At 70.3% G+C, this 115343-nt stretch carries 92 protein-coding genes, 4 tRNA genes, 1 pseudogene and 1 riboswitch (1 of these 98 running past the window's edge); of the genes and pseudogenes, 50 read left to right on the forward strand and 47 right to left on the reverse strand.

The genetic code is table 11. From position 1 onward, the window contains the following. Positions 1-40: 40 nt before the first annotated feature. The 6 genes and pseudogenes from AB0C30_RS30600 to AB0C30_RS30625 form a co-directional block, all read right to left on the reverse strand. Positions 41-175, reverse strand: a pseudogene (locus tag AB0C30_RS30600) (roadblock/LC7 domain-containing protein); the annotation flags it as partial. After that, entirely contained in the window at positions 172-2511 is a 2340-nt protein-coding gene (locus AB0C30_RS30605; RefSeq protein ID WP_357951165.1) for a nitrate- and nitrite sensing domain-containing protein, read from the reverse strand. The pseudogene AB0C30_RS30600 and the gene AB0C30_RS30605, both read right to left, overlap by 4 nt. 178 nt (positions 2512-2689) lie before the next feature. After that, positions 2690-4249 carry a prenyltransferase/squalene oxidase repeat-containing protein gene (locus AB0C30_RS30610; protein ID WP_357951168.1) on the reverse strand — a complete coding sequence of 520 codons (1560 nt, stop codon included), beginning with the start codon at positions 4247-4249 and terminating at the stop codon, positions 2690-2692. Next, positions 4246-5235 (reverse strand): terpene synthase family protein, encoded by a 990-nt coding sequence (locus AB0C30_RS30615; protein WP_357951171.1) that lies wholly within the window; start codon positions 5233-5235, stop codon positions 4246-4248. The genes AB0C30_RS30610 and AB0C30_RS30615 overlap by 4 nt, the downstream gene beginning before the upstream one ends. Continuing rightward, positions 5232-6593, reverse strand: a complete 1362-nt coding sequence (locus AB0C30_RS30620; RefSeq protein WP_357951174.1) for a cytochrome P450 — start codon at positions 6591-6593, stop codon at positions 5232-5234. Before AB0C30_RS30620 ends, AB0C30_RS30615 begins: the two co-directional genes overlap by 4 nt. 231 nt (positions 6594-6824) lie before the next feature. Further along, a complete protein-coding gene (locus AB0C30_RS30625) occupies positions 6825-7769 on the reverse strand; it encodes an aldo/keto reductase (RefSeq protein WP_357951177.1) in 945 nt (314 codons plus the stop codon). A gap of 36 nt (positions 7770-7805) precedes the next feature. Between AB0C30_RS30625 and AB0C30_RS30630 the strand changes: the two genes are divergently transcribed. Together AB0C30_RS30630 and AB0C30_RS30635 are read left to right on the forward strand one after the other, a co-directional pair. Beyond that, positions 7806-8762 (forward strand): alpha/beta hydrolase family protein, encoded by a 957-nt coding sequence (locus AB0C30_RS30630; protein ID WP_357951180.1) that lies wholly within the window; start codon positions 7806-7808, stop codon positions 8760-8762. A 59-nt stretch (positions 8763-8821) separates the two neighbouring features. Beyond that, complete coding sequence (locus tag AB0C30_RS30635) at positions 8822-9367, forward strand: helix-turn-helix domain-containing protein (protein WP_357951183.1); 546 nt, start codon at positions 8822-8824, stop codon at positions 9365-9367. Here the strand turns inward: AB0C30_RS30635 and AB0C30_RS30640 are convergent. The 5 genes from AB0C30_RS30640 to AB0C30_RS30660 form a co-directional block, all read right to left on the reverse strand. Further along, positions 9305-10870, reverse strand: a complete 1566-nt coding sequence (locus tag AB0C30_RS30640; protein WP_357951185.1) for a wax ester/triacylglycerol synthase family O-acyltransferase — start codon at positions 10868-10870, stop codon at positions 9305-9307. The two genes, AB0C30_RS30635 and AB0C30_RS30640, sit on opposite strands and share 63 nt — an antisense overlap. Positions 10871-11014: 144 nt before the next feature. Further along, complete coding sequence (locus AB0C30_RS30645; protein ID WP_357951187.1) at positions 11015-12061, reverse strand: sulfite oxidase; 1047 nt, start codon at positions 12059-12061, stop codon at positions 11015-11017. Positions 12062-12429: 368 nt separating this feature from the next. Continuing rightward, positions 12430-13155 (reverse strand): SDR family NAD(P)-dependent oxidoreductase, encoded by a 726-nt coding sequence (locus tag AB0C30_RS30650; protein WP_357951190.1) that lies wholly within the window; start codon positions 13153-13155, stop codon positions 12430-12432. A 29-nt stretch (positions 13156-13184) separates the two neighbouring features. Continuing rightward, on the reverse strand, positions 13185-13511 hold the full coding sequence (locus AB0C30_RS30655) for a carboxymuconolactone decarboxylase family protein (RefSeq protein ID WP_357951193.1): 327 nt from the start codon (positions 13509-13511) through the stop codon (positions 13185-13187). A gap of 299 nt (positions 13512-13810) precedes the next feature. Beyond that, a complete protein-coding gene (locus AB0C30_RS30660) occupies positions 13811-14218 on the reverse strand; it encodes a cupin domain-containing protein (protein ID WP_357951195.1) in 408 nt (135 codons plus the stop codon). A 286-nt stretch (positions 14219-14504) separates the two neighbouring features. Between AB0C30_RS30660 and AB0C30_RS30665 the strand changes: the two genes are divergently transcribed. Continuing rightward, positions 14505-15122: a hypothetical protein gene (locus tag AB0C30_RS30665; protein ID WP_357951197.1), complete on the forward strand. Its 618-nt coding sequence runs from the start codon at positions 14505-14507 to the stop codon at positions 15120-15122. A gap of 84 nt (positions 15123-15206) precedes the next feature. Here the strand turns inward: AB0C30_RS30665 and AB0C30_RS30670 are convergent, their stop codons facing one another. The 3 genes from AB0C30_RS30670 to AB0C30_RS30680 form a co-directional block, all read right to left on the reverse strand. After that, positions 15207-15968: a hypothetical protein gene (locus AB0C30_RS30670; RefSeq protein WP_357951199.1), complete on the reverse strand. Its 762-nt coding sequence runs from the start codon at positions 15966-15968 to the stop codon at positions 15207-15209. Positions 15969-16578: 610 nt separating this feature from the next. After that, complete coding sequence (gene polX / locus AB0C30_RS30675) at positions 16579-18261, reverse strand: DNA polymerase/3'-5' exonuclease PolX (protein WP_357951202.1); 1683 nt, start codon at positions 18259-18261, stop codon at positions 16579-16581. Between the two features lie 64 nt (positions 18262-18325). After that, the gene (locus tag AB0C30_RS30680; RefSeq protein WP_357951205.1) at positions 18326-19294 is read right to left on the reverse strand and encodes an aldo/keto reductase; all 969 of its coding nucleotides are present in this window, start codon (positions 19292-19294) and stop codon (positions 18326-18328) included. 235 nt (positions 19295-19529) lie between these two features. Here AB0C30_RS30680 and AB0C30_RS30685 point away from each other — a divergent pair, with 235 nt between their 5' ends. The 6 genes from AB0C30_RS30685 (at position 19530) to AB0C30_RS30710 (ending at position 28858) form a co-directional block, all read left to right on the forward strand. Next, a complete protein-coding gene (locus AB0C30_RS30685) occupies positions 19530-20633 on the forward strand; it encodes a histidine kinase (protein ID WP_357951208.1) in 1104 nt (367 codons plus the stop codon). 73 nt (positions 20634-20706) lie between these two features. After that, positions 20707-23262: a class III lanthionine synthetase LanKC gene (gene lanKC, locus AB0C30_RS30690; protein WP_357951211.1), complete on the forward strand. Its 2556-nt coding sequence runs from the start codon at positions 20707-20709 to the stop codon at positions 23260-23262. Between the two features lie 3 nt (positions 23263-23265). Further along, positions 23266-23397, forward strand: a complete 132-nt coding sequence (locus AB0C30_RS30695) for a SapB/AmfS family lanthipeptide (protein WP_225289749.1) — start codon at positions 23266-23268, stop codon at positions 23395-23397. A 75-nt stretch (positions 23398-23472) separates the two neighbouring features. Then, positions 23473-25170 (forward strand): ABC transporter ATP-binding protein, encoded by a 1698-nt coding sequence (locus tag AB0C30_RS30700; protein ID WP_357951213.1) that lies wholly within the window; start codon positions 23473-23475, stop codon positions 25168-25170. After that, positions 25167-26879 (forward strand): ABC transporter ATP-binding protein, encoded by a 1713-nt coding sequence (locus tag AB0C30_RS30705; protein ID WP_357951216.1) that lies wholly within the window; start codon positions 25167-25169, stop codon positions 26877-26879. Before AB0C30_RS30700 ends, AB0C30_RS30705 begins: the two co-directional genes overlap by 4 nt. Beyond that, positions 26876-28858: a prolyl oligopeptidase family serine peptidase gene (locus AB0C30_RS30710; RefSeq protein ID WP_357951219.1), complete on the forward strand. Its 1983-nt coding sequence runs from the start codon at positions 26876-26878 to the stop codon at positions 28856-28858. The genes AB0C30_RS30705 and AB0C30_RS30710 overlap by 4 nt, the downstream gene beginning before the upstream one ends. Positions 28859-28882: 24 nt before the next feature. Here the strand turns inward: AB0C30_RS30710 and AB0C30_RS30715 are convergent, their stop codons facing one another. The 3 genes from AB0C30_RS30715 to AB0C30_RS30725 form a co-directional block, all read right to left on the reverse strand. Further along, positions 28883-29488 carry a response regulator transcription factor gene (locus tag AB0C30_RS30715; RefSeq protein WP_225289753.1) on the reverse strand — a complete coding sequence of 202 codons (606 nt, stop codon included), beginning with the start codon at positions 29486-29488 and terminating at the stop codon, positions 28883-28885. A gap of 95 nt (positions 29489-29583) precedes the next feature. Continuing rightward, entirely contained in the window at positions 29584-30621 is a 1038-nt protein-coding gene (locus tag AB0C30_RS30720; RefSeq protein WP_357951221.1) for a zinc-dependent alcohol dehydrogenase family protein, read from the reverse strand. Position 30622: 1 nt separating this feature from the next. Further along, the gene (locus AB0C30_RS30725) at positions 30623-31453 is read right to left on the reverse strand and encodes a helix-turn-helix transcriptional regulator (protein ID WP_357951224.1); all 831 of its coding nucleotides are present in this window, start codon (positions 31451-31453) and stop codon (positions 30623-30625) included. Between the two features lie 101 nt (positions 31454-31554). Between AB0C30_RS30725 and AB0C30_RS30730 the strand changes: the two genes are divergently transcribed. From AB0C30_RS30730 to AB0C30_RS30740, 3 genes are all read left to right on the forward strand, one after another. Further along, on the forward strand, positions 31555-32265 hold the full coding sequence (locus AB0C30_RS30730) for an SDR family oxidoreductase (protein ID WP_357951227.1): 711 nt from the start codon (positions 31555-31557) through the stop codon (positions 32263-32265). 35 nt (positions 32266-32300) lie between these two features. Further along, positions 32301-33698: a glutamate--cysteine ligase gene (locus AB0C30_RS30735; protein ID WP_357951229.1), complete on the forward strand. Its 1398-nt coding sequence runs from the start codon at positions 32301-32303 to the stop codon at positions 33696-33698. 63 nt (positions 33699-33761) lie between these two features. Next, positions 33762-34796 (forward strand): hypothetical protein, encoded by a 1035-nt coding sequence (locus tag AB0C30_RS30740; protein ID WP_357951232.1) that lies wholly within the window; start codon positions 33762-33764, stop codon positions 34794-34796. A 7-nt stretch (positions 34797-34803) separates the two neighbouring features. Here AB0C30_RS30740 and AB0C30_RS30745 read toward each other — a convergent pair whose 3' ends face one another. Next, entirely contained in the window at positions 34804-35520 is a 717-nt protein-coding gene (locus tag AB0C30_RS30745; RefSeq protein WP_357951234.1) for a PaaX family transcriptional regulator C-terminal domain-containing protein, read from the reverse strand. 30 nt (positions 35521-35550) lie between these two features. Between AB0C30_RS30745 and AB0C30_RS30750 the strand changes: the two genes are divergently transcribed. Beyond that, entirely contained in the window at positions 35551-37248 is a 1698-nt protein-coding gene (locus tag AB0C30_RS30750) for an acyl-CoA dehydrogenase family protein (protein ID WP_357951237.1), read from the forward strand. A 19-nt stretch (positions 37249-37267) separates the two neighbouring features. Here AB0C30_RS30750 and AB0C30_RS30755 read toward each other — a convergent pair whose 3' ends face one another. Beyond that, positions 37268-37885, reverse strand: coding sequence for a TetR/AcrR family transcriptional regulator (locus tag AB0C30_RS30755; RefSeq protein WP_357951239.1), 618 nt, complete (start codon positions 37883-37885; stop codon positions 37268-37270). Positions 37886-37954: 69 nt separating this feature from the next. Between AB0C30_RS30755 and AB0C30_RS30760 the strand changes: the two genes are divergently transcribed. Further along, the gene (locus tag AB0C30_RS30760; protein WP_357951241.1) at positions 37955-38605 is read left to right on the forward strand and encodes an MSMEG_1061 family FMN-dependent PPOX-type flavoprotein; all 651 of its coding nucleotides are present in this window, start codon (positions 37955-37957) and stop codon (positions 38603-38605) included. A 23-nt stretch (positions 38606-38628) separates the two neighbouring features. Next, entirely contained in the window at positions 38629-39537 is a 909-nt protein-coding gene (locus AB0C30_RS30765) for a PDR/VanB family oxidoreductase (RefSeq protein ID WP_357951243.1), read from the forward strand. A gap of 42 nt (positions 39538-39579) precedes the next feature. Here the strand turns inward: AB0C30_RS30765 and AB0C30_RS30770 are convergent, their stop codons facing one another. Next, positions 39580-40806: an alpha/beta hydrolase gene (locus AB0C30_RS30770; RefSeq protein WP_357951245.1), complete on the reverse strand. Its 1227-nt coding sequence runs from the start codon at positions 40804-40806 to the stop codon at positions 39580-39582. Between the two features lie 297 nt (positions 40807-41103). Between AB0C30_RS30770 and AB0C30_RS30775 the strand changes: the two genes are divergently transcribed. Continuing rightward, complete coding sequence (locus AB0C30_RS30775) at positions 41104-41844, forward strand: crotonase/enoyl-CoA hydratase family protein (RefSeq protein ID WP_357951247.1); 741 nt, start codon at positions 41104-41106, stop codon at positions 41842-41844. 74 nt (positions 41845-41918) lie between these two features. Here the strand turns inward: AB0C30_RS30775 and AB0C30_RS30780 are convergent, their stop codons facing one another. Next, positions 41919-43193 (reverse strand): FAD-binding protein, encoded by a 1275-nt coding sequence (locus tag AB0C30_RS30780; RefSeq protein ID WP_357951249.1) that lies wholly within the window; start codon positions 43191-43193, stop codon positions 41919-41921. Between the two features lie 55 nt (positions 43194-43248). On the opposite strand from AB0C30_RS30780, the gene AB0C30_RS30785 reads away from it, so the two are divergent. Continuing rightward, the gene (locus AB0C30_RS30785) at positions 43249-46497 is read left to right on the forward strand and encodes a BTAD domain-containing putative transcriptional regulator (RefSeq protein WP_357951251.1); all 3249 of its coding nucleotides are present in this window, start codon (positions 43249-43251) and stop codon (positions 46495-46497) included. Positions 46498-46528: 31 nt separating this feature from the next. Next, a complete protein-coding gene (ligD, locus tag AB0C30_RS30790) occupies positions 46529-47689 on the forward strand; it encodes a non-homologous end-joining DNA ligase (RefSeq protein ID WP_357951253.1) in 1161 nt (386 codons plus the stop codon). Between the two features lie 6 nt (positions 47690-47695). Here ligD and AB0C30_RS30795 read toward each other — a convergent pair whose 3' ends face one another. After that, positions 47696-48595, reverse strand: coding sequence for an NAD(P)H-binding protein (locus AB0C30_RS30795; RefSeq protein WP_357951255.1), 900 nt, complete (start codon positions 48593-48595; stop codon positions 47696-47698). Positions 48596-48702: 107 nt separating this feature from the next. On the opposite strand from AB0C30_RS30795, the gene AB0C30_RS30800 reads away from it, so the two are divergent. Further along, positions 48703-50469: a thiamine pyrophosphate-binding protein gene (locus AB0C30_RS30800; protein ID WP_357951257.1), complete on the forward strand. Its 1767-nt coding sequence runs from the start codon at positions 48703-48705 to the stop codon at positions 50467-50469. 51 nt (positions 50470-50520) lie between these two features. Here the strand turns inward: AB0C30_RS30800 and AB0C30_RS30805 are convergent, their stop codons facing one another. From AB0C30_RS30805 to AB0C30_RS30815, 3 genes are all read right to left on the reverse strand, one after another. Further along, entirely contained in the window at positions 50521-51381 is an 861-nt protein-coding gene (locus AB0C30_RS30805; RefSeq protein WP_357951259.1) for a PmoA family protein, read from the reverse strand. Continuing rightward, on the reverse strand, positions 51378-52460 hold the full coding sequence (locus AB0C30_RS30810; protein WP_357951261.1) for a Gfo/Idh/MocA family oxidoreductase: 1083 nt from the start codon (positions 52458-52460) through the stop codon (positions 51378-51380). The genes AB0C30_RS30805 and AB0C30_RS30810 overlap by 4 nt, the downstream gene beginning before the upstream one ends. Before the next feature lie 76 nt (positions 52461-52536). After that, the gene (locus tag AB0C30_RS30815; RefSeq protein ID WP_357951262.1) at positions 52537-53286 is read right to left on the reverse strand and encodes an IclR family transcriptional regulator; all 750 of its coding nucleotides are present in this window, start codon (positions 53284-53286) and stop codon (positions 52537-52539) included. Positions 53287-53366: 80 nt separating this feature from the next. Here AB0C30_RS30815 and AB0C30_RS30820 point away from each other — a divergent pair, with 80 nt between their 5' ends. From AB0C30_RS30820 to AB0C30_RS30855, 8 genes are all read left to right on the forward strand, one after another. Continuing rightward, the gene (locus AB0C30_RS30820) at positions 53367-54521 is read left to right on the forward strand and encodes a 4-hydroxybenzoate 3-monooxygenase (protein WP_357951263.1); all 1155 of its coding nucleotides are present in this window, start codon (positions 53367-53369) and stop codon (positions 54519-54521) included. 19 nt (positions 54522-54540) lie between these two features. Beyond that, positions 54541-55209 carry a protocatechuate 3,4-dioxygenase subunit beta gene (gene pcaH, locus AB0C30_RS30825; protein ID WP_357951265.1) on the forward strand — a complete coding sequence of 223 codons (669 nt, stop codon included), beginning with the start codon at positions 54541-54543 and terminating at the stop codon, positions 55207-55209. Further along, a complete protein-coding gene (locus AB0C30_RS30830; RefSeq protein WP_357951266.1) occupies positions 55206-55730 on the forward strand; it encodes a protocatechuate 3,4-dioxygenase subunit alpha in 525 nt (174 codons plus the stop codon). Before pcaH ends, AB0C30_RS30830 begins: the two co-directional genes overlap by 4 nt. Further along, positions 55720-57204 carry a lyase family protein gene (locus AB0C30_RS30835; protein ID WP_357951268.1) on the forward strand — a complete coding sequence of 495 codons (1485 nt, stop codon included), beginning with the start codon at positions 55720-55722 and terminating at the stop codon, positions 57202-57204. Before AB0C30_RS30830 ends, AB0C30_RS30835 begins: the two co-directional genes overlap by 11 nt. A gap of 8 nt (positions 57205-57212) precedes the next feature. Next, a complete protein-coding gene (gene pcaC / locus AB0C30_RS30840) occupies positions 57213-58355 on the forward strand; it encodes a 4-carboxymuconolactone decarboxylase (protein ID WP_357951610.1) in 1143 nt (380 codons plus the stop codon). A gap of 92 nt (positions 58356-58447) precedes the next feature. Then, positions 58448-58690: a DUF6229 family protein gene (locus tag AB0C30_RS30845; protein WP_357951270.1), complete on the forward strand. Its 243-nt coding sequence runs from the start codon at positions 58448-58450 to the stop codon at positions 58688-58690. Positions 58691-58696: 6 nt separating this feature from the next. Next, the gene (locus AB0C30_RS30850) at positions 58697-61630 is read left to right on the forward strand and encodes a type 2 lanthipeptide synthetase LanM family protein (RefSeq protein WP_357951272.1); all 2934 of its coding nucleotides are present in this window, start codon (positions 58697-58699) and stop codon (positions 61628-61630) included. Between the two features lie 35 nt (positions 61631-61665). Next, positions 61666-63555, forward strand: coding sequence for an ABC transporter ATP-binding protein (locus AB0C30_RS30855; RefSeq protein ID WP_357951273.1), 1890 nt, complete (start codon positions 61666-61668; stop codon positions 63553-63555). On the opposite strand, the gene AB0C30_RS30860 is transcribed toward AB0C30_RS30855, so the two are convergent. From AB0C30_RS30860 to AB0C30_RS30870, 3 genes are all read right to left on the reverse strand, one after another. Beyond that, positions 63521-65434, reverse strand: a complete 1914-nt coding sequence (locus AB0C30_RS30860; RefSeq protein ID WP_357951274.1) for an AAA family ATPase — start codon at positions 65432-65434, stop codon at positions 63521-63523. The genes AB0C30_RS30855 and AB0C30_RS30860 overlap by 35 nt on opposite strands. A 171-nt stretch (positions 65435-65605) precedes the next feature. Further along, positions 65606-65938 carry a hypothetical protein gene (locus AB0C30_RS30865; protein WP_357951275.1) on the reverse strand — a complete coding sequence of 111 codons (333 nt, stop codon included), beginning with the start codon at positions 65936-65938 and terminating at the stop codon, positions 65606-65608. A gap of 418 nt (positions 65939-66356) precedes the next feature. Next, positions 66357-66605: an SCO4226 family nickel-binding protein gene (locus tag AB0C30_RS30870; RefSeq protein ID WP_357951277.1), complete on the reverse strand. Its 249-nt coding sequence runs from the start codon at positions 66603-66605 to the stop codon at positions 66357-66359. A 185-nt stretch (positions 66606-66790) separates the two neighbouring features. Here AB0C30_RS30870 and AB0C30_RS30875 point away from each other — a divergent pair, with 185 nt between their 5' ends. The 3 genes from AB0C30_RS30875 (at position 66791) to AB0C30_RS30885 (ending at position 69130) form a co-directional block, all read left to right on the forward strand. Then, complete coding sequence (locus AB0C30_RS30875) at positions 66791-67594, forward strand: SAM-dependent methyltransferase (protein WP_357951279.1); 804 nt, start codon at positions 66791-66793, stop codon at positions 67592-67594. 294 nt (positions 67595-67888) lie between these two features. Next, positions 67889-68092, forward strand: a complete 204-nt coding sequence (locus AB0C30_RS30880) for a cold-shock protein (RefSeq protein WP_086663560.1) — start codon at positions 67889-67891, stop codon at positions 68090-68092. 165 nt (positions 68093-68257) lie between these two features. Next, positions 68258-69130, forward strand: coding sequence for an ACT domain-containing protein (locus AB0C30_RS30885; RefSeq protein ID WP_357951281.1), 873 nt, complete (start codon positions 68258-68260; stop codon positions 69128-69130). A gap of 37 nt (positions 69131-69167) precedes the next feature. Here the strand turns inward: AB0C30_RS30885 and AB0C30_RS30890 are convergent, their stop codons facing one another. After that, positions 69168-70997, reverse strand: a complete 1830-nt coding sequence (locus AB0C30_RS30890) for a sugar-binding domain-containing protein (protein WP_357951282.1) — start codon at positions 70995-70997, stop codon at positions 69168-69170. A gap of 150 nt (positions 70998-71147) precedes the next feature. On the opposite strand from AB0C30_RS30890, the gene AB0C30_RS30895 reads away from it, so the two are divergent. From AB0C30_RS30895 to AB0C30_RS30915, 5 genes are read left to right on the forward strand one after another with little or no spacing between them, the layout of a single operon-like run. Next, positions 71148-72740 carry an ABC transporter substrate-binding protein gene (locus AB0C30_RS30895; RefSeq protein ID WP_357951284.1) on the forward strand — a complete coding sequence of 531 codons (1593 nt, stop codon included), beginning with the start codon at positions 71148-71150 and terminating at the stop codon, positions 72738-72740. Continuing rightward, positions 72737-73681, forward strand: a complete 945-nt coding sequence (locus AB0C30_RS30900) for an ABC transporter permease (RefSeq protein WP_357951285.1) — start codon at positions 72737-72739, stop codon at positions 73679-73681. Before AB0C30_RS30895 ends, AB0C30_RS30900 begins: the two co-directional genes overlap by 4 nt. Before the next feature lie 2 nt (positions 73682-73683). Beyond that, entirely contained in the window at positions 73684-74553 is an 870-nt protein-coding gene (locus AB0C30_RS30905) for an ABC transporter permease (protein WP_357951287.1), read from the forward strand. A gap of 47 nt (positions 74554-74600) precedes the next feature. Further along, a complete protein-coding gene (locus AB0C30_RS30910; RefSeq protein WP_357951289.1) occupies positions 74601-75428 on the forward strand; it encodes a creatininase family protein in 828 nt (275 codons plus the stop codon). A 26-nt stretch (positions 75429-75454) separates the two neighbouring features. Beyond that, positions 75455-77101, forward strand: a complete 1647-nt coding sequence (locus tag AB0C30_RS30915; RefSeq protein WP_357951290.1) for an ABC transporter ATP-binding protein — start codon at positions 75455-75457, stop codon at positions 77099-77101. Between the two features lie 20 nt (positions 77102-77121). Here AB0C30_RS30915 and AB0C30_RS30920 read toward each other — a convergent pair whose 3' ends face one another. Continuing rightward, a complete protein-coding gene (locus AB0C30_RS30920; protein WP_357951292.1) occupies positions 77122-77802 on the reverse strand; it encodes a GntR family transcriptional regulator in 681 nt (226 codons plus the stop codon). A 59-nt stretch (positions 77803-77861) separates the two neighbouring features. Here AB0C30_RS30920 and AB0C30_RS30925 point away from each other — a divergent pair, with 59 nt between their 5' ends. Beyond that, entirely contained in the window at positions 77862-78611 is a 750-nt protein-coding gene (locus AB0C30_RS30925) for an aldolase/citrate lyase family protein (protein ID WP_357951294.1), read from the forward strand. A gap of 10 nt (positions 78612-78621) precedes the next feature. Then, entirely contained in the window at positions 78622-79476 is an 855-nt protein-coding gene (locus AB0C30_RS30930; RefSeq protein ID WP_357951295.1) for a carbon-nitrogen hydrolase family protein, read from the forward strand. 87 nt (positions 79477-79563) lie between these two features. Here AB0C30_RS30930 and AB0C30_RS30935 read toward each other — a convergent pair whose 3' ends face one another. From AB0C30_RS30935 to AB0C30_RS30975, 9 genes are all read right to left on the reverse strand, one after another. After that, positions 79564-80970, reverse strand: a complete 1407-nt coding sequence (locus AB0C30_RS30935) for a DHA2 family efflux MFS transporter permease subunit (protein ID WP_357951297.1) — start codon at positions 80968-80970, stop codon at positions 79564-79566. A 1-nt stretch (position 80971) separates the two neighbouring features. Further along, complete coding sequence (locus AB0C30_RS30940) at positions 80972-82597, reverse strand: AMP-binding protein (RefSeq protein ID WP_357951299.1); 1626 nt, start codon at positions 82595-82597, stop codon at positions 80972-80974. 286 nt (positions 82598-82883) lie between these two features. Continuing rightward, positions 82884-83732: a family 3 encapsulin nanocompartment shell protein gene (locus AB0C30_RS30945; protein WP_357951301.1), complete on the reverse strand. Its 849-nt coding sequence runs from the start codon at positions 83730-83732 to the stop codon at positions 82884-82886. A 12-nt stretch (positions 83733-83744) separates the two neighbouring features. Continuing rightward, positions 83745-84467, reverse strand: a complete 723-nt coding sequence (locus AB0C30_RS30950; RefSeq protein ID WP_357951303.1) for a hypothetical protein — start codon at positions 84465-84467, stop codon at positions 83745-83747. Then, on the reverse strand, positions 84464-85447 hold the full coding sequence (locus AB0C30_RS30955; RefSeq protein ID WP_357951304.1) for an aldo/keto reductase: 984 nt from the start codon (positions 85445-85447) through the stop codon (positions 84464-84466). Before AB0C30_RS30955 ends, AB0C30_RS30950 begins: the two co-directional genes overlap by 4 nt. Before the next feature lie 2 nt (positions 85448-85449). Next, positions 85450-88593: an amino acid adenylation domain-containing protein gene (locus AB0C30_RS30960; RefSeq protein ID WP_357951306.1), complete on the reverse strand. Its 3144-nt coding sequence runs from the start codon at positions 88591-88593 to the stop codon at positions 85450-85452. Next, positions 88590-89816 (reverse strand): FAD-binding oxidoreductase, encoded by a 1227-nt coding sequence (locus tag AB0C30_RS30965; protein ID WP_357951307.1) that lies wholly within the window; start codon positions 89814-89816, stop codon positions 88590-88592. The genes AB0C30_RS30960 and AB0C30_RS30965 overlap by 4 nt, the downstream gene beginning before the upstream one ends. 266 nt (positions 89817-90082) lie before the next feature. Then, positions 90083-90946, reverse strand: coding sequence for an amidohydrolase family protein (locus AB0C30_RS30970; RefSeq protein ID WP_357951308.1), 864 nt, complete (start codon positions 90944-90946; stop codon positions 90083-90085). A 213-nt stretch (positions 90947-91159) separates the two neighbouring features. Then, on the reverse strand, positions 91160-91462 hold the full coding sequence (locus AB0C30_RS30975) for a calmodulin (RefSeq protein ID WP_357951310.1): 303 nt from the start codon (positions 91460-91462) through the stop codon (positions 91160-91162). Positions 91463-91808: 346 nt separating this feature from the next. Here AB0C30_RS30975 and AB0C30_RS30980 point away from each other — a divergent pair, with 346 nt between their 5' ends. Continuing rightward, on the forward strand, positions 91809-92276 hold the full coding sequence (locus tag AB0C30_RS30980; RefSeq protein ID WP_357951311.1) for an ATP-binding protein: 468 nt from the start codon (positions 91809-91811) through the stop codon (positions 92274-92276). Positions 92277-92526: 250 nt separating this feature from the next. Here the strand turns inward: AB0C30_RS30980 and AB0C30_RS30985 are convergent, their stop codons facing one another. Then, positions 92527-94545: a LuxR family transcriptional regulator gene (locus AB0C30_RS30985; protein ID WP_357951312.1), complete on the reverse strand. Its 2019-nt coding sequence runs from the start codon at positions 94543-94545 to the stop codon at positions 92527-92529. A 248-nt stretch (positions 94546-94793) separates the two neighbouring features. Between AB0C30_RS30985 and AB0C30_RS30990 the strand changes: the two genes are divergently transcribed. Continuing rightward, entirely contained in the window at positions 94794-97151 is a 2358-nt protein-coding gene (locus AB0C30_RS30990) for a LuxR C-terminal-related transcriptional regulator (protein WP_357951314.1), read from the forward strand. On the opposite strand, the gene AB0C30_RS30995 is transcribed toward AB0C30_RS30990, so the two are convergent. After that, a complete protein-coding gene (locus AB0C30_RS30995) occupies positions 97152-98642 on the reverse strand; it encodes a CYTH and CHAD domain-containing protein (RefSeq protein WP_357951315.1) in 1491 nt (496 codons plus the stop codon). A 302-nt stretch (positions 98643-98944) separates the two neighbouring features. Between AB0C30_RS30995 and AB0C30_RS31000 the strand changes: the two genes are divergently transcribed. The 4 genes from AB0C30_RS31000 (at position 98945) to AB0C30_RS31015 (ending at position 104316) form a co-directional block, all read left to right on the forward strand. Then, a complete protein-coding gene (locus AB0C30_RS31000; RefSeq protein WP_357951317.1) occupies positions 98945-99568 on the forward strand; it encodes a helix-turn-helix domain-containing protein in 624 nt (207 codons plus the stop codon). Then, positions 99568-101304: an ABC transporter ATP-binding protein gene (locus AB0C30_RS31005; protein WP_357951318.1), complete on the forward strand. Its 1737-nt coding sequence runs from the start codon at positions 99568-99570 to the stop codon at positions 101302-101304. The genes AB0C30_RS31000 and AB0C30_RS31005 overlap by 1 nt, the downstream gene beginning before the upstream one ends. Positions 101305-101395: 91 nt before the next feature. Continuing rightward, entirely contained in the window at positions 101396-103348 is a 1953-nt protein-coding gene (locus tag AB0C30_RS31010) for an ABC transporter ATP-binding protein (protein ID WP_357951320.1), read from the forward strand. A gap of 95 nt (positions 103349-103443) precedes the next feature. Then, complete coding sequence (locus AB0C30_RS31015) at positions 103444-104316, forward strand: LLM class F420-dependent oxidoreductase (RefSeq protein WP_357951322.1); 873 nt, start codon at positions 103444-103446, stop codon at positions 104314-104316. Positions 104317-105196: 880 nt separating this feature from the next. On the opposite strand, the gene AB0C30_RS31020 is transcribed toward AB0C30_RS31015, so the two are convergent. From AB0C30_RS31020 to AB0C30_RS31045, 6 genes are all read right to left on the reverse strand, one after another. Beyond that, positions 105197-105271 (reverse strand) — tRNA-Val (locus AB0C30_RS31020). Between the two features lie 22 nt (positions 105272-105293). Then, positions 105294-105365 (reverse strand) — tRNA-Gly (locus AB0C30_RS31025). 55 nt (positions 105366-105420) lie between these two features. Then, positions 105421-105491: transfer RNA gene (locus AB0C30_RS31030), tRNA-Cys, on the reverse strand. A gap of 16 nt (positions 105492-105507) precedes the next feature. Continuing rightward, positions 105508-105579: transfer RNA gene (locus AB0C30_RS31035), tRNA-Gly, on the reverse strand. A gap of 86 nt (positions 105580-105665) precedes the next feature. Continuing rightward, positions 105666-108329: an N-acetylmuramoyl-L-alanine amidase gene (locus AB0C30_RS31040; protein WP_357951324.1), complete on the reverse strand. Its 2664-nt coding sequence runs from the start codon at positions 108327-108329 to the stop codon at positions 105666-105668. 62 nt (positions 108330-108391) lie between these two features. Then, a complete protein-coding gene (locus tag AB0C30_RS31045; RefSeq protein WP_357951326.1) occupies positions 108392-109006 on the reverse strand; it encodes a TetR/AcrR family transcriptional regulator in 615 nt (204 codons plus the stop codon). A gap of 57 nt (positions 109007-109063) precedes the next feature. Between AB0C30_RS31045 and AB0C30_RS31050 the strand changes: the two genes are divergently transcribed. From AB0C30_RS31050 to AB0C30_RS31080, 7 genes are all read left to right on the forward strand, one after another. Beyond that, positions 109064-109870 carry an ABC transporter ATP-binding protein gene (locus tag AB0C30_RS31050; protein ID WP_357951327.1) on the forward strand — a complete coding sequence of 269 codons (807 nt, stop codon included), beginning with the start codon at positions 109064-109066 and terminating at the stop codon, positions 109868-109870. A 161-nt stretch (positions 109871-110031) separates the two neighbouring features. Beyond that, positions 110032-110772 carry an ABC transporter permease gene (locus AB0C30_RS31055; protein ID WP_357951329.1) on the forward strand — a complete coding sequence of 247 codons (741 nt, stop codon included), beginning with the start codon at positions 110032-110034 and terminating at the stop codon, positions 110770-110772. A gap of 68 nt (positions 110773-110840) precedes the next feature. Then, positions 110841-111116, forward strand: a complete 276-nt coding sequence (locus AB0C30_RS31060; protein ID WP_225289808.1) for a hypothetical protein — start codon at positions 110841-110843, stop codon at positions 111114-111116. A gap of 48 nt (positions 111117-111164) precedes the next feature. Further along, positions 111165-112985 (forward strand): glutamine--fructose-6-phosphate transaminase (isomerizing), encoded by a 1821-nt coding sequence (gene glmS, locus AB0C30_RS31065; protein WP_357951331.1) that lies wholly within the window; start codon positions 111165-111167, stop codon positions 112983-112985. A gap of 73 nt (positions 112986-113058) precedes the next feature. Further along, complete coding sequence (locus tag AB0C30_RS31070; RefSeq protein WP_357951332.1) at positions 113059-113826, forward strand: SAM-dependent methyltransferase; 768 nt, start codon at positions 113059-113061, stop codon at positions 113824-113826. A 105-nt stretch (positions 113827-113931) separates the two neighbouring features. Next, a complete protein-coding gene (locus AB0C30_RS31075; protein ID WP_357951334.1) occupies positions 113932-114897 on the forward strand; it encodes a tripartite tricarboxylate transporter substrate-binding protein in 966 nt (321 codons plus the stop codon). A 4-nt stretch (positions 114898-114901) separates the two neighbouring features. Continuing rightward, a riboswitch (cobalamin riboswitch) is annotated at positions 114902-115096 on the forward strand. Positions 115097-115222: 126 nt separating this feature from the next. Continuing rightward, positions 115223-115343, forward strand: the start of a protein-coding gene (locus tag AB0C30_RS31080) for a ribonucleoside-diphosphate reductase subunit alpha (RefSeq protein WP_357951336.1). The gene runs 2129 nt beyond the window's last position; 121 of the gene's 2250 nt are visible here — the first part of the coding sequence; the start codon lies at positions 115223-115225; its stop codon lies beyond the right edge, outside the window.

The raw sequence follows: 115343 nt of genomic DNA on the forward strand, positions 1-115343 counted from the left end.
TCTCCCCCCCGGCGCCCCCCCATTAATCTTCCCACCCGGGGGGCCGCGCCACCCCCGCGCACGACGCCATCAGCAGCCCGTCGGAAGACAGGACGATGGCGTGCTCGGCCTCCTTGACCCGGCCGATCAGATCATCGAGCAGCCAGTTCAGATCCGTGCCGGAACCAGGTGTCACGTCTCGCCTCCCGGTTGCTCTCCTTCGAGCCCGTCCATGATTTTGGCCGCTTCGGTCCTGCCCAGCCTGGTGCCCGACTGCAGAGATCCCATCATCGCGCGGATCTCTTCTGGCGAGCGTTCGTCATCGTCCTCCTCGGGGTTCGGTCGCGTGGCGGGCGCCTCGTCACGCAGGGCTGGGGCAAGGCTGGCCTGTGGCACCCGCAAGGGCAGGCCGGACGGGGTGAACTCGGCGGGGGGCTGATCCTGTGCGGGCTCCGGTCGCGCGCGCCTCGGCTCCGGACGGACGCGCTCCTGTTCGGACTCCGGGCGGACGCGTTCCCGTTCAGACCCCGGACGGACGCGCTCCCGTGCGGGCTCCGGTTCGGCGGGGTCACGGGGCGGAGCCACCGTCAGCCGGCGCACGTTCTCCGGAGCGGCCGTCCGCGCCGCCGTCGTGACCGCCTTCCTGCGGGGCAGCCGCGCCGGCTCATCGCCCTCCTCCGGCGCCTCTCCCAGCTGGACGAGCTCCTGGGGGATCAGGACCACGACCGTGGTCCCCCCGTACGGTGAGGACTTGAGCACGACCTGGATCCCGTGGCGCCCGGCCAGGCGGCTGACCACGAACAATCCCAGGCGCGCGGTGCCGGTGATGCGGAACTCCGGCGGGTCCGCGATGCGCTCGTTGGCGGACTCCAGGTCCTCCGGCTTCATGCCGAGCCCACGGTCCTCGATCTCGACCACGTAGCCGTTGGCCACCAGCTGCCCGCGGACCTCGACGGTGGTGTAGGGCGGGGAGAAGGAGGCCGCGTTCTCGATCAGCTCGGCCAGCAGGTGGATGACGTCACCCACCGCGCGGCCCAGCAGCACGACGTCGCCCATCGGCATGAGCGTCACCCGGGTGTAGTCCTCCACCTCGGCCAGCGCGCCGCGTACGACGTCGACCATCGGCACCGAACGGCGCCAGACACGGGCTGGGGAGGAGCCGGACAGCACGATGAGGTTCTCGGCGTTGCGCCGCATCCGGATGGCCAGGTGGTCCAGCCGGAAGAGCTCCTTCAGCTCCTCGGGGTCCGTCTCACGCCGCTCCATCACGTCGAGCACGGTCAGCTGCCGGTGCACCAGGCCCTGGGTCCTGCGGGCCAGGCTGAGCAGGATGTCGCGGATGCTGCGCCGCAGCTCGGCCTGCTCGGCGGCGACGCTGACCGCTGTGCGCTGCACGGTGTTGAACGCCTGGCCGACCTGCCCGATCTCGTCGTCACCGAAGTCCAGCGACGGGGCCTCGCGCGCCAGGTCCACCTCCTCGCCGTGCCCGATCCGCTCCACCAGACGGGGCAGCCGCTCGTCGGACAGCTCGTGCGCGGCGTCACGCAGCTTCTTGAGCTGCGCCAGCAGTTGCCTCGTGGTGGTGATGGACAGGACGATGGAGGCCACGACGGCGACCAGGCCGAGTCCGCCCGCCAGGAGCAGCCGGAGCAGAACCCCGATGGCGCCGGGAATGGCCCTGGCCACCAGCCGGTCGCCGCCGTCGGCGATGACCCTCTCCAGGCCAGCGCGGGCCGGTTCAGCCGCGGCCCGCCACTCGGCGCCGGTCACGGGCGGCGGCAGGCCCGTGTCGACCTGCTGGATGAGCCGCTGTTCCAGCGCGCGCAGCTGCGTGGTGGACTTGGACTTGAGCCACGCGTCGTATTCGGCCTTGTCCTCGGTGGGGAGCTGGCGGGCGGCCTGTTCCAGGTTGAAACGGGAGACGCCGGCGATCTGCACGAAGTCGGTGTGTTCGGTGGCGGTGAAGGCGCCTCTGGCCAGGGCCCCGGCGACGAGCGAGTCCTCGCGGGCCAGGTACTCGCTCGACCGGCTCACCAGCAGGACCGTGCGGGCATCCTTGGCGATCTCCTTGTCGTCGAGCGAGGCCACACCGTCGAACATGCGGTAGAGGGCGTCGATGATGTCGTTGTAGGAGGCGGCCGCCGCGCGGCGATCCGGCCGGCCGCCGTCGATCGCCTTCCTGACGTTCTCCAGGTCGGCCAGGCTGCGGTACGCCTCGTTCAGACGCTGGGTCAGCAAGGCGTCGGCGGCCAGTTCGACGCTGGAACTGGTGGCCGACTCGATGAACTCGGCGCGAGCGGCCGTGGTCTTCGAGCGCTGCTCGCGTACGGCCCGGTCGGGCATCCGTGTGCCGGAGCCGAGGGAGACCAACGTGAGGCGTCGCTCGCGTTGCAGCTCGGCCAATAACCGTTCGGCCGGCTGCACCGCTCCGCTGTCGACAGTGGTGGCACCGATCAGGTTCACACCTTCGCGCAGCGTCACCCAGGCGGCGAACCCCCACAGTGCGACCAGCGACACCAGTAGGGCGGTCACTTTTGTCCGCACGCTAGAGCTACGGAAGCGCATATGAAGCCATCCTGCAGGAATTATTGCGTAAAGCCCGGAGTCAGAGCATTGATGAGCTTCTTGAATGCCCGAGCACGCGGCATACCTTAGCAACGCCGCAAAGTGTACTCAAGCCGACGCAATCAGTGGAAATACTGTTATGCCCTTATTGTCCTATCAAATTCACTTTGCTGCCCAGATGGAGTGCGGCCAGGACGGCAGCTCTTACCACGGCGAAAGGACTGTAAAGGTCCTTGTCATGCCATAGAGGCGGATAGTCTGGCCCGTTGTTCGCGTGGAGCAGGTAGGCGTGCCCTCGAGAGGCGGCTTGCTCGTAGCCGATGTTCCTGGCCGAACCGGGAAGCAGGAGCGCCTGGACGGCGTAGGCGGTCTCCTCGATCGTGCCTTCCCAGCGGCCCCACGAGCCGTCGCTCCGCTGGGTGGCCAGCAGCCAGTCACGCGCCCTGGCCACCGGCCGGGCCCGGTCTTGCCCGCCATACTCGCTCAGGGCCAGCACACAGCTCACCGTGGCGTAATAAGGGGAGGCGTGCCAGCGGTCGTCCCAGCTCCCGTCGGGCTGCTGACGCTCGGCCAGTAGCGCGCCCAGGCGTGCCATGACCGGCCGATAGGAGCCCGCCCGCTCGGGCCGGGCCGTCGTGTACGCCCCGAACGCGTCGAGCACGTGCGCGTTGACGCTGATGGAGAAACCGTCCTCGCCCGGCCAGGTGCAGAAATGCGCTCCCGTGTCGAACGCCATCAGGATCTCCGGGTCGTACGGCATGCCGAGCCGGGCCAGCGCGTGCAGCGCCACCGACGTCGTGTCGGCGTCGGCCGGCAGCCCCGGACCGGCGGGCGTGCCCGAGGGGCCCATCGCCGCCCTGAGGTCGGCCACCATCTCCGGCGGCACCTCGACCGGGACGCCCGCCCTGGCCAGATAGCTCAGCACCCAGCCGCGCTCGAAGACCGTGATGGGCAGCCCCACCGGGACCGGGCCACCGTAGCGAGTCGCCACGGCCTCCAGGTGGGATCGGGCCTGGGTGGCGTCCAGGAGCGCGCCACCCGGCCGGTCGGGGGCGTGCCGCAGGACGCTGCCGAGCCAGGCGGCGGTGGCGGCGGGCGAGGCGCCGATCGTGCCGATCGCCGTCGGCCGCACCGCGCGGGCGCCGCCCGCGTCCGGACCGGCCACCTCCAGTGCGTGCAGCAGCTTCTGCGGCAACTCCGCGCCCGACGCGACCGCCTGCCTGATGCGCTCGACGCGCGAGTAGTCCATCCCCGACGGCAACGGCAGTGGTTCGGCGGGGTGATGGGCGTTGATGAGAGTGATCAGGAACGGGACGATCAGCTCCACGGCCGGCATGTCCGGCACCTCGACGGGGCGCGACAGCCAGCCGCGCAGCGCGTCGAGCCCCTTGCGCGCGGCCTGGCCGAGGTGTTCCCCGCTCGGCGGGGTCTCGCGTCGTGAACCGTTTTCCGGGCGTTCGGCCTGTGCGCTGAACAGCGCTTCCGTGGCGCTCAGGGTGGGAACGAGGCCGTAGCCGTCGGGTGCCCCCCACGAGCCGTCGGCCCGCTGCGTGGCCAGCAGGTAGTCGATCCGCTCCCGGTGGCCGGTGAGCCAGGGGGCCAGCGTGACCAGGCGTCCTGTCTCGTAGATCGACGCGGAGATCTGCCCCCACGGTCTGGCCATCAGCGTGGCGACCAGCTCGTCGGCTTCGCGGGCGTAGTTCACAGCTCACCCCAGTAATCAGACATGCCGTAGAAGCCGGTGTTGAAGGTCAGCTGCCGCTCCAGGTAGTACGCGGCGCGCGGGCCGGTCGCCCGCAGTGGCCGGATCAGTTCGGCGGCCCGGGCGGCGATCCCGGCCATGCGCTCGCTCACGTCGGCAGGTCTGATGCCCAGCGTGAGCGCGTTCGCGTCGCCCCAGCGGGCCTCCCTGTCGGCCGTCGCCAGGTCGTTGAGCAGCCGTAGGTAGCGCTGTACCTCTTCGCCGGCCCGGCTGGCCGGTTCGAGCGGCTCGCCGGTGGAGATCCAGTGCGACAGGTTGACGAAGGACGAGCCGGTGCCGGCCGCGTTGTCCAGGTACTCCTCCAGGCCGGGCCGGGCTCCGGCGGCGCGCCAGTCCCACTCCTTGGCCATCGCGGTCAGCATCCGCGCGAGTTGGTCGCGCCAGGCGGCGTCTGCCGGTTCGTTCTGGAAACCGTCACGGGATCCGTCGCGTCGCCGACCGGCTTCCTCGGGATCGTCTGGGAAGCCGTACCGGAGGCCGTCGCGGAGGTCGGCGAGGAAGCGGGTGATCGGGCTCAGGGGCGTGGCGCCGCCGGCCACGTCCAGGCAGTCGCCGACCAGGGTGGTGACCTCCGCGCGTGATTCGGCGATGTGGTCGATGCGCAGGTCGACGGCGAACACCCACAGCGCCGCCCGGCTGACCGCCCGGAGCTCGGCGGTGCTGGCCCAGGGCGAGCCGAAGGCGCTGACGAGCCCGAGGGAGTGGAAAAAGCCCGCGTCGAACGGCCGGGCCGGGAAGAGCTCGCCGTACCGCCGGGCATGACGGGACAGGTCACGGGCGCACTCCACGGCCAGCGCGCACGTTCTGCCCAGCTCGGCGCCTGTCGGTGGACCGGTCGGTGGGTCAGCCGGAAGGCCGGTCGTGGAGCCGGTTGGGGAGCCCGTTCGGAAGCCGGCGCCCGTCTGGACGCCGGTGGGGGAGTGTGTCATCGGCGGCCGACCGGCACGAGCGTCATCGACAGGCCGGTGGCCGGCCGCAGCGTGGAGGCCGGCCGGGGAGTGACCGGTCCGCCGGCGTCCAGCACCGGCCGGTATTTGCTGAGGACCCCCGCCACCAGCAGCAGCGCTTCCATCATGAACAGGTGCGGTCCCAGGCAGACGTGCGGCCCGGCGGCGAAGGGGAAGTAGGCGTAGCGGTGCCGCCTGCCCCCGCCATGAGCCTGGTCCGCGGGCGCGAACCGTTCGGGCAGGAAGTCGAGCGGCCGCTCCCACCAGTCCGCCAGCCGATGGGTCAGGAACGGGCTGAGCACGACGGTGCTGCCCGCCTCGATCCTGATCCCGTCGATGACGTCGTCCGCGCGGGCCGTACGCGGCAGGATCCAGCCCGGCGGGTAGAGCCGCAGCAACTCATCCAGGAACATCCGCAGGTACGTCAGCCGCGGCAGGTGGTCCGTGGTGACCGGCCCGGCGCCGACGACCCGCTCGACCTCCTCGTACACCTTCGCCGCCACCTCCGGATGGGCGTCGAGCACCGGCCACACCCAGGTCAGCGCGGTGGCGGAGGTCTCGGTGGCGGCCCCGTGGATGGCCACCAGGTCGTCGCGGATCCGCCGGTCGCCGTCGGCGCCCACGTCGCCGTGGCGGGCCCGGCACAACGCCGAGACGACGTCGCCGTCCTCCTGCGCCTGCGTCCGCGCGTGGCGGATCGTCGGATACACGACGTCGTCGATGGTCCTGATGGCCCGCTTGAACGCCCGGTCGCCGGGCAGCGGGAATCCCTGGGGCACGAACGGCAGCAGCAGCCGGATGGACCTGGCGGTGACGCCGGTGTCGTAGGCGGGCGCCAGCCGGTCGACGTCCGCCGCGGGGAGCTTGGCGCCGAGCAGCAGTCGCACGATGGTCGGGTGGACGATGGCCGACACGCTCTCGGCGATGTCGAACGGCCGCCCGGGGGCCATGACGGTCTCGATCAGCTCGGTCATGATCCCGGCCATCCGCCCGGCCAGCGAGTCGACGTACTTGGCGGTGAACAGGGGCTGCAGGATTGCCCTGCTGTCGGCCCAGGTGGGGCCGTCGGACAGGATGCCGTTGCCGATGAGCGGGGCGAGCGGGTCCCAGAACATGCCTTCGCGCAGGTAGTTGGACTGGTTGCGGCGCAGTACATGCTGGACGTGGTCGGGGTGGGTCACCAGGTAGGGGCGGAACGGGCCCATGTTCAGCCGGACGAGCTCGCCACGGGCCCGGTCGCTCGCCTCCTGGAAGGCGCGGACGGGGGTGCGCGCGTGCCTGGCCAATGAGCGGAGGAAGGGCAGGGTCCTGGCTGCGAGGCCTGGGGCGCTGGCTGCCACGTGCTCCTCCATCGCCCCGTCTCACATGACGGACATTCCTGACAAAAGTAAGCTATCGCGTGAAGTATCACATGATCGTCAGGGAAGTTTCAAGATCGAAGCCAGGTGGGAGCTCCCGATGAGTTGTGGCCGGTTCCCCGTGGTCAGGCCGGTCGGCGACGTGGTCGCCCGCTGCTCGATCCGGTTCGGCCGGTCCGAGGCTTGTCGAGCGACCCGGCGGTCGTGAGGTGGTCAGGGGCGGGAGGCTTCGTCCAGAAGGCGTAGTTCGTCGGCGGTCAGCGTGAGCGCGGCCGCCGTGAGGAGCGGCTGGAGCTGCCTGGCGTCGCGGGCGCTGGAGATCGGCGCGGTGATCGTGGGCTGGGCGGCGAGCCAGGCCAGCGCCACCGCCGCCGGCTCGACGTCGTGCTCGGCGGCCACCTTGGTGAGGGCCTCGATCGTCCGCGGCCCGTGCTCCGTCTCCAGGTATTTGGCCGCCTGTCCCGCGCGCGGGCTGTCGACCGTGACCCCCGGGGCGTACTTGCCGGTCAGGAAGCCGCGGGCCAGCGTGGAGTAGGGGGTGCTGGACAGCCCCTCCGCGGCCACGACGTCGCGCAGTCCGCCCTCGTAGTCGCGCTCCATCAGGCTGTACTGCTGCTGCAGCGCGACATACCTCGGCAGACCCTCGTCGTCGGCCACCCGCAGCGCCTCGGCCAGCCGTTCGGCGCCGTAGTTGGAGGCGCCGATGTGGCGGATCTTGCCCTCCTCGATCAGCTGCCCGAACGTGGCCAGCGTGTCGGCCAGCGGGGTGTCCTTGTCGTCGACGTGCGCCCAATAGAGGTCGATCCGGTCGGTACGCAGCCGGCGCAGTGAGTCCTCGACGGCGGTACGGATGGTCGCGGGCGCCAGGCCCTTCACGCCCTCCAGCATGCCGACCTTGGTGGCCAGCACGATCGAATCGCGGTTGCCGCGCTCCGCCATCCACTCACCGATGATCGTCTCGGAGGTGGACTCGCCGGTGGCCCAGTAGGGGTAGACGTCGGCCGTGTCGATGAAGTTGCCGCCGCCCTCGATGTACGCGTCGAGCACCTCGAAGGACGCCGCCCGGTCGGCGGTCCAGCCGAAGACGTTGGTGCCCAGGCATATCGGGAACACGGACAGGTCCGTGGTGGCGATTGATCTCAACTCAGAAGATCTCATCCGGCTATTATCCGCGCATCGAAAGGGGAGGCTTCGATGGCACCCCGGTTACGCGGCTGCCTGGTCGTCGGCGGCCTTCTCGTGGTGGTGGCGGTGGCCGTACTGCTCCATCGTGGTCGTGAGCCCGCCTCCCGGCCGGCTCCGTCGAGCGGCGCGCGGGCGGGCGAGGTGGCCGAGGTCGTCGAGGAGAAGCGGCTCGACGAGCGCAGGATGGAGCTGACGATCAGGTCGCCGGCGCTGGCCGGCACGACGAAGGTCAGGCTGCTGCTGCCCTCGGGATGGGAGTCGCGGCGCGACTGGCCGGTGCTCTGGCTGCTGCACGGCGGCCTCGACGACTACGCCTCGTGGACCGCCAAGACCGACGTCGACGCGCTCACCCGCAACTCCGGGCTGATGGTCGTCATGCCCGACGGCGGCAAGTGCGGCAGCTACTCCGACTGGTGGAACGGCGGCGACGGCGGCCCGCCGCGCTGGGCGACGTACCACCTCAAGGAGTTGCTGCCGCTGCTCGAATCCCGCTACCGCGCCGGGCGGGAGCGGGCCGTCGCGGGCTACTCGATGGGCGGTCAGGGCGCGATGCTGTACGCCGCCAAGGGGTACTTCAAGGCCGCGGCCTCCTTCAGCGGAGCCGTGCACATCCTCGAACCCGGCGTGCCGCAGGCCGTCATGGCGGGCACCACGATCGGCTGCTTCGGCACCGACTGGAAGCGCGTCTGGGGGGATCCGGCCGCGCAGCGCTCCGTCTGGCGCGCCCACAACCCCTACGACCAGGCCGGGAAGCTCAAGGGGGTTCAGCTGTACGTGGCCGCGGGCGCGGGCGACCTGGTCGAGGACCTCGCCAACCGGGCCGCACGGGCGTTCGCGGGGCGGCTTGAGCGGCTGGGTGTGCCCGTACGGACGCATTTCTATCGCGGCGGGCACAACCACGAGTCCTGGCAGCGGGAGCTGCACCGGGCCTACCCCATGCTCAGCCGGGCCATCGGCGCCCAGTGAGGATGTCGTCGACTTCCGTGCCCTTACCAGGGGCTACAGGGGGACGCTAGGGTGCGGCTGTGGAGGTCGGTGACGCGCGGACGCGCATTCTGGACGCGGCGGAGGAGCTGTTCGCCGGTGGCGGTTACGAGGCCACGCCGACCGCGGTCATCGCTCGGCTGGCCGCGGTGCCCAAGGGGCTGATCTTCCACTACTTCCCGCGCAAGATCGACGTCCTGGTGGCGCTCATCGACGAACGCACGCTGGTCGAGGAGGGGCACGAGGTCGACGCGGTGCCCGGCGACCCGGCGGGCACACTGTCGCGGCTGGCCCGCAGGCTGCCGCTGCGCGCCTCGCCGGCGATGCGCCGCATCCTGTTCCGTGAGGCCGACACGCACGGCTCGGTCAAGGAACGGCTCGGCCGGCTCAACGGCGAGCTGATCAGCCGGGCCAGGTTCGCGCTGGAGCTGGCGCTACCGGGCGCTCGGGGCGACGCGGCCCGGCTGGAGGTGGCGGCGGCCACGTTCGCGGCCGTACTGCTCTACCAGGAGAACCTGTGTCAGCTAACCGGCCACCAGATCGATCCCGACGCGGTCGCGGAACTCATCGCCCACTCGCTCGTCTGACAGCTCGTCGAGGGCCGTCTCCAAGTGGGAGAGCAGCCCCCACACGTCGTCCATCCGCTCGGGGCAGGCCACCACGCCGAAGTCGAGCATGCCGTCGTAGGAGAAGCAGGTGATGTTCACGCCGCCGCTCATGTCGGTCAGCACCGACAGCGGGTAGTACGACAGGACCCGTCCCCCGCACAGGTAGAGCGGGAACTGCGGACCGGGCACGTTGCTGATGATCAGGTTGATCGGCGGGAACGTCACCGAGGCAAGCCGGAAGATCGCCGGAGTCGCCAGGCTGGTGATGGGCGCGGGCAGCAGCGAGCACAGCTCGTTCACCCAGGTGGGCGGCGCCAGGGCGAAGCGCCGTTTGGCCGCGCTCATCGTGGCGCCGACGGCCCGCAGGCGTCGCACCGGGTCGGCGACGTTCGTGGGCATCGGGGCGATCATGGCGGAGATCTGGTTGCCCACCGTCTCCCCGGCGCCGGCCGTACGGACCGCGACGGGGACCGCGACGACCAGCGGCTCGTCGGGCAGCGCGTTCCGCTCCTCCAGCCACGACCGCAGCGCCGACGTGCACAGGGCCATCACGATGTCGTTGACGCTCATCCCGTTGGCCTTGGCCACGCTCTTGACATCCTTGAGCGAGACCGACCCGAACGACAGATGGCGCCGCCCGCTGATCGGCCCGTTGAACGGCGTGCGCGGGACGGTCAGGCCGGGCAGCTCGGGGCGCCGCGTGTCGTCGCCGACGACGAACCTGGCCGCCCTGGCGATCAGCCGCGAGCCGGGAAGGGCGGAGGCCAGGGGGATCGCGTCGAGGTCACCGGCCGCCTTGACCACCGAGCGCATGGCGCGCATGGGGTGGGTCGCGGTCTGAACGGCGGCGGCGGCCAGCATGCCCACCAGGCCGGGCGCCTGCCCTTCGGGGACCAGGTCCAGCGCCTTGCCCGGCGTCTGGTCCGTCTCGTGTGGTGTTTGGTCCGGCCGGTTCGCCTGGTGCGGTGTGCGGCCTGACCGGCAGCCGGCCGGCAGCGGGTCGCAGGCGTCGGGGGAGAGGTCGAGCAGGGTGGCGAGCGTCTCCGCGCCGGAGACGCCGTCGATGGCCGCGTGGTGCACCTTGGTGTAGACGGCGGCCAGGCCGTCGGCCAGCCCGTTGATCAGGTGCATCTCCCACAGCGGATGGGCCCGGTCGAGCCGCCGGGCGTGGATCGCCGCCACCGTCTCGGCCAGCTGCCGCTCGCCGCCGGGCGGGAGCAGTGTCGTCTCGAACAGGTGGTTGCCGATGTCGAACTCGGTGTCGGGCACCCAGTAGGGCCGGTCCAGCCCGAACGGGACCTCCGCCAGCCGCAGGCTCAGCGCCGGCGACAGATGCAGCCGCTCCAGCAGCAGGGCCGCGAGATTGTCACGGGTGACACGGCCCTCGGAGGGGTCGAGGATCGCCAGGCCCGCCACATTGGCGGCGGTGGTCGCGGATTCGACGTTGAGGAACTGGGCGTCGAGTGCGGTGAGCTGGCGCATCTGCTCTCCCTTTCTCACGGAATCTGGCCACCATCACATGCGAGGATTGCCGCGACGTTTCCGCGAGAGTCTTCCAGATGAATTCGGATGCGCTGTGCCATCATTTAGTAAATGCGCAGCTCACCCCCGATCGGTGACAATTCCCTATCCGTGGACAACGGAAACGGGGTGCCGCACGACAGCGTCGAAGTGATATCCGAACGGGTGGTGCGGCGTCGTCAGCGGCTGCGTCTCGCCCGTCTCGTCGGTCGCCCTCGCCATCAGCTCGTACGACCCCGGCCGCCGGGGCGTCCAGCCGATGTGCCACGGCAACCAGGCGCTGACCAGGTGCGGGCCGTGGTGTACGGCCCGCCGCCAGCTCAGCCCGCCGTCTACGCTGACCTCGACGCGGACGATCCGTCCCCGCCCCGACCACGATCTGCCGTGCAGGATGTGCGGCCGGCCGACCACCAGGCGCGCATTCCACGCCAGCTCGAAAGCGCTCTTCACCGGCTGGGTCGTCACGTCGCGGTAAAAGACGGTGTTCCACGGGGAAGTGAGCTCTCGGGTCGCCACCTCGATATCACCCAGCCATTTGATCGACGCTATTCCCACCCAGCCCGGCACCACCAGGCGTACCGGAAATCCGTGGTCGGGCGGGAGCGGCCGGCCGTTCATCTCGTACGCGACGAGCACGTCGGCCATGGCCTTGTCGACCGGGAGCGGCCGGCGTACGTGCCCGTAGTCCTCGAACGGCGCGTCGAGACCACTCGGCAGCAGGTCCAGGGCATCGGGCCGCAGTCCCGCGTGCCGGAGCAGGTAACTGAGCGGCACCCCGCGCCACCGCGCCACCCCGATCGCGCCCAGTCCCCACTGCGTGCCCGGGGCCGGGTTGTGCTGCTGCGTCGCGTACAGGCGTCGGCCGTTCCCGGCGCACTCGATCGCGACGTCGACGGTGCGTGACGGCATGGCACGGAGCTGGTCGTAGTCGTACTCGCCCGGACATCGCAGCCCGGGCCCGTGGAGCCGCAGCCGCCAGGTCGTGGGGTCGATGCGGGGCGTGTACGTATGATTTCGCACGAAAAATCGGTCTATAGGGGTGTGGTATCCCTGCCCGGCCATGGCTTCCCACCGCATCTCGGCGCTGCCGTCGTGCACGGTGAACAGCTGGGCCGGCAGCAGTTTGACGATCGTCGCAAGAGCTTGCTCCATGGGCCGCTACCTCCACAGCATGTATTTCCTACAGGGAAACCATTTAATCGCTGTGGCGGAGTCCGTGCCAGGCTGGCGCCACCACCTTTCCAGGTGATGGTGAATCGCGCAGGAGGCGTCATGAGGTCGCGGGGGAGGTCGCCTGGTTTCCGTGCAGGCCGGCGTGGCGCATCTGCTCGCGGTAAGCCGCTTATCCCGTGGAATAAGCGGGCACGGGGGACAAGGAAGATGAACCGGGCCAGGTTCGGCGCTGGGCGGGGGCCGCCGTCGAGCCTGACATCGTCGATCAGCTCTGTCGATCAGCTCTGTCGATCAGCTCTGTCGATCAGCTCCGTCGCCCAGCTCCGTCGCCCAGCTCGTGTCGCCTTTCACAGCGCGGTGCCGGTCTCCTCGGCCAACCTCTGCAGGAGGCGGTCCTGGAACGCTTCGTCGTGGACGGCGTGATGCGGCTGCAGCCGCTGGCGGTGGTACCAGTAGCCGCCGGTGGTCAGGGCCTCGGGTTCGTCGCTGGAGGCGAGCCATTCCTGTGTCTGGTGGCCGAGCTCGAGATCGTCCGGTGCGCTCGGTCCGCCCATCCTCGTCGGCACCCAGCCCGGATCCACGGCGTTGCTCGGCACCCCGGGACGCAGGCGAGCTACGGCGGCCGCGAGCGTGGTGACGAACAGCTTGCTGTCGGAGTACGAGCCGGCGCTCTGGCCTCGCCAGTCGACTCCGGTGAGCGACGGGCGCCCGTCGAAATGCGAGCTGCTGCTCAGGTACACCAGACGGCGCGGCCCACGCACCAGGGCCGTGAGCAGATACGGTGCGATGATGTTGACCGGCATGACCGCGGGTCCGCTCCACACGCCGGCGTTGTGGATGACCGCGTCGAGCGGCTCCGCCTCGTTCAGCTCGGCTGCGATGCGCCGGACGGCATCACGCTCGGTGAAGTCGCCCACCACGAGGTGTGCCCCACGCTCGACCAGCGCGTCGAGGCCGGCCGCACGCTCCCGGTTGCGGGCGTGCACTACCACGTCGTGTCCCGCGGACAACAACGCATCCGCCGCGGCACGCCCAAGACCGTCCGCGGAACCGGTCACCAGGATCCGGCTCAAGAGTTCACCACCTGCTTTCGTCTCGGGGCTCAACCTGAGAAGACCTGCTTCGCGGTCGTGATCGCGGTCATGGCCTTCGGCCAGCCGGCGTAGAAGGCGAGGTGGGTGATCGCCTCGATGAGCTCGGTCTCGGTGACGCCGTTCTCCTTGGCGCGCCCGAGGTGGAAGCGGAGCTGATCGGCGTCGCCGCCGGCGACGAGGGCGGCGACGGTGATCAGGCTGCGGTCGCGGGCGGCCAGCTCCGTACGATTCCACACGTCCTCGAACAGGACGTCGTCGGTGAGCTCGGCGAGCTTCGGCGCGAAATCGCCGATCATGCGGCGTCCGCCGCCGATCTGCCGGGGTTGCTCGGTCATCGAAGATCCTTTCGCTGGCCGTCCTTCGGCCCTGCGGCGCGGCGGCCGCTGCGGAACCGAGACCGGAACCAAGATCGGGACCCGGAACCCAGACCAGGATCCGGGACCCGGAACGGAGACTCGGATCCGGGACTCGGGCCCAGACCCGGATCCGGGACCCGGAACCCAGACCCGGACCCGGAACCCAGACCCGGAACCGGAACCCAGACCCGGAACCGGGTCTGGGTTCCGGGACCGGGATCGCCGGTGTACCTCGGCACTGCTGCTGTCGGAGCGGGAAGAAGGACGGGTTTACCTGGTCAGTGGCTGCGGGCGCGGTTGTACTGCTCGTCGGTGACCGGTTCGTTCCAGGTGGTTTCGGTGCTGCCGTCGCCCGCGCCTTCCCACATGGCCAGGTGCTCCATGAAGCGGTCGGGGGTGGCGCCGTGCCAGTGCTCCTCGTTCGGGGGGCAGCGCACGGTCTGGCCGGGATGGGCTTCGAAGACGGTGCCGTCGCGAGTGCCGATCAGCGCGACGCCGGACACGACGTGCAGGGTTTGGCCCAGTACGTGGGAGTGCCAGTGGGTACGGGCGCCGGGGGAGAAACGGACCATGTTGGCACGCATCCGGGACGGCTCCTGGCCCGCGTAGATCACGTCGAACCAGACGTCGCCGGTGAACCAGTCCGCGGGGGCCTTGGTGGTGGCCTGCTGTTTGACGAATTCCATGGTGTTTCTCTTAGACGTACGAGGTTGTGAGCTGTGTCAGGTGTGGGCCAGGCCGGGCGGCGTCGACCTGCGCGAGGAGTTCGGTGCCCTTTCAGGTAACCGGCTTTACGTCCAGGCAAACAGGTCCTGTCGAAAGGTGTACTGGCAGTACCCCCTCGGTTGGAGTCCCGTTGGCCGAGGTCAACGGAGCGGCGGCAAGTTTTGGGCATGGCATGGGGCCTCGACATCTCGACCTTCACGGGCGGACTCCTAGCGTGGATTTCAGGTACACAGCGAGGGGGCCGCGATGTTCATCCAGGTCATTCAGGGACAGGTCGGGGACGTTGGCGAGATGCGGGCGGCGTTGGACCGATGGCACGCCGAGCTCGCGCCAGGGGTGGACGGCTGGCTCGGTACGACGGCCGGCGTGACAGACGACGGCATGTTCGTGAACACGGTGCGTTTCGAGTCGCAGGAGGCGGCGCGGCGCAACAGCGAGCGGCCGGAGCAGGGTCAGTGGTGGGCCGAGACCCAGAAGCTCTTCAGCGGCGAGGTCACCTTCCACGACTGCGCCGAGGCGTACACGTATCTGAAGGGCGGGTCCGATGCGGCGGGGTTCGTCCAGGTGATGCAGGGCCGGGTCCGGGACTTCCAGCGGATGCGGGAGATCACCGCCCAGAGCGAGCGGGACATGGCCGCATTCCGGCCCGACCTCATCGGCGGGTTCGCCGCGCTGCACGGGGACGGCGGATACACCGAGGTCGCGTACTTCACCTCTGAGCAGGCGGCCAGGGACGGCGAGGGCAAGGAGCTCCCGGCCGAGATGCGGGAGCTCTTCGAGCAGTGGAAGGACCTGTTCGACGGCGAACTCACCTACTTCGACCTGCGCGACCCGTGGCTGTATTCGCCCCCACAGGCCGCCTGAGCTTCCCGCAGGGCGTGGCTGATGGGCTGCTTGCGCAGGCTCTCCGGGTCCGCCGTTCGGGGACGCTGATGGGCTAGGTTGAGCTCAGGGTGAATGATCGGGTGCTCGATTGGGGACGAGGGAGTCGAAGGTCTCGCCGGTGTTGAGGTGCTGAATGAGGGACTCCAAGCCCTGCCGATCCCCGTTGGCTCGGAGCCAGCGGTCTACTTGGCAGGCGGCCTTGGCATACGTGTTCGTATCCTTGCTGGCCGTACTCAGCCACTCGTCTAAAGAGACGGGCAACGGAGCGGTCGGTAGGACCAGACAGCGGTCGCCGGTCGTTCGCGGGGCGAGGTAGCGGGGGTCGTCGGAGACGACTACGGCGAGGCCCTCGTCGAACCACTGCGGGACCTCTGCCCCGGAGGTGAGGCGGGTGTGGAGCTCGACGTGGGACATCTCGTGTGAAGCGATCACCGTGTCGAGGCCGCGAGGCGACAGCATTACGGAGCGGTTCAGAACGGCGATGCCACGCTCCTTGTGGCCGCCGATGTGCTGGTAGCACTCCTCGGTGGCGCAGATGAGCAGGCTGGGTGAGCTCTTTCTGCCGCCGTAGAAGGTGTCGACCCTCTTCGTGGCGGCGTCAACCGTCTGGCTGACCTGTGAACGTTGCTGGGGCGATAGGTCGCGCTCGATGTAGACACCGGGGCGGAGCTCAGTCAGGCCGTAGCAGCCGGGGCACGTCGTGGCGGCCACGGAGGGGTAGGCCACCGCCACGCCGGCGACGGCGGCGACGAGCAGCACGGCCAGCGCTGCGAGAGCCCGGGTCCAGATCTTGCGGGCTCTCGATCGCTTGGGCGCCGGTGGCATGATCGCCGTCCTTTCGTGGGGTGAAGGTGGGACTACTTTCGCGTAATCCGTTGGTGGCCACATCCACCTGTGGGTGGTCATTCTCCGGGTGGACTGCCCCGTCTTGTGATGACTCCTCAGCCGCCGGAGGAGTGGGTCAGGGACGGCTCGCCGTTCACGTTCGTCACTGACGGTGTTGAGGGCGTGTTCACCGATGGTGTTGAAAGTGCGTTGGCGCGGGCTCGGGCGGTGGCCGGAGATCGGGGCGTCGCGATCGGTGGCGGGGCCGATAGGGGACGGCGGGTTTCTACGTGCCGGGCTCATCGACGACCTGCGTATCCATCTGGCGCCCGTACCAATGGGGGAAGGGATCAGGTTGTTCGAGGTCGGGAGCGAGCAGGTCCGGCCGCACCGGACTCAGGTGCCCGGGTCTCCGTTCGCCACGCACCTGAGGTTGGAGGTGGCGAAGGAGTCGCGCGGCGCGGCGGCTCAGGGGGTGTCTTGAGAGATCACCGCGCCTGAGCCCGTTCCGCGCGGGCGATCGAGCGATGGCCGCGCCTGTCGGCTGAGGAAGGCGAGCAGGTGATGGCCGCGCCTGTCGGCGACGAAAGCGAGCAGGCGATGGCCGCTCCTACCGGCCGAGGAAGGCGAGCAGGCGCTCGAGCGGCCAGGTGTTGATGACGTCATCCGTGGTCAGCCAGGCGCGCTGGGCGATCCCGATGCCGAACCGCTGGTTGGCCAGGTGGGGGATGGCGTGTGAATCGCTGTCGATCGAGAACTTCACCCCGTGGTGCTTGGCCAGGCGGACCAGGTCCGCGGGCAGGTCTGAGCGGTCAGGGAAGGAGTCGATCTCCATGGCCGTCCCGGTGCGGCCGGCCGCGCGGAAGACGGCGTCCCAGTCGGCGTCCACCTGCGGGCGCTTGCCGATCTTGCGGGTGGTCGGGTGGCCGATGATGTCCACGTACGGGTTTTCGCAGGCGGCGATGAAGCGGCGGGTCATATCGTCGCGGGACATGCCGAAGTGCGAGTGGACCGAGGCGACGCACACGTCGAATTCGCGGAGGATCTCGCCGGGCCAGTCGACGGAGCCGTCGGGGGCGATGTTGAGTTCGGTGCCGTGCAGGATCCGCATGTCGGGATATTTCTGTTGCAGCTCCGCGACCTGCTGCCGCTGCTCCAGCGCCTTGTCCAGGGTCATCCGCTGCATGGCCAGGTCGGGGGCGTGGTCGGTGACGGCGTAGTAGAGGTAGCCGCGGGCGTGTCCCGCCGCCACCATGTCGGCCAGCGAGGCGATGCCGTCCGTCAGGTTGGTGTGCGTGTGCAGGTCGCCCTTGAGGTCGGGGAGCTGGAGGAGATCCGGCAGCTCGTGGCGGAGCGCGGCCTTCACCTCGCCGCCGTCCTCGCGCATGGGCGGGGGTACGAACTGCATGCCGAGCGCGGCGTAGATGTCCTCCTCGGACTCCGAGGCGATCACCGTCTCACCCTCGAACAGTCCGTATTCGGAGAGCTTCCAGCCCTTCTTCACCGCCATCTCCCGGATGGCGACGTTGTGCTCCTTCGAGCCGGTGAAGTATTGCATCGCCGCGCCCCACGACTGGGCCGGCACCACGCGCAGGTCCACCTGAAGGCCCGACGTGGTGCGGATCGACGTCTTCTTGTCGCCCGCCGCGATGATCTCCGCGACATAGGGCTGGGCGCGGAAGTCCGCCATGATGGACTCGGGCGCCACGGCCAGGATGTCGATGTCGCCGATCGTGTCCTTCATCCGCCGCAGTGACCCGGCGTAGGCGATCCGCTCGGCCTTCAGCGAGGCCATCACCTGCTCGGCCAGGGACATGGCGACGCCGATGTGCACCCGGCGGCCCGACTGCTCGAGCTGCTCGATGCCCTTGAGGAGGTTGGCGAGGGTCTTGGGGCCGAGCCCCTTGACGCCGTCGAGCCGCCCGGAGGTGATCGCCTCGCCGAGGGCCACGGGCGAGTCGATGCCGTAGTCCTCGAACAGCATGATCGCCGTCTTCGGCCCCAGCGTCGGCACGCGGGTCAGCCGCCGCACCCCTTCGGGCACCCGCCCGCGCAGGTCGTCGAGCTGGCGGAAGCTCCCGCGCTGCAGGAACTCCTCCATCTTCTTGGCGATCGCCTCGCCCACGCCCGGCACACTCCGGACGTCGGCCACCGAGATGTCCTCGGGGAACCCGGCGATCGCCTTGGCGGCCTTCTGGTAGCTCCGCACCCGGAACGCGTCGCCGCCGGTCAGCGCGAACAGCTCCGCGTATTCGGAGAGCGCCGCCGCCGCATCATCGTTAGCCCTAGCCATGGAGCCAGCTTAGGGATCCCCTCCGACAAACGGCGAGGCCGATGCGCGCGACGGCGGCGCGGGGCTACATACGCACTTCGCGCGGCCGGTAAGGCTCCGCGAGGGAGGCCAGGTCCTTGTCAGAAAGCGACACCGACACCGCGGCGAGCGCGTCGTCCACATGGCCCGGCTTGGTGGCGCCCACGATGGGGGCCGTGACGGTCGGCTGCTGGAGCACCCAGGCCAGGGCGATCTGGGCGGCCGGCAGCTCGTGCTCGCGCGCGAGCTCCGCCACCCGGTCAAGGATGAGCCGGTCGTTCTCGGGGTCGTAGAGAGCGTCGATGCGCGCGTCGGAGCCGGCCCTGGTCGTCGACTGGGCCGCGCCCGCGCGGGCCAGCACGCCGCGCGCCAGCGGGCTCCACGGGATCACGCCCACGCCCTGGTCGGCGCAGAGCGGGAGCATCTCCCGCTCCTCCTCCCGGTAGAGCAGGTTGTAGTGGTTCTGCATGGACACGAACCTGGTCCAGCCGTTCTCCCGCGCCACATGCTGGGCCTTGGCGAACTGCCACGCCCACATCGACGAGGCCCCGATGTAGCGGACCTTGCCCGCCTTGACCACGTCGTGCAGCGCCTCCATGGTCTCCTCGATGGGCGTCTCGTCGTCCCACCGGTGGATCTGGTAGAGGTCCACGTAGTCGGTGCCCAGCCGGCGCAGCGAGGCGTCGATCGCGTCGAAGATGTGCTTGCGCGACAGGCCCCGGTCGTTGCCTCCCTTGCCCATCGGGAAATAGACCTTGGTGGCCAGTACGTAGTCCTCGCGCCTGGGGAAGATCTTGCGTAGCAGGTTTCCGGTCACGACCTCGCTCTCGCCGGCGCTGTAAACGTCGGCTGTGTCGAAGAACGTGACCCCACCGTCGGCTGCCCGGCGGACGAGCGGTTCGGCCTGGTCCTCGGGCAGCGCCCACTCCTGCCTGGCCGGATCCCCGAAACTCATCATGCCGAGGCAGATGCGCGAGACCCGCAGGCCGGTGTCACCAAGTCGTCTGTAATCCATAGCGGCAACCCTATGACGACGTCACGCGGCCTAAGTCAGGCGGGTGCGGGCAGAAAGTTCTGCTCGAAGCCGACATTGCGCTTTACAGAACGCGGTACATCGGGTCGATTGGAGAGGGACAACGGACGGTTCGGTGCTCGTGACGCAGCGCGACGGGGGACAAGTGAATGGATTAGGAAGCGAGCCGGCTCCTCGGCTGCGTCTTCTCGGCGACATTCCCTCTTCTCCTCTGGACATGGCCTGGCTGACCTTGATGGCGGGGCTGCTCACCGTGACGGTTCCGGTGCAGGCAGAGCTCGCCGGCTCGGGATTCTCGCCGGCGGCCTCGGTGGCCTTGCTCCTCCTGCTGGCCGTGCACGCCCAGTTCGTGCTGGGGACGCTGGCCGGCAGGACCGGGGGGTGGTGGCTGGTCGGCGTGCAGGCCTGGCTGACGTACGTGCCGCTGGCCCTGTTCGGGGCGGCGTGGACGCCGATGTGCGGGCTGCTGGCCGGCGCGCTGCTGGTGGTGGCCGGGCGCATCAGGTCGGCCACGCTGGTGGCGCTGGCCGTGTGCTGCGGGCCGGTCCTGCTCGCGGCTCCCCATGAAGGGCTCGCCGACCGTGGGTGGGCGCTGGCCGCCCCGGTGCTCGGCCTGATGGAGTACGCCCTGGTGAGCCTGGCCGTGCGGGCGCAGTGGCTGGCCTGCGCCAGGACCGACGCCATCCGTACGACCGTGGCGCTCGAACGCCGCCGCTTCAGCAGGGACCTGCACGACCTGGTGGGCCACCGGCTCACCGCCCTGGTGCTGAAGACGCAGCTCATCGATCGGCTGGTGGACGAGGAGAACGAGAAGGCCAAGCTGGAGGTCGGCGAGACCCTCGAGCTGCTGCGCACCCTGGCGGGGGACGTACGGGCCGTCGCCCACGGCGGGCGGCGCTCCTCGCTGGAGGTGGAGATGAGCTCGGCGCGCGCCCTGCTTGAGTCGGTGGGAGTGCGGTGCCAGATCCGGGTGGCGTGCCCCGACCTGCCCGGTGACGTCGCCGACGCGCTCACGCACGCCCTGCGCGAAGGCGTGACCAACGTGCTGCGCCACGCGGAGGCGCGACAGTGCGCCATCCAGCTGCTCGAACGCGACGAACTGGTCCGGTTGTCGATCAAGAACGACGGCGTCCACCCGGTACGCAGGGCGGGAGAGTCGGGCCAAGGGCTGATGAACCTGACCGAGCGGATGGCCGATGTGGGCGGCTGGCTGGAGATCACCGCGGTCCGCAGCGGGCAATTCACCTTTTCGGTATATGTGCCCCAGATAAACAAACGTGTGAAATTCACAAATGCCTATGAGGTAAGCACACCTCGATAATGTTGTGTGTTACTAGACGCCTTGTCCGTGCGTTGCCATTCTCTTATTGACAACGCACGGGAGGTCGCACCGGATGGACCAGTATGAGCTGTACTGCCTCGCGGACGGTCGTTTCTACGACACCCTCGAGCACAGCACCGCCGAGGACGCCGACTTTCCCATCGCGCACCGGCCGGTCCCCGAAGGATGGCTGCACGAGGCGACGGAGACCTGGTGCTATTACGCGCCGGGCGGAGTGGCGCCCCTGCCCTCCCAGGGCTGGAAGATTCACGTCTCGGCCCGCGTGGACGACGCCGAACGGGCCTTGGCGGCCGTCTGGGACTATTGCCTGCCCCGCGGGATCGCGTTCAAGTTCCTGCGCGGCCTGCCGGTCCTGGTCATGCTCAATTCCAAGGCCGCGTCCAGGGCGTCGAGCGGCAAACTGGTCACCATTTATCCCAGGGACGAGAGCCAGCTCGAACTCGTTCTCAAAGAGCTGCACGAACTCCTGCGCGACGTACGCGGCCCGTACATCCTGAGCGACCTGCGCTACGGCGAGGGACCGCTGTTCGTCCGCTACGGCGGCTTCGCCGAGCGGCACTGCCTGTCCGGCGGCGAGCGGGTGCTGGCCGTCGAGGACGGCGGGGGACAGCTCGTGCCCGACGTGCGGGGCGCCACGTTCTCGGTGCCGCCCTGGACCACGCTGCCCGAGTTCCTTGAGCCTCATCTCGCCGCGCGCAACGCCGTGACCACGACCGGCCTGCCGTACGAGATCGAGAACGTGCTGCACTTCTCCAACGGCGGCGGCGTCTACCTCGCCCGTGACCAGCGAACCGGTGACCGGGTCGTGCTGAAGGAGGCCAGGCCGTACGCCGGGCTCGACAACGCGGGACGGGACGCGGTGGCGCGGCTGACGCACGAGCGCGACATACTGAGCCGCCTGGCCGGGCTGTCCGCGGCGCCGGAGCTGCTCGGCTACTTCACCCTCGGTGAGCATCACTTCCTGGTGCAGGAGTTCGTCGACGGGACCACGCTGCAACGCCGCCTGGTGCACAGATACCCGCTGACCCGCGCGACGTGTACGCCGGACGACCTCGCCGGCTACACCGACTGGGCCCTCGACACCCTGGACCGGGTGGACCGGGCGCTGGCGTCGCTGCACGAGCGCGGCGTGGTTTTCGGCGACCTGCATCCCGACAACATCCTGCTGACCGAGAGCGGCCGGGTCGTGCTCATCGACTACGAGGTGGCCACGCTCGCCGAGGAGGGCGGCCGCGCCGCGCTGGCCCATCCCGCGTACGCGGCGCCGGCCGACCGTCGGGGCACCGACGTCGACAGGTACGCGATGGCCTGCCTGCGGCTCGGGCTGTTCGCCCCGCAGTGCACCATCATGCTGCCGTTGCACCGGGCCAAGGTCGCGCACCTCGGCGAGATCGTGGCGGACACCTTCACCCGCGAGATCGCGCCGGCCGTGTCCACGATCGCGGGCGACGACCGCGACGACGGCGAGATGCGCGCCCTGCCGATGCCCGGCAGCGCCACCTGGCCCGAACTGCGCGCCGCGATGTGCCGGGCCATCCGGACATCCGCAACACCCGGCCGCGACGACCGGCTCTTCCCCGGCGACGTGGCCCAGTTCCAGCCGGGCGGCGGCCTGAACCTCGCCTACGGCGCCGCCGGCGTCCTGTACGCCCTGGCCGCGACCGGAACCGGCCGCTTCCCCGAGTACGAGAGCTGGCTGCTCGCGCGGGCCAAGCGCCCGGTGTCCGGCTCCGGCCTCGGCTTCTACGACGGCCTGCACGGCATCGCCTACACCCTCGACCTGCTCGGCCACCGGCAGGACGCGCTCGACGTGGTCGAGATCAGTCTGCGTGAGAAGTGGGACGGCCTGGAATCGGCCCTCTTCTCCGGCCTGTCCGGCATCGGGCTGAACCTCTTCCACCTGGGCGAGCCCGAGCTGGAACGGAGCGCGCTCAAAGCGGTCGACATCTGCGCGGACCGGCTCGGCGGCGCCGACGACGTCCCTGAGCTCAGTGGCGGCACGAATCCGCGGGCCGGGCTCATGTACGGCTCCTGCGGACCCGCCCTGCTGTTCCTGCACGCCTATGAGCGCACCGGTGACGCGGCGCTGCTCGACCTGGCCGCCGTCGCGCTCCGGCAGGACCTGCGCCGCTGCCGCGCGGCCGAGGACGGCTCACTCCAGGTGAACCAGGGCTGGCGGCTGCTGCCGTACCTGGACGAGGGGTCCGTCGGGATCGGCCTGGTGCTCGCCCGCTACCTGGCGCACCGGGAGGACGAGGAGTTCGCCACCGCGCTGCGTGATCTGCGACTGGTCGCGCGGTCGGGGTTCTTCGTCCAGCCGGGGCTGTTCACCGGGCGCGCGGGCATCGTCGCCGCGCTCGGCTGCGGGCTCGATGGTCCTTCTGAGGCTCAGATCAAGGGTCTGCGCTGGCACGCGTTGCCGTACGGCGGAGGCCTGGCCTTCCCCGGCGACCAGTTGCTGCGCCTCTCCATGGATTTCGCGACCGGAACGGCAGGCGTCCTGTTCGCCCTCGGCACAGTGATGGGCGAACAGCCGGGACGCCTGCCCTTCCTCGAGGCCGCCGCCGACCGGCGGCCTGTCTCCAACCAGTCCCAGAAGGAGGTGTAAACCATGGTACTTCTCGACCTGCAGGGTCTCGAGACCCCGGCCGGCAGCGATGTCGCCAGTGGCGGCAGCACTCTGACCGCTCTGACGTGTCACTCAGGCCACCCGAGCAACCTCAGTGTCGCACTTTGTCACTGATCACATTAGCGCCGATCCCCGCGTCGCTTACGGCGGCGCGGGGATTGGTCACTGGCATTTCCTCTGTTGGGCCAGATGAAGGAGACGGTCGTGCGGGCCGGAGACCGGCTGGTGATGGACGCGGTACGGCGAAGCGGCCCATGGCCCGCCGTCCTCGCGGTCACGGCGATCGGGGGCGCGGCCGCCGAGCTGGCACTGCCCTACGCGATCGGCCGTACCGTCGACGGCTTCGTCTCCGCCCGGCCCGATACCGCGTCCTGGCTGGCGGCCTGCGCGGTGATCGTGGCCGGGATCATGCTCTGCGAGAGCGCCGGGGTCTGGGCACGCGGCGCGGGCAGCGCGTACGCGGCGGCCCGGCTGCGCCTGTCGGTGCTGCGTCACGTGCTGGGCGTCGGCCCCGCCGCGATCCGCCGTTTCCCAGAAGGCGAGCTGGTCACCCGCGCCGGCCTGAACGCCGAGGAGGCCGGTCGGGCGCCCGAATCCGTGACCGGCGCGCTGGCGCTGCTCGTCCCCACGCTCGGCGCGCTGGTGGCGCTCACGCTCATCGATCCCGTGCTGACCGCGACGCTGGTCGCCGGGATCGCGCTCATCCTGCTCGTCCTGCGGGCCTTTCTCCGGGCCACGACCACGATCGCGGGCGGCTACCAGGAGGTACAGGGCGAGATCGCCGCCCGGCTGGTGGACGCGCTCGGCGGCGCCCGGACGATCGCCGCCGCCGGGACCGCCGACCGCGAGACGCGCCGGGTCCTGGCGCCCATGGACCGGCTGCGGGCCCACGGCATGGCGCTGTGGCGGGCGAACGCCTCGGCCGGTGTCCAGGCGGGCCTCGTCGTGCCGCTGGTGGAGGTGGCCGTACTCGCCGTGGGCGGACTCCGGCTGGCCGCCGGCGAGCTCACGATCGGCGAACTGTACGCGGCGGCGAGGTACGCCGTCCTGGGCGCGGCACTGAGCACCGCGCTCGGCTACATCGGCGGCCTGGCCAGGGCACGCGCGGCGGCCGAACGCGTCGCCGAGGTCCTCGGCTTGCCCACCACCCGGTACGGCACCTCGAGACCACCTGACGGGCTCGGCGGCGTGGAGTTCCGGGGGGTCACGATGCCCGGTCTGGCCGTGGACGAGCTGATGATCGCCGGTGGGTCGGTCACAGCCGTGGTGGGGCGTTCGGGATCCGGCAAGTCGCTGCTCGCCGCCCTCGCGGCGCGGCTGGCGGACCCCGCCGGGGGAACGGTGCTGCTCGACGGCGTACCGCTGCCGGAGCTGGACCGCGCCGAGCTGAGACGGGCCATCGGGTACGCCTTCGAACGGCCGGTCCTGGTCGGCGACACCGTCGGCGCGGCCATCGGGCTCGGTGCGGACGACCAAGGGGTCGTACCCGCGGCGGCGACGGCGGCGTGCGCCGACGGGTTCATCCGCCGCCTGCCCGGCGGGTACGCGACCCCCATGGCCGACACCCCGCTCTCCGGCGGCGAACGGCAGCGGATCGGCCTGGCCAGGGCGTTCGCGCAAGGAGAGCGCCTCCTGGTGCTCGACGACGCCACCTCCAGCCTCGACACCGTCACCGAACGCCAGGTCGGCAACGCCCTCACCGCCGACCCCCGAGGACGGACCCGGCTCATCGTGGCCCATCGGCTCACCACGGCCTCCCGCGCCGACCGGGTCGTCTGGCTGGAGGACGGCAGGGTGCTCGGCCACGCGCCGCACCACGAACTGTGGGCGAACCCGCACTACCGGGCCGTCTTCCAGGGGCCCCGGGAATCGGGAGACGTCTCATGAAGCAGTTGCTCTGGCAGGCCTTGCGGCGTCGGCCGTACGCGCTGCTACGTCTCTGTCTGTGGTCGGTGCTGGAGGCGGCGCCCGCGTTCCTCATCGGGCACGCCGTCGCCCGCGCCATCGAGGACGGCTTCGCGGCGGGCCGCCCCGCCCTTGGGCTGGTCTGGCTGGCGGCGCTCGGCTGTGCGTGGCTGGTCGCCGCCGTCGCCGCCCGCCAGATCATTCTCGCCGTGGCGGCGGTCGCGGAGCCGTTCCGGGACGACCTGCTCACTCACGTGGTCGGCGGAGCCATGCGCCGGGCCGCCCAATCGGTGACCGCCCGTCCGGACACCGCCGCCGTCACCCGGGCCGGTCTCCAGGTGGAGCTGGCCAGGGACGCCTTCGCGGCGGTGGTCACCACTGTGCGCGGGTTCGCGTTCACCGTGGTGAGCGTGGTGCTGGGGCTGCTCACGCTGGCTCCGCAGGCGGCGGTGCTGGTGCTGCCGCCGTTCGTCGCCGGGCTGGGGCTGTTCCTGGTGTCGCTGCCGGCTCTGGCGCGGCGGCAGCGGGCGTTCCTGATGGCCGACGAACTGCTCGCCGAGTCGATGACCGGCATGGCCGGGGGGCTGCGCGACATCGTGGCCTGCGGGGCGGAGGACCGCGTGGGCGCGGCGCTGGCCGACCGGGTCGAGGCGCAGGCGTCGGCGGCGCGCGCGCTGGCCCGCGTGACCGCCGCGCGCACGATCGCGCTCGCCGTCGGCGCCTGGCTGCCCGTGGTGCTCCTCCTGACCGGTACGCCCTGGCTGCTCAGCGGCGGCGTGGGCGCGGGGGTCGTCGTGGGCGCCCTGGCCTACGTCACCCAGTCGCTGGCCCCCGCCCTGAACGGCCTCGTCCACGGCCTCGGCGTCAGCGGCGTCAGCCTCGTGGCCACCCTCCGCCGCATCGCCACCTCCGGCCTCCCAGCCCCGGCCCCAGCGCCGATCCCGCCTGTAGTCCTGGGATCGATCCCCACGGCCGGATCGAGGCGGACACACGCGGGCGGTGTGCGGTTGAGCGGGGTCACGTTCGCGTACGGGCCGCACTCCGAGGCGGTGATCGACGGTCTTGATCTCGACATCCCCGAGGGCGACCACCTGGCGGTCGTCGGCCCGAGCGGCGCCGGTAAGTCCACTCTGGCGGCCCTGGTCAGCGGTCTTCTCCAGCCGGACGCAGGTGACGTCCGGATCGGCGGAGTGCCCGCCGCCGACGTGCCCCCCGCCACACGGGTGCTGATCCCTCAGGAGGCGTACGTCTTCCGCGGCTCGCTGCACGAGAACCTCACGTACCTGAGCGACGCGCCACCCCACCAGGTCGAGGCCGCCGTCACCGCGCTCGGCGCCACCAGCCTGCTGGCGGACATGGAGCCGGAGCTCGACCCCGGCTCCCTGTCCGCCGGGCAGCGTCAGCTGATCGCCCTCGTACGCGCCTACCTGGCCCCGGCCCGCCTGGTCATCCTGGACGAGGCCACCTGCCATCTCGACCCCGCCGCCGAGGCGCGGGTGGAGGCCGCGTTCGCGGAGCGGGGTGGCACGCTGATCGTCGTCGCCCACCGCCTCACCTCGGCCACGCGCGCCCGCCGCATCCTGCTCATGGACGCCGGCCAGGCCGTGGTCGGTACGCATGACGAGCTGGTGCGCCTCTCACCCACCTACGCCGACCTGGCCGGCCACTGGCAACCGGAGCCCGTGTCATGAAATATCCGGACGCAGAGCGTCTGTCCCTCGTCGAGGAGCTGCACGGCCACCTCGTCACCGACCCCTACCGCCGGCTGGAGGACGCCGCCCATCCGGCCACCCAAGGCTGGCAGGCAGAGCAGGACCGGCTCTGGCGGCACCACGCCGCCGGCCTGCCTCTCCGCGAGCACTTCCAGAAGCGCCTGACCGAGCTCAGCGTCACCGGGATGACCACCCCGCCGGTATGGCGTGGCGACCGGCGCTTCCACCTGTCCCAGTCCGCGGGCCAGGAGCACCCGGTGCTGTACTGCGACGACCGGGCCGTCCTCGACCCCATGGAGCTCGACGCCACCGGTCTCACCACGCTGGACGACTGGCAGCCCGACTGGGAGGGGCGCCTGCTGGCGTACCAGCTGTCGAGGAGCGGGGACGAGCGGGCGGACCTGTACGTCATGGACGTCGCCACCGGCGAGATCGTCGACGGCCCGATCGGCGGCTGCCGCTACTCACCGGTCGCCTGGCTGCCCGGCGGCAGGGAGTTCTTCTACGTCCGCTTCCACCAGGGCGTACACCTGCACCGGCGAAACGGCGGCGACGTCCAGGTCTTCACGCGGGGCGCGCTCTCGTACGGCCTGCAGATCAGCGCGGACGGGCGCTGGCTGGTGATCTCGGCGGGCACCCCCGCCCGGAACGACCTCTACCTCGCCGACCTGTCCGCCGGCCCGCCCGAGCACCTTGATCTGAAGGTGATCCAGGAGGGGGTGGCGGCGCGCGCCGCGGCGGCGATGGGCCCGGACGGCCGCCTGTACATCCTCACTGACCAGGACGCGCCCCGCCGCCGGCTCTGCGTCGCCGACCCGGCCACCCCCGCCGCGTGGGAGGAGCTCGTGCCCGAGGACCCCGCGGCCGTTCTCGGGACGTTCACGCTGCTCGACGGCGGCCGGCTGCTGATCGCCAGGACCCGCCACGCGGTCGGCGAGCTCGCGGTCCACGACGCCGCAACGGGTGAGCGCACCGGCACCGTCCCGCTGCCCGGCAGCGGCTCCATCGCCTCGCTGACCGCGCGTCCCGGTGGCGGCCACGAGGCGTGGTTCGTCTACACGGACGCGGTCACCCCGGCGGAGGTCTGGCGCCACGACGCCCGCGAGGGAACGACGACCCGCTGGTCACCGGCCGCGAGCGGCGCGGCGGTGACGGGCTCGCGGGTGGAGAGTCACCAGCTCGAGTACGTCTCCGCCGACGGGACCCGGGTCCGCATGGTGGTCGTGGCGGGCCCGCACCCCGGCGGCCCCCGTCCGACCATCCTGACCGGTTATGGCGGGTTCGGGATGTCGCTCACCCCCGGGTACGCGGCCGACTCCCTGGCCTGGGTCGAGGCAGGCGGCGTACTGGCCGTGGCCAACCTGCGCGGCGGCGGGGAGGAAGGCGAGGCGTGGCACCGCGACGGCATGCTGGACCGCAAGCAGAACGTCTTCCAGGACTTCACCGCCGCCGCCGAGAAGCTGATCGCCGACGGGTGGACGACCCCCGGTCAGCTGGCCGTCTGGGGCGAGTCGAACGGCGGCCTGCTCGTGGGGGCCGCGATGACGCGGCGGCCGGAGCTGTTCGCCGCCGTCGTGTGTTCCGCGGGGCTGCTGGACATGGTGCGGTACGAGCGGTCGGGGCTCGGGGCGGCCTGGACCGGTGAGTACGGCTCCGCGGACCTTCCCGAGCAGCTGGGCTGGCTGCTCGGCTATTCGCCCTACCACCACGTACACCAGGGGATCGACTACCCGGCGACGCTGTTCACGGTCTCCGGCGCCGACTCGCGGGTGGATCCGATGCACGCCCGCAAGATGTGCGCGGCCCTGCAATGGGCGACGGCGGGAGAACGGCCGATCCTGCTGCGCCACGAGCGCGACGTCGGCCACGGGGCCAGGGCGGTCAGCAGATCGATCGCCCTGGCCGCCGACGTGCTCGCCTTCGCCGCCGCCCACACCGGCCTGGAACCGATGCCCTAAGTCGCCGGTCTCCAGCGGGCGGGGTCAGATCCAGCCGGACTCGCGGGCGATGCGGATGGCGTCGATCCGGCTGCGCGCCCCCAGCTTCGCCGTACTCCGGTGGAGGTAATTTCGGACCGTTCCTTCCGCGAGGAACAACGACGCGGCGATCTCCGACACCGTGGCCCCTTCGGCCGCGGCCCCGATCACGTCCAGCTCCCGCTCCGTCAGCGGCGCCTCCGGCGGGCTCATCGCGGCGATCGCCAGCTCGGAGTCGATGACCCGCTCCCCGGCGGCCACTCTCCGGATGGCATCGCCGAGCCGGCCGGGCGGCGCGTCCTTGGCCATGAACCCCCGCACGTGCACGTCCAGGGCCCGCTTCAGCAGCCCGGGAGTGCCGACGCCGGTGAGGATGAGCACGCCGCACTCCGGCAGCTTGTCGTGCAGCTCACCGGCGGCCTCCAGCCCGTCCTTGCCGGGCAGCGCGACGTCGAGCACGGCGACGTCGGGCCGGACCGTCTGGGCGACGTGGAGGATGCGATCACCCCGGTCGACCTCCGCGACGATCTCGATATCCTCCTCATAGGCCAGCAATGCCACGATCGCTCCTCGCACCAGATGCATGTCTTCAGCGAGCAAGGTTCGGATCACTGTTGTCCTCACGGTCAGCCAGCAAGCCTGTGAGCCTACAAGTCTGACGTATCCGGCATCCCCTGCAAAGCGGTCAGCGGCATACCAAGCGGCCGCTACAGGGGGAAGCGCGGGGTGATCATCGTCACGCCGGGCACGCTGCCGATCGAGGAAAGGGCCTTGCCCGCGTCGGCGAGCCCGATGGTCCGGGTGACGAGCTGGTCGGGGTGCAGGATCCCGGCCCTGATCATCTCCATCATCGGCGCGTAGTCGTGCGCGGCCATGCCGTGGCTGCCGAGCAGCCGCAGCTCATGCCCGATCACCCGGTCCATCGGCACCGGGGTGGCCGCGCCGGGCAGAAGGCCGACCTGTACGTGCCGGCCGCGGCGGCGCAGGCTCTCGACGGAGGCCACGCAGGTCTGGGGGCTGCCCAGCGCGTCGATCGACAGATGCGCCCCGCCCCTGGTCAGCTCCCTGACCTGGGCGCCCGCGTCACCGGCCGAGCCGTCGACGAAGTGCGTGGCGCCGGCCTGCTCGGCGAGCTGGAGCGCGTCGGTGTTGATGTCGACGGCCACCACGCGCGCCCCGGCCGCGGTGGCGATCATGATGGCGGACAGGCCCACCCCGCCACAGCCGTGCACGGCCACCCACTCGCCCGGCCGCACGGCCCCCACCTGCGTGATGGCGCGGAAGGCGGTGGCGAAGCGGCAGCCGAGCCCGGCGGCCGTCACGTAGGCCATCTCCTCGGGGACCGGGATCAGGTTCACGTCGGCGTGGTCGATCGCCACGTATTCGGCGTAGGAGCCCCAGTGGGTGAAGCCGGGCTGGGTCTGCCGCTCGCACACCTGCTGCTGGCCGGCGGCGCAGGCCGTACAGGATCCGCAGGCGCACACGAACGGGACGGTGATCCTGGCGCCGGGCAGCCAGCCGCGCACCTCGGAGCCGACCGCCTCCACGACGCCCGCGAGCTCGTGCCCCGGCACGTGGGGCAGGACGCGGATGTCGGGGTCGTGGCCCTGCCAGCCGTGCCAGTCGCTGCGGCACAGGCCCGTCGCCTCGACCCTGATCACCGCCCCGTGCGGCGCGGGCGAGGGGTCGGGCAGCTCGCGCAGGTCGAGCTCCCCACCGAACAGGTCAAACGCAACGGCTCGCATCTCATGAGCTTAGGGTCAACTGCCGCAGCTTGCGCAAGGCTTGGTGCGAGGGTGAGCCTGGTTCGGCCGTGTAGATGACGAGGCGCAGGTCCTCGCGGTCCGGCACGGCCAGGACCTGGCAGGTCACGTCGATGACGCCGAGGTCCGGGAGGTCGAGGCGCTTGGTGTTGTGCCGGCGGACCGCCACCTCGTGCCTGGCCCAGATCTCGGCGAACTCGGGACTCAACGCGAGCAGCTCCGCGACCAGCGCCTGGAGGCCCTGGTCATCCGGGTAACGACCCGCCGCGACGCGGAGGTCGGCCACGGAGCCGCGGGCGAAGCGGCTCCTCTCCTCGTCCTCGAAGTACCCGCCGATGTCGGAGGAGCGGAACACCCAGCGGATGACGTTGAGATCGTCGGGCGAGCGTGCGTCGAGATCGCCCATGACCACGCCGGCGAGCGGGTTCCAGGCGAGGATGTCGTACTTGGCGTCGACCACATAGGCGGGCACCTCCTCCAGGAAGGAGATGAGGTGCAGGATGGCCTCGGGCACGTCGGCCCTGATGCGCGGTGTCTCCAGCGCCTGGCCGGCCAGGTTGAACAGGTGGCCGCGCTCGTCCTGGTTGAGCATGAGCGCCCTGGCCAGCGCGTTGAGCACCTGGCGTGACGGATGGGGCCCGCGTCCCTGCTCCAGCCGGATGTAGTAGTCGATCGACATCCCCGCGAGCTGCGCGACCTCCTGCCTGCGCAGGCCCGGCGTACGACGGCGCCCGGCCTCGGGCAGCGCCACGTCGCGGGGCGTGACGCGGGCGCGCCTGCTGCGGAGGAACTCGGCGAGTTTGGTGCGGTCCATCCCTCTATCTTCGGGCAGATCGTGGCCTCTTGGGTGGTACCGCCGATCCCAGCCTAAGGAGGTCTCTCACGCTGCGGCCCGATCCACGAGAGCGTTGAACCATGACGACAACAGCCCTCATCACAGGTGCCAACAAGGGAATCGGCTTCGAGATCGCGCGGCTGCTCGGCGAGCGCGGCGTCACCGCCATCGTGGGGGCGCGCGACGAGGAGCGCGGCCGGGCCGCCGCCGAGCGGATCGGCCAGCCGTACGTGCGGCTCGACGTGACCGACGCCGACAGCGTGCAGGCCGCCGCCAAGTGGATCGAGCAGGAGTACGGCAAGCTCGACATCCTGGTGAACAATGCTGGGGTCATGGTCTGGACGGAGGACCCGCGCCCCAGTGCCATCAGCGCTGACGAGCTCAGGCAGGTGTACGAGACCAACGTGTTCGGCGTGGTCACCGTGACCAACGCGATGCTGCCCCTGCTGCGCCAGGCCGAGGCGGCCAGGATCGTGAACATGTCGAGCGAGCTCGGCTCCCTGTCCATGGTGATGGACCCGGACAGCCGCCTCTGGGAGCGCAACCTCATGGCCTACAACTCCTCCAAGAGCGCGCTCAACATGATCACCGTCTCTTACGCCAAGGAGCTATGGGACACCTCGATCAAGGTGAACGCCGTCACCCCGGGTTACTGCGCCACCGACCTCAACGGGCACACCGGTCCGCGCACGCCGGAGCAGGGCGCGACGATCGCCGTACGGATGGCCACCCTCGACGCCGACGGCCCGACCGGTGCCTTCCTGGATGAGGACGGCCCGCTGACTTGGTGAGGTGTGGAAGGGAGATGTCCGGACAGTAAGGAGGCATGGGACAAGATTTGGACAAAGAGCGGTTTTCCGAAGCGGAGTACACCCGCTTCGGAGAGCGTCTCCATGAGCAGCTCGGCGTGCTGCGCGAGCTGCTCGACAGGCCGGGCTTCGGCGCGGGGCCGACGACCATCGGCGCGGAGCTGGAGTTGTTCCTCATCGACGAGGCGGGCCGCCCGCTGCCGCGCAACGCCGAGGTGCGCGACGCGCTCGGCGACTCCCGCGTGGTCCTGGAGCTCGGCCGTTTCAACCTGGAGGTCAACCTGACTCCGGTGCCGCTGGAGGGGCGGCCGTTCGAGCAGCTGGGCGCGGAGGTGCAGGAGACCCTGACGAGCGTGGACCGGGCGGTCGAGGGTGGCGGCGCGGTGCCCATCGGCATCCTGCCCACCTTGAGCGCCGACGACTTCACCAAGGAGGCGATCAGCGACCAGAACCGCTACCGGGCGATGAGCCGGGGGCTGCGGCGGCTGCGGCTGGAGCCGTTCCTGGTCAAGATCGACGACCTGGAGCTGGCGGTCGAGGACGTCATCCTGGAGAGCGCCAACACCTCGTGGCAGGTGCACATCCGCACGCCGCCGGACCGGTTCGCCCGGCTGTTCAACGCGGCGCAGCTGGCCACCGGGCCGGTGCTGGCGGCCTGCGGCAACTCGCCGTTCTTCCTGGGCAGGCAGCTGCGGGAGGAGACCAGGATCGCGTTGATGGAGGAGGCGGCCGACGACCGGGACCTGGAACGGCGCTATCGGAAGGACGGCCGGGTCACGTTCGGGTCTGATTGGGTGCGCGAGGGGGCTTACGAGCTGTTCGAGCGGTACGTACGGGACTACGACCCGGTCCTGCCCGACATGACGGATAACCCCGACCCGCTGGACGTGCCCGAGCTGCGGCTGCACCAGGGCACGATCTGGCACTGGAACCGGCCCGTCTACGACCCGTCAGACGGCGGCCACCTGCGGATCGAGATGCGCGCCCTGCCCGCGGGGCCGTCGTGCGCGGACATGGCGGCCAACACCGCGTTCCTCATCGGACTGACGATGTCGCAGGCTGAGCGGGACCTCACGAAGTACGCGTTCGCCGAGGCGTACCAGAACTTCTACCGGGCCGCCATGCACGGGCTCGACGCCAAGCTGTCCTGGCCCGGCCGGGACGGTGAGTTCGCGGCCGCCGACCTGGTGCTCGAGCTGCTGCCCGAGGCCAGGGAGGGGCTGCTCGCGGCCGGGGTCACGCCGTCGGACGCCGACGGCGCGCTGGACGTCATCAGGCAGCGGACCCGGCTGCGCCGTACCGGAGCGGCGTGGCAGCGCGAAACGCTGGCCGAGTTCGGTGGCGACGCGGAGCGGCTGGTGCGGCGCTATCACGAGCTCGCCCTTTCCGGTCAACCCGTACATACCTGGAGTTAGCCGAACTTTCGCGGCCGCTGATCCGTCGAATACACGAGACATCGACGGAAAAGCGAGGGAAGTATGGCTGCACCGGGGATGGTTCCGATCGACAAGACGCCCTTCACCTTACGCAGGGCTACGGGCACCTTGGCCGAGGGGGCGGCCAAGCTGGCCGGCGGCATCGGCGCCGTCTCCGTGGAGGCGGTGCTGGCCCACGCCAACCGGACCGGCGAGCGCAAGGGGGCGACGGGGGCGCTGGGCTCGATGAACCCCAAACCGGTCGACTGGTACGCCTTCGACGCCAAGGACGAGGACACGACCGACTGGTATCCGCAGGGCCTGACCTGCGGCGAGGACTCCGGCTCCGCCGGGGTCCCGGTGTTCGTGGCCAGCTGGTACTTCAAGCCGTCGCCGCCCGTCGTCGAACGCGGCATCAGGGTGACCTTCCTCAGCCCGCAGACGCTGAAGTACCAGCACGCGCTCCTCGTCGAGGCCAAGCCCGACGGGTCGTACGCGGCGATCAACATCCACGCGGGGGGCGTGGCCTGGCACGGCGACCTGCTCTACGTGGCCGACACGACCAAGGGACTGCGCGTCTTCGACCTCAACCACCTGCTCGACCTGCGCACCGCCCAGAACGACCTGGGCGATCCGACGCGGATCGGCCGTCAGGGCGGCAAGTACAACGCCTTCGGCTACCGCTACGTCATCCCGCAGAGCGACTCCTGGCGCCTCGCCACGACCGGCGCCCTCTTCTCGTTCGCCTCCATCGACCGCAGCACCACCCCGCACACCCTCATCTGCGGCGAATACCACGAGAACGACGCCAACGGCCGCGTCGCCCGCTGGGACCTGGAGCTCAGCGGCGGCGTGCCCAGGGACGCCTACGTCATGGGCCTGCCGAAGATCCAGGGCGCGCTCTCCAGCGGCGGCAAGTGGTACATGAGCCAGGCGGCCGACGGCAACACCAACGGCAAGCTGCACGTCAGCACCGAGGGCAAGCTCGTCACCCGCCCCTATCCCATCGGGCCGGAGGACCTGACCGTGCAGGGCGGCAGGCTGTGGAGCGTCACCGAGTTCAGGAACAAGCGGGTGATCTTCGCGGTCAATCTGTGAGGTGCTGTCAATCGCCGAGGTGCCGGTACAGCAGTTCACGGTAGTGGCGGTCGAAGTCGTCGTAGCGGGTGCGCAGCCGAGGGCCCGGCCAGTCGCCGGGCAGCAGCTCCTCGGGCAGCAGCGGGTCGGCCAGCAGGTGGCGTACCACCGCCGCCGACACCAGGAACCCCTCGGTCAGGCCCTCGGCCCGGTCGAGCGCGCTCTCCAGCCGGCGCGCCTCGCCCGCCCAGCCGTCGAGGTCCCACAGCAGCGGCGTGGGGTCGTCGCGCGGGCGGCCGTCGATCAGCGTGCACTGGGCGGTGACGCTCTCGGGCCACCGCCGCAGCAGGTTGGCCGGGCGCAGCCAGGTGCCCTCACGGAGCTCGGCCAGGCGTAGCGCGGTCATCGTGTGCCGGAAGGCGGCCCGGTCGGCGGGGGCGCGGCGCTCGGCCGTCACTACCGCGATCTCCCAGGTGCCGTCCCACGGCCTGGTGTGCGGGTCGCGGCTCTCGTCCTGCCTGCCCTGACGCTCGATGAGGCGGTCGGACAGCGTGTAGCGGCCGCTGGACTGGACCAGGTCGCCCGCCGCCACCATGCGTGACAGCGCCACCCGCACGGTCCCCTCGGCGATGCCGAACAGCGCGCCGATGCGCACCAGGTGGCGGGCGGCCAGCCGGGGCGGATGGCTGCCGAGCAGCGCGCTCAGCACAGCCGACCTCGCACTGAGATTGTTACGCTCTTCCATCGCGTGTCGAGTATATGTAATGTCCGGGGTATGGGGCGCTATCTCATCGAATCATTCGACAGCAGCGACCGATACGCCACCGAGCGCTATCAGGGCGCGACGGGACGTAACTGGTGGAGCTGCGATCCGACGCTGCAACTGCTCATGCGGCGCCACCTGGGCGACGGCTTCGCCTGGGCCACGCCCTACCTGGAGAAGCTGGGCGCGCTGATGGGCGGCACGGTGGCCGAGTGCGCGGAGGAGACCGATCGGCACCCGCCGCGGCTGGAGAAGTACGACAAGTGGGGCCGGGACGTCAGTGAGGTCGTGATGCCGCCCTCCTTCCACACGGCCAGGAACGCCCTCATGGCCAACAACTTCACCGCACCGACGTTCGCCGAGGAGGCCCGGGCGAACGGCGCGAATCCCGCCGCGCTCGCCGCCGCCTGGACGTACCTGCTCGACCAGGCCGACATCGGGATGGGCTGCGCGCTCGGCACGGGCGGGGACATGGTGGTCTCCCTGGCCGAGCGGCACGCGCCCGAGGACGTACGGGACCGGGTGCGGGCGATCTTCGCCAACGGCTTCTACTCCGGCGAGGCCGCTCAGATGTTCACGGAGCGGACCGGCGGCTCCGACCTGGCCGCCCTGGAGGCCACGGCGGTGCCCGACGGCGACTCCTGGCTGCTGTCCGGGCTCAAGTGGTTCGCCTCGAACGCCAACGGCTCCGCCTTCGTCGTGCTCGCCCGGCTTCCCGAGGGTGACGTGGCGCCGTTCCTGGTGCTGTGGGAGCGCCGTGACGGTTCGCGCAACGGGGTGCGGATCAGGCGGCTGAAGGACAAGCTCGGCACCCGCTCCGTCGCCTCGGCCGAGGTGGAGCTCGCCGACGCGGAGGCGTTCCTGCTGGCCGGAAGCGGCGCCGGCTCGGGGCTCGGCACGATGATGAAGCTCACCAACGCCTCCCGGCTCGGCGTGGCGATGATGGGTGTCGGCGTGGCCAGACGCGCTCTGGTCGAGTCGCTCTGCTACGCGCGCTCTCGCGAGGCGTTCGGCCGGCCGCTCATCGAACAGCCGTTGATGCGCCGCAAGCTGGCCGAGCTGATCGTCGAGGTCGAGGCGGCCCAGGCGCTCGTCTTCGACGGCCTCGTCGGACCGCGCCTGCGCATCGCCCCCGCCCTGATCAAGCTGCGGACGGCCCGGCTCGGCGTCACGGCGGCCAGCGACGCGATCGAGGTGCACGGCGGCAACGGCTACATCGAGCAGTGGCCGGTGGCCAGGCTGCTGCGCGACGCCCAGGTCAACCCGATCTGGGAGGGCGGCGACAACATCCTGTGCCTCGACGTGCGGCGGGCGATGCTGCGCGAGAACGCCCACGAGCCCTTCCTCGACCGGCTCGTCTCCGCCGTCGACCCGGCTTCGTCCGTCGACCCGGAGACCGTGTCTCTCGTTCGCGGCCGCGTCGAGGACCTCCGAAAGGCGATCACCGCCTGGTCCTCCCTGGACCCCGTCGGGGCGGAGGCGCAGCTGTTCGCGCTGGCCACGTACATGGCGGACGTCTACGCGGCGGCGCTGCTGCTGGAGCAGGCGGCCTGGGAGGCCCGGGAGCTGGGCACCGACCGCAAGGCATTGGTGGCCCGGCTCTACGCCGACGCGCACCTCGCGGATCATGGTCCGTTGCGGGGGATCGACCGCCCGGCAGAGGGTCTGGACCGTTTTGACGATCTTCTCGCGGGCGCTCTCACACTCTGACGCGGCCGGAAGGCGCTGATCACGCCGACGTCAGGTAGCGGGTGAACATCGCGACGAGCTCGTCCTCCAGGCGCTTCAGGTCGATGGGCTCGTGCTCCGCGATGACCTGGTGGACGACCAGTTCGATCGAGGCGTTGATGATCCGGGCGGCGGTGTCGACGTCGGAGACCCGCACCTCGGGATAGCGGCGCAGCAGCTCGCGGGCATAGGCGACCCGCGCGTCCTTGAACTGGTAGACCTTCTTCATCAGGTCCTGGGAGCGCGGCGCCTGCTCCACCATGATGCGCAGCAGTTGCGGGTCGTCCAGGTGGTTCGCGATGGCGGCCTGTACGAAGACGCGCATGACGCCTTCGATGGTGTCGGGCAGCTCCTCGGCCTGGCGGCGGGCGACCTCGGCCGCGCCGCTGTCGAAGTGGCCGGCCATCAGCTCCAGGAGGATGGCGTCCTTGTTCGGATAGTACTGATACAGCGATCCGATCGACACGCGGGCCCGCTCGGCGATCCGGTTGGTGGTGCCGGCGGCGTAGCCGTACTCGGCGAAAACGTGAGCAGCCGCCTTGAGTATGCGCTGGCGGGTCAGCTCGGCGCGGGCCTGCCGTGGCTGTTTGCGCGGGTGAAGCCATTGCTTCTCCGACACCGCGGACCTCCTGCCGAAGAGTGCGAAAGCGAGTAGCGCAAGAATTGAATAATTGCTCATAATAGTGCCATGAGCAGGCAAAATGCGCCACTCGCCGAGCCCTGGCGGCGGCCCCGCGAGGTGTCCATGGAAGAGGTCCGTGCCCGGCTCGGCGAACCCGACGCGATGGTCGCGAACAAGATCCAAGATCGCATCGACGAGCACATCCGCCTCTTCATCGCGCACTCGCCCTTCCTGGCGATGGCCACCGCGGACGCCTCGGGCCGGGCCGACTGCTCGCCTCGCGGCGACTATCCGGGCTTCGTGAAGGTCCTCGACGAACACACGCTCGCGATCCCCGACCGGTCCGGCAACAAGATCGCCGACTCCTTCCGCAACCTCGCCGAGAACGACGGGATCGGGCTGCTGTTCCTCATTCCCGGCTCGCGGGAGAGTCTGCGCGTCAACGGCCGCGCTTATGCCACCGACGAGCCCGACGTGCTCGCCCGGATGCAGATCGAGGCCAGCGAGCCCGAACTTGCCCTCGTCGTCGACGTCGAGGAGGCCTACTTCCACTGCGGCCGCGCGCTCATCCGCTCCCGTCTGTGGGATCCCGCCAGTCAGGCACTCGCGGACGAGCTCCCGACGCTCGGTGAGGTGGCGGCGGCGCAGTTCGGGCTCGACATCGACCCGCGGCTCATCGAAGCGAGCCTCGAAGAGGACTACCGGAAACTCTATTGACCGAGACCCGAAATGATCATCTTATGCAGCTCGCCCTTCTCGACCGCATCGACCGGGTCGCCGAGGACGTCGTCGCCCTCACCCTGCGCGGCGCGACCGGTCCGCTGGCTCCATGGGAGCCGGGCGCGCACATCGACCTCGCCCTGCCGAACTGGCTGACCAGGCAATACTCCCTGTGCGGCGACCCGGCGGACCGCGGGCGCTACCGCATCGCGGTGCGCCACGAACGGCTCAGCCGAGGCGGCTCCGACTACATCCATCGTTATCTCCGGCCGGGCCGCACGCTGGAGGTGTCCCTGCCGCGCAACAACTTCCCGCTCGTCCCGGCTCCCGACTACCTCTTCCTGGCGGGCGGGATCGGCATCACCGCCATCCTGCCGATGCTGCGGGCGGCCGTCGACGAGGGCGCGTCCGGCACGATGGTCTACACCGGACGCACGTACGCCACCATGCCCTTCGCCGGCGACCTGCGCGACGCGTACGGCGAGCGGGTGACGATCGTCGCCACCGAGCGCGACAGGCGCCCCGACCTCGCCGCGCTCGGTGCCGGCCTCGGACCCGAGACCGTCGTGTACTGCTGCGGGCCGGCCTCGCTGCTCACCGCCTCCGAGGCCGTCTTTCCGGCCGAGCGGCTGCACACCGAGCGCTTCCGCCCGACGCCCAGGACGTTCGCGGCCAACACCGCGTTCGACGTGGCGTGCGCACGATCGGAACGGACCGTACGGGTACCCGAGGACGAGTCGCTGCTGGCCGCCCTGACCCACGCCGGCCTCCCCGTGCCCGCAGGCTGCCGGGAAGGCGTCTGCGGCAGCTGCGAGCTCACCGTCCTGGAGGGCGAGCCGGAGCATCGCGACGACATCGGCGCCGCGCCCGGTCGCATGTACGCCTGCGTGTCCCGTTCGCTGTCGCCCCGCCTCGTCATCGATCTGTGAGAGGCCGCGCTACGTCCGTCTCTGGGCTACTCGGCGAGCGCGTCAAGCGCAGGTCTTCTCCGGCGGGCTGCAGAACGTGATCTCGGGGTAGCTCGCCGAGGACTTGTTCAACAGGGGCTGAGGCTTGCCGCGCAGGTGCTGGTCGAAGAAGGCCGTGACGTACTTGCGGGTGATGCTCATGGCGCGGGCGCCGCGTATGTCGGCGCCGACATCGATGCCGGCTTGGTCGACCAGCACGCCCAGGTCGGTGAAGGACAGGTGTACGGCTCCGGACATCAGCAGCCAGCGCTTCCAGCCGGTCAGTCCCGCCCAGACGTGCTCCCACGAGGCGGCCTCACTCTTGCCCGGCGTGTAGGTCGCGGGTTTGCCCAGGAAGAGGAACGGTCGGGACAGCCCGGATGCGGGGACCGTGCTCTCCACGGTTCCGTCCATGTCGATGCCGGCGCGCAGCCGGGAATCCTCCAGCAGGGCCGTGACGGCGCTCGCGCCGCCGGCCGATTGACCGGCCATGGCGATCTTCGACGTATCGATCAGGCCGGCGCCTTTCCACTTCGGGTGCTTGCCGGTCAGCTGGTCGAGCACGAAAGACACGTCCGCGGCCCGGCTCTTCTCCAGCTTCGCCCACCAGCCCTGCCCCTTGGCGATCTCGCACGTGACACAGGTGGTGACCCGTCCGTCCGGGAAGGTCGTGGCGACGTTCTCGTAGGTGTGGTCGATGGCCGCCACCACATACCCCCGGCTCGCCAGTTCCTCGGCGAGGCCCGTGAGCTCGCTGCGGGGCTTGCTGTGCCCGGGAGAGAGCACCACGAGGGGCAGGCTGTGCCTGCGCCCGGCGGGACGGGCGTCGGTGAAGGCGTTGGTGCGCGTCTTGCTCAGCGTGTCGGACGGGATGGTGGTGATCTTTCCGTCCTTGAGCAGCAGCTCGGACTCCTTCGCCGTCATGTACTGCGCTCGCTCGCGGCCTGGCGATTTGGCCGGATACCACAGCGAGACCATGAGTTCGCGGTACTTGACGGTGGGAACCCAGGGGTCGGGGCGCGAGGTGTCCTTCATGTACAGGGATGTGGTGCCGACCGGCCGGGAGCCGGTCGGCGCGGGCAGGAATGGTGTGACCGTCTGGGACGCCGCGGCCGGCAGGGCCTGGACGAGTCCGGTGGCGGCCAGGACGGTGACGAGCCCGGTGATGATGGCCAGCCGGCCACGACGCCGGGGTTCGCGCAGCTCGCCATGGCCGTCGTCCGGCGTGGCGCGGTTCGGGGAGTCGATCATGTGGACGGACTATACCCTGAGGATATATTCGCGGTGCATAAAGGAGCGAATCTGGCTCCTCAGCCCGTTCTCGGCGCTTCCCTCATGTGGCGACGTACCGGTCGCTCGTCTGCCCGCGCAGATGGCCGGGCGGCACGGCCCGCGCCCTGGTCACCGACGATGTGCTCGGGCCGCCCCGACCCCCTCGACCGCTTAGGGGAATAAAATCCAGATACGGGTGGCCGTATCCGGCGCTGGCGTGACCTCCGGTGCCGCCGTACGCTCACGTTCCGGCGACCACCCATCACGGAGGCAGCCATGACCGTACGCATGGAGCGAGAAGGCCAGGTCACAACCGTAATACTGAGCAGGCCGGAGGTCCGCAACGCGGTCGACCGCAAGACCGCCGACGCGTTGGTCGACGCGTTCAGGGCGTTCGAGGAGTCGGACGCCGCGGTGGCCGTGCTCTGGGGCGAGGGCGGCACGTTCTGCGCGGGCGCCGATCTGAAGACGCTCGACAATCACGTCGGCGAGGACGGCGACGGGCCGATGGGGCCCACCAGGATGCGCCTGTCCAAGCCGGTCATCGCCGCTGTCGCCGGGCACGCCGTCGCGGGCGGGCTGGAGCTGGCGCTCTGGTGCGACCTGCGGGTGGCCGAGGAGGACGCGGTCTTCGGGGTGTTCTGCCGCCGCTTCGGCGTGCCGCTCATCGACGGCGGCACCGTACGGCTCCCGCGGCTCATCGGCGCCTCCCGGGCCATGGACCTGATCCTCACCGGCCGTCCGGTCGGCGCCCGCGAGGCGTACGAGATGGGCCTGGCCAACCGCGTCGTCCCCACCGGCACGGCCAGGCGCCAGGCGGAGGAGCTGGCCCGCGAGATCGCCGGCTTCCCGCAGACCTGCCTGCGCGGCGACCGGCTGTCGGCGCTGGAGCAGGACGGGCTGCCCGAGCGGGAGGCGATGCGGAACGAGCTGCGCCACGGGCTGGTGTCCCTGCCCGACGCGGTCGGCGGCGCCGCCCGCTTCGCGGCGGGCGCGGGCCGCCACGGCACCTTCTAGCGACCCCGGTTGTCGCCCGGCGGTCCGGCCGACTCGACCGGACCGAAGGCCGCGACATCCCATCCCCGCGGTCACTACCCCAGCACGGGGAAGTTCGCGCGGATCACGCCGTGCGGGTCGCGGGCCCGCTTGAGGTCGCGCAGCCTGGCCAGCGTGCTCGCGGGAAAGGCGGATGCGGCGCGTTCGCCCTGAGTCAGCATGGTGTACGTCTTACGTCCGCTCGTGTGCGGCACGAGCGCCTTCGTCAGGTCGGTGATGCGCTCGGCCGTGTCCGGCGACGGCCGGCCGAACATGTACACGGAGTACGGCTCGGCCAGGTGCCCCACGGCGCCGCCACCCTCGGCGGGCCGGGCCAGCGCCCCGCCCAGGTGCCGGACCTGCACGCTGATCAGCGGGTCGATCGGCGCGCCGAGCAGCACGTCCGCCACGCCCTCCAGTCCCGTGAGCAGCTCGAACCGGCCCGACCCCGGGCTGGGGTCCGTGGGCTCGGCGCAGATCGACCCCAGCTCGGCCACCGGCGTCGGCCGCCGGGTGTCGCTGATCAGCCCGCCGATCCGGTCGAAGCGGCGCAACAGGGCGCCGGGGTGCTCGCCGAGGAAGGTGACGTCGACGGCGACGTACCCCACCGGAGCGCCGGGGAACTTCAGCAGGTCGAACCAGAGCGTCAGCTCCTCCGGCGCGTCGGCGGTGGTCTCGGCGAAGGCGTCGAACACCTCCCGAGCCCGCTCGACCGGCCACATCATCCGCCCGCCGAACAGCTCAGGGGCCGGGTTCAGGCCGAACTCCAGAGAGGTGACCAAGGCGAAGTCGCCGCCGCCGCCCCGCAACCCCCAGAACAGCTCCGGATCCGACTCCGCCGTCACCCTGACGCGGTCCCCGGCGGCGTCGACCGCCTCGAAGGCCCGCACGCTGTCGGCCGCGAAGCCGTACTTGCGCCCGAACCAGCTCAAACCACCCCCGAGCGTGTAGCCGGTCACGCTCACCACCGGCGAGCTGCCCGCCAGGCCCGTGAGGCCGAGCGGGCCCGCGGCCGCCAGCACCTCGCCCCACTTCACGCCCGCGCCGACCCGCGCGACGCCGTCCTCGACGCGCACGCCGCCCAGACGCGTGGTCTTGAGCAGGATCGTCCCGTCGGTGTCGCCGGAGGCGCCGTGGCCGCTCGGCTGGGCGGTGACCGCCAGGCCGTTGAGCCTCGCGTAGCTCACCACGGCGGCCACGTCGTCGGCGTCGGCCGCCTCGACCACCGCGCGCACCGGCTGGTCCACCGCCAGGTTCCAGGGCTTGCGGGCCGCGTCGAAGCCCGCGTCGCCGGGGAGCAGAAGGTTGCCGTTCACTTTGATGTCATTCATGGGACCAAGTGTGCGTTTTACCATTTGAGGGGGATTTGGGGTTGACTTGGGGTTTGTGGATGTCCGTCTGTTCGGCCGGCTTGAGGTCGACTCCGCCGATGGTGTTCGGCTCGATCTCGGCACGCGTAAGCAGCGGGCCGTGCTCGCCGTGCTGGCCCTCTCACCAGGGCGGGTGGTGCCGCTCGACCGGCTGATCGAGGAGCTGTGGGCCGGGGAGGCGCCGGCCAAGGCGACGGCGACCCTCCAGGCGTACGTCTCCCACCTGCGCCGCGTGCTGGAACCTGACAGGAAGCCGCGTACGCCGCCCCGCCTGCTGCTCACCCGCGAGCCCGGCTACCTGCTCGACATCGCGCCGGGACAGGTCGACGCGGGCCGCTTCACCGCGCTGGCCGAGGACGGGCGGCGGGTGCTGCGAGGCGGCAGGTACGCCGAGGCGCTGGAGGTGCTCGACCGGGGGCTCGGGCTGTGGCGGGGCGAGCTGCTGGGGGAGTTCGCCGACCTGGAGTTCGCGCGGCGGGCCGTACACCGGCTGGAGGAGCTGCGGCTGGGGGCGGCCGAGGACCGGTTCGAGGCGCGGCTGGCACTCGGCGAGGCCGGGCTGCCGGATCTGGAGGCGCTGGTCGAGGCCCATCCCTACCGGGAGCGGGCCTGGGCGCTGCTGGTGCTGGCGCTCTACCGGGCGGGCCGGCAGGCGGACGCGCTCGGGGCGCTGCGCCGGGTCCGGTCGCTGCTGGACGGCGAGCTGGGCATCGAGCCGGGGCCGGAGCTGAAGCGGCTGGAACAGGCGGTGTTCGACCAGTCGCCCGACCTGATGACCCTCACCGCACCCGGCCTCACCGCCCCGACCGCCTTCACCACGCCGACCGCCTTCACCGCCCAGACCGCCTTCACTACGCACACTGCCGCTCGAAGCGGTGCGTCGGCGGACGACTCGGTCAGCGGCCGAGGCACGGCCGGTCAGCGGCTGATCGCGCGGGACGGACAGTTGCACCTGGTCGAGGAGCTGCTGGCCGAGGCCCGCCGGGGGAGGGGCGGCCTGCTGCTGGTGACCGGCGAGGCGGGCATCGGCAAGACGAGCCTGGCGCGCGCCGCCGCCGAGGTGGCCGCCGCGCGCGGCTTCCAGACGGCCTGGGGACGCTGCCTGGACGGCGAGACGGCCCCGCCCTTCTGGCCCTGGACCCAGACCGGGCTGATCCCCGCGCAACCGCAGGCCGAGCTGTTCGACCTGTACGACGGCGTGGTGTCGCGGCTGCGCGGCGGCCCGCTCCTGCTGGTGCTGGAGGACGTGCACTGGGCCGACGTCTCGTCGCTGCGGCTGCTCGGCCACGTCGCCGGTGAGCTCGCCCGTACCTCCACACTCGTCCTGGTCACGCTCAGGCCCGAGCCCGGCGACCACCCCGAGCAGCTGCGCGAGACGCTGGGCGCGCTGGCGCGGGAGAGCCACCGGGTGCCGCTGGCCCCGTTCGACGCCGGCGAGGTGCTCGACTACCTGCGCCTGCGCCACGTGGACGCGGATCCGGTGGCGATGCTCGACCGCTCGGGCGGCAACCCGTTCTACCTGACCGAGCTGCTCCTGCTGCCGGAGAGCGAGCGGGACCTGGTCCCGGCCGGTGCCCGCGACGTCATCGACCGGCGGCTCGCCCGGCTGCCCGCCGCCACGCAGGACCTGCTCAGAGCCGCCGCGGTGGCCGGCCGCGAGGTGACCGTCGACCTGCTGGCCGCGCTCACCGAGCGGCCGGTCGAGGAGGTCATGACCCTCGCCGAGCCCGCCCTCGCCGTCGGCCTGCTGACCGAGGACGCGCGGCCCGCCGACTACCGCTTCTCGCACGCCCTGGTACGCCAGGCGCTGGACGCGGGCCTCACCCGGCTGGCCAGAGCCCGGCTGCACCTGAGGGCCGGTACGTACCTGGAGACCCTGCCCGGCGCCGACCCCGCCCAGCTCGCCGGCCACTTCGCCGCGGCCGCGAAGCTGGGCGGCGCCGAGCGGGCGGTGGCCTATGCCGTCGCCGCGGCTCGGGAAGCGGTGGCCCGTCACGGCTATACCGAGTCGGTCACGTTCTGGGAACTGGCGGTCGCGCACTTGCCGCCCGGCGACTCGGCCGATCGCTGCCACCTGCTGACCGAGCTCGGCCAGGCCCGACGTACCGTGGGCGACGCCGACGGCGCCATGCACGACCTGACGGAGGCGATCGCGGCGGCCAAGCGGCTCGGCGACCGCGACGCGCTGGTGACGGCGGTATCGGCGTTCGGCGGGCTGTCGGTGTGGAACTGGCGGCCGTACGGCGTGGTGGACGAGCAGATGGTGTCGGTCCTGGAGGACCTGCTGGCGGGCCCGCTCGACGACCACGCCAGGGCCACGCTGCTGGGCACGCTCGGCGTCGAACTCCACTACGGCCCGCGCCGCGCCGAGGGCGAACTACTCGCCGCGGACGCCGTGGAGCTGGCCCGCGCGCTGGGCGACCCGGCACTGCTGGCCAGGACGCTGAACAACTATCTGATCGCCGGGTTCGTCATGGGGAACAACCCCGCCCGGCTGCGCGCCGCCGACGAGATGCTGGCTATTCCAGGGCTGACCAGGGAGGCCCGGTTGGTGGCCGGCGGCCTGCGAATGTCCTGCCTGCTCCGCGCGGGGGACCTGGCCGAGTGGGAGCGCGAGCTCGCCCGCTGCGAGCGGGTCCTGGAGGAGGTACGCCGCCCCGAGCTGGAAGCCATGGTCCGGGTCGCGCAGACGGGCGGACACACCCTGCACGGCCGCTGGGCCGAGGCGGAGGCGCTGGTGGCCGACTTCCCGGACCTCAAGTACGGTGCCAGCCCGTGGGGCGCGGAGGCCCGCCGACTGGCCACGCTCTACACGTGCAGACGCGGCCAGGGCCGGGTGGCCGAGATCATCGACGACCTCATCGCCGCGAGCGACCTCCCGCAGATGACCCCGATGCGGCCGCTCGCCATCCTGGCCGCCCTCGACGTGGGCAAGGAGGAACTGGCCAGGGCGCTGATCGCGCGGTGGGGCACGGAGCTGCGGGACGACTGGTCGGGGGGTTTCCTGTTCCCGATCTGGGGCCTCATCGCCGCCCGGCTCGGCACACCTGACCCGGAGGAGCTGTACGAGCGGCTGCTGCCGGTAGCCGACCAGTTCATCGTCATGGGCATGGGCAGCGGTGCCTGGGGCTCGGTCCGCGACGTCCTCGCGGCGCTGGCCCTACGGCTGGGCCGTACCGGGGAGGCGGACGAGCACCGGCGGGTGGCGATCGCCACGTACCGGCGGCTCGGACTCGCCTTTTGGGAGGCGAGGAGCCGAGCCTGATCTGTCGGGGGCGCCACGTATCGTGACCCTCATGCCTGACATCGAGGTCGCAGGGCGTGAAGTCCGCGTCACCAATCCCGACAAGGTGGTGTTCCCCGCCAGCGGGCACACCAAGCTCGACCTGATCCGCTACTACCAGGCGGTCGGTGAGGGCGCGCTGCGCGGCGTCCGCGGGCGGCCGATGGTGCTCAAGCGGTTCGTGCACGGCATCGAGGAGGAGGCGTTCTTCCAGAAGCGCGCGCCCGCCAAGCGGCCCGACTGGATCCAGGTGGCCGAGCTCCGCTACCGCTCCGGGCGCAGCGCCGAGGAGGTCGTCGCGACGGAGACGGCCCACATCGTGTGGGCGGTCAACCTGGGGTGCGTCGACCTCAACCCGCACCCGGTGCTGGCCGCCGACCTGGCCCACCCCGACGAGCTGCGCATCGACCTCGATCCGGTGCCGGGCGTGCGCTGGGGCGACGTGCTGCGCACGGCGCAGGTCTCCCGCGAGGTGCTGGCCGACCACGGACTGACCGCCTGGCCGAAGACGTCGGGATCACGAGGTTTTCATGTGTACGCCCGCATCGAGCCGCGCTGGACCTTCGCCGAGGTGCGCCGGGCGGCCGAGGCGGTGGCCCGGGAGGTCGAGCGGCGCGCCCCCGAGGTGGCCACCAGCCGGTGGTGGAAGGAGCAGCGGCACGGCGTGTTCGTCGACTACAACCAGAACGCCTATGACCGTACGGTCGCCTCCGCCTACTCGGTCAGACCGGTCGCCGACGCCCGCGTCTCCACGCCGCTGACCTGGGACGAGGTGCCGGGCTGCCGGCCGGGCGACCACACGATCGACACGGTCCCCAAGAGGTTCGCCGAGCTGGGCGACCCGTGGGCGGACATGGACCTGCACGCGGGCGGCCTGGAGTCGTTGCTGGAGCTGGCCGAGTCGCAGGGGCCCGCCCCCGAGCGCGAGGATCTTCCCGTCGTCGAGATCGCCAGGGCGCAGCACAAGGACGAGGCGCTGGCGGGGTTCGAGCGGTGGAAGGCCAGGCACACCGAGGTGGCCGGCCACCTCCAGCCCGCCGATGTGCTCGTCGATGGCATGCGTGGGCGCAGCAGCGTGTGGTACCGCATCCGGGTCAACCTCCAGCACGTCCCTGAGGCCCAGCGACCCGCCCAGGAGCCGCTGGAGGTCGACTACGACCCCTGGACCATTTAAGGCGGGTCAGGCGCGGGTCGGGCGCTCGTAGCCGTCGTCTCCGCCGTAGACGTGCGCGTTCGGGTCGAGGTCCGGCTGGGTGGCCGGGCTGGTCGGCGAGGCGGTGTGCTCGACGGCGAAGTCGTCCGACGGCTCGGGCGGTGCGGGGAAGAGGTGGTCGTGCCAGGTGATCCGCCCCAGTGGCGTGGCGTCCGTGGTGTGCCAGCCGGCCCGCTGGGCGGCCCACCTGCCGCCTGGATAGCGCACCGGCAGTAGCAGACGGCGCAGCCTCTTGGCCTGCAGCCAGAGTCTGACCACCGCGTCCATGCCGATCACCTCGGGCCCGCCATATTCGATCACGCCCCGCTCGGGACCGGCGGCGACCAAATCGGTCAGATACCCGGCGACCTCGGAGCGGTCCACCGGCTGCCAGGGGAGCGTGCGGTCCACCGGGATCGCGGGGTAGGAGGCGGTCAGCTCCCGGAGCAGCTGGTCGAGGTGCTGGTGGAAGGTGGTGGAGCGGAGGATCGTCCAGCCGATCCCGCTCTCCCTGATCAGCCGCTCGGCTTCGAGCTTGTCCTCGAGATACCCGGTCGCGGCCTGGTCGGCGCCGACGATCGAGGTGAACACCAGGTGAGGCACCCCGGCCTCCCTGGCCGCGTCGAGCAGCACCGCGGTGCCCGCGACGTCGACGGAGCCGGCCCGGTGCCCCTTGCGGGCGAAGGTGGCGAGATGGATGATCGCGTCGACGTCCCGCACGGCGCTGTAGACGCCTTTGCCCCCAGTCAGGTCACCCCATACCCATTCGACGTCCCGGCCCGAGTGCGCCTGGCGGCTCAACGCTCGCACCGTGTGACCCGTCCTGAGGAGTGTGGGCACCACGGCCTTGCCCAGCGTGCCGGTTGCCCCCGTGACCAGAATGTGCATTCCCCGCCCCTACCCGCAGCCTGGGAATTCTCCCGAAATGACACCGAAATTCAGCGCATGCTTGGTCAAAGGGTCTGCCTACCCCGGTCGGGGGTAGGGCCGGGGTCATGGCACGTATAGCAGCGGAATCCCTGGTAGAGCGGCTCGCCGAGTGGGGCGTCGACACCGTCTTCGGCATGCCGGGCGACGGCATCAACGGCATCATGGAGGGCCTGCGACGCCATCGCGACAAGGTGCGCTTCGTCCTGGTCCACCACGAGGAGGCCGCCGCCTTCATGGCCACGGGCTACGCCAAGGCGACGGGAAAGATCGGCGTCTGCCTGGCCACCTCGGGCCCCGGCGGCATCCACCTGCTCAACGGGCTCTATGACGCCAAGCTCGACCACGCTCCCGTGCTGGCCATCACCGGGATGCAGGAGAGCTCCGTGCTGGGCACCGCCTACCAGCAGGAGGTGCAGCTGGATCGGCTGTACGCGGACGTGGCCGAGTACAACATGATGATCACCAATCCGGCCCAGCTGCCGGCGCTGGTGGACGTGGCGATCCGCACCGCGTACGCGCGGCGCGGGGTCGCCCACCTCACGTTGCCCAACGACCTGCAGGTGGCCGACGCGGACGCCGACCCCTGGCAGCACGTGGCGCCCGCCAGGACCCCGCAGACGGCGCCCGTCTACTTGGCGCCCGCCGGGATCCCCCGCCAGGAGGACATCCAGCTGGCGGCCGAGGTGCTCAACACGGCCGAACGGCCCGCCATCCTGGTCGGGGCGGGCGCGCTGCACGCCAGGGACGAGGTGCTGGCGGTCGCCGAGACGCTCGGCGCGCCAGTGGTCAAGACGCTGCCCGGCAAGGCGGTGGTCCCCGACGAATCGCCGTACACGACGGGCGGGATCGGGCTGCTCGGCACCCGCCCCAGCGAGGACCTGATGGAGGAGGCCGACGTCCTGCTCATGGTGGGCACCAACTTCCCCTACTCCAAGTTCCTGCCGGAGCCGGGAGGGACGCGGGTCGTGCAGCTGGAGGCCGACCCCGCCAGGGCCGGGGCGCGGATCGCCACCGACGTGCCGGTCGTGTGCGACGCCAAGGAGGGACTGCGTGCCCTCCTGCCGCTGCTCTCCGCCCGCGACGGGAACTCCCATCTGGCGAAATATCAGAAGAAAATGGTCAAGTGGCGTGCGGACATGGACGCGCAGGAGAACGCCGACCGCGACCCCATCGCGCCCCAGTACGTGGTGTCGGTCCTCGACGACTTGGCCGCCGACGACGCCATCATGACCTGCGACAGCGGCACGATCGCCACCTGGGCCGCCCGGCACTGGACGATCCGCGGCGGGCGCGCGTTCTACCTGTCGGGCAACCTGGCCTCGATGGCGCCCGGCCTGCCGTACGCGAACGCCATGCAGCACGCCTACCCGGGCCGGCAGGTGATCGCGTACGTCGGCGACGGCGGGTTCGCCATGCTCATGGCCGAATTCCTCACCGCCGCCCAGCAGCGGCTGCCGGTCAAGGTCGTCATCAACAACAACCGCTCGCTCGGCCAGATCCTGTGGGAGCAGATGGTCCTCGGCTACCCCGAGCACGGCGTGCGCTTCCCCGAGCCGGCGGGCGACTTCGCCGGCTGGGCCCGGGGTTGCGGCGGGTTCGGGGCCAAGGTCACCAAGGCGGGCGACCTCGTGTCCGCGGTCCAGGAGGCGCTGGCCTACGACGGGCCCGCGCTGGTGGACGTGGAGGTGAACCCGAACGAGCCGCCGCTGCCCGCCAAGGTCTCCTACGACCAGGCCAAGAGCTTCGCCCAGGCGTTCATCAAGGGCCAGCCGCACCGGGCCGCCATCGCCACCACCCTGTTCAAGGACCGGATCCAGCGGCTCGGCGACTAGCCAGGCGCCCGGTGATCAGCCGCCTGCGCCGCGCGGGCAGCGGCTCGCCGACTAGTCGGCGGCTCGGCGCTTGGCCAGGTGCTCCTCGATCCGCTCGGTGCCCCACCAGCCGGTCGCCAGCACGATCCGGTAGCGGCGGGCGATCGTCTGGCCGCGCGCCAGCTCGAACTCCTGGTGGAAGGCCCATGAGGGGTTGACGGCGGCGAACGGGCCACTGCGCACGAACCAGTGCGACTCCGGCCCCGGCTCCGGTACGAAGATCAGCGTGGACGACCGGTCCACCTCGTCGTGCCGCCCCTGGAAGGCCAGCCAGCGGGCCCGCTGCCCCATCATCTCCTCGCCGCCCATCCCGTCGGGGCCGAGCACCTCGCCGCCGGTGAACGAGCGCGGGCCGCGCCAGAACAGGCCGCTGTATCCGGCGAGCGGGCGGCCGTGCGTGGTGGGGCTGCCGAAACGCAGCGGCTCCTCGCGCAGGCCGGTGAGGGTCGTGTGCCAGACCAGCTCCCAGGAGCCGTTCGCCGGGTCGACCGCCTCGACGGTGAGCTCGCGCCGCTCCTCCACCCAGGGCTCGCCGCGCGAGCTGCGCCAGGTCAGCTGCCCCGACAGGCCGTCTTCGCGTACGTCGAGGGTGTCGTGGCGCATCGTGCCGTTGTTGTCCAGGTCGATGTAGCGCTTCTCCTCGCGGACGAAGGTGCCGCCGCCCCAGAAGTTCTGGCCGGACACGTGCGAGGCGGTCAGCTGCAGGCCCTTGTGCCAGCGGTGGTCGTGCGGCCGGTAGGAGGTCACCACGTCACCGGCCAGCGTACGCATCGGGTGGATGTACGGCTTGGGCGCCTCGAACGGCTGCGGGTCGGGCTCGTGGACGTAGCGCATCAGCTCCACGCCGTGCGCCTCGAAGACGATCGCGCTCATGAGGGGCTCCATCCGGGGGTGTCGCCGTGCAGGCTGCGGTAGAAGGGATCGCCGGGGCCCACCTCGCCCGCGTGTACCGTACCGCCGGTCAGCGCCGCCTTGTACATGGCGGTGATCAGCTCCAGCGACCGGCGTCCGTCCCGCCCGCTGGCCCGGGGCCGCCGGCCCGCGCGCAGGTCCGTCACCAGGGCCCGCAGCTGCTTCAGGTGGGAGGTGGGCTCGTCCTCGGCGGGCGGCCACTCGATCTGGCCGGCGTGCTCGGCCGGGGTGCAGGTCCAGTCGTCGTTGGCGTAGCCGTACAGGTGGGTCAGCTCCAGCGTGGCATCGGCGAGGTCGATGCGTATGTGGCTGACCTGCCGTGGCGACAGCACGCTGTTGACCACCGTGGCCAGGGCGCCGGACTCGAAGCGGACCAGCGCGGTCGTGACGTCGTCGGTCTCGACGTCACGCGCCAGCCTGGCCGCCATGGCGCGTACCTCGCTCCACTCGCCCAGCAGCTCCAGCAGCAGGTCGAGCTGGTGGATGCCGTGGCCCATCGCCGGGCCGCCGCCCTCGGTCTCCCAGCGCCCGCGCCACGGCACCGCGTAGTAGGCGTCGTCGCGGTACCAGGTGGTCTGGCAGTGCGCGACGTACGGGGTGCCGAGCGCGCCCTTCTCGATCAGCCGCCGCAGGTGCTGCGCGCCGGAGCCGAACCGCTGCTGGAACACGATCGCCGCGTACGGCCCGCCCTCCTGCTCGGCCGCGACCATGGCGTCGTACTCGGCCAGCGACAGGCACGGCGGTTTCTCGCACCACACCCACGCGCCCGCGCGCAGCGCGGCGGCCACCTGGGCGGCGTGCAGGGAGGGCGGGCTGCAGACGTCGACCAGGTCGGGGCGTACCTCGGCGAGCATGCCTTCGAGGTCGTCCGAGGCGTACGGCACGCCGAACCGGTCGGCGAACGCCTGGGCCAGCTCGGCGGTCGCGTCCACGACGGCGACCACCTCGATGTCGTCAGACAACTCCTGGAAGGCGGGCATGTGCGCGAAGCTCGCGATCGCGCCGCCGCCGACGATGGCGACGCGCAGGGGGGACGGCACGGGCGACCTCCTTTGGAGACCTTTGGAAAGCGCTTACCGGAGCACGTTATGGCCCACGGGCAGTTCTGGGCAAGGGCTACGGCGTGGCGGCGCACGCTCTGGCGATACCGTTCGCGGCGGTCAGCAGGGGCTCGACCAGCCGGGGGAGCTCGCGGGCGCGCCTGGAGGACAGCACGATGCCGAGCGCGGCGATGGCCCGGCCGTCGACGAGGACCGGGGCCGCGGCCGAGCAGGAGCCGAGCGTCATCTCCTCGTACGTCAGCGCGTACCCCTGGGCGCGTACGGTGGCCAGCTCGCGTGCCAGCCGCCCCGGCTCGGTGATCGTGTGCGGGGTCGGCCGTTCGAGTACGCGGTCCAGGTACGACCGGACGAACCACTCGGGCTCGTAGGCGAGCAGGGCCTTGCCGACGCCAGTCGGATGCATGGGCAGCCGCCCGCCCGTCCTGGACACGATCGGCACGGCCCGCCGCCCGGCCACCTTGTCCACGTACAGGACCTCCAGGCCGTCTCGGACGGCCAGGTGCACGTTCTCGCCGGTGCTCGCGAACAGCTCCTGCAGCCACGGATGGGCCAGGTCCTGGAGCTTGGCGGGCGCGAGCTGGCCGAGCTCCCACAGCCGCAGCCCGATGCGGAGCCGGCCGTCGGGCGCGCGGCTCAGCGCCTGCCACTCCTCCAGCTCGCCGACCAGCCGGTGCACCGTGCTCAGCGGTACGCCGCTGCGCCTGGCCAGGTCGGTCAGCGTGAGCTGCGGGTGCCCGGAGTCGAACGCGCCCAGGATGGCGAGCACCTTGGAGGTCACCGTGCGCCCCTGGGATCCCCCTGACATACCGCAAATCCTGCACAATTCTTCCGCTCAGTGGAAGAGGCAGCTCGAACAATCGACCGCCGAAGCAGGATGCTTCCCTCATGCGCACTCAGGTAGGGATCATCGGGGCGGGGCCCGCCGGTCTGCTGCTGTCCCACCTGCTCCACCTGCGCGGCATCTCCTCCGTGGTGCTGGAGAAGCGCGGTCGCGCGTACGTGGAGCGCCGTGTGCGCGCCGGCGTGCTGGAGCAGGGGACGGTGGACACGCTGGTCGAGGCGGGCGTCGGCGCGCGGCTGCTGCGCGAGGGCCTGCCGCACCGGGGCATCGAGCTCAGGTACGGCGGGCAGGGCCACCGCATCGCCTTCGAGAAGCTGGTGCCCGGCCGGTCCATCACCGTGTACGGCCAGCAGGAGGTGGTCAAGGACCTGATCGCCGCCAGGCTGGAGGCGGGCGGCGACGTTCGGTTCGAGATCGAGGACGTGGCCGTGCATTCGCTGGAGGCCGAGCCGTACCTGACGTTCGGCGGCGAACGGCTCGACTGCGACGTGATCGCCGGTTGCGACGGCTTCCACGGCGTGTCCAGGCCGTCCATCCCGCCGGGCGTTCTGCGGCTGTTCGAGCGGGACTATCCCTTCGCCTGGCTCGGCATCCTGGCCCGGGTGGCGCCCTCGTCCGATGAGCTCATCTACGCCAGGACCGAACGCGGCTTCGCCTTGCACAGCATGCGCTCGCCCACGGTCAGCCGCTTCTACCTGCAGGTTCCGCCCGACGCCACCGTGGCGGAATGGCCGGACGATCGGATCTGGGCCGAGCTGAAGGCGCGGCTGGAGACCGTACCCGGCTTCGTCCTGGACACCGGCGAGATCTTCGACAAGGGCGTCACGCCGATGCGGGCCTTCGTCGCCGAGCCCATGCAGTACGGCCGCCTCTACCTCGCCGGCGACGCCGCCCACATCGTGCCGCCCACCGGCGCGAAGGGGCTGAACCTCGCTGTGGCCGACGTACGCGTCCTGACCGAGGCGCTGGACCGGTTCTTCTCCACCGGCTCGGCCGACCTGCTCGACGCCTACTCCGAGTCCTGCCTGAAGCGGGTCTGGCGGGCCCAGCACTTCTCCTGGTGGATGACGACCCTGCTGCACACGTTCGACTCCGATGACGACTACGGGCGGCGGCTGCAGCTGTCCTACCTGGACTACGTGACCTCCTCCGAGGCGGCCGCCACGACGCTGGCGGAGAACTACGTGGCGCTTCCATGATCAACTTTGAAGGGCGGCCATGACCCATCCTCCTTACCTGAGCCCCGGCTACCGCAGCACGATCCTGCGCGCGCCCGCGCGGCCACCGGTGGCGTTCAGGAGCGATCCCGACGCGATCGAGCTGACCGGCCCGGTCTTCGGCCACGACGAGGTCGGCGCGCTCGACTCCGACCTGACCAGACAGCACGCCGGGGAGCCGCTCGGCGAGCGCATCTCCGTCACGGGCCGCATCCTGGACTCCGCCGGAAAACCGGTCCGCGGCACGCTGGTGGAGCTCTGGCAGGCCAACGCCGCCGGCCGGTACGCCCACGAACGCGACCAGCACCCCGCCCCCCTCGACCCGAACTTCACCGGCGCCGGCCGCTGCCTCACCGACGAGGACGGCCGCTACCGGTTCGTCACGATCAAGCCCGGCGCCTACCCCTGGCGCAACCACCACAACGCGTGGCGGCCGGCGCACCTGCACTTCTCCGTGTTCGGGCGGGCCTTCACCGAGCGGCTCGTCACGCAGATGTACTTCCCCGGCGACCCGCTGATGCCCTTCGACCCGATCCTCCAGTCGATCCCCGACGAACCGGCCAGGCAACGGCTCGTCTCGGCCTTCTCCATGGACCTGACCGAGCCCGAATGGTCGCTGGGCTACTCCTTCGACATCGTGCTGGGCCGAACCCCGATGGAGTCGTCATGAACCTCACGCCCTCCCAGGAGGGAGCCTTCATGAAGCTCACGCCCTCGCAGACCGTGGGGCCGTTCTTCAGCCATGCGCTGCCGTACCCACACGACTGGGAGCTGGTGCCTCCCGGACACGCGGGCGCGATCATGCTGACCGGCCGCGTCCTGGACGGCGCCGGTGAGCCGGTGCCGGACGCGCTGCTGGAACTCTGGCTGGGCCGCACCGGCGACCGCGGCGCGCTGCTGCGGGGGGACGGCGAGGTGTCCGGCTTCGGGCGTTGCGCTACGGACCCGGATGGTTCGTTTCGCTTCCGTACGGCGCGGCCTGAGGGGGCGTACCTGTCGTTGCAGGTGTTCGCGCGGGGGTTGCTGCGGTCGTTGCTGACCCGCGTCTACCTGGAGGATCTGCCTGATCCGCTGCTGGACGGCTTGGAGCCGGAACGGCGGGGGACACTGATCGCGACGGGGTCGGGGGACCGGTACCGGTTCGACGTGCGGCTCCAGGGGGATGGGGAGACGGTGTTCCTTGACTTCTGACGGGACTGCCGGCGGGGCTGCTGCGGACAGCGGGCTGCTGGCGCCGGTGCGGGCGGGCACCCGGGTGGAGGCGGTGACGTCGGACGCGGCCTGGCTGCGCGCCATGCTGGACGCCGAGGCGGCGCTGGCCCGTGCGCAGGGGCGCGCCGGGCTGATCCCCGGTGCGGCGGCCGCCCTGATCGACCGGGTGGCCTCGGGGTTCACGGCGGACCTACCGGACCTCGCCCAGCGAGCCAGACAGGCCGCCAACCCCGTCGTCCCCTTGGTCGCCGACCTGCGCAAAGCCGTCAGCGCAGCCGGGGCCTCCGAAACTGCCGTCACCGCCGCCGAAACCAGCACCTCCTCCGAAGCCCCCGCCTCCTCCGGGAGCGTCGGGGCGGCGGTGTTCGTCCACCGGGGAGCCACCAGCCAGGACATCTGTGACACGGCCGCGATGCTGGTCGCCGCGCGTGCCATCAGCCTGATCGTGGCGGATCTGGACGCGGCCATGGACGTGCTCGCCGGGCTGGCGGAGCGGCATCGCGACACGCTGATGGCGGCTCGCACACTGGGCCAGCAGGCGGTCCCGACGACGTTCGGGCTCAAGGCGGCGGGCTGGCTGACCGGCCTCCTGCATGCCCGCGACCGACTGAGCGCGCTACGCCTGCCCGCCCAGCTCGGCGGCGCGGCGGGCACTCTAGCCGCCCTCGTCGAAGGCGCCCGCACCGAACCAGGCCGCGCCGCCGATGCTGAGCCCGGTGGTGGCGAGAGTGCGCAGGTGCGGGTGCTTCGGTTGGTCGAGCTGTATGCCGAGGAGCTCGGGCTGGTCGCTCCGCTCGCGCCGTGGCATGCCGAGCGGTCCGTGGTCGGCGAGCTGGGCGCGGCCCTGGCCGGTGCGGCGGGCGCGCTCGGCAAGGTGGCGACCGACGTGATCCTCATGGCCCAGACCGAGGTCGGCGAGGTGGCCGAGTCGTCCCGGGGCAACTCCTCGGCCATGCCGCAGAAGCGCAACCCGGCCCTGTCGGTGCTGATCCGGTCGGCGGCGCTCCAGGTGCCCGCGTACGCCCAACTGCTGGGACAGGCGGGGGAGCACGAGCGGGCCGCGGGCGCCTGGCAGGCGGAGTGGTCGCCGCTGCGCGAATGCCTCCGCCTGACCGGCGGCGCCGCGGAGACGGCCGCCGAGCTGGTCGCCGGGCTCCAGGTGTTCCCGGACAGGATGCGGGACAACGCCTGTCTGACCGGCGGGCGCATCGTGTCGGAACGGCTCGCGGTCCACCTCGGCCGCGACGCGCTCGACGAGGCGCTGAGCCGTCCGGGCCCGCTGGAGGGACCCGAGGAACTGCTCGACCCCGAGGGCTACCTGGGCGCCGCGCCGGAACTCGTCGATCGCCTCCTGGCCGACTACCGCGAGCGTCGCGTCCCCTCCGACTACCGCAAGCGCAGCGTCCCGGGCGAACACCGCGAGCGCCGCGTCCCGGACGACTACCGGAAGTGATCGTGAGCATGAAGCTGCATCACCGCGTCGACGGGCCCGCCGGAGCGCCGTTGCTGGTTCTCGGGCCGTCGCTCGGCACCACGCTCGACATCTGGCACCCGCAGCTGAGCGCGCTCACCCAGTCGTGGCGAGTGCTCCGGTACGACCTGCCGGGCCATGGCGGCTCGGCCCCCGCCACCTCCGGCCTGACGATCGACGACCTGGCGCGGGCCGTACTGGACCTGGTGGACGAGACGGAGGACGCGGAGGACGGAGAGTTCGCGGTCGGCGGCATCTCCCTCGGCGGCGCGATCGCCACCGCGATCGCGGCCGGTCGGCAGCGGGCCGGTCGGCGGGGGCGGGTGCGGAGTCTGGTGCTGTGCTGTACGTCGGCGCGGTTCGGGGAGCCGGGTCCGTGGCTGGAGCGGGCGGCGCTGGTACGTGCCTCCGGCGTGACCCAGCTCGCCCCGGTGCTGGCGGCCCGCTGGTTCACCGCCGGCTACGACGGCCGCTGGGTGACGGACATGCTGGAACGCGTGGACGCCGAATCGTACGCGGCCTGCTGCACCGCCATCGCGTCCTGCGACCTGACCGGACGCCTGGCCGCCATCACCGCCCCCACGCTGATCGTCGCGGGGGCCGACGACCCGGCCACGCCCTTGGACCAGGCTCTCACGCTGGCTCAAGGCATCCCCGGGGCGCTCTTGCGCGTGGTGCCCGGCGCGGCCCACCTGGCGAGTGTGGAGCGGGCCGACACCGTCACATCCGCGATCGTCGGCCATCTGGGCGGTCACTCCGGTCACGCGGCCGGGATGCGTACCAGGCGTGAGGTGCTCGGCGACGCCCACGTGGACCGGGCCGTCGCCGCCACCACCGGCTTCACCCGCGACTTCCAGCACCTCATCACCCGCTACGCCTGGGACGAGATCTGGAACCGGCCCGGCCTCGACCGCCGTACCCGCAGCTGTGTCACCCTGACCGCGCTGGTCGCCCGCGGCCACCTGGACGAGCTGGCCATGCACGTGCGCGCGGCCCTGCGCAACGGCCTGACCCCCGACGAGATCGGCGAGGTGCTCCTGCAGACGGCGATCTACTGCGGGGTCCCGGCCGCCAACGCCGCCTTCGCCGTCGCCCAGCGCGTCCTGGCGGACGTCCAGGCAGAAGAAGACTGATCCCACGCTCGATGTCCCGGCTGCAACGGATTTGCAACGTCGGTTGGCAGCATCTTGAGCGGATTGTTCGGCTCAAGGAAGGGACCGATCTCATGCCCAAATTGACCCCGGAGCAGGCCGACCGGATCGTGGCCGGCTGGCGGAGCGGCACGCAGCTCGTCGAAGGATGGGACAACCCGGCGGGCCCGCTGTTCGCCAGCGGTGAGTACGCGGAAGCGGACATCACCCTCGAATCCATCCTCGCCGCGTCGGGCTGCAACCCGCCTCCCCCTCCGCTCACCGAGGGCGGCTGCGGCACCGCCTGCAGCGCCTCCGCCGGGCGCTTGTGCTGCTGACCTGACATGGGGGAATACACCGTAAGCGACACCGTGCTGGACCGCCTGCTCGAACCTTCACTGGAGCGACTGGCGGCCCGGCTCGGGTCCGTCGCGGGCCTGGCGGAAACGGAGCGCCGGGCCGTACTCACGGGCGCCGCCACGGCGCTGCTGAACACCGTGCGCATGAGGACCAACCGGGTGCTGCTCCTGGAGCTGAACGCGGCCAGGATCACCGGCAGGCTCACGGGCGCCGACCCGGAGGCCAGGTGGCGGGATTGGGAGTCCCAGGCGGCGAACCCGGAGTTCTGGGAGTCGCTGGGCGGCCACTACCCGACCCTGCTCCCACGCCTGCGACGGCTGATCGGCCACAGGTGCGCGGCGGCGATGAGCCTGGCCTGCCGCTTCGCCGCCGACCGCCCGCTGCTCACGACCCTGCTCCGGCCGCTCGAGGGGGGCGAGCCGGGGCAGGCCAAGGGGGGCGATCCGGGGGAGCTGGTGAGCGTCGAGTTCGGCGCGGGCGACAGCCATCGCGGCGGGCAGAGCGTGGCGATCCTGACCTGCGCCGCGGGCAAGGTCGTCTACAAGCCGCGATCCGTCGCCGTGGACCTGGCCGCGGCGCGGCTGCTGAGCCGGTTGCTGGCCGACGAGCCCGCCGACACCCGGATCAGGGTCCCCGACGTGGTGAGCGGCGACGGCTACGGCTGGGCCGAGCACGTCGCCCATCGGTACTGCGCCGACGACGAGGAAATGCGCTGTTTCTACCGCAACCTCGGGCACTGGCTGGCCGTGATGCGGCTGATCGGCGGCACCGACCTGCACGCCGAGAACCTGATCGCCGCAGGACCGATCCCGACCGTCGTGGACTGCGAGACGCTGTTCACGCCCCAGCCGCCGACGCGCGTCTCCGGCTACGGGCTCGCGGCGGACCGGGCGGGGGCGCTGATCGGCGGTTCGGTGCTGGGCACCGGGCTGCTGCCGGGCCGGGGGCTGGCGCTCGGCTGGCGCGGCGTCGACATGTCCGCCATCGGCTCACTACCCGGCCAGCAGCCGGTCACGGAGCTGCCGGTCATTCTCGGCGTCGGCACCGACGAGGCGCGGATCGGCCTCGCGCCCGTACGCGTCCCGCTCTCGCTCAACCACCCGAGCCCGGAGCCCGTGCTGAGCAAGCACTGGGACCTGGTGGTCGACGGGTTCACCCGGCTGACCGGGCGGCTCAGGAAGCTCGACGAGGGCGGCGAGCTGGCGGGGTGGCTCGGGGAGTTCGCCGACCTGCCGATCCGGGTCGTACTCAGGTCCACCGAGAGCTACGCCGAGCTGCAGCGGATGCTCTGGCACCCGCACTCGCTGCACGACGAGCCCGCCGCCCGGCGGCGCGCGGCGGACCTGCTGGCCAGACAGGCGGCCAACGCGCCCGGCCGGCCGGACGACCCCGAGGTGATCGAGGCGGAGGTCGAGGAGCTGCTGGACGGCGACGTGCCGTTCTTCGCCACCACACCGCGCCGCGGCCGGCTCACCGGGCCGCGCGGCACCCAGTGGGGTCCCGTCCAGGACCTGATCGCCGGGACATTGGGCCGGTGGCGGTCGGCCGACCTCGCCCTGGAGCACCAGGTGATCCAGTCCGCCCTGGTCAGCGCGTACCTGAACGAGGGCGGCGTACCCGACCAGCGGCGCCTGCTCCCAGCCGTACTGAACACCGACGACCTGGACCGCAGGCGGCGGGCGCTGGCGGCCGACATCATGCGATCGCTGTCCGACGCCGCCGTACGCGCCGAGGACGGCACCGTCACCTGGATCGCGCCGGTGCTCAACCCGACCGGATGGGCGGTGCTGCCGCTCGGCCTCGATATGTACGGCGGCGCGGCCGGCATCGCCGTGCTGCTGGCGGGCTACCTGCGTGAGATGGAGGCGGGACGGGCCGACCCGGTTCCGGACGTCGGGCAACTGCTGGCCGACGTGCTGCGTACCGTGCGGATGGCGGAGGAGCAGTGGGCCAAGGACCGGGCCGAGATCAAGACGCGACGGCCCGCGCCCGCCGGCGGCTACCTCGGGCTCGCCTCACGGATCTGGGGCTGGCTGCTGCTGGTACGCCTCGGCGTGATCGAGCCGGCCGAGGCGTTCTCGCGGTCGGCCGACCTCGTCCGCGAGCTGCCCGCCGCGCTGGACTCCGACCCGTCGCTCGACCTGGTACGCGGCATGGCGGGCGCGGTGGTGCCCCTGCTGCGGCTCCACGAGAGCGCGGGCAACGCCGACGCGGGGGACCTGGCCAGGACGATCGGCCGCAAACTGGTGTCGGCGGCACAGGTACGCGGCGACACCGCGTGCTGGACGATCGACGGCTTCCCCGACGGCATCGGCGGCCTGGCGCACGGGGCGACCGGCATCGGCTGGGCGCTGTCCCGGCTGGCGGCGGCCACCGGCGACACCGACTGCGCGAGCGTCGCCGAGGCCGCCTTCGCCTACGAGGAGACCCTGTACGTCCCCGAGACCGGCAGCTGGCGCGACCTGCGCGGCCCGGACCAGATCGGGGCGGCGTGGTGCCACGGGTCTGTCGGGATCGCGGTCGTGGCGGCCGACCAGCTCATGGAGGGCCGCGGCGACCCGGAACGGCTGCGTGACCTGCTGCGGCGCGCGGCGCAGTCCAGCCAGGCCGACGGCATCGGCTGGAACCACACCCTGTGCCACGGCGACTTCGGGGCCTGGGAGGTGCTGGACCTCGCCGTCACCGCGGGGCTCGGCGCGGGCGGACTGGACCGGCCCCGGCTGGAGGCCCACCTGCTCGGCAGTGTCGAGGAGCATGGGCCGGTCAGTGGGTTCGCCAGGGACGCGTTCGTTCCGGGGCTGATGCCGGGGCTCGGCGGAGTCGCGTACCAGTTGCTCCGTATGCATCCCGAATGCCCACTGCCCTCGGTGCTCCTGCCCGACCCCGGCCCGGTCTCCAGCACAGTGAAGCCGTCTTGAGCGCGTCCGCCGATGCCCATGAAGATGCCCATGAAATGGTGTCGCCTTACTGGCAACTCGACGACGCGGGCGACATGGGGTTCTGGCGGATGTGCCGCCGGCTGCCGGCCACCAGCCGGGCGGTGCTCGCGATCGTGGCGCGTGCGGCCCCCCGGCAGGCCGTCACGGTCGTCCTGCTCCAGGTCGTGTCGGGAGCCGCCACGGCCTTCGGCCTGCTGGCCACCACGGGGGCGCTGGAACGGCTGCTCGCCACCGGCCCCACCGTGGAGGTGGTGGCGGCCGCGCTGCCCCTGATCCTCCTCGTCGGCGGGGCGTACCTGCTGCGGGGGGCGGTCGAGACGGCCATCGCGGCCGCGTACGCCCGGCTGACGCCCGCGGTGCGCCGGATGGCGGAGGGGGAGCTGTTCGCGGCCGGACTCCGCGTCGAGCTGGCCGCCTACGACGACGCCGGCTTCTACGACCGGATGCAGCGGGCCCGGGATCGGGGCCTGTTCCACCTCGCGCGGGCCGTGGACAACCTGGTCGACCTCGTCGGCGCGGCGCTGGCGTTCGCCGCCGCGTTCACCGGGCTGGCCGTCCTGCACGCCGCGCTGCTTCCGGTGCTGGCGCTGGGCGTACTTCCGTCGGCCTGGACGGTGCAGCGCTCGGCCCGGCTGGCGTACGCGCACATGACCCGTACGGTCACCCTGAACCGCCGGGTCCAGATGATCACCGAGCTGGGCACGCAGCGCGACCCCGCGCCGGAGATCCGCGCCTGCCAGGCCGAGGAGTTCCTGCTGCGGGAGTACGCCGAGGTCGCCGACCCGCTGCGCGACCAGGAGGTACGGGTGAAGGCGGGCCAGGTACGCGTCGGCACCGTCGGCCGGGCGCTCACCGGGCTCATGTCCGCCATCACGTTCACCGTGCTCGGCCTGCTGCTGCAGGCGGGCTGGATCCCGCTGGCGGTGGCCGGCGGCGCGGTGATCGCCGTGCGGACCGCGAACGCCGCGCTCAGCCGGCTGGTCCACTCGGCGCACCAGCTGCTGGAGCAGGGCATGTACGTGGCGGACTACCAGGAGTTCGTCGACGACGCCGCCTCCAGGAGCCGAGCGGCGGCCACCCGCACCCGTCTGGCGCCGGTCGCGCCGGAGGTGATCACGCTGAGCGGCGTCGAGTTCGGCTACCCGGGCGGGACCCGCGAGGCGCTGCGCGGCATCGACCTCACCGTCCGCACCGGTCAGACCATCGCCCTCGTCGGCGAGAACGGCTCCGGCAAGACCACGCTCGCCAAGATCATCGCGGGCCTGTACGAGCCCACGAACGGGCAGGTGAGCTGGGACGGCGTGGACATCCGCGAGATGGACCCGCACAGCGTCGGCGACCGGATCATGATGGTGCTCCAGGACCCGATCCGATGGCCGCACACCGCCCGCGCCAACGTCCGGGCCGGCCGCCACGACCGCGACGACCCCGGCGACCTGGCGCTGCGCGCCGCCGCCGAGCTGGCGGGCGCCGACACCGTGGTGGCCGACCTGCCCAACGGCTGGCAGACGCTGCTCTCGAAGTACTTCCGCGGCGGACAGGAACTGTCGGGCGGTCAGTGGCAGCGGCTGGCCGTCGCCCGCGGCGTCTTCCGCGACGCGCCCGTACTGATCTGGGACGAGCCGACGGCGCCGCTGGACGCCAAGGCCGAGTTCGCCGTGTACGAGTCGCTGCGCCGCCTCGCCACCGGCCGGATCGTCATCCTGATCACGCACCGGCTGGCCAGCGTACGCAACTCCGACCGGATCTACCTCCTGCACGAGGGCGCGCTGGCGGAGCAGGGCACGCACGACGAGCTAATCGCCCGATCCGGTCGATACGCGGAGCTGTACGAGCTGCAGGCCCGCATGTACGCCGACGAACTCCCCCTCAGCGGAGTTCGGGGCGGTGGCTCCGGCCGTTGAGCACCGGCCTGTTGTCGCGGTGGCCGAGCAGATCGGCGGCACGGCGGCGGTAGACCAGCTGGGTCGGGACGGGCGTGGCGGCGTACAGGGACTCCCGCGTCACCTCGTTGGCGAACTCGTACCCGCTGCCCGTCACCACGAGCAATCCCACCCTCAGCGCGCGCTCACACAGCTCGGCGGCCACCTGCGGCGGCAGGCCGAGCAGTTCCCCGGCCAGCGCGGGCTCGAAGGTACCCCGGAACACCGAGGCGGCCCGCAGCAGGCGCTCCACCAGCGAGCCGGTCCGGTGAACCCGCGCGAGTACCGCCGCGCTCAGCCCCGCCGGCACCCCGTGCTCACCCGCCGCCAGGCCGCGAAGCAGCTCGACGACGTACAGCGGGTGACCGCGTGTCCGGCGGAAGACGTCGTCCGCCCACCTGCCCTGACCGCTCCTTGCGGCCAGCCGCGCGACCGACCGCGCGGGCAGCGGCCCCAGCTCCAGCCGGACGGCTGCATGCCCGAGCGCCTCCAGCGCCGCCGTGTTCTCCGCCGAGCGTGCCGTCACGACCACCAGCAGGCGCGCGCCGGAGACCCGGCGGGCCAGGTAGTGCACGAGTTCGACGGTCTCCTTGCCGGCCAGGTGAAGGTCCTCCAGCACCAGCAGGACCGGCTTCCTGGCCCCCAGTGCCCGCAGAAACGCGGCCACCGCCTCATAGGTGGACCTGCGCCCGGCGACTTGCCCAGCCGAGCCGTGGCGCCCCTGCCGCAGCGCCGCCTCCGGGATCAGCTCGGCCAGCGCCTGCGCCGCATCACCCACCATGTCGCGGAGCACGGACTCCGTGAGACGGGTGACCGGTGGCGTCAACGCGTCGGCGAACGGCTGGAGGAAGAGCGAACGCTCGATCTCCTGGCACTGCGCCTCCAGGGTGATCCCGCCGGTGGCCCGCGCGATCCGTACCGTCTCCGCGGCCAGCCGGGACTTGCCGATGCCCGCCTCACCCACGATCAGCAGCACCCCGGTCCGCCCCGTCGCGGCCGCCGCCCAGGCCCGGGAGATCATGGTCATCTCTTCCTCCCGCCCGGGTAACGCGGAATCCCTCTCCGCGGCCGGGGGGCCGGCGGGTTGCTCGCGCAGGATCGCCAAGTGCACCGCCCGTGTCTCTGCCGCCGGGTCCGTGCCCAGCTCGGCCGCCAGGACGTCGCGCAGCCGCTCGTAGGCCAGCAACGCCCGCGCGGGCTCGCCCGCCTCGGCGTGCGCCCGCATCAGCAGGCGGTGCGCCGCCTCGTCGAACGGATCCGCGGCCACCGCCAACTCCGCCGCCCGCCGTGCCCGCTCCGGCTCGGCGTTCCGGAGCGCCCCTGTCGCAGCCGCGTGCAGTGCCCGCCTGAGCAGCCCGGCCGCCTCGCCCCGCGCTGCCGCCGCCCAAGGGGCGTCGCAGTCGCCCTTCAGGATGACGCCGTCGTCGAGCAGTTCGATCGCCCGCGTCGCCGCGGCGACGGCCGCGGCCGCCTCGTTCACCGCCAGCCGGCCCTCCGCCTCCGCGGTCAGCGCGGCGGCCTCGTCGAGGTCCACGCTCACCGCCGGTGGCCGGCCCAGCCGGTAGCCCCGCCTGCCGCCTGTCACGGCCTCCGGGCCGAGAGTCCTGCGCAGCCTGCTCACCAACGTGGCGACGTTCTCCGCCGGCCGTTTCGGCGGGCAGTCGTGCCACAGCACATCTACGACGCGGTCGGTGGGCAGCGTGTGGCCGCGCTCGACCGCGAGCAGCTTCAAGAGCGTCCCGGCTCGCCCGCCGACCGTTTCGCGCAGGCCGTCCCTCTCGACCCCGAACGAGCCCACCAGCCGGATCAGCACCTTGCTCTCGCGGCCGTCTGTCCCATCGATCCCTGTCTCATCGATCATGGTGCTCCCGATGCCCTCCGCGTGCCTCTGACCTTGAGGCGTGACATCGAGGGACAGGAATGTTCCACTCGCCCTGGGGAGGCGGGCTTGCCGCCGGTCCGGCACTTGGGCCGGGTTTGCTCAGGCAGCGGCCTTCAGGCTCGTGAAGCCGATGTGCCGCCTGCCACGAGCTCAGCACCGCCTCGCGCACCGCCGCCGTGTCCTGGCCGAAGATCTCCCCAGTTGCCAGGCGAGGTCCTCCCACCCGAGCACCGCGCGGTCCAGGGTCTCGTCGGACGGGATGACCAGCGCCGCCCACGCGAGCCCGGCGGCCACCGCGGACCAACTGAATCTCTGTGCCTTCTTCAGGTTGGCATCGGTGGTCTTGCTCCAGCTCGCCAGCTCGGACTTGGCCCTGCCCAGATCCTCCTCCGTACCGGCGTAGCCATTCACCAGGTGCCGCTTCCAGCCGTCCGGGCTCGCTTCCCGGAACGGCGCGGTCTCCTTCGGCCACCTCCGGGACATTGAGTCACCTTGGGCGCTCAGGTTGGCGAGCCTCGACTCCAGACGCCCGACCCCGGCGACGCGGCCCCGGCCCTCCGCCGCGGCGCTCGGATGCGAACACCCGATCACTCAGGTCCTCTGCCATCTTGATGCCGACGTCGAACTCCATCCGTAACGAGTCCCAGATGTCGCTGTACCGGTGCCGCGCCGGCCACTCCCCGACCGCGCCGAGGGCGAGCGGCGGCAGGCTGTACAGGATGTCAGGTCGGGCGCTTCGAAAAGCCGGCGGCTGTACGCGTACGTGGACGGGGCTTCGACTTCAACGGGCAGGATCAGTCCGCCGCGACAATTAACGCGATCTCCGCCGTTGCTGCAGGTGATTCTGCCGGCAGTGGGCTCGATCGTGCATGCCCGGTGGAGGCGGCTCCCCGGCGAGCGGTCAGAGAGCCAGCGGCACGGGGTGAATCTCGTCGGCGGGGTGGCCCGACCGCTGGTGAATGCGTTGCACGGCCTCCGCGCTCGGTGCGTCGGACAGGCAGTAGATGACGCCCTCCTCAGGGTCCGCCCAGGTCTGCATGAAGGACACGCCCTCTTCGCTCTGGATCGCGAGGTCGGCCTCGTGCGCTTCACGGAGTTGCTCGTCAGTGATGCCCACCATGTCGTGGTGGACATCCATAAACCTTGTCATGACATTCCTCCTGTCGACATTTGGCGCAGGTCCCTCTCAGACTAGATCCGACATAAGTCATCAATCACCCCAACATTCCTCAAATGGCATGTCCAGGAACACCCGCCTCCCGCCTTGCCCGGCATATGATCATTCAACGGCCTTATGATCATTTCGACTGTTCCCGATCTCGCGAGGAGTCCACCGTGACCGAAAAGTCGGACTTATGGGCAAATGGCATTGACACCACCCGGCCCAGCATCGCCAGGGCCTATGACGTCGTGCTCAACGGCAAGGACAACTTCGAGGTCGATCGCGCGTTCGTCGCCGAGATCGTGAAAGTCGTCCCAGAGATCTACGATGTGGCGACGTACAACAGGGAGATCCTCGGCCGGGGCGTGCGCTTTCTCGTCGAGCGCGGCATCACGCAATTCATCGATCTCGGCTCCGGTTTGCCGACGGTGGAGAACACGCATCACGTCGCGCAGCGGGCCAACCCGGACGCGCACGTGGTCTATGTCGACAACGACCCGATGGTGCTGGCCCACGGACGGGCGATCCTGGCCGAGAACGACCGGACCGGGGTGGTCACGTCCGACCTGCGTGAGCCGAAGTCGATCCTGGCCGACGAGACGGTCCAGCGGCTCATCGACCTGGACCAGCCGGTAGGCGTGATGCTGGTCGGCATCCTGCACCACCTGCACGACGGCGAGGCCCCGAAGGGCATCGTCGAGGAGTACATGGCGGCGGTCCCGTCCGGCAGCTACCTCTTCATCACCCATTTCTGCTCCGCCACCCAGGACGCGCGTGACGCGGAGAAGAAGTTCCTCGCGCTGCTCGGCACCGGCCGCTTCCGGACTCCCGAGGAGATCACCTCGTTCTTCGACGGGTACGAGCTGGTCGAGCCCGGCGTCGTCCCGCTGCCCCTGTGGCGTCCCGAGGACACCGTCCCCGAGGAGCTCAGTGTCGGCCAGCGCCTCATGTACGGCGGCATCGCCAGGAAGCCCTGACTCGCCCGCACCGGTGGGTCGGGGGTCTCGCTCCCGCTGTCCCCACTCTCCGCCTCCGGCGCCTCGCCGATCGTGAGCGGCACGCCGACGCGGGGCCGACACGTCGGCGTGGCGGCCATGGTAGGCTGGTCTCAGTTGCAGTTCTGGTACCCAAATGAACTTTGTGTGCGCCTGACGGGACGTAGCCCTCAGGCGCATTTTGTTTGCCGGTCATTTCCGGATGGGTCATTTCGGCGACGTGGGGCCCGTGACCTGCGGGTTCTGTCTATTTCGCCTATCCTAAAGGAGATCGACATGGCGACTGGCACCGTGAAGTGGTTCAACTCTGAAAAGGGCTTCGGCTTCATCGAGCAGGACGGCGGCGGCGCTGACGTCTTCGCCCACTACTCCAACATCGCTGCCCAGGGCTTCCGCGAGCTGCAGGAAGGCCAGAAGGTCAGCTTCGACATCACGCAGGGCCAGAAGGGCCCGCAGGCCGAGAACATCGTTCCCGCCTGACGCTGGTCACGCACGACGAGCCGGGGTTCGCACCTGAAGAGGTGCGAGCCCCGGCTCGTCGCATTGAGGGCATGTGTCGCGAGCCCGGCCGCTCCTGGCGAGGGTTAATGTCGGTGAAACCGCACGTCGCGTGGTTGCGAAACAGCGGACTGCCATCCTGCCCGCATGAGCGATGCGAAAGACGTAGATCGGGCGCACACTCCTGAGCAGGCCGCCGCCTCGTGGAAGCGTGAGGTCGTAGAACTGGCGGTGCTCTTCGTCGCGGTCGGTCTGGCCCACCTGTTCGCCACTCTTATGGGGCACTCCGCCCCAGGCCCCGCGGTGCTGATCACCCTCGGTGCGGGGCTCATCATGTTCACCTTCGTCCACAAACGCCTGGCCCACCGACGACCCGGCCGCAAACGCCTGGGCCGCGAAGGCCACAAACGATGGGGAACCGAGCGCCAAGCCGCTGAGGTGATCGATATCGAGGGAGGCCGGCCGATGAAGTTGTGGCGCATCCGCACGCGGGTGGTCGACCGGCCGGGCCGTCTGGCGGAGTTGGCCACGGCGTTCGCCAGGCTGGACTGCAACGTGCTGGCCCTGCACATCGCCGCGACCGGCAGCAGCGCGATCTCTCCGTCCGGCTGCGACGCCCTGGACGAGTTCGTCGTCGAGGCGCCTACGCAGCTGAGCGAGGAGGACCTGCGGTCGGCGGTCGAGAAGGCCGGCGGGCTCGACATCGTCATCGTCCGCGCCTACGTCAAAGACCTGGTCGACCCCGGGGTCCAGGCCCTCGTCCTGGCCCATGCCGTCAGCGACGACCCGGAGCAGCTGCCCCATGCGATGGCGGAGCTGCTGCGCGCCCCGGACGTCCAGTGGCGACGCCCCGGAGACACCCTCGCCGACAGCGGCGAGTCCGGCACCACTCTGGTGATTTCCGTCCATCCCGAACGGGCGCTCCTGGTCAGCCGCCCCGCTCTGCCGTTCACCCCGACAGAGGCGGCCAGGGCCGCCGCACTGGCCGCCAGCGTGAGACAGCGGCGCTACTCCGACTGAACGCCGCCCGCTCAGCCAAGGCTGCCTCGTGTACGCGTCACCGCCGTTCGCAGGCGGCGGGCCGCACCTGGATCGCGCGGATCCTTTCGACATCGAGCTTCATGGAGCGATCAAAGGTATAGATGCCGTTCTGCTCCTGGAACACATCGGTGAGCTGTGTATAGCAATAGCCGAACATGTCCGGATTATCGAGCAATGTGCTGACAAGGCCGCCGAACCGTACGTAGAACTCTTCCTCCCCGGCCGGACGAACCCCATACCCCCACGACCGGTCAAGCGCATCGCCACCCTCGTCGGTGCCCGCGACCCACCAGATGCCGCCGAACTCACTGACGAAGTACGGCTGCCCCCGATAGGCAGCGGACATCGGGCCATCCGGGCTCGTGTTCATGAACGGCCGCCCGGAGGCGAGGCCGGCGTGGTTCGCGGCGAAGACCGCCGGATCCTGCTCATAGTCGTGCGAGTCCACCACATCGGTCTCCGCGACGCGGTGCGCGTAACCCGACACGTCCAGGACGGGGCGCGTCGGGTCGGCGAGCTTCGTGGCCAGCCACATCGCCCGTGTCACGTCGTCGAGCTGGGTGATCCGGTCCGTCAGGATCTGCGAGGTCTCGTTCAGCGGGCACCAGCCGACGATCGACGGATGGCTCAGGTCGCGGCGCACGGCTTCGAGCCACTGCGTCACCATCGAGGCCGTCGGTCGCTGGTTGTCCCCGGCCGGTCCGGAGGTGTCGACACCCCAGTCGCCGAACTCTCCCCAGACCAGATAGCCCAGCCGATCCGCATGGTAGAGGTATCGCTCCTCGAACACCTTCTGGTGCAGCCGGGCCCCGTTGAAACCCGCCGCGATGCCCAGTTCGATGTCGTGGGCGAGCGCGCGGTCGCTCGGGGCCGTCATCAGTGACTGCGGCCAATATCCCTGGTCGAGTACGAGCCGCTGGAACGCCGGCAGGCCGTTCAGCAGTAACCGGTTCCCGTCGATCGAGACCGAGCGCAGCCCCGCGTACGACCTGACCTCGTCGACCACGACCCCGGCCGCGTCGAGAATCTGGACACTCAGCCCGTACAGGTGCGGATCCGACGGAGACCACGTCCTGACCGAGCCTTCCGGCAGCCGCAGGGTGAGCCTGGGGGAGAGGTCGAGATCGGCGCGCACCTCCGCCTCGGCCAGGACGGCGCCGGCCGGACCGTTCGTGTCGTGATCGTAGGTCTCGGTGAGCCGGAGCCGGACACGATGGCCGGGCCGGTTGGCCGGCAGCAGGACGGTGACGTCGAAGCCGGCCGACGCCAGCTGGGGCACGACCCGCACTTCGCGGGCGTGTACACCGCCGACCGGCTCCAGCCACACCGTCTGCCAGATCCCCGTCGTCCTGGTGTAGAGGCAGCCCGCGTTGGCGTACTCCCTCGACTGCTTGCCGCGTGCCTGCAGGCTGTGGCGGCTGTCGCGGGCCCGGACCACGATCACGGCGTCCTCGCCGGGCGCGGCCACGCCGGTGAGATCGGCCGTGAACGGGGTGAAACCACCTCGATGCCGGACGACCTCGTGCCCGTTGACCCAGACGGTCGCGTCATGGTCGACGGCGCCGAAGTGCAGCAGCACGGTGCGACCGGCCCATGCCTCGGGAACGCGGACCGTCCGTCGATACCAGACCGACTCCATGAAGTCGACGTTCGCGATGCCGGACAGCTCGCTCTCCGGGGCGAAGGGGACGGTGATCCGGCCCGACAGCTCGCGTTCGACCAGTCCGCGTTCGAGGCCGGAGTCGCCGGCGTCGATCTCGAACTGCCACTCGCCGTTCAGGTTCAGCCAGTCCGTACGCATCAGGGCGGGCCGAGGGTACTCCGGGCGGGGAATGGGCGAGTGCATCGGCGATCCGGGCCTTTCTGAAGATCGGTTTTCGCCCAGCTCCTACCGCACATTCGGCTAGCCCGCAACCCGTTGACCCTTGAGGTAAACGCCATGTATACCTGGGCCATACCTGATGCATCCTCCAAGCGCCGACGAGGTGGAGATGTCATGGCAGTAATCAGCAGGCGGACCTTTCTCGCAGGCAGTGCCGCCGCGCTGGGTACCACCACCCTGGCGGCCTGCGGCAATCCCACGACCTTGCCCGAATCCATGCAGGTGGTCCGCGCCGGTAACGGTGGCCCGAGCCGGGGCGGAATCCTGTACTTCGGTCTCTCCACGGACCCGGCCAACCTCGACCCGCATCTCAGCACCGGCAGCGCCTCCGACTACCTGCGGCAACTCGCCTACAACGGGCTGGTGCAGTACAGCGGCGCCGGAGAGATCGTCGGGGACCTCGCGACCGAGTTCGGCTGGGCGGACGAGCTGACCTACAAGGTCAAGCTCCGCTCAGGGGTCACCTTCCACGACGGCTCCCCGATGACGGCCGAGGACGTGGTCTTCTCCTTCCGCCGCATGATGGACAAGGAGACCGCGGCGGCGTCGGGCCCGCTGCTCACGCAGGTCACCTCCGTCGAGGCGCCCGACGCCACGACCGTGGCCTTCACCCTGAAGCAGCCCGACGTGGCCTTCCCGTTCGCGCTGGCCGCGCCCACCACCAACATCGTCTCCAAGAAGTGGATCGAGGCGGGGGCGAACACCAAGACGCAGGTCATGGGCACCGGCCCGTTCCGGTTCGTGGAGCGCATACCCGGAGTGAGCACCACCTTCGTCCGGTTCGAGCACTACTTCGAGTCCGGCCTGCCGTACCTCAACGGCATCGTCTTCCAGCCGATGAGCGACGACTACGCCCGCGTGATGGCCCTGCGCACGGCGACCGTGGACATGATCGACTATGTCCCGGCCACCCACGTCGGCGTCATCTCCGAGAACCCCCGGCTGCGGTTCGCCTCGGACAAGACCTTCGGCTTCGGCTTCGTCGGGTTCGTGACCAGCAAGCGGCCCTTCGACGACGTGCGGGTCCGCAAGGCGATCGCCATGTCGATCAACCGGCAGTCGGTTCTGGACACCGCGCTGCTCGGGCACGGCAGGCCGATGGACGGCGCGCTGATGTCGGAGACGTTCGCTCCGTACGCGCGCGGGCTCGACGGGACCATGCCGTACGACCCGGAACAGGCGAGGTTCCTGCTGAAACAGGCCGGGCAAGAGGGTTTGACCCTGCCGGTGGTCACCACCAGCTCCTATTCGGTCATCGCCCGGCCCGCCCAGGCGATGCTGCCGGGCCTGCGCGCGGCCGGCCTGAACGTGAACCTCACGCAGCAGGAATGGCTGACCTTCCGGGCCAGCGTGACCGACAAGGTCTTCCCCGTCCACTCCTGGGGGACGGCGCCGAAGTTCGGCGACCCCGCGTCGCTGGGCGACTTCGTCGGCAGTACGGGCACCTTCGCCAAGTACCTCGACTTCGCGGACGACAAGATCGACGAGCTGCTCGCCCAGGGGCGCAAGACCTCGGAGCAGAGCCTGCGCGACGAGATCTACCTCGACATCGAGAAGCGGGCGCTGGAGCTGGTTCCGATGACCTACACCGTCCGCCGCGAGCAGGGCGAGGCTCACTACACCTACGTCAAGGGTTACGAGCACCCGCCGAAGGGCGCCTGGACCGCCACGGCCCTGCGCCGGACCTGGATGGAGAAGACGGCGTGAGGCGATTCCTGGCCAAGCGGTTCGCGCAGGCGATCCTGCAGTTGCTCCTCGTCGGCACCATCGTCTTCTTCTTGGTACGCCTCATCCCGGGCGATCCCGCCAAGGCGGTGCTGGGCGAGGCGGCCACCGAGCAGCAGATCGCCCAGACGCGGCTGGCGATGCACCTCGACGAACCCTTCTTCGGGCAGTTCATCGGCTTCTGGGCGCGGCTGTTCCAGGGCGATCTCGGCACCTCGCTGATCAGCGGGCGCCCGGTGATGCAGGACCTGCCCTCCCGCATCGGCAACTCGCTGGAACTGGTCCTGATCGCGCTGGCCGTCTCGCTGGTGGTCGGCATCGTCCTAGGCCGGATGGCCGCCACCCGCGCCGACAAGCCGTCGGACCACGTGCTGGTCGCCGGGTCCATCTTCGGGATCTCCCTGCCCGTCTTCGTGGTCGGCACACTGCTGCTGCTGGTGTTCGCCATCCTCATCCCGATCCTGCCGCCGGCGCGCTTCGCCTCACCGTTCGAAGATCCCCTCACGCACCTGCACATCCTCATCCTGCCGGTGGTCACGCTGACGGCGGCCTCGTGCGCCGTGGTCACCCGGATGACCAGGGCGTCCATGCTGGAGACCCTCAACGCCGACTATGTCCGTACGGCCCGCGCCAAGGGGCTGGTGGAGAAACGCGTCATCAACCGGCACGCCCTGCGTACGGCGATGCTGTCCGTGGTCTCCGTGACGACGGTGGAGCTGACGACGCTGATCGGCAGCACGGTCCTGGTGGAGACCATCTTCGGCTGGCCGGGGATGAGCTCCCTGCTCATGAACGCCGTGGGGCAGCGCGACTACCCCGTCATCCAGGCCGTCGTCCTCGCCGCGGCCACCATCGTCATCCTGGTCAACCTGGTCGGAGACCTGGTCGTCAGGGCACTCGACCCCCGGGCGGAGGACAACTGATCATGGCCACTGTGCTGTCAGGCGCACCGGCGATCACGAGCGCCGACAGGAAGACCTTCCTGCGGCGGCTGCTGGCCAACCGCAGGACGTCCGTCGCGGGCGCCTTCCTGCTGCTGGTCGCGCTGGTCGCGGTGTTCGCCCCGTTCCTCGCGCCGTACGACTACCGCGACATCGTCGGCAAGCCGCTGACCTCCGGCGCGGCGCTGGGCATCGACGACTTCGGCCGCGACGTGCTGTCCCGCCTGCTCATCGGGCTGCGGGTCTCCCTCGGGGTGGCCCTGTCGGCGGTCCTGGTGGCGGCGGTCATCGGCGTCGCGCTCGGACTCGTGGCCGGGTACGTCGGCCGCTGGGTCTCGACGATCATCATGCGCGGCATCGACGTCCTGCTGAGCTTCCCCCCGATCGTGCTGGCCATCGCGGTGGTGGCGATCCTGGGACCGGCCCTGGTGAACGTCGTCCTGGTGATCGGCGTCCTGTACATCCCGAGATTCACCAGGATCGTGTACACCCAGGTGCTGTCCATCAGGAACCTGGAGTACGTCGAAGCCTCGAAGATCATGGGCGCGAAACCGGCCGGCATCCTGGCCGGCACGATCCTGCCGAACGTGGCCGCGCCCATCATCGTCCAGCTCAGCCTGTCGGTCAGCTTCGCCATCCAGATGGAGGCCGGACTGAGCTTCCTCGGCCTCGGCGCGCAGCCGCCGCTGCCCTCGCTGGGCACGATGGTCGGCTCGGGACGCGACTTCCTGGAGGTCCAGCCGACGCTGCTGATCTACCCGTCCGTGCTCATCATCCTCGTCGTCCTCGCCCTCAACGTGTTCGGGGACGGCCTGCGCGACCTGCTCGACCCGCGCCGCCGAGGCACCAGCTGAGACGTGGCACCCACCGAGTCCTGGCACCAACTGAAAGGAACCACCACATGACCCTCCCTTCCACCCACAGGCTCGGTGAGCTCTCCTGGACCCAGGTCAAGGAGCTGGCGGAACGGGACCCGATCATCCTGCTGCCGATCGGCGCCGTCGAGCAGCACGGCCCGCACCTGCCCATCCACGAGGACTCCATCGTGGCCGAATGGGTCGCCGACAAGCTGGCGGCGGAGAACGGATGCTATGTCGCCCCGGCCCTCCACTACGGGCACTCCGGCACCTTCCGCGGCTACGCCGGCAACCTCTCCTTGAGCCAGGCGACCCTGCGCAACGTCACGTACGAGATCATCGAGGCGCTGGTCCAGTCCGGATTCCGGCGCATCATCATCGTCGACAACAACGGCGGCAACGTCGGGCCCGTCACCGGCGCCGCCCTCGACGCGCGCCGCGACCTCGGCGTGCTGATCGGGCACCTGTACCCGTGGCAGCTCGGCTACGCGCTCATGCGCGACGTGTACGAGGACCCCACCACCGCGTACGGACACGGCGCCGAGCCCGAGCACTCCGCGATGCTCGCGATGTTCCCCGAGCAGGTGCGCAGTGAGCTGGCCGTCCCGGGCGGCCTGGCGTCCGGCAGCGGCTGGACGCCGACGAGCTACCTCGAGACGGCGATCCCCGGCCAGACCGTACGCGGGACCGTCTTCTGGGACTTCTCCGAGGTGAGCGAGACCGGCTGCACCGGCGACGTGAGCCTGGGCGACGCCAAGATCGGCGAGATCTGGATCGAGCGGGTCATCGGTTTCTGCTCCGCCTACATCCAGGAGTACGACCGCAACACCAATGCCATCCAGGAGTACGACCGCAACACCAAAGCCGAGTAGCCCTGCATGAGCATTTGGGGAGACACATGACAACCGACACGATCCTCTCGGTCGAGCAGCTCTCGGTGGATTTCCAGATCGCGGGCGAGTGGACCACGGCGGTGAAAGACGTCAGCTTCTCGGTCGCCAAGGGCGAGGTGGTGGCGCTGGTCGGGGAGTCCGGCTCGGGCAAGTCCGTCAGCTCGATGTCGGTGCTCGGGCTGCTGGCGCCGAACGCGCGGCGCCGCGGGAGCATCCGGTTCGGCGACACCGAGCTGATCGGCCTCGGCGAGGAGCCGCTGCGCGCCATCCGGGGCAAGCGGATCGCGATGATCTTCCAGGAGCCGATGACCGCGCTGAACCCCGTCTACACCATCGGCGAGCAGATCATCGAGGCGATCCAGTGCCACGAGCGCCTGCCCGTCGCCGAGGCCCGCTCGCGGACTCTGGAACTGCTGCGCAAGGTCGGCATCCCGGAGCCGGAGTCGCGGATCGACAGCTACCCGCACCAGCTGTCCGGCGGTCAGCGGCAGCGCGCGATGATCGCCATGGCGATCTCCGGCTCGCCGGAGGTCATCATCGCCGACGAGCCGACCACCGCCCTCGACGTCACCGTGCAGGCGGAGATCCTGGAGCTCCTGCGCCGCCTGCAGAAGGACCTCGGCTCGGCGGTCATCGTCATCACCCACGACATGGGAGTGGTCGCCGACCTGGCCGACCGGGTCGTGGTGATGAAGCAGGGCGAGGTCGTGGAGGAGGCGCCGGTCGCCCGGCTGTTCGCCGACCCCCGCCACGAGTACACCCGCAAGCTGCTGGCCGCGGTACCCCGGCGCGGGCAGGCGGAACCGGCCCGCGCCCCGGCCGAGCCCGCTGATGGCATGACGCTGCGGGTCACCGATCTCGAGGTCGAGTACCCGGGCCGGCTCGGTCGCAAAGGCTTCAAAGCGGTGCACGGCGTCAGCTTCGCCATCGAGAAGGGGAAGGTCCTCGGTCTCGTGGGGGAGTCCGGCTCGGGCAAGTCCACGATCGGCCGGGCGATCGTCGGGCTGGCGCGGGCCTCGGCGGGCGCGATCGAGATCTGCGGGCGCGAGGTGACGGGGCTCAAGGCCGGGCAACTGCGCGACTTCCGCCGGACGTACTCGATGGTCTTCCAGGATCCGGGCTCCTCGCTCGACCCGCGCCGGTCGATCGGCGACTCGATCGCGGCACCGATGATCATCAATCGGTACGCCGGTCGCGCCGCCGTACGCGAGCGGGTGCTGGACCTGCTGGAGCAGGTGGAGCTGCCCAAGAGCTGGGCCGACCGGTTTCCGCATGAGCTGTCGGGCGGTCAGCGGCAGCGCGTCGGGATCGCCCGCGCGCTGGCGCTGGAGCCCGAGTTGCTCATCGCCGACGAGCCCACCTCGGCGCTCGACGTTTCGGTGCAGGCCACCGTCCTGCGGTTGTTCCAGGAGCTGCAGGACCGGCTCGGCTTCTCCTGCCTGTTCATCAGCCACGACCTCGGCGTCGTCGAACTGCTCGCGCACGACGTCGCCGTTCTGCAGCACGGGCGGCTGGTCGAGCACGGCCCGGCTCGTGAGGTGCTGAACCAGCCGCGGACCGACTACACCAAGCGGCTCGTCGCGGCGGCGCCGGTGCCCGATCCCGCCGAGCAGGCCGAGCGCCGCGAGCTGTGGCGGGCCATGGCGAAGTGATCGAGCTGTCTATCGGGTGTTCACTTCAGGCGGGAGACCACCGACTCGTCGGGGCGCAGATGGTTGCGCAGCGTACGTTCGGCGGCCTCGAAGTCGTGCTCGGTCAGCGCCGCGAGCAGGGCGCGGTGCTCCGGGCCGATGACCGCCAGCCGGTTGGGCCGCAGCGAGATCGCGCTGACCCCGATCCGCTGGTGGCGCGGCTGGAGGCTGGTGAACAGGTCGGTCAGGACGGTGTTGCCTGTCGCCTTCACAAACGAATAGTGGAAGAAGAAATCCATCTTCGCGTGCTCGGCGATCGCGTCGCGGTCGCCGGCCCGGCACCGCGCCAGCGTCGAGGGCTCCTCCATCAGGTCCAGGTGCGCGGACAGGCCCGCCGGGATGTCGGTCTTCGTCTCGCACAGGATCCGGAAACCGTGGATCTCGAGCACCTGCCGCATCTCGTAGGTCTCGAACAGCTCGCCGGCCGTGACGCTCCGCACCTGGGCGCCGCGCCTGGGCTGCAGGTCGATGTACTTCTCGGCCGCCAGGCGGTGGAACGCCTCCCGGACGGGAGTCCGCGACACGCCGGCCTCGTCGCAGACCAGCTTCTCCTCCAGGAAGGAACCCTCAGGAAACCGGCCGCCGAGGATCGCCTCCCTCGTCCAGCGGTAAGCACGCTCACCGGCCGTCGTCGCCGGGACCCTGTCCGGTTCCCAATCCATGCCACCCCCCATGTTCATGTGTATACACAGCGTATACCAGTTTCTGTTAGGAGTATCCATTGCAGGACCAGCAAGACCGGAGATACGCCGCCTGGCTGTCCGGTCCGAGCTTCGCCGCGGCCGAGATCGTGGCGGACCTGGGTTACGGGGCGGTGGTCCTCGACATCGAACACGGCTCGTTCGATCTGGCCGATCTGGAACGCTATATCCCGTTCCTGCGCGCTCTCGATCTGGAGGTGCTGGCCAAGGTCCTGGGGCCGGAGCGGGGCCCGATCCAGCAGGCCCTCGACTTCGGCGCCACCGCCGTCGTCGTGCCCCACATCGAGGGCGTCGCGCACGCGGCCGCCATCTGCGCGTTCGGGAAGTTCCCGCCGCTGGGTGACCGGAGTTTCGCGGGCGGCCGTACGACTCGCTATGGCGGCTTCGACGACGAGTGGACCGCCCGGCAGGACCGCGAGACCCGCGTCTACCCCATGATCGAGGACGCCGGTGCGCTGGAGCAGATCGCCGACATCCTCGCGCTCCCCACGGTCGACGGCGTCTTCGTCGGCCCCAGTGACCTGTCCCTGCGCCGGGAGCGCGGCGCCTACAGCCGGTCGGAAGGCGACTTCGCCGACCTCAAGATCGTGGCGGACGCGGCCCGCGCCGCCGGCAAGCCCTGGGTGCTGCCCGCGTGGTCGGCGGAGGAGAAGGCGTTCGCGCTGGCGAACGGCGCCGACCAACTCGTCCTGACCATGGAGCACGGCGCCATCATGGCCGGTTTCCGGGCCGCTCTCGACCAGACCCGCGAACTCACCCGCAATCGTTAGGAGACACAGCATGCTCGTCACCGTCGGCCAGTTCGGCGCCACCACCGACAAGTCCGCCAACCTGGAAGCGGCCACCGCACTGATCGAGCAGGCGGCGGCCCAGGGCTCCCAGCTCATCGTCCTGCCGGAGAACGCCATGTACTCCAACTCGGACGTCACAGCCGACATCGTCTCGGAGACCGAACCCCTTGACGGCCCCTTCGCGACCACGATCCGCGCGCTGGCCAAGAAGCACGGCATCGCCGTCGTCGCCGGCATGACCGAGGCACCGGCGGGAGGGTCCGGCATGGCTGAGGGGCAGACCGGAGGGCCTGGCGCGACCGAGGCGTCGGCTGGAGGGTTCGGTAAGCCCAGTAACACCGTGATCGCCGTGGACTCCGGTGGTGACCTCGTGGGCGTCTACCGCAAGGTCCACCTCTACGACGCCTTCGGCTACCGCGAGTCCGACCGGGTCCAGGCGCACAAGCCCGAGCCGCTGATCTTCACCCTGGGCGACCTGACCTTCGGCGTCATGACCTGCTACGACCTCCGCTTCCCCGAGATGGCCCGGTTCCTGGTCGACGCCGGGGCCGAGGCGCTCGTCGTACCCGCCGCGTGGGTCGCCGGGCCCGCCAAGGAGGACCACTGGATCACGCTGGCCCGCGCCCGCGCGATCGAGAACACCGCCTACGTCATCGCCTGCGGGCAGACCGGCCCGACCTGCACCGGCCACAGCGCCGTCGTGGACCCGATGGGCCAGATAGCGGCCTCGGCGGGCGAGGCTCCGGGAGTGGCGTCCGCGGTCATCGGCGCGGAGCGGGTGAAGACCGTACGCGCCAAGAACCCCAGCCTCACCAACCGCCGCTTCGAGGTCGTCCCCGCCTGAGGACCGGCACCTGAGGACCAGCACCTGAGGGACAGCGCCTGAGGGACAGCGCCTGAGGGACGCCGCCCGCCTGAGGGACGGCGTCCGTCACGGCGTCTTCGAGCCGGGTTCGCGCCGACCGGCGTCCGCCGTGGCGGGTGCCTCGGGGCTGCGCAGCCCCGAGGCGGCGACGGCGATGAGGGCGCAGAGCCCGAGCATGGTCGCCCAGACACCGTGGTACGCGGCGGTCGAGCCGAGGCGATCCCCCGACAGCACCAGTACGAGCGCGGAGACGCCGATGACCGCCCCACAGGCGCGCGAGGTGACGGACATGGCGGTGCCGGTGGCCAGCCGGGCGGGCGGAATCTCGGCGACGGCGGCACCGCTGAGCGCGTTGACCAGCACGGCGACGCCCATCCCGGTGGCGACGACCGCGGGCAGGACCACCGCGAGGTACGCCTGACCGCCCCCGGCCGCGACCGCAAGGTAGCCGGTGGCGAGCGAGAGCAGCACCACCCCGCCCAACGCCAGCCTGCGGTGCCCGGTCTTGGCCGCCAGTCGTCCGGCGAGCGGTGCGGTGAGCACCTGTACGACCGCGCCGGGAGTGACGGCGAGCCCCGCCTGAGCCTCCGAATATCCCCAGATCTTGGTGAGGAACAGGATGTTGGCCAGCGGAAGGGCGAACATCACCAGCCCGAGGAGGAACATCGCGAGGTTGGCCCGCTGGGTGCCCCGTGCCCGAAGGATCTTCAGGTCCACGATGGGAGCGGGGTGGGAGCGCGACCGCCGGACGAAGAGCACGCCGACGAGGACACCGGCGACGAGGGCGAGGATCGTACCCGGACTGCCCGGCCCCCACGCGTCACTCTGCACGATGGCCAGCGAGGGCAGGCCGATGGCCGCCACCAGCAGGAACAGACCGATGAGGTCCGGCATCCGTGACGGGGTGGACGGCGGCGTCCGTGCCAGGGTCCGCCACGCGCCGAACAGCACGACGAGCCCGACCGGCAGGTGGAGGAAGAACACCGTACGCCAGTCCCAGACGGCGACCAGCAGACCGCCGAGCGACGGCCCGGAGGCGGTCGCCACCGACTGCGTCGCGCTCCACAGACCGATCGCCGTGCCGCGCCGTTCCGGCGGATAGTACGGCAGGATCAGCGCGAGCGTCAGCGGGGTGATCACGCCACCGCCCACGCCCTGCACCACCCTGGCCGCGATCAGGATGCCCGCCGAGGGGGCGACCGCGCACAGGGCGGCGCCGACCACGAACACCGTCAGCCCGGCGAGGAACACCCGCCGATAGCCGAACCGGTCCGCCAGACCGCCCGCCGGCAGCAGCGCCGCCGTGAACGTGATCGCGTAGCCGTTGAACACCCACGAGAGTTCGGGCAGCCCGCTGCTCGGAAAGCTGCGGAGCATGTCGGGGAAGGCGATGTTGGCCAGCTGTACGTCGATCGCACCGAGAAAGGCGCTCCCGCACAGCACCGCCAGGGGGAGCGCCCGGGATCCGCGCACCTCAGCTGGACGCCGCGCCGAACCGCTCGCGGAGCTCGACCTTTCGGATCTTGCCCGTGACGGTCCGTGGCATGGCCTCGACGACTTCGAGGCGTTCGGGCCAGAACCAGCTGTTCACGCCGGCGTCCTTGAGGTGCGTCCGCAGATCCTCCAGCGTGGGCGGTTCGCCGGACGGTGTCACGACGGCGCACACCAGCTCGATCAGCTTCGGATCCGGAATGCCGATGAGCGCGATGTCGCGGACGGCGGGGTGCCTGCCCAGCAGCGCCTCGATGTCGCTCACCGGCAGCTTGAGGCACATGTTGGCGATGATGACGTCCTTGGTCCGGCCGGAGATGCGCACGCCGCCGTACCCGTCGTCGCGGGCCAGGTCGCCGGTGTCGAACCAGCCGTCCGGCGTGAGCGAGTTGGCGTAGATCTCCTCGCGCCGGTAGTAGCCGAGGCATTGGGCCGCGCCGCGTACCTGCAGCGCGCCGATCCCGCCGGCCGGGACCGGCTGGTTCTCCTCGTCGACGATGCGCACCTGCATGCCGGTGACGACGGTGCCGTCACTCTCGCCCGCCCGCTCCGGCGGGTCTTCGGGCCGGGTCATGGTGACGCCGCCGTTCTCGGTCATGCCCCACAGCGCGTACACCCGTACTCCGAGGATCTCGCTCACCTGCTCCACCAGGTGCGGCGGGACGGGCGCCGAGCCGGACACGAAGATCCGCAGAGTGGGGATCTTCCGCGGGTTGGCCTTCTGCTCCTCGCTGATCTCCCGGGCGAAGGGCGGCGTGCCGTAATACATCGTGACGCCGTGCTCTGCCATGAGGTCGAGGTAGACGCCGGGGTTCCAGATGTCGGCCGTGACCGCGGTGCCGCCCAGCATCAACGCCTGCAGGTACGTCATCACCAGGCCCACATAGTGCATGGAGGTCTGCGCCGTCATGATGACCAGGCTGTCGTCCAGGCCGTACGCGTCCCCGTAGCCGCGGATGGCGGCATGCAGGGTGTTCTGGCTGTGCAGCGCGCCTTTGGGCTCTCCGGTCGTCCCCGAGGTGAACAGGATGAGGAAGGGATCGTCCGGACCCAGCGCGCGCCCGGCCAGGTCCGCGGGGTCACCGGGTTCGGGGTCGAGGAGGTGCTCCTCGAATCCGATGGACCCGGCCGGGCCGTCGCCGCCGAGCACGACGACGTGCTCCAGGGCCGGGATCTCGCCCGCGAGCGTCATCGCGGTCTCGGCGGTCGGCAGGTCACCGAGGCGGTTCACGGTGATGAAGACGCGCGCCTCGGTCAGCCGGATCATGAAGTCGAGCTCGCGATGCCGGTAGATGGGGAACTGCGGCGCGATACGCGCGCCGACTTTGATGCAGGCCAGCGTCAGGGGCAGCATCTCCCGGCGATTGGGTAATTGGATCGCGACATAATCCCCGGGCTGTACGCCCAGCCGGATCAGGCCGTGGGCGATCCGGTCGGTCAGCCGGTCGAGCTCGGCGTAGCTGACGACGTCGGTTTGGCCATCGGCGACGCGCCGACTGATGAGGGCCGGCTTGTCGGGAAATTCCGTCACATGATGGTGAAGGTCGTCCAGGAAAGTCGTGCTTCGCCACCAGCCGTTGCGCCGATATTCCTCATGTGTGTCCGTCACGCTCGCCCGCCTTCCATCAGGCGCCCCGCGGACGCCCTCGTCTGCTGATCTGCACGAAATTCAACGTACGGCATTTACCGCAATTCATCGCCTACGGGTTTTATCCTCCATTCCCTCGGAGGAGGCCACCCTTTTGCTTCCCGGAGGGGGTGTCCCTCTCCAGGGACCCCAGCCACCACGGACCGTCCTCTTCTGCTCCCCCGGAGGGGGTACCTCGCCCCAGAAACCCCAGCCACCACGGACCGTCACAGGAACCGAGACGGTCGTGCGACGAAGGGGGCCATGGTCACGAGGCGGGGGTGACGAGGTAGAACAGGGCCGGCAGATGGACCGCCACCCCCTCGTACACCTCCGCGCACACAGCCACCCCGGGCCGGGCGAACGTGCCCGGCGGCGGTTCGGCCACCCGGATGACCGAGTGACGGGCGTCCAGCAGCCTGGCCGCCACCGAGATGTCGCCCACGAGGGCGGACCCCGGGCTGATCCACCGGTTGCGGCTGATCTTCATGCCGTTGCCCGCCGCCAGGTCGGCCAGCAGGCCGTTGCGGCCGACGAGCCGGTGGTAGTAGTCGTTCGGGTTGATGATCATCGCGTGCGGGGTGGCGCCCGACTGCTCGACCTCGTCGCAGGCCGTCAGGACCCCGGTGACGTAGTCGGTGTCGTAGGGGAGCCGGGCGATCTCCGGGTGGTCGAGCAGGGCGTTGGTCAGGGCGAGGTTCTCGGCGGTGGCGAGCCGTACCAGTAATCGGTAGTCGAGGAAGGTGGCCAGCGCGTCCGGGTCGTCGGCCAGCCCATCGGGGATCTGCACCCACGCCCGGATCGGGTGCACCCCCGCCTCGCCCATGCCGAACCTGAAGGCCGCCTCCCGGCGGACGTCGGAGCCGCGTACCGCCTTCTGCTCTTCCGGGGTGGGCCGGGACTCCGTCCAAAACCGGGCGATGTCGTCGGTGGGGCGGACCTTGAGCAGGTTCCGTACGGTCAGCCGTGGTCTGTCCTTGGTCGGCTCGTGTGCCTCGGTGATGGTGTAGTCGAAGGTCACCTCGGCGCGGCCGGGGTCGGCCGCGAACGCCCGCGCGAACGCCTGGCCCGGAGATTGCTTCACGGCGGTGGGGGCTGGGGCGGTGTCCGTTGACATGGGGCCTCCCGGTCAGAAGTCGTGCTGGATGAGCCGCTGGTAGAAGGGCAGATGGTGGTCGTAGAAGGCCTTCAGCGCGGAGTGGTTGTCGACGGTGTCCGGGTAGGTGTTGCGGCGGTCCTCGAAGCCGGCGCTGCCGATCGCGTCGAGATGCCACCGTCGGGTCCGCTGCCACTCGGGCCGGTCTCCGGAGTCCCAGGTGAGCGCGTGCGCGAGGAACGGCAGACCGGCGTACGCGCAGAAGACCTCGGCCACCTTCGCCGGCTCCGCGACCAGCCGCTCCGTGCGGATGACGAGCGGCCTGCGCCCGGTCGCCGACCAGGCCAGCTCGAACAGCCGGTACAACCGCTCGTAGCCGATCTCCGCGCAGGTCACGGCCGGTTTGATCGCGTAGTGCGAGCTGATGGTCGGCTTGGGATCGCGGACGATGAAGGTGTGGACGATCCCGGCGAGCTCCTCGGGGTGGTCGAAGAGGTAGCCGTAGTCGTAGTCGAGCACCTCCTTGACGAACACCGGCCGCACGCGAGCCAGCTCCCTGAGGCCGATGAGGAGCTCCTTCTCCGAGCGCGCCACCGCCCGGCCGCCGTGCAGGGACGGGAGCGGCACCGCGCCCTCCTCGGTCAGGGCGAGGAACGGCTCGTGCAGAACGGTCACGTCGCCGCGCTCGATCATCATGCGCAGGAACGCCGTCGAGGCCGAGCGGGAGTGCGCCCACATGACGATCAGCGGGTTCACCCGGACCACCAAGCCGGGACGCGGTCCCAGCGGTGCCGGCGGAGCTCCTGGAGCAGCGCGTCGTCGAGCGGCCGGCCGTCGCTGACCGAGAAGTTCGCCCGTACGTGGGCGGGTTTCCGCATGCCCGGGATCACTGTGCTGACCGCCGGGTGATTGAGGATGAACCGCAGGGCGAGCTCGGGCAGCGAGGTGCCCTCGGGGAGGGCCGCCTTGAGACGCTCGGCCCGCTCGACGCTCGGCCCCAGGTTCTCCGCGCAGAAGTACGTGCTGCGCCAGTCCTCCTCCGGCCAGCTGCTGTCGGCGCTCAGCGTGCCGGTGAGGGTGCCTTCGTCGAACGGTACGCGGGCGATGATCCCGATGCCGTCGCGCAGCGCGCGGTCGAACAGCTCGTCCTCGGGCGCCTGGTCGAAGATGTTGTAGATCACCTGGATGACGTCGATGAGGCCGGTGTCGAGCGCGGCGAAGCAGTTGGCCGGTTCCCACCGGTTGACGCTGATGCCGACCGCGTCGATGACCCCCTCACGCTTGAGGTCGGTGATCGCCTCCTGCCAGCGTTCGTCGGCCGCCCACCGGTCCTCCCAGGTGTGGAACTGCATCAGGTCGATGCGCGCCACCCCGAGGTTGTCGAGGCTGCGATGGGTGTACTCCCTGATGTGATCCGCGGGGTAGGCGTCGTCGAGGGTGTCGTCCGGTCCCGGCGGCCATTCGCGGTTCTTCGGGGGGATCTTCGTGGCGACGTACAGCTTCCGGTCGGGATGGCGGCGCAGCAGCGCGCCGAGCATCTGCTCGCTGACGCCCCGGCCGTACACCCAGGCCGTGTCGAAGAAGTCGCAGCCCAGCGCCACGGCTTCGTCGAGGCAGCGTGGGGCGAGGTCGTAGTCCCAGCCGGTGAAGTTGCCGGGGCCGCCGCCGATGCCCCACATGCCGTATCCGACCTCGCTGACCGCCCAGCCGAGGTTCCCCATCTTGCGGTGTCGCATCCCTAGCCTCTCTGTCGCGTGGTGATCAGCGGGCGGCCCTTCACCGCGCGACCGTCCCCGCTCCCGCTCGCCAGCCGGGCGTGGTACGCGGTGATCGAGCCGTCCAGGCCGCCGTCGTCGAGCTGCCAGCGCTGCTCCAGCCGGCGGCATTCGTCCTTGCGGAACAGTGCGGGGTTGTCGGTCAGCAGCCTGGCGAAGGCCCGCTTCAGCTTGTCCTCGCTCGTGCCCTCCGGAGCGGGCAGGAGGGACGCGAGCGCGGCCAGCTCGCGATCGGCGGTGGCCCGGCCCGCCTCGCGGACCAGCGTCACGAAGTCCCCGCACGGGATCGGCGCGATGACCGCGCCGGCGCGCGCAAGGACGTCGTCGAAGCTGACGCTCTCCGCGCGGAAGACGTGCAGCGTACGGCCCCAGGCGCCGTCGTCGCACACCGCCGCCGCCACGCGGGCCGCCACATAGTCGACCGGGGTGTAGTCGGAGCGCGTGGCGACCTCGGGCATGACGCCCAGCCGCAGGAAGGCCGACAGCAGCAGATGGGTGAAAGCCACCGGATTCGGATATCCGTTGTCGGCGCTCGGCATCACCTCGCCGAGCCGCAGGATGGTGACCAGCGCGCCCCGGCGCCGGGCCTCGGCGAGGTAGCGTTCGGCGATCCACTTGGACCGGCCGTACCCGCCGGCGGGCGTCCTGGCGAGGGACGGTTCGTAGTCCTCCGGCAGGCGGTCGTCGTGCCGCAGCGCCTCGTCCTGGAGCGCCCCGAGCGTCGAGACGTAGTGCACCGGCACGGGCCGGTAGGCCATCGCGAGCCGTACGAGCTCGATGGTGCCGCGCACGTTGACCTGACGATGGGCGCGATAGTCGAACAGGAAGTTCACCAGTGCGCCGTTGTGGAGCACCAGGTCACACGTACGTGCCAGGTGCTCCCAGGTCCGGGCGGTCAGCCCGAGGCCCGGTAACGCCAGGTCGCCCGCGTACCCCTCCAGCCGGTCGGCGAACCGCGGCTCCCACAGACCCCGCTCCAGGAGCGCGCCGACGACCCGCGCGGTCGCGCCGGTGTCGTCGGCGGCCCGCGCGAGGCAGCGAACCCGCAGATCGGTATGGGCCAGCAGCTCATGGACCAGGCGGCTGCCGACGAAGCCGGTCGCCCCGGTGACCAGCACGGTCCGCAGCCTGCCCGACCTGTCGGCGGGCCGGATGGGCTCGCCCTCCGGCACCGTCGAGTCGTGGGCCATGAGCACGGACTCGTCCTCGATGGCCACGCCGTCGCGCCGCCGGGCCTCGATCAGGGGCGTCAGCTCGTTCGCGGTCGGGTGGTCGTACAGATCCTTGACGTCGACCCGCACACCGCACTCCGCGGTGATCATGTGCACGACGGACAGGGCCTGGATGGAGTCGCCGCCCGCCTCCGCGAAGTGCGTGTCGCCCGTCAGTCCGGGCCGGCCGAGCGCCGAGCGCAGCGCCCGCAGGACCTGGTCGGCCAGGTTCGTGGTCGGCGCGCTCTCGGCCAGCCGGGCGGTGTCCTCGGCCAGCCTGCCGTCGAGGACCGCCTGGAGCCGGCCGCGGTCGACCTTGCCGTTGTCGTTCAGCGGCATCTCCGGCAGCAGGAAGAAGTAGCGGGGCATGCTGGTCCTGGGCAGGGTGCGGCGCAGGTGCTCGCTGAGCGTGGCCTCGGTGAGACCGGTGCCGGAGGCGAACAGCGCCAGCGCCTTCGTACCCCGCTGCTCGGCCACCAGGACCTCCGCCTGCCGGACCCCGGGGCACCTCTCGGCGGCCACCTCGATCTCGCCCAGCTCGATCCGGACGCCCCGGATCTTGACCTGGAAGTCCTTGCGCCCGGAGAAGAACAATCGGCCCTCGTGGTCCAGATGGCCGAGATCCCCGGTGAGGTAGAGCCGGGGGCCGGGGATGATCTCCGGAAACGGGTTGGGGACGAACGCCTTGGCGGTGGCCGCCGCGTCGCCCAAGTACCCCTCGCCGAGGCACTCGCCGCCGATGGCCAGCTCGCCGGTGGTGCCGGGCGGCACCGGGCGCAGGTCGTCGTCGACCACCACGGCATAGCAGTTGTCGATCGGGCGGCCCAGCGGAATCGTGTCCCCATCCGCAGCGGACACGGGGTGGAAGACCATCCCGATGGACGCCTCCGTCGGCCCGTAGCCGTTGGTCACCTGGAGGCCCGGGAGCAGCGCCATCAGCCGGTGCACCGCGCGCGGATTGACCGCCTCGCTGCCGACGACGAGCCGCCGCAGCGACGACAGCTTCCGAAGCGCCTGCTCGTCGCTGTCCACGATGGCCACCAGCGCGTTGAAGACGCTGGAGACGAAGTCCGCGGTCGTGATGCCGTACTCGGCGATCAGGTCGATGGTGTGCCGCAGGTTGAGGAACTCCTCCTGTACGGGCAGCACGGTGTGACCGCCCGTGGTCAGCGGCCAGAACAGCTGCCAGAGCGAGGAGTCGGAGGTGTGCCTGCTGTTCTGCAGGACGACGTCCGCGCCCGTCGCGGCGAAGTAACGCGTCATGAAGCGAAACCGGTTGGTCAGCCCCGCGTGCCGGTTCATCGCGCACTTCGGCGTGCCCGTGGTGCCCGAGGTGAAATAGCCGTAGATCAGGTCATCGGGGCCCACGGGCACCGCCGGGCGCCGGGGTGACGGGACGATCCGGTCGACCTCGACGGTGACCGCGCGGTGCCGTAACTCCCGTGGCAGCGCGTCTGCGGTGGCGCACAGGATCGGCCCGCCCGGCAGCACCCCGAAGGTGCCGCGGATCCGGTCCTCCGGCCACGAGGGGTCCAGCGGTACGAACGCCGCGCCCAGCTTCATCAGCGCCAGATATGTGATGGGCAGTTCCAGAGAGTTGACCAGCAGGACCGCGACCACGTCGCCCTTGCCCACGCCGTGCCCGGTCAGTGTGGCCGCCAGGCCGTTCACCAGCTCGTCCAGCCGTCGATAGGTGAGCATCCGGCCCTCGAACGACACCGCAGGGCGCTCGGGATGGCGGTCGGTCTGCTCCTCGATCAACGCGGAGATCGGGCGGAACACCCCGAAGTCGACCGCGCGGCCGGCGAAGCTCTGGGATTCGATCGATAATCCGGAAGGGGCTGATTGCTGCCCCTGGGACCCTTCCTGGTCGTTGCCGGTCGGCTGTCCGGTCATTTCCACCTCTCCGTTAGGAATGCCGCCCTACTCGTAGGCGTTCCATGCCGTTCCAGATGAGTGCGTTCCGGTGAGAGGTGGTCGTACGCGACGTCCAGCGGGGTGCGCGTCGCCGCCGCGGCGGCGATCCGGCCGACGGCGGGCGCGGTCTGCACGCCGTAACCGCCGAGCGCGGCCAGCCAGACGAAGCCCGGTGCGTCCGGGGCCTCGCCGACCACGGGCGTGTCGTCCGCCACCACGCTGCGCAGGCCGGCCCACGCGTGGCGGACGCTGCGGATCTCCAACGTGGTGGCCCGCTGTAATCGCTCCACGCCGATCGCGACGTCGAGGTCGTCGGGACGGATGTCACCGGGCGGCATCGGGGTCGCGTCGGCGGGTGAGACGAGCAGGCGCCCCGACTCGGGCTTGAAGTAGAAGGTGTCCGCCACGTCGGTGACCATCGGCCACCGGGCCGCGCTGAGGCCCTGGGGGAGCTCGGCGTCTTCGGACAGGCCGTTGTCTTCGGACAGGCTGTTGTCTTCGGACAGGCTGTTGTCTTCGGGCAGGTCGGTGAGGAAGGCGGTGCGTCGTAGCGGCCGCAGGCCGATGAGCCGGACCCCGGCGAGCCTGGCCACCTCGTCGGCCCACGCCCCGGCCGCGTTGACCACGATCGGCGCGGCGAACTCGCCCGCGTCGGTCGCCGCGTGCCAGAGCCCGTCCCGCCGGGACAGCCCCCGCACCCGCGCCGACGTGATCACCTGGCCGCCGCGCGCCCGCATGCCGCGGAGAAAGCCCTGGTGGAGCGCGTCCACGTCGATGTCCATCGCCCCGGGTTTCAGCATGGCGCGGCTGTACCAGCCGGACCGCACGATCGGGCAGAGCCGGTGTACCTCATCGTGGTCGATCTCACGGACCGGGGTCGGGGCCGACAGCCCGTCGGCCAGCATCTCGGCGAACTGCTCCTCCGCGCCTACGGGACACAGCGTCAGCACGCCGCGCGGGGTGAGCAGCGGACCGTCGGCGAAACCGGGCGGTGGCGTGGTGAGGAACGATCGGCTCGCCGTGGTGAGCGCTCGTACGGCCGGGTTGCCGAAGTACTCCGAGAAGAGCGCGGCGGACCGCCCGGTCGCGTGGTAGCCGGGAGCGTGCTCCATCTCCAGCAGCGTCACGGTGCCGAACTCGGCGAGGAAGTATCCCGCGCTCGCGCCGGCCACCCCGCCGCCCACGATGAGAAAATTTCTCACGATCGTAACCGATCATATTTCGGGCCGGACCCGCAATATTTTCTGGGCTTCCTGACTTCTGGTATGGAACCAGCGGGAATATAGGAGTCCTGAAGCGTCTTCGGAAAATGGCAGGTCAGAAAATTAGGACCGATTCTGGGCGGGGAGCTGGCCTGTCCGAAACAGGCTCTGTCTCAATGATGACAAACAGGGCAAAAAGACACTATGCCGCCCTTTTATGTATACGGCTGTCTTTAATGTGATTTAGAGACGCCCATGATCGGGAGTTATGGACGGAGCCCGAGCAGGCCCACGGCGTTGTCCTTGAGGATCATCGGACGGACCTCGGGCTTGATGTCGAGCTTGGCGAAGTCGGCCAGCCAGCGGTCGGGGGTGATCACCGGGTAGTCGGAGCCGAAGAGCACCTTGTCCTTGAGCAGCGTGTTCGCGTACTGGACAAGCTGCGGGGGGAAGTACTTCGGCGACCAACCGGACAGGTCGATGTAGACGTACGGCTTGTGCGTGGCCACCGCGAGCGCCTCGTCCTGCCAGGGGAAGGACGGGTGGGCCAGGATGATCCGCAGCTCGGGGAAGTCCACGGCGACGTCGTCGACCAGCATCGGATTGCCGTACTTCAGCCGGATCCCGCCCCCGCCCGGCACCCGCGCGCCGATGCCGGTCTGCCCGGTGTGGAACAACGCGGGCACCCCGAGCTCCTCGATGACCTCATAGAGGGGGTAGGCCATCGGGTCGTTCGGCGCGAAGCCCTGGATGCTGGGGTGGAACTTGAAGCCGCGCACGCCGTACTCCTCGACGAGCCTGCGCGCCTCACGGGCGCCCGCCCGTCCCTTCCACGGGTCCACGCTGCCGAACGGGATCAGCACATCGGCGTGCTCGGCGCAGCTCGCCGCCACCTCCTCGTTGGAGATGCGCGGGTGACCTGTGGCGTGCTCGGCGTCCACGGTGAACACGACCGCGGCCATCTTCCGCTCGCGGTAGTAGGCGGCGATCTCGGGGATGCCCGGCCGCGCGTGCCCCTTGAAGTACTCCGCCGACGCGCCGAACAGCTCAGGACTCAGCGAGCCGTGGCCGTCCTTGGACACCTCGGCGTGCGTGTGAACGTCGATCGCGACGAGCTCGTCGACGTTCATGCCGGACGTCCGGAGGTTCCCGGGTTCTCGTACCGGGAGCCGGTACGACCGGTGGCGGCTGCTTTCCCTGTGAGATTCATCGCTCGAACGTAAGGCGCTTCCGTGACCATGGTCAAGTTTCTGCCGAACGAAGCTGAGGGGCCCGTTCACACCGAAACCTCCGCGGGCGTGACCGCGGAGGTTTCGGTGGTGCGGGGAGTGGCTCTTGGGTTCTCAGGGGGCGGGGACCTCGCGGACCAGCCTGGACGTCCAGGGGCAGAAGAAGCAGCCGGGCAGGAAGGCGCCGCACGCCTCATCGAGATGCTCTTCGGTGTAGGTCACCGTGGCGTCGCAGACCTCGATGGCCAGCGCGAAGAAGCTGATCGTGTCCGGGTCGTAGTGGAAGCTCCAGTACGGGTTGTAGGGGGCCGGTCTCTTGATGATCCGGCCCAGGACGTGCAGCTCCTCCTGCTCCTCGCCGCTGAGGATCCGCCGGGCGTGCTCGATCTTCGCGGGGTCGGTGAGGGGGATGCGCATCGGCTTCCTTTCGATCAGGAGTGGACCCTCTGCACCGATGCCCATCAGCGAAAACTACCTAACGTAACTGTACGACTACAGAAAGATACCGGCTGAGCATGATCAGTCAGGTCGCGTAGGTAGGTGTCCCGGGGACTACCTACGTAGTCGAAATAGGTAGTCGTATGGGGATTTCTCACCTCTCGTCATCGCGGGGTGTGAGGAAGGCTAGTCGCCAAAGTACCAATTCCGCCGAAAGTGAGGATCGAGGCTGCGAGCCATGTACAAGCATCAGCCCCCCAAGTCCACCCCCCTTCGTTCCCGACCGCGAGGCGAAATCTTTCGTCACCTACTGCTTGGAGCAGGGATGGGGTCTGCGTCGCAAGGGGATGGTGCACATGAGCGACACCGGTTCGCGGCCAGGGTCGAGAACGACTGTCCTGCCGACACGCGGCGGGCTGCCTCATGGAGGCTCCCGCACCAGCTCGGCTCAGTGCCCAAGGCACGCCACCTGACACGTGCGCTGCTGTCCCAATGGGGCTTCGACGGCCAGGGTGAGGTCGCCGAACTGCTGGTCAGCGAGTTGGTCACCAACGCGCTGAAATATGTGAAAGGGACCGTCGATCTCAGCCTCTCCGCTGAGGACGGGTTGCTGCGCTTCGAGGTCGAGGATACGAATCCCGAGCTGCCTCAGGTGCGTACGCCCCGCCCGGACGAGGAGAGGGGGCACGGTCTGCACCTGGTCGACACGCTGTCGTGTTGCTGGGGAAGCATCCGCACCCATCGGGGAAAGGTCGTCTGGTGCGAACTGCCTGTCGGCGCGCGCCAGTGCTGAAACCCGGGCCCACTCGCCCATGATCCGGAAAGGTTACGAGAGAGAGTCCATGCGCCAAATCCGTGTCCGCAAAAGTCCTATCCGCACCAAAGATGATCGGCCAGATCTGCGGACGCCATCAGGACGGAGGTTGCCATACTGAATAAACGATCATTACGGAACCCCCTGAACAGAGGGACGCCGGAGCCGATCGGGTCACCGCTGAGATCGGCCCCGGCGTCCCGTCTTGTCGGTGGGGGTCCGGTCAGGGTCACTCGCCGTCGTCCCCCTCGATCGCGTACATGATCGTCCGCTTCAGCCCCAGCCGCGCCCCTTGGCGGAAGGCCGCCGCGAACGCCCGCCCGCCCAGTTCCTCGTGGGCGCGGGCCATGCACTGCTCGTGGCCCCGTACGTGGGGAAACAGCCGGGTCGGTGAGGCGCCCATCGCCCGCCACAGCGGATGCGCGGTGCCGAGTATCGTGGCCGCCCGTTCGTATCGGCCCTGCGCGCAGGCCGTCCAGGCCAGCACCTCCAGGCATTGCGTGAGGCCCCACCGGTCGTTGAGCATGTTCCTCAACTCGGCCGCCTCCCTCATCAGGGCCTCCGCCCTGCGCCAATCGCCCTGGTTCCACGCGGCCATGCCGAGGGCGAACAGCGCGTATCCGCGCGACAACTGGGCACCCCGGGCGTCCGACAGCGCGAGGAACCAGTCGCCCAGGGTGATGCTGAGCTCCGGGGCCTCGGCCGCGCCGTAGGCGGCGGCGTAGAACCGGTTGATGGCGGCGGCGTCGACGTCTCCACAGGCCAGGTGCCCGGCGCGGGCCCCCTCCAGGAGCGCGAGACCTCGCCGGGGCTCTCCTGCCGAGAAGGCGGCGATGCCCGAGACCTGGGTGGCGAACGCGAGAGCCGACTCGTCACCCAGCCGCCGGGCCAGGATCTGACATTCCTCAAGCTGCGGCAGGGCCGTCTTCAGGTCGCCCTGATGGAGGGCGAGCAGGCTGTCGACCCACAGGGCGTGGGCCCGGGCGGAGTTCGCCTCCGGTACGAGCCGCAGGCCACGATCCAGCCAGTGCCGGCCCTCGGTGAGAGAGCCGGCGATGATCCAGAAGACCCACAGCGCCGAGGCGATCTCCAGCCCCACGGACGCCTCGCCCGCCCGGCCGAAGCACAGGTCGAGCGCGACGCGCAGATTGGGCAGCTCACGCTGCAGGGCCCTGAACCCCACAAGCTGGTGGGGAGAGAGCCGATCCAACCGGTGCCGCTCGACCTCACCCCGGTAATACTCGACGTATCGCCGGCCCAGCGCCCTCACCTCGGCCGGAGACAACTCCTCACGGCCGTATGAGCGGATGCTGTCGAGCATGCGGTAATGCACCCCGGTGTCGCGCTCTGTCGCGATGAGTACGGACTTGTCCACCAAGCCGGCGATCAGATCGACGACATCCTCTTTTTGGATATCCTCCTTCTCGCTCTCCGCTCCCGGACAGATCGCCTCCGCGGCCTCCAGTTCGACGCCGCCGGCGAACATCGACAGCCTGCTCCACAGCCGCTGCTCGGCCGGCGAGCACAGCCCGAAACTCCAGTCCAGGGTGGCGCGCAGCGACCGGTGCCGGGGCAGGGCGGAACGGGCGCCTTCGACCGGCGCCTCGAAGTGCTCGTCCAGCTCACGCAGCAACTGCTCCACGGGCGTCGTGCGCAGCCGCACCGCGGCCAACTCGATCGCCAGGGGGATCCCCTCCAGGCGCTGTGACAGCCGGGCCACCGTCGCGGCGTTGGCCGCGTCGACCGTGAACCCGGGTCGTGCCCGCGCCGCGCGTTCGGCGAACAGGCGGACCGCGTCGTGGCGGGCGATGTCGCGTACCGCCTCGCCGGGATCCGATGTCGTCAGCGGCGGCACGTGCAGCACCTGCTCGCCGTAGACGCCGAGCGCCTGCCGGCTGGTCGCCAGGATCCGCAGGCGGGGGGCGCCGCGCAGCATGCGGTCCACCAGGAGGGCGCACTCCTCCAGCAGGTGCTCGCAGTTGTCCAGCACTAGCAGCATCCGCCTGTCGGCCAGGTAGTCCACCAGCGTGGTCATGGAGCAGGGGCCCTGTTCGCGCAGGCCCAGCGCCGTGGCCACGGCCGACTCCAGAAGATCGCCATCCTCGAGAGGGGCCAGCTCGACCAGCTCGGCTCCATGCGCGAACGCCCCGCGCAGGGCCTCGGTCGCCTGCACGGCCAGCCGGGTCTTGCCGACTCCACCGGTGCCCGTCAGGGTCAGCAACCGGGTCTGGCCCAACATGCGCCGCACGGCGGACATCTCATGCCTGCGCCCGACGATGCCGGGTCCTTCTGCCCGCCGGCGTTCCGGAGAACCGGTCACCTCCGCGTCCATCCTGCCTTGTGGCGCCGCTGTAATCGCGCCATCACTCACCACCAGGCTATGTCCACTTCATCACGTTGTGCACCGGAAAACGGTCTGGGCATAACCTAGGTAGTTAAGGGCCCGGATTCAGCACGGTGGTGACCTGCTTGGCCGAGCCGGCACGAGGGCGCGTCATGGCAACAGGGGAGTCCCGGCGGCAGCGGAGTGGGTGGCTGCCGGCCGAGGTGACTAGTTTCGTGGGCCGTCGGCACGAGGTGGCCGAGGTCAAAACGCTGCTGTCCGCATCCCGGGCGGTGACCTTGATCGGCGTGGGCGGGGTGGGCAAGACCCGGCTGGCCCTGCGCGTGGGGCTCGAGGTGCGGCGGGCGTTCCGCGACGGGGTGTGGCTGGTCGAGCTCGCCTCCCTGGAGGATCCGGAACTGCTGGCCCAGGTCGTGGCCGAAGCCCTGGAGATTCGCGACCACACCGTCTGCCCGCCTCTGCAGGTGCTCGTCGGCCACCTGCGCGACAAGCAGACGCTGATGATCCTGGACAACTGCGAGCACCTGGTCAACGAGTGCGCCGTGGTGGCCGACATGCTCCTGCGGGCCGCGCCTGAGCTGCGGATCCTGGCCACCAGCAGGCAGACGCTGGGCATCAGCGGCGAGCAGATGCTGCCCGTGCCGACGCTTCCGCTGCCGGACTCCGACCGCCCGGGCATGTCCGCCGAGGCGCTCATGCAGTGTGACGGGGTGCGGCTGTTCACCGAGCGGGCCCGGGCCGTCCTGCCGGCGTTCGCCGTCACCGAGGAGAACCGGGACCTCGTGCTGCGGATCTGCCGCCGGCTGGACGGGCTGCCGCTCGCCATCGAGCTGGCGGCCGTGCGGCTGCGGGCGCTGTCGCTCCAGCAGCTCCACGACCGGCTGGACGACCGGTTCCGGCTGCTCACCGCGGGCTCGCGGGCGACGCTGCCGCGCCATCAGACGCTGCGCGCGATGATCGACTGGAGCTACGGCCTCTGCTCGGAGCAGGAACAACTGATGTGGGAGCGCGCGTCGGTGTTCGCCGGCACGCTGGACCTGGAGGCGGCGGAGGCGGTCTGCTCCGGCGACGGCATCAGCCGCGAGGAGGTCATCGACCTGGTGATGGGCCTGGTCGACAAGTCCGTCTTCCTCCGGGAGGAGCATGGCCGGGGGGTGAGATACCGGCTCCTCGAGACCATCCGCCAGTACGGCCGCGAACGGCTCACCGCCTCGGGCCAGGAGCCCGCGCTGCAACGGCGACACCGCGCCTACTACCGGGCACTGGCGGCGCGGGCCCACGCGCAGTTGTTCGGCCCCTCGCAGGTGGCCTGGTTCGACCGGCTGCAGCTCGAACACGCCAACCTGCGCACCGCCATCGACAGCTTCTACGGCGACCCGGCGGAGATCAGGGCCGGTCTGGGCATGGCCGCCGACCTGCTCTACCACTGGATCACCAGTTACTACCTCGGCGAGGGCCGGCGCTGGCTGGACCGAGGGCTGGCCCTGGACACCGAGCCGAGTGAGGTACGCGCCAGGGCGCTGTGGGCCAACAGCTGGCTGGCCATCATCCAGGCCGACATCACCGCCGCCGCGGCCATGCTGGAGGAGAGCCGGGTCCTGGGGGAGCGGCTGGGTGATGAGCTGGTCCGCGGGTACGTCGCGCTCTACTCCGGCATGATCGCCATGTACCGCGGCGACACCGAAATGGCCATCGGGCTGTACGAGGAGGCCGTGGCACACCACCGGAACACCGAGAACCCCGTGGGCCTGGCCCTGGCCCTCATCCGGCTGTCCCTCGCGCACTCCTACCTGGGTGACTCCTCGCAGGCCATCGCCCTGGGCGACGACTGCCTGGCCGTGTGCGACGCCTATGGGGAGGGGTGGCACAAGGCGTACACGATGATGGCGCTCGGCGTGGAGGTGTGGCGGCAGGGAGACCTCCGCCGCGCGACCGAACTCGAGAAGGAGAGCCTGGTCTTCAACCGCTCGCTGGACGATCCGCTGGGCGTCGGGGTCAACCTCGAGGTGCTGGCCTGGATCGCCGAGACGGAGCAGCACTACGAGCGGGCCGCCCGGCTGCTGGGCATCCTGGAGACGGTCTGGAGCTCGATCGGCGCGGCATTGTCCGGATTCGGGCACCTGGTCCGCTACCACGACGAATGCGAGAGTCGCACGCGCGCCGCCTTGGGGGACGCGACCTTCGACACCGAGTTCAAGCGGGGTGCCCGGCTCTCCTACGACGAGGCGCTCGGCTACGCGCTCCAGGAGGAGCCGCCTCAGAGTGAGAAGGCGGCGAAGGCTGAGCCGGCGCGGCTCACCCGCCGTGAGACGGAGATCGCCCAGCTGGTCGCCCAGGGGATGACCAACAAGCAGATCGCCGCCGCGCTGGTGATCGCCCCGCGCACCGCCGAGGGGCATATCGAGCACATCCTGAACAAGCTCGGCTTCAACTCACGCGCCCAGATCGCCGTGTGGGTCGGTGAGCGGGCCCGAGCCGCGGACGGGGAGCCTCCCGATACGCGTGACTGATCATTTCGCGAGGGCGCGCAGAAGCTTGGGTTTGGCGGCCTTCTTCCAGATCGGCGCGAGGGCGCGGTACGCCTCGGCGGCCTCGTGACGTTCCTCGGCGAGCAGCAGGCCGAGGGTGAAGGCGTCGGCCGCCGACAGGTTCGCCCTGGTGGCGAGCTGGGTGAGCTGTTGCTGGGCGACCAGCGCGTCCTGGCGGCGGCCGAAGGCGTCCTGCAGTCGTTCGCCGTGCTTGGCGAGCTTCGCGGCGGGCTTGCCGAGCACGTCGGCGGCGGCTTCGGCGGTGTAGCGGGCGCGTTTGGCCGCCTTGCGGGTGGCGTGCAGGGCCTGGTCGCGCTCCTCGCCCGGGGGCAGCTGCTCGGCCTTGGCGTATTTGGCCAGGACCTTGCGCCAGCTCCTGGCCACCAGGGCCGAGGGCCGGTGGTTCGCCTTGCCGTGGAAGGGCGGGTCGGCGATGAGATCGTCGACGGCGGCCAGGAGGGCGAAGTAACGCGGTGTCCGCAGCGTCTTCTTGAGTGCCCGTCTGGCCTTGTGCTCGCGCTCGGCCAGCACGGCAGGCCATTCCGCCTCCCGGGGACCGGCGGCGGGCTGGTCGGCGAGGCGGCGGGCGAATCGGCCGGTGAGCACTTCAAGATCGCGCACCGTGCCCAGTTCGGCGGCCAGCCACTTCAGCTCCGCGTCGAGCGGGCCGATCCGGTCGCCGTCCAGCAGCCGCGCGTGGGTGCGCAGGAGGCTGCGGATGCGCCGCAGGGCCACGCGCATGTCGTGCACCGAGTCGTCGTCGTGGTCGGCCAGGCGTACCAGCGGGTCGTTGGCGAGCAGTTGCCCGCGTTGGCGCCGCACGTACGCGATCAGCACCGCCCTGGCGCTCCGCCCGTCATTGCGGCCGCTTTCCGGGGGCAGGTCGGCGCCCAGCACGCGCGCCAGCTTGGAGCCGGACGGCGACGGCGCCAGCCCGGCGTCACGCAGCCTGCTCTCGACGGCATCGAGTACGTCCATGCGGCCGTCGACCAGCTCGACCTCGATCTCGCGCCACGAGACGGGCGGCCGGTCGGCGTTTTGACGACGGCCCTCCACCACGTCGTCGCTGACCTCGGCCAGCACCCGGCCCTCTTGGTCGCGCAGCTTGCGCGTCGTGCGGGTGGTCCGGAGGGTGGCGACCGGCACGAGGTCGCGCCCGCGGAGATGGGCGGCGACGAGGTCGGTCAGCCGGGCGGGCACCTGATGCACACCGGCGCCCAGCGGCGCGTGCACCTCCCGCTTGGCCCCCTTGGCCACCGGCAACTTGAGATGCCACCCGGCGTCCTGGCCGCCCCGGCGGCGGCGCAGGGTGATGCCGTGGGCGGCGAGCGTCAGAGCGGGGGTGTCGACGTAGTCGGCCACCAGCCGCCACGTCTCCGGCTCGTCCACCGTGACCTTGCCGTCCGGGCCGGCGAAGTCCTCGATCGCGATCTCGACGGGGCCGTTGACATCGTACTTACGTTCGATCTCCACAATGTTTCCTCAAGTCTCCGAAACACCCCACTACCCGAGCAAGTTCCACAAAACGTGCAAAAAGCCCCTTCCTGGGGCCTCATCCACGACGGACCGTCTTCTTCCGCTCCCGGGAGGAGGATCCCGCCATCGGGCCCAGCCGCGACGGACCGTTTTCTTCTCTCCCCCGCAGGGGGTCCCTCCAGAAGGACCCCAGCCACCACGGACCGTCACTCGGGCCGAGACGGAAGCGTGACGCCGCGCCAAGGGTTTGGCGGAAAACCATTTGAACGAGTGAGTACTCGCTCATTAGGATCGTCCGCATGACGAAGAGGCGCAGGGTGCCGGCCATGGCGCCAGAAGAGCGTCGGGCCACACTCATCGCCGCCACGCTGCCCCTGCTGCGCGAGTACGGCACCGCGGTGAGCACTCGCCAGATCGCCGAGGCCGCCGGCGTGGCCGAGGGGACGATCTTCGGGGTCTTCCCCGACAAGGCCTCGCTGGTGCGGGCGGCGCTGATGAGCGCGTTCGACCCGAAATCGGCGGTGGCCGCGCTGACCGGCATCGGCACGACGACCGAGCTGCGCGCGCGGCTGCGCGAGGCGGTCACGATGCTGCGGGCGGGAATGAACGCCAACGCCAACCTCATCTCCAGCCCCAAGGAGCTGATGGTCGACGACGTCGAGTTCCGCGAGCGGATGATGGACAGCCGGCGTCAGATACTGGCCGCGCTCGCCGCTCTGCTCGAGCCCGACCGCGACCGGCTGCGCCGCTCTCCCGAGGCCACGGCACAGCTGCTCCTGATGTTGATCGCGGTGAGTGTGCATCGCGGTTTCGGCCAGGGCGGCGAGTTCGGCGACATGGACGACGCGGAGATCGTCTCCGTTCTGCTCGACGGGCTGCTCCTGCGGCCTTCCCCCACTCCTTCGACAGAAAGCACTTCTTGATGCTGCTCCGTCTCTTGCGGGCACAGCTCAGGCCGTACGGGAAAGAGATCACGCTCGTCGTCCTCTTCCAGTTCGTGCAGACACTGGCCACGCTCTATCTCCCCACCCTCAACGCCGACATCATCGACAACGGCGTCGTCAAGGGTGACACCGGATACATCGCGCGCGTCGGGCTGGTGATGCTCGGGGTGACGCTCATCCAGATCATCTGCTCGGTCGTGGCCGTCTACTACGGCGCCCAGACCTCGATGGCCCTGGGCCGGGACTTACGAGCCGCGATCTTCCACCGGGTCCAGGACTTCTCCGCCCAGGAGGTCAACCGGTTCGGCCCGCCGTCCCTGATCACCCGGACCACCAACGACGTGCAGCAGATCCAGCTGCTCGTGCTGATGACGTTCACGATGATGGTGGCCGCGCCGATCATGTGCGTCGGCGGGATCGTGCTGGCGCTGCGCCACGACGTGGCGCTGTCGTCGCTGCTGCTCATTGTGCTGCCCGTGCTGCTCGTCATCGTGGGCCTGATCGTGATGCGCATGCGTCCGCTCTTCCGCACGATGCAGGAGCGCATCGACCGGATCAACCAGGTGCTGCGCGAGCAGATCGCCGGCATCCGGGTCATCAGGGCCTTCGTCCGCGACCGGCACGAGCGTGAGCGTTTCGCGGTGGCCAACGACCAGCTGACCGACGTGTCGCTGCGGGTCGGGCGGCTGATGGCGCTGATGTTCCCCACGGTCATGCTGGTGGTGAACGTGTCGAGCGTCGCCGTGGTGTGGTTCGGCGGCCATCGCATCGCCGATGGGAGCATGCAGGTGGGCGCGCTGACCGCGGTCATCTCCTACCTGATGCAGATCCTCATGTCGGTGATGATGGCGATGTTCATGTTCATGATGATCCCTCGGGCCGAGGTCTGCGCCGAGCGCATCGAGGAGGTCCTCGACACCGAGCCGACCGTCCACCCGCCGGCGACCCCCGTCGCCCCGGAGAGCCATCTCGGTGAGCTGGAGCTGCGGTCGGTGGACTTCCGCTATCCGGGCGCCGACGAGCCGGTGTTGTGCGACGTGAGCTTCGCGGCGCGGCCGGGCCGTACCACCGCGATCATCGGCAGTACCGGCAGCGGCAAGACGACGCTGCTCAACCTCATCCCGCGCCTGTTCGACGCGACCGCCGGCGAGGTGCTGGTCGACGGCGTCAGCGTACGAGACCTCGACCCGGCCGTGCTCTCCCGGGCGGTCGGCCTGGTCCCGCAGTCGCCGTACCTCTTCTCCGGCACGATCGCCTCCAACCTGCGCTACGGCAGGCCGGACGCGACCGATGAGGAGCTGTGGCGGGCCCTCGACGTGGCGCAGGCCCGCGAGTTCGTCGAGGCGATGCCCGAGGGCCTGGACGAGCCGATCGCCCAGGGCGGCACGAACGTCTCCGGCGGCCAGCGCCAACGCCTGGCCATCGCCAGGACGCTGGTGCACCGGCCCGAGATCTACCTGTTCGACGACTCCTTCTCCGCCCTCGACTACGCCACCGACGCCCGGCTGCGCGCCGCGCTGGCCGAGGAGATCACCGACGCCACGATCGTCATCGTGGCCCAGCGGGTCAACACGATCCGCGACGCCGACCGCATCCTCGTGCTCGACGACGGCCGCGTGGTCGGCAGCGGCGACCACGCCGAGCTCATGGAGACCTGCCCGACCTATCGGGAGATCGTGCTGTCTCAGCTCACCGAACAGGAGGCCGCGGCATGACCGAACCCGAACTCATCGACCTGCACAGCACCTTGATCATGCGACCGAGCGTTATGCGATCAAGCGTTATGCGATCAAGGAAGGAAGGTTCATGACCACCCCGACGCCCGCGCGCCGCCCCGCGCCCGCTTTCGGGCCGGGCCGGATGATGTCCGGGCCGGCCGAGAAGGCGCACGACTTCGGCGGTTCGTTCCGCCGCCTGCTGCGGCTGCTGCATCCCGAGCGCGCGATGCTGGCGGTCATCCTGGCTTTAGGTACGGCCAGCGTCGCGCTGACCGTGACGGGTCCCAAGATCCTCGGCCAAGCCACGGACCTGATCTTCTCGGGCATCATCGGCGCCCAGTTGCCCGCCGGGATCACCAAAGAGCAGGCCGTGGCGGGGCTGCGCGCCAGGGGGCAGGGCACGTTCGCCGACATGGTGTCGGCGATGAGCGTGGTGCCCGGCCAGGGCATCGACTTCACCGCGCTGGCTCAGGTACTGGGCTGGGTGCTGGCGCTCTACCTGGTGGCGGCGCTGCTCGGGATCGTACAGTTCCGGCTGACCACGATTGTCGTGCAGCGGGCGGCGTCCCGGCTGCGCGAGCGGATCGAGGCCAAGCTGGCGCGGCTGCCGCTGAGCTACTTCGACGGCCAGCCGCGCGGCGAGATCCTCAGCCGCGCCACCAACGACACCGACAACATCGCGCAGACGCTGCAGCAGACGATGAGCCAGCTCATCTCGTCGGTGCTGACGGTCGTGGGCGTGCTGGTGATGATGTTCTGGATCTCGCCGATCCTGGCGATCATCGCGCTGGTCACGGTGCCGCTGTCGGTCTACGTCACCACGGTCATCGGAAAGCGGTCGCAGCCGCAGTTCATCAAGCAGTGGTCCTCGACGGGCAAGCTCAACGGCCACATCGAGGAGATGTTCGGGGGGCACACGCTGGTCAAGGTGTTCGGCAGGCAGAAGGAGGTCGCCGAGGCCTTCGACGAGCACAACCAGGCCCTGTTCAACTCCAGCTTCCGGGCCCAGTTCATCTCCGGGCTCATCCAGCCGGCAATGATGTTCATCGGCAACCTCAACTACGTGCTGGTCGCCGTGGTGGGCGGGTTCAACGTGGCCTCGGGTTCGATCTCGCTGGGCAACGTGCAGGCCTTCATCCAATACTCCAGGCAGTTCAGCCAGCCGCTGACCCAGGTGGCCGGCATGGCGACCCTGGTGCAATCGGGTGTCGCCTCGGCCGAACGGGTCTTCGAGCTGCTGGAGGCCCCGGAGCAGTCCGCGGAGCCCGCCAAGCCCGCGCGCCCCGAGCAGGTCAGAGGGCGCGTGGCGTTCGAGAACGTGTCCTTCCGCTACGATCCGGACCGGCCGCTGATCGAGAACCTGTCGCTTACCGTCGAACCCGGCCAGACCGTGGCCATCGTCGGCCCCACGGGAGCGGGCAAGACGACGCTGGTCAACCTCATCATGCGCTTCTACGAGGTGACCGGCGGCCGTATCACGCTCGACGGCGTCGACATCGCGGAGATGTCCAGGGAAGAGCTGCGCGCCAACATGGGCATGGTGCTGCAGGACACCTGGCTGTTCGGCGGCACGATCGCGGAGAACATCGGCTACGGGGCGGAGGGCGCCACGCGCGAACAGATCGAGGCCGCCGCGGAGGCCGCCCACGTCGACCGCATCGCGCACACGCTGCCCGACGGCTACGACACGGTGATCGACGAGGAGGGCGCGACGGTCAGCGCGGGCGAGACGCAGCTGATCACGATCGCCCGCGCGTTCCTGTCCGAGCCGGCGATCCTGATCCTGGACGAGGCCACCAGCTCGGTCGACACCCGGACCGAGGTGCTCATCCAGCGGGCGATGAGCTCGCTGCGCGAGGGGCGTACCAGCTTCGTGATCGCGCACCGGCTGTCCACGATCCGCGACGCCAGCCTGATCCTGGTCATGGAGAACGGGCGGATCGTCGAACAGGGCACGCACGAGTCGCTGCTGGCCGCGGACGGCGCCTACGCCCGCCTTTACTCGGCCCAGTTCGGCCGGGCGGTCGCGGAGGTGGACTAACCGTCGAGGACCGGCGACTCCTGTGTCGTATTTGGATGATCGACACTGGTACACGATGATGGTCAGGAGTCGCCGGATCTTGACGGGAGCCACGCATGCGGATCGGTGTCGTCTTTCCTCAGACCGAGCTCGGTGCCGACGTGGGCGCCGTACGGGCCTACGGACAGCGGGTCGAGGAACTCGGGTTCCGGCATGTGCTGGCCTATGACCACGTCGTAGGCGCCGATCCGGCGGTCCACCAGGGCTGGGACGGCCCCTACGACGTGCGGACCACCTTCCACGAGCCGATGGTCCTGTTCGGCTACCTCGCCGCGCTGACCTCGCTGGAGCTCGTCACGGGCATCATCATCCTGCCCCAGCGGCAGACGGCCCTGGTGGCCAAGCAGGCCGCGGAGGTCGACCTGCTCACCGCCGGCCGGTTCCGGCTGGGCGTGGGACTGGGCTGGAACCAGGTGGAGTACGAAGCCCTCGGCCAGGACTTCAGCACCCGAGGCAAGCGCATCGACGAGCAGGTCGCGTTGCTGCGCCGGTTGTGGACCGAGCCGTCGCTCACGTTCGAGGGCACCTTCGACCGGGTGACCGGCGCGGGGCTGGCGCCCCTGCCCGTGCAGCGGCCGATCCCCGTCTGGTTCGGCGCGCAGTCACCCCCGGCGTACCGCCGCGCCGGACGCCTGGCCGACGGGTGGTTCCCGCAGATGTCCCCGGGGCCGAAGCTCGACGAGGCCAAGGCTATGGTCGCGGAGGCCGCCACACAGGCGGGCCGCGACCCCGCCACGCTCGGCATGGAAGGCCGGGTCAGCTGGACGGGCGACGCCGAGGAGCTACGCGAGGCGGCCCGGCAGTGGCAGGAGTCCGGAGCCACGCACGTCGCCATCAACACCATGCGGGCGGGACTCCGCTCGGTCGACGAGCACCTCGCCGCACTGGAGACGGCCGCCGACGCACTCGAGGTCCGGAAGGCCGATTAGCTCGGGTCAGAGGTCAGGGGCGTCGGTTGGACATCCCTCAGCCGGTACCAGCAACTCGCGGGAGAGGGCATGGCGGAGGTCGTGGTCGTCGAACCTCTAGATGACGTTCCGCTCGTACGGCATCAGTGGCCCGTTTTGGCGGTGATGTCGAAGCGCTCCACGGATCGTGCGTGAATGCCGTGAGCCGTCAGCAACTCCAGTACGTGATCGAGGGCTAGGGCACGGACTCGTCCTTGGTCCTCTTACCGAGGTGAATGGAGATCACTCGGGCGGGACGAGGAGGGGCCACGAGCGATGGCAGGGTCTTCAGGAGGTCAGGTCGATCTTTGAGGACCTTCTCAAGGAACTTGAGACGTGCTTTGTATGCCAAGAGGCCGCACACAGCGGAGACGGAACCGGTGATAGCAACTACCACAGCCACCCATAGCGCTGGCAAAACCCCACCTCGACATGACTTCATCGAGCCTGCTTGAGGACGGCTCTTTGATCAATGCGATGTGTTGTTGTGTCGCGCTACTGGCCTAGGCCACACCATCTACATGTGAGACCACCTTGGGCGATCAGCCCAACTCAAGCGGCGGCCTCAGGAGGTTCTTCCTGGGGCATTGGCGAAGGTAACTCGGTGGTAACCGCTCACCGAGCCGCTGCTACCTTCGCAGAGATCGTAGCTGATGAAGCTCGGCCGGTGGCGGCAAGCTGGGACTTCTCGGACGGATCTAGCTAGATGTGGTGAGGGTGAGTCCAGGTGTCGGGCAGTGAGGTCAGCGCAACGTCAGCACCGGTGCTGACAGCGACCGTGATCAACCTGGAACGACAAGAAGCCCCAGACTCTCGGCATGCGCCGTGAGCTGGGGCTGTAACTCCTGTTCGACCAGATACGTGGTGGACGATACTGGGATTGAACCAGTGACCTCTTCCGTGTCAGGGAAGCGCTCTCCCGCTGAGCTAATCGTCCTTATCGAGTTACTTGAACTCCGAGCGGAAGACGGGATTCGAACCCGCGACCCTCACCTTGGCAAGGTGATGCTCTACCACTGAGCCACTTCCGCGTGTCGCCACACTTAACTTTAGCGGACCCGGGAGGGTCCGCTGTCCAGCCGACCGAGGTGGAGACGGGATTTGAACCCGTGTAGACGGCTTTGCAGGCCGCTGCCTCGCCTCTCGGCCACTCCACCAGGAGATTGAACTCCGAGCGGAAGACGGGATTCGAACCCGCGACCCTCACCTTGGCAAGGTGATGCTCTACCACTGAGCCACTTCCGCGTGTTTCCGGCTTCGTACCGGCCACGGGAAAACCATATCGCCTTCGGGGAGTGCCCGTGTGCGGTGAGCGGGTGTGCGGGTGAGATTCAGCGGGTCACGTGGCGTGTGGGGTTTCGGGGAGTTGCATGGGTGGGTGGGAGTCGGTGGGTCACGCGGGCGGGTGGGGGTCGGTGGTTCACGTGGATGGGTGGGGTTCGGTGGGTCACGCGGACGTCCTTGGCCATGACGAACATGACGCGGTGGCCGAACTGGATCTGGTGGTAGCGGTCCTTGCCCGTGACGGTGACGTGGTCGGCCGGGTTGAAGGAGTTCGTCGCGTGGTAAGAGCCGGGCAGCGTGAGGCCGAGCGAGTAGTACTGGCCAGGCTGCATGACGTAGCCGAGCGGGGTTGAGAGCTGGTAGGCGACGGCGCCGCGGTAGGCGGACTTTTCGGGGTATGCGCGGCCGTACACCTTGATGTGTTTTCTCCGGGGGGTGACGAGCGGGCCTCGCGCCGGGATGGCGGTGGGGGCGGTGGCGGGGTTGTAGAACCACGCCTTGCTGCCCAGATACCAGATGGCCGTCCAGTCGCCCTTCCGGGCCGCCACCGCGTATCGCTGGCCGGTCGAGGCGCGGGCGCTGTGGTCGTAGACGCTGTACGTGCTGGGCTTGCCGACGCGTTTGCCGATGTCGTCCACGAGGGGGGCGTCCTCGCGCGGTTCTGTTCGCAGAAAGACCGCTGAGGCGCCGTGCGAGGGACAGGGGCCGGTGGCTTTGGCGGTTTTGGCGGATTTAGCGGGCTTGGCGGACTTGGCAGCAGGTTCGGTGGGGTTGACAGACTTGGTGGGAGTGGCGGGCTCTGCCGGCTCGGTGTCCTCGGTGTCCTCGGTGGTTCCGGTGGAGTTGGTGGGCTTGGCGGTGCAGCCGGTGAAATGCGGTTGGTTGGTTTCGTAGGCGGGGCGGATGATGATCGATGTGCCCTTCTTGGCCTTTTTGAGTGGGCTGCCCATCAGGTCGAAATAGTGTGCCCAGTCCCAGTACGGTCCCGGGTCCTCGTGCATGGACGGGAGCGTTTCGGGGCTCGGGCCCGGGACGTTGTCGTGGCCGAGGATGTGGGCGCGGTCGAGGGGGATGTGGTGTTTGGCGGCCAGATATTTCACCAATTTGGCTGATGAACGGTACATCGCCTCCGTGTACCAGGTGCCGCCGCTGGCCAGGTAGCCCTCGTGTTCGATGCCGATGGAGCGGGAGTTGATATCCCAGTTGCCCGCATGCCAGGCGATGTCCTTTGTACGTACGTGCTGGGCGACATGTCCGTCGCTGGAGCGGATCGTGTAGTGCCAGCTCACGTATTCCGGGTCGTTCACCATCGACGGGACGCCTCCGTAGGTGCCCTCGGTGTCGTGGATCACGATGTAGTCGATGCGTCTCGGCCCGTTCAGGGTGTCGTGGTTGCCGTAGTCGCCCTTGCCGGTGCGTTTGTAGGCGGCGGGCATCCACTCGCAGGCCAGCGAGGCGGGGCATTCGACGTTCGCCGTGTTTGTGTTCTTGCTTGTGTGCGGGGCTGGGAGTGTCGGATGGCTCGTGCCGGTTCCGGGTGCCGGCGGTTGGTCTTCTGGGGGCACAGGTTGTGCCTGGTCGGCCACAGGTTGTGCCACGTTGGGCTGGGGTTGTGCCACGTCGGTCATGGCCGGGGTCAGGGTCGCAGCCGGGGCCGGGATCGGGAGTGGGGGCGGGTAGTGGACGTCGGCGATCTTGGATGGCGCCGAGGAGCCTCCAGCGGACTTTCGTGAGGTTGAGGGGTGTCCGCCCGCGACATGTGCTGCTGCCACATGGGTTGCGCCGGGGCCAAATGGGGTGAGGCCCGATGGAGTGCTGAGGCGGGCCGCCGGGCGAAGGGGGGCGGCTGGGATGAGTCGGCCTGTTGGGTGGAGGTGCGCCGGTGGGGTGAGCCGGGCTTCCGGGCGAGGGCGAGTTGCTGGGTGGAGGCGGGCTGGTGGGTGGAGGCGAGCAGTTGAGGTCAGGCGGCCGGGTGGGCGTAGATGGGTCGGTGGGCGGAGGGTGGGGATGGCTGCCAGCCGTACCGGCTGCCCGTCGTCTGTGCGGCGGGTGGCTCCGGCGCGGATCACCGCGAACACCTCGTCGGCGAAGGCGCGAGCCGAGTTCGGGTCGTGCGCGCCCGAGTAGCGGGCTACTGCGTCGTACCAGTCGGCGGGGTTCGCGCTGGGGCGTCGCTGGTAGGACGCGAGCAGGGCGGCACCGCCGCGGATATTGGCGGCGGGATCGGCGCGTAGCCGCGCGGGCGCCAGCCCGGTGAGGCGCTCCGCGAGTTGCAGCGTCGCCTCTCGCGCGGACACCCCGTCATGCACGCTTCCAGGTACGCCCGGCGCGTCCGCAAGGTGCCTGCCTCCAGGCTTGGCCAGCGCGTTCACGAGGCGGGTACCTCCAACAACGCCCGGCGCGTCCACGAGTTGGCTGGTTTCAGGCTCGGCCGGTGCGTCCACGAGGTGCATGGGGCCGTAACCGCCGGCCACGCTGGGTGCTCCGCTGTTCGCGTTCCACCTGGACTCCAGGTACGACACACCCAGCAGCACGCTCTCCGGCACCCCGAACTCCCGCGCCGCCGCCGCGAAGTCGCCCTGGCGGCTCACGTCAGCCCGATGCCCCACGCCGCCCATGTTCGGCAGGTCCGGTAGTTCGGGCAATCCGGGCATGGCGACGGTGGACGCGGTGAGACCGACGACGACCCACAGCAACAAGAGGACCCCCACACGGCGAAACAGAAAGCGACGGTGAAAACACCGAGCGTAACCATGTCGCCGAAAGAGATGGGTCAGGCGGGGCGGATGACGCGGACGAGGTCTGCGAGGTCGGCGGCGAATTCCGCGTCCAGGTCGGCCGGCGCGTCGAGGTAGGGCATCAGTCGCTGATGGGCAGGGAAGTCGCCCCTGGCTCGGCGCGACCGGACGTCGTGACTGGCCGCCGAGAAGCGCCCGTTCGCCTCGGACGTCGCGAAGCCGAGCACGAACGTGCTGACCATGCGCTCGATCCGCGGCACCTCTGCGTCGGGCACCCCCGCGTCGATCAGTGCCTGGTAGATCCAGTCCACCACCCGCACCGCGTCGGGCGTGACCGAGGGCCGGGCGAACAGCAGCGGGAAGACGCTGGGATGCTCCCGGGCCAGCCTCCTGGTGGCCCAGGCGAACGCGCTCAGCCGCTGGTCCCACGACTCGCCGGGCAGACCCTCCGGGAGGGTCGTGAGCAGGCGTCCGACGAGCCCGTCCAGCAGTTCATCCTTGTTGCGGAAATATCCGTAAAGGGCCATGGGCGTCAGGCCGATGCGTTCGGCGACCGCTCGCATGGTCAGGGCGTCGAGTCCGCGTTCGTCGGCGATGGCGAGGGCGGCGTCGAGGATCTCCGGTTGCCGCTCGGTCTTGAGTTTCCGCACCGCCTCAGTCTACGGTGTAGAGCAGTCTACAAGGTAGACCGGGGAGGAGCGGGAGACATGCTCAAGGCGACGGGACTGGTCAAGAGCTTCAATGGGGTGGCCGCGCTGGACGGCTTCTGCCTGGAGGTGGCGCCGGGAGAGATCGCGGGGCTGGTCGGGCACAACGGCGCCGGCAAGACGACCTTCTTCGAGATCGCCTCGGGCCTCATCACTCCCGAGTCGGGAAATGTGGTGATCGACGGCCAAGTGGGTGTCGCGCCACAGCAGCTCGCGCTCTACCCGAGTGTCACCGTCCGCGAGACTCTGCGTTTCTTCGGCGGCCTCGCGGGGCTGCGCCGCCAGGCGCTCAAGCAGGCCATCGACCGGATCGCCGAGGAGATGCTGCTGACGAACGAGCTGGACCGGCGGGTGAGCGTCCTGTCCGGCGGTCAGCAGCGCCGTACCCAGGCCGCCACCGCGCTGGTCGCCGACCCCGCCGTCCTGCTGCTCGACGAGCCGACTGTGGGCGCCGACCCCGAGACGCGAGCCGCCCTTCTCGCGGCCGTCCGCCGCCGGGCCGAGAACGGCGCCACGGTCGTGTACGCCACCCACTACCTGCCCGAACTGACCGAGTTGGCCGCCACGATCGCGGTCGCGAAGAGCGGCAGGGTGATCGCCAGAGGCACCGGCGAGGAACTGCTCAAGGGCCTGCCGGGTGAGGTGCGGGTGGTTCTCGACAACGACGAGGAACTGGCCGTCACCACGGCCGACCCGACGGCGACGCTCGCCGAGTTACTGCGCGGCCTCGACCGGCCGGTACGCGGCATCGACATCCGCCAGCCGTCGCTCGACGACCTCTACAAGGAGCTGTCCCATGTCGCGTGATGCGCCTGCCAGGAGCTGTCCGGCATGTGCTGATGCGGGGACCGTGATGGTTTCCAGGGTGTTTGGTCACACGACCGTCTTGATCCTTGTGACGGTCCGTCGTGGTTGAGGTCCCTGGGGGAGGACCCCCTTCGGGGGAGAGGAAAGAACGGAGTCGGCCCATGTCGCGTGACTCGCTCCATCGCATCGCGGTGCTGGTCGGGCACAACGTGCTGCTGCGCAGGCGCGACCCCGCCCACCTGGTCAGCTATCTGGTGATGCCGATGGTGCTCATGCTGGTCTTCAAGTCCATGCTCGGCCAGCCCGCGCAGGTGGTGACCGGGCTGCTGGTGATGTTCTCGGTGCTGTCGATGGCCGACGTGGCGACCGCCGTGCTGACCGAGCGCGTCTGGCACACCTGGGATCGGATCAGGGCGACTCGGGCGCGCATGCCTGAGCTGATCATCGGCAAGACCCTGCCGGTCTTCGCCATCCTGGCCGTCCAGCAGGTCGTCCTGCTGGTCTATGGGGTCCTCGCGGTGGGCATGCGGCCCACAGGGCCGCTCTGGCCGCTCGGGCTGGCCGTCGCCGCGTGGTGCTTCGCTCTCCTCGGCGTGGGTACGGCGCTCGCCGCGGTGGTGCGCAGCCATGGCGAGCTCAGCACGCTCTGCAACATCGGCGCCCTGTCGGTCAGCGCGCTGGGCGGGGCGCTGGTGCCGTATGCGCTCATGCCGTCATGGGCGCAGGCCATCGCGCCCGCCTCCCCGGGCTACTGGGCGACGACCATGCTGCAGGCCGCCGTGCGCGGCGACGTGGCCGCCACGGTGGGCCCCGCGGCCGTCCTCATCGCCCTCGGCGCGGCGGCCGGAGCCTTCGCCTGCCGTCGTCTCAGTAAGGGATGGGGTCGGTCGGCCGTGCTTTAGCTAATATCCTGCCCGATTTCGGGCAGAATATTAGCGTGTCGCATCCCAGCTGCGTAGTGTCCTCGTCTGTGTCCCTGGCACGGCATCCCTACGAAGACCTCGTCGCCCACCTCGTCAGGACCAGTGGTCTCGGTCCCGGTGAGGCGGCGCGCGTGGTGGCCGACGTGCTGTCGTACTTCTCCGAGCCGGTCGAGGAGTTCGTACGGCGGCGTCACGGGGAGCTGAAGTCTCGCGGTCTGACCAACGACGAGATCTTCCCCAGGGTCGCCGCGGAACTGCGTGGGCGCCGGGTGGCGCCGCCGGAGCTGTCGCTCCGGCAACTGCGCAGGATCGTGTACGGATAAAAGCGGACAAAAGATAGAAAAAGCCCCAAAAGCAGAGGAGAGCGTCGTATGTGCGGAATCGTGGCCTATGTCGGGTCGAAGGATGCGGCGCCCATCCTGCTGGAGGGGCTGCAAAGGCTGGAGTACCGAGGCTATGACTCGGCCGGTGTCGTCGTGTCCAACAAGGGGCTCAAGGTACGCAAGGTCAAAGGCCGGGTCGCCGACCTGGCGAAGGTCGTACCCCCCAGGTTCAAGGGCGCCCTCGGCATCGGTCACACGCGGTGGGCCACGCACGGTGTGCCCAGCGACGTCAACGCGCACCCGCACCTGTCGTCCGACGAGCGGATCGCGGTCGTGCACAACGGCATCATCGAGAACGCCGACGAACTGCGCGCCAAGCTGACCGCCGACGGGGCGGAGTTCGTCTCCGAGACCGACACCGAGGTGCTCGCGCACCTGATCGCCCGTACGGTCGAGGAGACCGACACGCTGGAGGAGGCCGTACGCAAGGCGCTCAAGAGCATCGTCGGCACGTACGGCATCGCGGTCGTCGACAGTGAGCGGCCCGGCGAGGTGGTCGTGGCCCGCAACGGCAGCCCGATCGTGCTCGGCATCGGTGAGAAGGAGATGTTCGCCGCCTCCGACGTGGCCGCGCTCGTCCGCTACACCCGCCAGGTCGTGCACCTGGAGGACGGCGAGCTGGCTGTGCTCAAGGCCGACGGGTTCCACACCTTCGCCAGCGACGCGCGCGAGACCGCCAAGGAGCCGCTGACCGTCGACTGGGACGCCGGGCACTACGACACCGGCGGCTACGAGCACTACCTGCTCAAGGAGATCTCCGAGCAGCCCGACACGGTCTCGCGCACCATGAGCGGCCGCCTCGACGAGCGCTTCCACATCGCGCACCTGGGCGGCCTGAACATGGACGCCCGCGAGACCCGCTCCTTCCGCCGGGTGAAGATCATCGGCTGCGGCTCGGCCTACTACTCCGGCCAGATCGGCGCGCAGCTGATCGAGGAGCTGGCCCGCATCCCGGCCGACGCCGAGCCGGCCAGTGAGTTCCGCTACCGCAACCCGGTCGTCGACCCCGACACGCTCTACGTCGCGATCAGCCAGTCGGGCGAGACCTACGACACGCTCGCGGCCGTACAGGAGCTCAAGCGCAAGGGCGGCCGGGTCATCGGCATCGTCAACGCGGTCGGCAGCGCCATCGCCCGCGAGGTCGACGGCGGTATCTACCTGCACGCCGGGCCCGAGGTCTCGGTCGCCTCGACCAAGGCGTTCACCTCGACGTCGCTGGCGTTCGCGCTGCTCGCGCTGCACTTCGGCCGGGTGCACGACCTCTCGCCCGCCGATGGCCGCCGCGTCTGCGAGGGCCTGCGCAGGCTGCCCGGCCAGATCGAGGAGATCCTGGCGCAGGGCGACAAGATCGCCGAGCTGGCGAAGAAGTACGCGAACTATCCGAGCATGATGTTCGTCGGCCGGGTCCGCGGTTATCCCGTGGCCCGCGAAGGCGCGCAGAAGCTCAAGGAGATCTCGTACGTCCACGCCGAGGCCTATCCGGCCAGCGAGCTCAAGCACGGGCCGCTCGCCCTCATCGGCCCCGAGATGCCGACGGTGGCGATCGTCCCCGACGACGAACTGCTCGACAAGAACCTCACCACGCTCGGCGAGATCCGCGCCCGCGGCGGCAAGGTGCTCATGGTGGGCCACCGCGAACCCGACGCCAAGCTGGCCGACGACGTCATCGTGGTGCCGAAGAACGAGATCGAGCTGGACCCGATCCTGCTCACGATCCCGCTGCAGCTGCTGGCGTACCACGCCGCCGTGGCGCTCGAACGCGATGTGGATAAGCCGCGCAATTTGGCTAAGAGCGTCACAGTCGAGTAACTGCTACGACACGGCGGCCACAATAGGCACATAGCCCGTGATAAGCGGACCGGCAGGACTTAAGATCGAAACTGTGCCCGAGTTTCATGGTCAACCGCCAAATCTCGCACGAATGTACGATTACATGCTCGGCGGCACAGACAACTACGCCGTCGACCGCGAGGCGATCGACCGGCTTGCGGAGCTGCTCCCGCAAGCCGTCCTGCTGGCGCGTGCCAACCGGGCCTTCCTCCAGCGCGCGGTCCGCCACCTGGCGGACGCGGGCGTCCGCCAGTTCCTCGATCTGGGCAGCGGGCTGCCGACCCAGGGCAACGTGCACGAGGTGGCGCCGGAGGCGAAAGTCGTCTACGTCGATCGCGACCCGGTCGTCGCCACCCACGCCAGGGCGCTGCTGGAGGAGGCGGGCCGGGCCGTCTTCGTCCAGGCCGATCTGCTCGACCCCGACGAGGTGCTGGCGCAGGCGTCCCGCTTCCTGGACCTGAACGAGCCGGTGGGCGTGCTGCTGGTCTCGATCCTGCACTTCATCCCGGACGCCCGTGACCCGGGCAAGATGGTGACCAGGCTGCGCGAGGCGGTGGCGCCCGGCAGCTACCTGGTGCTCACCCACGCGACCTCGCGGGGACGGTTCGAGGAGGGCGCCACGCCGCTCCACCGGCCCACCTCGGCCGGGGCGGGTACCGACCGGACACCGAGGGAGATTCGGGCGTTCTTCGGGGACTTCGAGCTGGTCGAGCCGGGCCTGGTGCACGCCCCCGACTGGCGTCCCGACCGGCCCAGGCTGGTCAGCGAGCCCTCGCTGCCGTCGTACCTGCTCGTCGGTGTGGGCGAGAAAACATCATAGTTCTTCCCGACTTTTCGTGATCCCTGATAATGACAACCCTGATGTGTAACAGTGCGTTAAGTGTCAGTGACCTGGGGTAGTTATGGGGTGCGAGGGGAGGACGCCATGCGCCGACGGGGGTTCTTCGCGCTCGGCCTGGCGGTGGCGGCCTGCGCGACAGGATGTGGCACGGAGGGGAGCCTCGGCGGACGCGCCGTCAACGCGGCCGGCCTCTCGGGCCGGTTCGCGATCGTCCCCGGCGCCGGACGCTGGGCCCGCGTCGCCAAGACGCTCGTCAAAACCGCCCGCGACGCCGGTTTCCCCGTCTCCGGCACGCCGCCCGTCACCCGGATCACCGTCACCGGGCTGCCCGCGCTGGCCGCGACCGAACTCAACAACGGGCTGTCGCTGCTCGACACCGCCACGCCGCTGGCCCGGCTCACCGGCCAGATCGAGGTGGTGGTGGTGCCCGCACACTCCAAGTTCGCCACCTTCGACCAGTTCGGCGCACAACTGGTCGCCCACCCCGACCGCACGCCCCTGACGGGCGGACCGCAGGGCGAGCCCGACCACCTGCTGTTCGGGCTGATCGCCAAGGGCCTCGGCGCCGACACCCGGCAGGTCGACTACACCGGTTTTCCCGGCAGCGAGGAGGCCGCGGCCGCGCTCCTCGGCGGCAAGGCCGCCGCGGCGACCGGCACGCTCGCGGACTGGCGCCGCGCCATCGGCAAGGGCCTGGTCAGGGTGCTCGCCGTCTCCAGCGCGCGCCGGGTGGACGGCATCGAGGCGCCGAGCCTGCTGGAGTGCGGGGTGCGGGTGGACTTCGCCGACTGGTGCGCGGCCGTGGGGCCCGAAGGCATGACCGATGACGGCAAGGCCGTCGCCATCCGGCTCTGCGACGAGGTCACGGGGTCCGACTCGTGGCGGGCGGCCTGCCGGGCGGAGGGATGGACCTCGATCCCGCTCAGCGGCGACGACTTCGAACAGTGGCTGGCCTCGGAGATCGGCAGGACCAGGGCCGTGCTCCGCGATCTGGGCATGCTCGACACCGCTGACACAACATGCTGGGGTAGTTGCGCCAAGGGCCACTAGATGTAGGATTCTGCTCGTCGCTGGTTCGCCCCTCGGGGCGGAGCAAAAGGGAACCCGGTGCGATTCCGGGGCTGCCCCGCAGCGGTGAGCGGGAACGACCGCCGTCACGAGCACTGGAGATCTCCGGGAAGCGACGGCCAGTAGGAATGATCGACCATGCCCGCGAGCCCGAAGACCTGCCGGCGACGTTGGGGGAGCCAGCCGGCTCCGCCCATCGAAGTGTCCATGGCCTCGAGGGAGGGCCGGGGGCGTCGGCGGCCGTGGAGTCCAGGGCCGCCGTGCTCTCACGCGCCCTCACGGGGATGAGCTCGCGAGGAGAGAGCACGTGACGCAGATCATTGAGGCCGATCACCAGCCGGCCACGGCCGATCACCAGCCGGCCACGGCCGATCACCAGCCGGCCACCGTCGATCGGCAGCCGACCACCGTCGACCGGCGGCTGGCGA

Source organism: Nonomuraea sp. NPDC048901, assembly GCF_040649695.1.
GTDB lineage: Bacteria > Actinomycetota > Actinomycetes > Streptosporangiales > Streptosporangiaceae > Nonomuraea.

What these genes read in the sequence shown, in the direction of transcription:
- AB0C30_RS30615 (WP_357951171.1), bottom strand. Translation starts at nt 5,235, where the DNA reads ATGACACACTCCCCCACCGGCGTCCAGACGGGCGCCGGCTTCCGAACG.
- AB0C30_RS30625 (WP_357951177.1), bottom strand. Translation starts at nt 7,769, where the DNA reads ATGAGATCTTCTGAGTTGAGATCAATCGCCACCACGGACCTGTCCGTG.
- AB0C30_RS30630 (WP_357951180.1), top strand. Translation starts at nt 7,806, where the DNA reads ATGGCACCCCGGTTACGCGGCTGCCTGGTCGTCGGCGGCCTTCTCGTG.
- AB0C30_RS30640 (WP_357951185.1), bottom strand. Translation starts at nt 10,870, where the DNA reads ATGCGCCAGCTCACCGCACTCGACGCCCAGTTCCTCAACGTCGAATCC.
- AB0C30_RS30645 (WP_357951187.1), bottom strand. Translation starts at nt 12,061, where the DNA reads ATGGAGCAAGCTCTTGCGACGATCGTCAAACTGCTGCCGGCCCAGCTG.
- AB0C30_RS30655 (WP_357951193.1), bottom strand. Translation starts at nt 13,511, where the DNA reads ATGACCGAGCAACCCCGGCAGATCGGCGGCGGACGCCGCATGATCGGC.
- AB0C30_RS30660 (WP_357951195.1), bottom strand. Translation starts at nt 14,218, where the DNA reads ATGGAATTCGTCAAACAGCAGGCCACCACCAAGGCCCCCGCGGACTGG.
- AB0C30_RS30665 (WP_357951197.1), top strand. Translation starts at nt 14,505, where the DNA reads ATGTTCATCCAGGTCATTCAGGGACAGGTCGGGGACGTTGGCGAGATG.
- AB0C30_RS30670 (WP_357951199.1), bottom strand. Translation starts at nt 15,968, where the DNA reads ATGCCACCGGCGCCCAAGCGATCGAGAGCCCGCAAGATCTGGACCCGG.
- polX (WP_357951202.1), bottom strand. Translation starts at nt 18,261, where the DNA reads ATGGCTAGGGCTAACGATGATGCGGCGGCGGCGCTCTCCGAATACGCG.
- AB0C30_RS30680 (WP_357951205.1), bottom strand. Translation starts at nt 19,294, where the DNA reads ATGGATTACAGACGACTTGGTGACACCGGCCTGCGGGTCTCGCGCATC.
- AB0C30_RS30685 (WP_357951208.1), top strand. Translation starts at nt 19,530, where the DNA reads ATGGCCTGGCTGACCTTGATGGCGGGGCTGCTCACCGTGACGGTTCCG.
- lanKC (WP_357951211.1), top strand. Translation starts at nt 20,707, where the DNA reads ATGGACCAGTATGAGCTGTACTGCCTCGCGGACGGTCGTTTCTACGAC.
- AB0C30_RS30695 (WP_225289749.1), top strand. Translation starts at nt 23,266, where the DNA reads ATGGTACTTCTCGACCTGCAGGGTCTCGAGACCCCGGCCGGCAGCGAT.
- AB0C30_RS30700 (WP_357951213.1), top strand. Translation starts at nt 23,473, where the DNA reads ATGAAGGAGACGGTCGTGCGGGCCGGAGACCGGCTGGTGATGGACGCG.
- AB0C30_RS30705 (WP_357951216.1), top strand. Translation starts at nt 25,167, where the DNA reads ATGAAGCAGTTGCTCTGGCAGGCCTTGCGGCGTCGGCCGTACGCGCTG.
- AB0C30_RS30710 (WP_357951219.1), top strand. Translation starts at nt 26,876, where the DNA reads ATGAAATATCCGGACGCAGAGCGTCTGTCCCTCGTCGAGGAGCTGCAC.
- AB0C30_RS30720 (WP_357951221.1), bottom strand. Translation starts at nt 30,621, where the DNA reads ATGCGAGCCGTTGCGTTTGACCTGTTCGGTGGGGAGCTCGACCTGCGC.
- AB0C30_RS30725 (WP_357951224.1), bottom strand. Translation starts at nt 31,453, where the DNA reads ATGGACCGCACCAAACTCGCCGAGTTCCTCCGCAGCAGGCGCGCCCGC.
- AB0C30_RS30730 (WP_357951227.1), top strand. Translation starts at nt 31,555, where the DNA reads ATGACGACAACAGCCCTCATCACAGGTGCCAACAAGGGAATCGGCTTC.
- AB0C30_RS30735 (WP_357951229.1), top strand. Translation starts at nt 32,301, where the DNA reads ATGGGACAAGATTTGGACAAAGAGCGGTTTTCCGAAGCGGAGTACACC.
- AB0C30_RS30740 (WP_357951232.1), top strand. Translation starts at nt 33,762, where the DNA reads ATGGCTGCACCGGGGATGGTTCCGATCGACAAGACGCCCTTCACCTTA.
- AB0C30_RS30745 (WP_357951234.1), bottom strand. Translation starts at nt 35,520, where the DNA reads ATGGAAGAGCGTAACAATCTCAGTGCGAGGTCGGCTGTGCTGAGCGCG.
- AB0C30_RS30750 (WP_357951237.1), top strand. Translation starts at nt 35,551, where the DNA reads ATGGGGCGCTATCTCATCGAATCATTCGACAGCAGCGACCGATACGCC.
- AB0C30_RS30760 (WP_357951241.1), top strand. Translation starts at nt 37,955, where the DNA reads ATGAGCAGGCAAAATGCGCCACTCGCCGAGCCCTGGCGGCGGCCCCGC.
- AB0C30_RS30765 (WP_357951243.1), top strand. Translation starts at nt 38,629, where the DNA reads ATGCAGCTCGCCCTTCTCGACCGCATCGACCGGGTCGCCGAGGACGTC.
- AB0C30_RS30770 (WP_357951245.1), bottom strand. Translation starts at nt 40,806, where the DNA reads ATGATCGACTCCCCGAACCGCGCCACGCCGGACGACGGCCATGGCGAG.
- AB0C30_RS30775 (WP_357951247.1), top strand. Translation starts at nt 41,104, where the DNA reads ATGACCGTACGCATGGAGCGAGAAGGCCAGGTCACAACCGTAATACTG.
- AB0C30_RS30780 (WP_357951249.1), bottom strand. Translation starts at nt 43,193, where the DNA reads ATGAATGACATCAAAGTGAACGGCAACCTTCTGCTCCCCGGCGACGCG.
- ligD (WP_357951253.1), top strand. Translation starts at nt 46,529, where the DNA reads ATGCCTGACATCGAGGTCGCAGGGCGTGAAGTCCGCGTCACCAATCCC.
- AB0C30_RS30795 (WP_357951255.1), bottom strand. Translation starts at nt 48,595, where the DNA reads ATGCACATTCTGGTCACGGGGGCAACCGGCACGCTGGGCAAGGCCGTG.
- AB0C30_RS30800 (WP_357951257.1), top strand. Translation starts at nt 48,703, where the DNA reads ATGGCACGTATAGCAGCGGAATCCCTGGTAGAGCGGCTCGCCGAGTGG.
- AB0C30_RS30805 (WP_357951259.1), bottom strand. Translation starts at nt 51,381, where the DNA reads ATGAGCGCGATCGTCTTCGAGGCGCACGGCGTGGAGCTGATGCGCTAC.
- AB0C30_RS30815 (WP_357951262.1), bottom strand. Translation starts at nt 53,286, where the DNA reads ATGTCAGGGGGATCCCAGGGGCGCACGGTGACCTCCAAGGTGCTCGCC.
- AB0C30_RS30820 (WP_357951263.1), top strand. Translation starts at nt 53,367, where the DNA reads ATGCGCACTCAGGTAGGGATCATCGGGGCGGGGCCCGCCGGTCTGCTG.
- pcaH (WP_357951265.1), top strand. Translation starts at nt 54,541, where the DNA reads ATGACCCATCCTCCTTACCTGAGCCCCGGCTACCGCAGCACGATCCTG.
- AB0C30_RS30830 (WP_357951266.1), top strand. Translation starts at nt 55,206, where the DNA reads ATGAACCTCACGCCCTCCCAGGAGGGAGCCTTCATGAAGCTCACGCCC.
- pcaC (WP_357951610.1), top strand. Translation starts at nt 57,213, where the DNA reads ATGAAGCTGCATCACCGCGTCGACGGGCCCGCCGGAGCGCCGTTGCTG.
- AB0C30_RS30845 (WP_357951270.1), top strand. Translation starts at nt 58,448, where the DNA reads ATGCCCAAATTGACCCCGGAGCAGGCCGACCGGATCGTGGCCGGCTGG.
- AB0C30_RS30850 (WP_357951272.1), top strand. Translation starts at nt 58,697, where the DNA reads ATGGGGGAATACACCGTAAGCGACACCGTGCTGGACCGCCTGCTCGAA.
- AB0C30_RS30855 (WP_357951273.1), top strand. Translation starts at nt 61,666, where the DNA reads ATGGTGTCGCCTTACTGGCAACTCGACGACGCGGGCGACATGGGGTTC.
- AB0C30_RS30860 (WP_357951274.1), bottom strand. Translation starts at nt 65,434, where the DNA reads ATGATCGATGAGACAGGGATCGATGGGACAGACGGCCGCGAGAGCAAG.
- AB0C30_RS30865 (WP_357951275.1), bottom strand. Translation starts at nt 65,938, where the DNA reads ATGTCCCGGAGGTGGCCGAAGGAGACCGCGCCGTTCCGGGAAGCGAGC.
- AB0C30_RS30870 (WP_357951277.1), bottom strand. Translation starts at nt 66,605, where the DNA reads ATGACAAGGTTTATGGATGTCCACCACGACATGGTGGGCATCACTGAC.
- AB0C30_RS30880 (WP_086663560.1), top strand. Translation starts at nt 67,889, where the DNA reads ATGGCGACTGGCACCGTGAAGTGGTTCAACTCTGAAAAGGGCTTCGGC.
- AB0C30_RS30885 (WP_357951281.1), top strand. Translation starts at nt 68,258, where the DNA reads ATGAGCGATGCGAAAGACGTAGATCGGGCGCACACTCCTGAGCAGGCC.
- AB0C30_RS30890 (WP_357951282.1), bottom strand. Translation starts at nt 70,997, where the DNA reads ATGCACTCGCCCATTCCCCGCCCGGAGTACCCTCGGCCCGCCCTGATG.
- AB0C30_RS30895 (WP_357951284.1), top strand. Translation starts at nt 71,148, where the DNA reads ATGGCAGTAATCAGCAGGCGGACCTTTCTCGCAGGCAGTGCCGCCGCG.
- AB0C30_RS30905 (WP_357951287.1), top strand. Translation starts at nt 73,684, where the DNA reads ATGGCCACTGTGCTGTCAGGCGCACCGGCGATCACGAGCGCCGACAGG.
- AB0C30_RS30910 (WP_357951289.1), top strand. Translation starts at nt 74,601, where the DNA reads ATGACCCTCCCTTCCACCCACAGGCTCGGTGAGCTCTCCTGGACCCAG.
- AB0C30_RS30915 (WP_357951290.1), top strand. Translation starts at nt 75,455, where the DNA reads ATGACAACCGACACGATCCTCTCGGTCGAGCAGCTCTCGGTGGATTTC.
- AB0C30_RS30920 (WP_357951292.1), bottom strand. Translation starts at nt 77,802, where the DNA reads ATGGATTGGGAACCGGACAGGGTCCCGGCGACGACGGCCGGTGAGCGT.
- AB0C30_RS30930 (WP_357951295.1), top strand. Translation starts at nt 78,622, where the DNA reads ATGCTCGTCACCGTCGGCCAGTTCGGCGCCACCACCGACAAGTCCGCC.
- AB0C30_RS30945 (WP_357951301.1), bottom strand. Translation starts at nt 83,732, where the DNA reads ATGTCAACGGACACCGCCCCAGCCCCCACCGCCGTGAAGCAATCTCCG.
- AB0C30_RS30955 (WP_357951304.1), bottom strand. Translation starts at nt 85,447, where the DNA reads ATGCGACACCGCAAGATGGGGAACCTCGGCTGGGCGGTCAGCGAGGTC.
- AB0C30_RS30960 (WP_357951306.1), bottom strand. Translation starts at nt 88,593, where the DNA reads ATGACCGGACAGCCGACCGGCAACGACCAGGAAGGGTCCCAGGGGCAG.
- AB0C30_RS30970 (WP_357951308.1), bottom strand. Translation starts at nt 90,946, where the DNA reads ATGAACGTCGACGAGCTCGTCGCGATCGACGTTCACACGCACGCCGAG.
- AB0C30_RS30975 (WP_357951310.1), bottom strand. Translation starts at nt 91,462, where the DNA reads ATGCGCATCCCCCTCACCGACCCCGCGAAGATCGAGCACGCCCGGCGG.
- AB0C30_RS30980 (WP_357951311.1), top strand. Translation starts at nt 91,809, where the DNA reads ATGGGGTCTGCGTCGCAAGGGGATGGTGCACATGAGCGACACCGGTTC.
- AB0C30_RS30990 (WP_357951314.1), top strand. Translation starts at nt 94,794, where the DNA reads ATGGCAACAGGGGAGTCCCGGCGGCAGCGGAGTGGGTGGCTGCCGGCC.
- AB0C30_RS31000 (WP_357951317.1), top strand. Translation starts at nt 98,945, where the DNA reads ATGACGAAGAGGCGCAGGGTGCCGGCCATGGCGCCAGAAGAGCGTCGG.
- AB0C30_RS31005 (WP_357951318.1), top strand. Translation starts at nt 99,568, where the DNA reads ATGCTGCTCCGTCTCTTGCGGGCACAGCTCAGGCCGTACGGGAAAGAG.
- AB0C30_RS31010 (WP_357951320.1), top strand. Translation starts at nt 101,396, where the DNA reads ATGACCACCCCGACGCCCGCGCGCCGCCCCGCGCCCGCTTTCGGGCCG.
- AB0C30_RS31015 (WP_357951322.1), top strand. Translation starts at nt 103,444, where the DNA reads ATGCGGATCGGTGTCGTCTTTCCTCAGACCGAGCTCGGTGCCGACGTG.
- AB0C30_RS31050 (WP_357951327.1), top strand. Translation starts at nt 109,064, where the DNA reads ATGCTCAAGGCGACGGGACTGGTCAAGAGCTTCAATGGGGTGGCCGCG.
- AB0C30_RS31055 (WP_357951329.1), top strand. Translation starts at nt 110,032, where the DNA reads ATGTCGCGTGACTCGCTCCATCGCATCGCGGTGCTGGTCGGGCACAAC.
- glmS (WP_357951331.1), top strand. Translation starts at nt 111,165, where the DNA reads ATGTGCGGAATCGTGGCCTATGTCGGGTCGAAGGATGCGGCGCCCATC.
- AB0C30_RS31075 (WP_357951334.1), top strand. Translation starts at nt 113,932, where the DNA reads ATGCGCCGACGGGGGTTCTTCGCGCTCGGCCTGGCGGTGGCGGCCTGC.